This window comes from Streptomyces sp. ISL-99, from assembly GCF_018614005.1.
Lineage (GTDB): Bacteria > Actinomycetota > Actinomycetes > Streptomycetales > Streptomycetaceae > Streptomyces > Streptomyces flavidovirens.
Genome location: NZ_JAGGPC010000015.1, coordinates 1 through 114,767, shown reverse-complemented (window position 1 = coordinate 114,767; position 114,767 = coordinate 1). Strand labels below are relative to the sequence as shown.

Sequence of the window (114,767 nt, the reverse complement as noted above, 5' to 3'; positions counted from 1 at the left end):
GGCACGGGCCCGGTGAAGCGCACCGAGTCCGAGACGCCGGTCTCGGCGACCAGCTTCTTGAGTTCCCTGGCGTACGGTCCGCCGCCGACTATCAGCAGCACCGCGTCGGGCACCTCGCGCAGGATGCGGGGCATCGCCAGGATCAGCGTGTCCTGGCCCTTGCGGGGCACGAGGCGGGACACGCACACCACCACGGGCCGGTCGGTGAGCCCCAGCCGCTCGCGGACGGCGTCGCCGCCCGAGCCGGGGTGGAAGGTCTTCTCGTCGACGCCCGGCGGCAGCTGGACCATGCGCGCGGCGGCCTGCGGCGTGAGGGCGGCCGCGATCCGGGAGCGCGTGTACTCACCGAGATAGGTGATCGTGTCCGTACCCTCACCGATCCTGCGCAGCAGCTGCCGGGAGGCGGGCAGCTGGGCCCAGCCCGCCTCGTGGCCGTGCGTGGTGGCGACGATCCGCTTCGCGCCCGCCTTCCGCAGTGCGGGAGCCATCAGCCCGAGCGGCGCGGCCGCCCCGAACCACACGGACGTACAGCCGTGTTCGCGCAGCAGCCCGGCCGCCTGCCGGGTGACGCGCGGCGTCGGCAGCAGCATCGTCGTCCGGTCGCGTACGACGGTGAACGGCTGCTCGGCGTCGAAGGCGGCGGTCGCCTCCGCGCCCTCGCTGCCGCGCTTCCAGGTGGAGGCGTAGACGACGAGCTGCTCGGGGTCCAGGCGCAGCGCCATGTTGTGCAGGAACGCCTGGATGCCGCCGGGGCGGGGCGGAAAGTCATTGGTCACGATCAAGGTCTTGTGCATCGCCGCCGACAGTACCGAACGGCCCAGCTCCTTGGCTCGCGCGGCCGGGGCCCTGCATCATGTCTCCCTCAGCCCTACAGGAAACGGACGAGGCGGTCATGACGGGCGCAGCCGGCACAAAGCCCATCGTGGTGTGGGTGCTCACCAGGACCGTGCTGCTGCTGTGCGTCTTCAAGGTGCTGTCCGTGCCCGGCCCCGACGTCACGAGCGACGTCTCGGTGATCTACCAGGGCTGGTACGAGATTCTGCGGACCGGCACCTTCCCGCTGGACGACATCACCTGGCAGTACCCACCCGCGGCCGCCCTCGCGGTCCTCTCCCCCGCCCTCCTGCCGTTCCTCGGCTACGCGACGGCCTTCTTCGTCCTGGCGTGCCTGGCGGACGCGCTGGTCACCGGCCTGCTGCTGTACGCCGGACAGCGCCCCGGCAAGCGGCTCGCGGGCGCGTGGGTGTGGGTGGCGGGTGTGCCGCTGCTGGGCCCGACGGTGTACGCGCGCTACGACGTGATGGTCACCGGGGTCGCCGTCGCGGCCCTGCTGGCGGGGGCGCGCCACCCGCGTGTCCTGGGGGCGCTCGCCGGCTTCGGAGCGCTCCTGAAGGTGTGGCCGGTGCTGCTGCTCGTCGGCACGGTGCGCGGGCGCGGGACCCGCGCCGCGTGGACGGCGGCGGCCGTGGCCGGGGGCGGGCTGGTGGTGGTGTTCTGCGCCACGATGCCGGGGGCGCTCGCGTTCCTCACCTTCCAGCGGGACCGGGGCACCGAGGTCGAGTCGCTCGGCGCTCTTGTCTTCCATGTGGCCCGGCACTTCGGCTGGCGGGGCGAGGTGCTGCTGAACTACGGCTCTGTGGAGTTCGTCGGCCCGTACGTGCCGTTGGTCAGCACGGCGGCGATGGGGCTGACGGCGCTCGCCTTCGGGTGGCTGCTGGTGTGGCGGGTGCGGGCGGGCGGGTTCCGGGCGTCGACGCCGTGTGACGCGGCCTTCGCCGCGGTCCTGCTGTTCACCACGACGAGCCGGGTGATCAGCCCGCAGTACCTGGTGTGGCTGGTCGGCCTGGGCGCCGTCTGCCTGGTCTTCCGGAGCAGCCGGATGGGGCGGCCCGCGCTGCTGGTGCTGGCCGCGGCCGGGGTCACGTTCCTGGAGTTCCCGGTGTGGTTCTCGCACGTCGTGAGGAGCGACGGGCTCGGCGTGCTGCTGCTGGTGGTGCGCAACGGGCTGCTGGTGGCGGCGACGCTGACCGCCTGCCGCCGGCTGTGGCAGGACACGGTGTCCGGCCCGCGCGGCGACGACGCGGGCGCGCTGCCGGCGCAGCGGGCGGGCGCTGCCGAGAAGCCGAAGCTGCTGGCGCCGTAGGGGCCGCGCGGCCCGCCGTCTCCTGCGGAGCTTTCCCCTGCCTCGTCCGCGTTGCCCCGGCGCAGCGGGCGGGAGCGAGCCAGGAGCGGAGGCTGCTGCGGTCGTGGCGCACGGCCTGACGTCTCCTGCGGAGCCTTCCCCCACCCCGCCCCTTCCCGCTGTGACACTTTGCGGCTCCGCCGCGTGGGGGGCAAGCCCCCAGACCCCGGACGCCCTGCGGGCCTGTCCTCAAGCGCCGGACGGGCTGGATGTTGCGGAGTCCGTCCGGCGTTTGAGGGCCGGGGGCCGGGGCCGGGCCCCTCGCGCGGCGGAGCTGCGGAAGGAGACGTCACGCCAGCCGTTGGCGCGCGTACTCCCGCCAACGGGCCGTGAAGTCGTCCGGCGTCGTGTCCAGCACGTCCCGCATCGCCTTCTCCACCGCGCCCGCCCGCCGCCCGTGCCCGCCCACCGCACGGTAGAAGGTCCGCAGCTTCTCCTCGCCCCACTCCTCCGCGATCAGCGCGCACGCCAGCCACCCGCCCTCGTACGCGCGCGCCAGCGCCGCCGCGTCCCCGGCGAAGCCGAAGTCCTTGTCGGCCGGGAGGGCCGCGGGCAGGTCCCCCGCCCGTACGGATCGCTGGAGCTCAGGGGCCGTCCGGCCCGCCGTGCGGCCCGCCCCCCGGTACGCCGCCCAGTCCGCGAAGCCCTCCGAGAGCCACATCGGGGTGGCGGCAGAGGTGTGGGCGCGGGTGGCGACATGCGTGGACTCGTGGGTGAGCACGAACTGCTGCCCGAAGTCGCCGAGCAGCGCGTACGCCTCGGGGTTGACGATCACCCGGTCCGCCGGCGCCGCGCCCGAACCGCCCGTTCTCGCCGTCGTGACCGCCGCGATGCCCCGGTAACCGTCCGCGGGAGCCCCCAGCAGCGCCCCCATGCCGTCGAGCGAGGACGGCACCAGGATCAGCAGCCGGCGAGACCACGGGCCGGGCCAGGCCCGGCCGGCCGCCGGCACCGCACGGTCGGCGGCGTCCGCCATGCCGCGCAGCCGCTTCGCGTCCTGGCCGACGCCGAGGACCAGGCTGCGTGCGCCGCGTACGGCCGTGACCTTGCCCTGGTCCCAGAGCCGGCCCTCGCCGCCGCGCTCCGCCCGCTCGGCGGCGACGTACCAGCGCCCGTCCCGGCGCGTCAGGTCCAGCCGCTCGGCCGTCCTCACCCTCATGGGCGCCTCGTCGTAGCCCGCGATCCGGTACCGAAGCTCGACCGAAGCGGTGGCGCGCCCCGCGCCCGTACGGTCGAGGCCGGTCAGCCGGTACTCCCAGGAGCGCAGCGGCACGTCGGCGAGGTTCGCGAACTCCCTGCGCTCCGCCGCCCGCAGTCGCGTCGCCGCCGGGTCGAGCGCCGCCAGGTACGCCGCCTCGTCGCCGGAGACGACGGCCGCCGCCCTGCTGTCCAGCATCCGCCGGATGTCCCGGGCAGCGGTGTCCGCCGGTTCCCGCGGCGTCGTGCACGCGGACACGAGAAGCACGGCGAGGACGGGCCCCGCCCCCCGCTTCCACCCAGCCCCGCGCCACCTGCCTGCCATCCCGCCGATCGTACGGGCAAGGCGGCGCCCCAGGTCAGACCCGGGTCGGCCGAGGACGGGCCCGGTCAGACCCGGGTCACCGACGCCACCGGCATCATGCCGACCGGGTCGTAGCGCACCGGGGCCCCTGGGTAGGGCGCGTGCACCACCTGGCCGTTGCCCATGTACATCCCGACGTGGCTGGCGTCGTCGCGGTACGTCACGAGGTCCCCCGGCTGCGCCTGCTCGAGGGAGACCTGCCGTCCGGCGTACCGCTGCGCCTGCGACGTACGCGGGAGGGAGACGCCCGCCTGCGCGTACGACCACTGGGTGAGGCCCGAGCAGTCGAAACCCGAAGGGCCGTTGGCGCCCCAGATGTACGGCTTCCCCACCGCCCGCTGCGCCGCCAGCACGGCCGCCGACGCGCGTGAGGAGGCCGGTGCCCCGCCCGGCGCGGGCGGCGGCGTCTCAGCGCGCCCGCCGGAACGCGAGGACCGGCCGTCGAACTCCTCGCGCTCCTCCTTCGGCAGCGAGTTGAGCAGCTGCCGCGCCGCCGCGAGCTTGCGCTCGACGGTGCGCTTGTGGCGGGCGACGGCGGCCCGGCTGCGCTCCAGCTCGCCGAGCTTGACGGAAGCCTCCGCGCGATGCTGGTCCAGCTTGCGCTGCGCGGCCCTGAGTTCGTGCAGGGCGCTCACCTGGCGGGCGCCGATGCGGTCGAGCGCCGCGGCCTTGGAGAGATAGCTGTCGGGGTTCGAGGACAGCAGCAGGGCGAGGGCCGGATCCAGGCCGCCCGACCGGTACTGGGCGCCCGCCACCGCACCGAGCGCACCGCGCATGTGGTTGATGCGCTCCTGGCCGCGCGCGGCCATGTCCTGGGCCTGGCCGACCTCTTCGCGCAGCCGGTCCGCGAGCTCGTCGGCCTTGTTGAACCTCTCGGTCGCCTGCTCGGCCTGCTCGAAGAGCCGGTCGACCCGCGCCCGGGTGGTCGTGACGGTGGCCGGTGACGCGGCCGAGGACGACGTGTCGTGGGGGTCGGCGCTCGCCGGGGACGCGACGAGCGCTGCCGCCGCCGTCGCCGCGGCAGCGGACAGAACCGTGACCCGGGCGCTCTGCGTGAGGCCGGACTGTGAGGGACGCCGGTGGGTCGCCACAGGAAGCCGCACTCCTTCCACTGCGTGCAGCCCCCTGCCGCCCGGACGGGCGGACCGATGGACCGGGGGCTGCGCGAGCAGACAGTAGCGGTGCGATCACACGGCGGCCAAAGACCTCGCCGGGCGGAGACGGGGGCACAGACAGTGACGCCCCGCCGGAGAACCAGGTCACCGGCGGGGCGGACAGTCAGCGGGAGTTGCCAGAATTCGCCCGAATGGGCGGTGTCGGCAACGGCCGTTGGGATTGGCGTTTGTCAGACACGCACGCCGAACTGGAAGGTGCCCAGGTAGTCCATCGACTCGTAGCGCACGACGGTGCCGGGCTTCGGGGCGTGCAGGACCTGGTTGTTGCCGGCGTAGAAGCCGACGTGCGCCAGGTTGTTGAAGAACACCATGTCGCCCGGCTGGAGCTGGCTCTTGCTGTACAGCTTCTGGCCGTCGTTGTGCTGGGTGAACGTGGTCCGGGAGATGGAGACACCGGCCTGGGCGAACGCCCACTGGGTCAGTCCGGAACAGTCGTACGCGTTGGGCCCGGTCGCGCCGGAGATGTACGGCTTGCCGATCTGGGTGGCCGCGGCGCTCAGCGCGGCGGCGCCGCGACCGGAGGCCGGCTTCTCGTTGCCGAGGTTCACGCGCTCGGTGGAGGCGCGGCTGGCGCGCTGCTCCTTCTCCCGCAGCTCTTCGCGCTCGGCGGCGGTGAGCGTGTTCAGGAGCCGCTGCGCCTCGGCGAGCTTGCCCTGGAACTTCTTCTTCTTGTCGCCGAGTTCCTGGCGTACGTCCTCGAGGTCGGCGAGCTTGTCCGTCGCCTCGGCACGCTGCTGGGCGAGGGTGCGCTGCTTCGCCTGGATCTTCTGGAGCGACTCGGCCTGCTTGGCGCTCAACTGGTCGATCGCGCCGGCCTTGTCGAGGTAGTCGTCCGGGTCGGCGGACAGGAAGAGCTGCACGGAGGGGTCGATGCCGCCGGAGCGGTACTGCGCGCTGGCCACCGAACCGAGCTCGCCGCGCAGGTCGTTGAGGTCCTCCTGGCCGCGGGCGACCTTGTCCTGGAGGTTGTCGACCTCTTCCTTGAGCTTGTCCTGCCGCTCCTTGGACAGGTTGTACTTCTCCGTCGCGGCCTCGGCCTCGTGGTAGAGCTTGTCGACCTTGGCCTTGACCTCGCTCTTGGTCGGCTTGGGGTCGGCCTGAGCGGTCTGGGACGTGAGCGCGACGGCTGCGGCTGCGGTCGCGGTGAGCACGGTCACACGAGTGCGGCTCGGCTGCTTGGGACGACGGTGGGACGCCACGAAGGCGAGCTCCTTCTTCCTCGAGCCGCCTACCGGGGTCGGGGACGTGATCCCCGGCTCCACGCTTCGGCTCCCCCGCGGAAATGGACCGAATTGCATGGACTCGGCGGTACCTTCGCTGACACCCCGGATGGGTGATCAACCGTTCGAAGGTTCGAGGGCAGACCTTAGTGACCTTCTTGTGATCAGTTCAAATCCTCAGGTGTAAAAACTCTCCCAGTGGTCACAATCTTTACTTACATCACACAGGCAGTAACGGCCACTTGACCGTACGTTTCCCCAATTCGGGCATTACGCCGAGAAGTTATTAGACGCGCGAAAGCCGCTTCAGCAACAAGGCGGACGCGACCGGCCTGGCGCCCGATTTCGCGATCCCGTCGGCCACTTCGCGGTCGGTGGAGGCCACCACCACGGGCCGCCCCGGCGGTTCCGCCCGTACGAGCTGCCGGATGAGCTCGTCCGCCGTCACCCCCGGCTTGCTGAACAGGACCCGCACTCCGCGCGGCGGCGCGAGGAGCACCGGCGCCACCAGTTCCGCCCCGTCGAAGACGCACGTCACCTCGGCGCCCGTCTGCGCCGCGAGCATCGACAGGCCGCCGAGGAGCCGCAGCCGCTGCTTGTCGAGCGGCATCTGCGGATAGCCCGTCTTGGTGACGTTGTAGCCGTCCACGACCAGATGGCACTGCGGCAGTTCAAGGAGCTGGTCGAGCAGCGCCGGGTCGGTCTCGGAGAGCGCCCTGGCGGCGATGTCCTTGGGTGTCATACGTCCCGGCTCGACGGCGTCGACCGTGTCGGCGGGATGCACGGAAGCGGGCGGCAGGGCCAGTTCGCGGCGCAGCCCCTGGGCGGCGTCCAGCACCGTGTCGAGCAGCAGCCGCACGCGCATGTCCTCTATGCTGCGGCCCTCGCGCACCGCCCGGCGGCTCGCCTCGGCGGACGCCTCCGCCTCACCGAGCCGGGCCCGCAGCCGCCGCGCCTCGCTCTCGGCGGCGGTGACCCGGGCGGCGGCATCGGACTTGAGCGTCTCGGTCTCGGCGTTCGTACGCCGCAGGGCCGCCTCGCCGCGCTTGACGTCGCTCAGCGCGCTGCGCAGTTTGCGGCTGAGTACGTCGGCCTCCTTGCGGGCGGCCTCCAGCTCGGTGCGCAGCCGTTCGGTCTCGCTCTTCGTCTGCTCGCGCGCCTGCGCAAGCTCTGCGCGCAGCCGTTCCAGCTCGCGCTGGGCGGCCTCGTCGGCGCGCTCGGCGTCCGCCCGCAGGGCCTCCTCGCCCGCGGCGGCCACCAGCTTGACCCAGCCGACGGGACGCAGGACGTACGCCGCGGCCGCCACGTCGACGGGATCGGCGGCGGCAGGCGGCGATCCGGATTCCAGGGCGCGGGCGAGCTCCGGCTGCGCCTCGCGCAGCCGCTCGCCGATGCGCTGGCGGAACACCGTGTCACCCTCCAGCGCCGCGGCCATCGCGTTGCCCGCGAACTTGGCGCGCCGGGTCGGTGTGAAGCGGGCGTACTGCCTCAGCTGGGACGGAAGTTCCGCGACGGTGAGCCCGCCGAAGGCGTCCGAGACCAGCGCGACGACCTTGTGCCGTACGCCTTCGGGCAGGGGGCGGTCGAGCACCTCGGCGGCGTCCCCGGCCGGCCCGGCCGGTTCAGCGCCGCTTGCATGCTCCACAATCCGTCACCCCACTACCCTTTTCGGGCCGGTCCTCTCAGGAGCCGGCGCCCGGCCTGTCCACCAGTTCGATCTGGTCCACCGCGTTGCACCAGCGGCAGCGCACGGACTCGATGGTCTCACTGACCACCTCGCGTTCCTCGACCTTCGACTCTCCGGCCAGGTCGAGATGGACGTACTCGATCACCTTCGACGAGCGGGTCACATCGAAACGCGTGAGATTGCCGCACAGGGCGCAGCGCCACCGGGTCTCGGCAGTCGGCAGGGGAACCGTCGTCATCGTGCGTCCTCTTTCGTCGTGCCTACTGCCCGTAACCCTACGGCCTCACGGGTACCCCCTGCGGCGGGCGGTCCGCGGTGCGGGAAGGGGTCCGGCGAGGCGCTCTGTCCTGGCCGGTCCCGTTACGGGATGATCTGGTCGTGATCAATTGGCGGAAAGCGGCCCGGGGACCCGTGGTGACGTACGGCGCGATCGGGCTCTGCTGCCTGATCTTCGTCATCGGCCCTCTCTCGGGGCTCAATCCGGTCCACGGCACGGGCGACATCCTCCTCGCCGTGCAGAGCGCGTACTTCGAGCGCTGGGGGGTGATCCCGAGCGAGCTGCTGAGCGGCGCCCCGTCCGGGCTCGTCACGCCGTTCACCGCCCTCTTCGTACACGGCAGCTGGCTCCATCTGTTGGGCAACATGCTCTTCCTGTTCGTCTTCGGGGCGATGGCGGAGGAACGGATGGGCCGAATCCAGTTCGCCCTGTTCTATCTGGGCTGCGGCTACCTGGCCCTGGTCACGTACGCCGTCGTCCATGCCGACTCCGACCAGACGCTGGTGGGGGCGTCCGGAGCGATCTCGGCGGTGCTCGGCGCCTTCCTCTATCTCTTCCCCAGGGCGCGCGTCACGAGCCTGTTCCCCTTCCTCTTCTTCCTGCCGCTGCGCTTCCCCGCCTGGATCGTGCTGATCTTCTGGTTCGCCCTGCAGTGGGTGGCGGCGCAGCGTGCCGGATCGGGCCCGGGGGTGGCGTACCTCGCACATGTGGCGGGGTTCTGCGCGGGCTTCCTCTACACCTGGGGGCGTAGTCGGCGTACGGATAGAGTGAGGACCTCAGCGCCGGCCACCGAGGGAGAAAGCCAACCGTGATCACCGCGATCGTGCTCATCAAGACCAGCGTGGACCGGATCCCCGAGATCGCCGAGTCGATCGCCGCGCTGGACAGCGTCAGCGAGGTCTTCTCGGTCACCGGGACGTACGACCTGATCGCCATGGTCCGCGTGGCCAGGCACGACGACCTGGCGGACATCATCCCCGGCCGGATCAGCAAGATCCCCGGCGTCGAGGGCACCGACACTCATGTCGCGTTCCGTACGTACTCGCAGCACGACCTGGAAGCGGCCTTCGCGATCGGCCTCGACGCGTAACGCCTCCCGGCGCGCGTATGGCTCCCGGCACATGAAGGATTCTTCATCGGGGCCTCATCCGGGCTCCACGCACCGGCGCCACGATGACGGTCATGGCCTTCTCCCACCGCTTGGCGACGCTCGCGGCCGTCGTCGCCATACCGCTCGGCATCGCCGCGACCAGCTACGCCCTGACCGACAGCGCCGAGGCGCCGAAGGTGCCGCACAAGGTAGAGCTGGAGAGCACCCCTCCCGGCACCGGGCAGCCCTCGCGCCGTACGACGCCGGGCAGCACGCCGGGCACCACCCCGAGCGACACGGTGGTGCCGGGCCCCACGGCGACCGACGACGATTCCGACTCCGATGCCGACGATGAAGGCGACCGGGACCCGGACCGGGGCCAGGACGACGAGCCCGGTGAGAAGGACTGAATCGCTCAAGGAATCGCCCAGGGAATCGCGCAGGATCTCCGCGCGGGTCCGCATCCTGCTGTGGCTGCTGCTGGTGATGGCGGTGGCGCTGGGCGCGGTGGCGACCACCACCCGGTCCATACTCCTGCGGGACGTGGACCACCGGGTCAGCCGGCTGCTCACCCAGGAGACCGGCGAGTTCGCGAACTTCGTGGACCAGGGCGTCGACCCGGAGACCGGCGGCCGCTTCGGCACCCCGCGCCGGCTGCTGGAGGTCTTCCTGCAACGCCAGTACTCCGACCCGGACGAGGAGCTCCTCGGCCTCACCCGGTCGAGGGGCGCCGTACCCAACGTGCTCCGCCAGCCCCGCGACATCGCGGCCGGCACCGCCCTGCACGGGGACCGGGCGTCGCTCGCGGCCGTCTTCGCCTCCGACGCGTCCTCGGGCACCCTGCACAGGTCGCGGGGCGAGGTCCGCTGGGCGAAGGTCGAGATCGCCCCGGGCGGCGCCGGGCAGCCCGGCGCCTTCGTCGTCGCCTTCCACACGGACAACGAACGGGCCGTGGCGGACGAGGCGTTCCGTACGCTGCTGGCCATCTCGGGGGTGGCGCTGCTGATGACGACCGGCATCGGGTGGGCCGTCGCCGGCCGCATACTCGCCCCCGTACGGGTGGTCCGTACGACGGCGGCGCAGCTCACCGAGCAGGACCTCACCCGGCGCATCCCCGTCCAGGGCCGGGACGACATCGCGGCCCTCGCCGAGACCTTCAACGCCATGCTCGACCGGCTTGAGCGGGCGTTCGCGGCGCAGCGGGAGTTCGTCGACGACGCGGGCCACGAGCTGCGCACGCCCATCACGATCGTGCGCGGCCACCTGGAGCTGATGGGTGACGACCCGGCCGAACGGGAGGAGACCGTACGCCTGGTGACCGACGAGCTCGACCGGATGAGCCGCATCGTCGAGGACCTGCTGCTGCTCGCCAAGGCGGAACGGCCCGACTTCGTCAGGCCGGAGCCCGTGCAGCTGGCCGAGCTGACGGCGGACGTGTACGTGAAGGCGCGGGCTCTGGGCGACCGGGGCTGGGTCCTGGACGCGGTCGCCGACCGCGAGGCGCGTCTCGATCCGCAACGCATCACGCAGGCGATGGTGCAGCTCGCGCAGAACGCGGTGCAGCACACGGTGCCGGGGCAGCGGATACGCATCGGCTCGCGGACGTACGACACGCACGAGGGCGGCGGGATAGAGCTGTACGTCGCCGACAGCGGGCCGGGCGTACAGGAACAGGACACCGAAGTGATCTTCGAACGCTTCCGTCGCGGGACGGCGCGGCGCGGGGCGCGCGGGACCGGGGCGGGGCTGGGCCTGTCCATCGTCAAGGCGATAGCCGAGGGTCACAGGGGCCGTGTCGAGCTGCGCCCCACAGAGGGTGGCGGAGCGACTTTCGCACTCGTACTCGCACGCGTACTGGAGGACCAGTGAGCCGGATACTCATCGTCGAGGACGAGGAGCGCATCGCCTCCTTCGTGGAGAAGGGCCTGCGCTCGAACGGCTTCACCACGACGGTCGCCTCCGACGGCGAGACAGCGTACGACTATGCCTGCACCGGCGGCTTCGACCTCGTCGTCCTGGACATCGGGCTGCCGGGCAAGGACGGCTTCACGGTGCTGCGGGAGATGCGCGAGGCGCGGGTGACCGTGCCGGTGATCGTCCTGACGGCGCGGGATTCGGTACGGGACACGGTGGCCGGGCTCGAAGGCGGCGCGGACGACTGGATGACGAAACCCTTCCGCTTCGAGGAGCTGCTGGCGCGGGTGCGGCTGCGGCTGCGTACGGCGGCGCGGGCGCCGGAGGTGACGGTGCTCAGGAGTGGGGAGCTGACGCTGGACCTGCGGACGCGCAGGGCGCGTTCGGGCGAGCGGACGGTGGATCTGACGGCGCGTGAGTTCGTGCTGCTGGAACTGTTCCTGCGCCACCCGGACCAGGTCCTGTCGCGCGAGCAGATCCTGTCCCACGTGTGGGGGTACGACTTCGACCCCGGCTCGAACATCGTGGACGTGTACGTGCGGGCGCTGCGCAAGAAGCTGGGCCCGGAGCGAGTCGAAACGGTACGCGGCATGGGCTACCGCCTCCCGACGACCTGACCGCTGCGCGGAGCCTGTTCCCCACCCCGCCCCTTCCAGAACTGGGGCGCTGCCCCAGCCCCCGCTCCTCAAGCGCCGGAGGGGCTGAGAGCTGCCGCGTTGCGGCAACGTCCAGCTCCCCGGCGTCGGGACGCCGTCGGGCGGAGGATTGCCGCTGCGCGGCAATTCCAGCCCGTCCGGCGTTTGAGGACACGCCCGAAGGGCGTCCGGGGGCCTGAGGGCTTGCCCCCAGTTCGGGAAGGGGCGGGGTGGGGAAAGGCCCCGCGCAGCGGCCGACCGGCCACCCGCCGCCGAGGCAGGTGAAGTTCCCTTCATCCACGGCTCATTGGAGGCTCACCCCCGCCTTCGAGACTTCGAAGCGTGACCCTGACCCCGCTCAAGCCGTGGCAGTACGCCGCCCTCTGCACCGCACTCGCGACATGTGCCCTGCTCGCCCTCCCCAGCACCGCCCCCGCCGCCCTGCCCGGCGACGCCCGCCTCACCCTCGCCGTCTTCGTCCTCGCCACGGCCGCCTGGATCGCCACCCCCGTGGACCACACCTACATCGCCCTCGGCGCCGGACTCGCCCTCACCGCCACCGGCGTCATCAGCAGCGAGACGCTGTTCGGGACGCTGGGCGACGAGACCGTCTGGCTGCTGATCTGCGCGTTCGTGCTCGCGGCGGCGGTAGCCAGAACCGGCCTCGCGGGCCGGGCGGCCGCGTTCCTGGTCAGCGGAGCCCGTACCGTACGTCAGCTCACGCACCTCACCACCGCGGCCCTGGTCGTCACCGCCTTCGCCGTCCCCGCCACCTCCGGCCGCGCGGCCCTCGCCCTGCCCGTCTTCCTCGCCCTCGCCAAGGTCCTCGCAGACCGCCGCCGCCTGGTGGTCATGCTGGCGCTTCTCTTCCCGACCGTCATCCTGCTGTCCGCCTTCGCGACACTCATCGGCGCCGGCGCGCACCTGATCACCGTCTCCGTGCTCTGGGAGGCGACCGGCGAACGCATCGGTTTCACCCAGTGGCTGCTGCTCGGACTTCCGCTCGCCGCCGTTTCCTCCCATCTGGCGGCGGAGGCCGTGCTGTTGACGACGACGCGGCGCGAGGACCGCTCAGGCCCGGTACGTATCACCGCCGAGCAGATCCAGGAGCACAGCGGGCAGCCGGTGACCGGCCCGCTCGGTCCCGCCGAGACCCGGTGCGCGGCGCTGCTCGCCGCGGTGGTCGTGCTGTGGTGCAGCGAGCCGCTGCACCAGGTGCCGCCCGCCGTCGTCGCGCTCATCGGCGCGGTCGTCGCGTCCTCCCCCGCGCTCGGCACCGTGCGCCTCAAGGAAGCACTCCACACCGTGTCCTGGTCTCTGCTGCTCTTCATGGCGGCCACGATGGCGATGGGCGTCGCCCTCGCCGATTCGGGCGCGGCCCGCTGGCTGGTGTCCGGGCTGCCGGTGAGTGTGCCGCCGTGGGCTTTTCTGGCCGTCGTGATCGCGGTCAGTACGGCCGCCCACCTCGTCCTCCAGTCCCGTTCGGCCCGCTCCAGCGTGCTGGTGCCCCTGGTGGTCGCCGCCGCGGTGGGCTCCGGCGTCAACCCGGTCGCCGCCGCCCTCGCCTCGACCGCCGCGGCCGGCTTCTGCCACACCCTGCCCGCGTCCGCGAAGCCCGTGACGCTCTTCTCCGACCTCCCGGCCGGCATCCCGACGTACACCTCACGCGATCTCCTGCGGCTCTCGGCGGTGCTGGCCCCGCTGACGGCGGCCGTGGTGCTGCTGTTCGCCCTCCTGGTCTGGCCGCTGTTCGGCGTCCCCGTCCTCACCGAAGGAAGTTGAGCCATGCCGCTCGCCCTCAACCGTTTCGCCGTCGCGCCCAGCGGCTTCAAGGAGTCGCTGTCCGCGCAGGCCGCCGCCGAGGCCATCGCCGCCGGAATACGCCGTGTCGTCCCCGGCGCCGACATCGACCTGATCCCCCTCGTCGACGGCGGTGAAGGCACCGCCCGCGCGCTCGCCACCGCCACCGGCGGCCGCCTCGTGCCACTGTCCGCGACCGGCCCCGTCGGCGAGCCCATCGGCACCCACTTCGCGCTGCTCGGCGACGGCGGCGCGGTCGTCGAGATGGCGGCCGTGGCCGGTCTGTCCCTGGTCCCCCGCTCCCTGCGCGACCCGGGCGCGACCACGACGTACGGCGTCGGTGAACTGATCGGCGCCGCCCTCGATCGGGGCGTACGCCGCATCCTCGTCGGCTGCGGCGACTCGGGTACGTCCGACGGGGGCGCCGGGGCGCTCCAGGCCCTCGGCGCCCGCCTGCTGGACGCGGAGGGACGCGAACTACCGCACGGCGGGCGGGCGTTGACGCGGCTCCACGCCATCGACGCGACCGGCCTCGACCCGCGCCTGAAGGACGCCGACCTCCTGGTCGCCTGTAATCCGTACAATATCCTGTGCGGTCCGCGCGGCGTCGCCCGCGTCTTCGGCCCGCAGAAGGGCGCGACCCCGGCGCAGGTGGAGCAGCTCGCCGCCGCCCTCGACCAGTGGGCGTACGTCCTGGAACGCACCGCCCTCGCGCCCACTGGCACCGACCTGCGCTTCGGCCCGGGCACCGGCGCATCCGGCGGCCTGGGGGCCGGGCTCGCCGCGCTCGGCGCCCGGCTGCTCCCCCGCTTCGACGTTCTCCTGGACCACATCGGCCTGGACGCCCGCCTCGCCCGCGCGGACCTGGTCGTCACCGCCGAGGGCGCCCTGGACCACCAGACTCCGCGCGGCAAGATCCCGGCCGAAGTGGCCCGCCGCGCCAAGCTGTCCGGCCGGCCGGTGCTCGCGCTGGCGGGCACGATCGGGGAGGGCGCGCACGAGGTGCGGGCGGCGGGTGTGGACGCGTACAGCTCGATCCTGCCCGCGCCGATGTCACTGTCCGAAGCGCTCGGCCGCGGCGGCGAGTTCCTCACCGACGCGACCGAGCGGGCACTGCGGATGGTGCTGCTGGGGGCTCAGGCCGGTCAGACCGCCGGGACGCAGCGGCCTTCCTCGGTACGGTAGTTCCACTTCGCGCCGTCCTTGACGAGCTCTTTGACGGCGCCGATGAAGCGGTCCACGTGCTCGTCGGGTGTACCGGCGCCGAAGCTCACGCGGATCGCGTTCAAGGAACGCTCGCCCGGCTCGGCCTCCGGCGCGCCGCACTCGCCCGGGTCCTGCGGGTCGCTGCCGAGCAGCGTGCGGACCAGCGGGTGGGCGCAGAACAGGCCGTCCCGTACGCCGATTCCGTACTCGGCGGAGAGCGCGGCCGCGAAGTGCGAGCTGTTCCAGCCGTCGACGACGAAGGAGATGACGCCGACGCGCGGGGCGTCGTCCCCGAAGAGTGAGAGGACGCGGACCGCGTCGACCTCGGAAAGGCCCTCCAGGACCTTCGTCACGAGCTGCTGCTCGCGCTCGACCAGGGAGTCGAAGCCGGCCTCGGTGAGCGCCTTGCAGGCGGAGGCGATCGCGTACACGCCGATGACGTTCGGCGAACCGGCCTCGTGGCGGGCGGCCGTGGTGTGCCACTCGACGTCCACGCCGCCGTCGGCGCGGCGGGCGACCTTGCGCGAGGCGCCGCCGCCCGCGAGGTACGGCTCGGCGCTCTGCAGCCAGTCGGCGCGGCCCGCGAGCACGCCGGAGCCGAACGGCGCGTACAGCTTGTGCCCGGAGAAGGCGACCCAGTCGACGTCCAGCGCGGCGATGTCCAGCGGGTGGTGCGGGGCGAGCTGAGCGGCGTCGAGCACGATCCGCGCGCCGTGGGCGTGGGCGGCGGCGGCGAGTTCCTTCACCGGCCACAGCTCACCGGTGACGTTCGACGCGCCGGTGACGCAGACGAGCGCCGGGCCGTAGGGATCGCGGGCGGCCAGCGCGCGCTCCAGGGTCTCGACGGCCTGGGCCGGAGTGCGGGGCGCGTTCAGGAAGTTGACCTTCGCGTTGCGCCAGGGCAGCAGCGAGGCGTGGTGCTCGGTCTCGAAGACGAACACCTGGCAGTCGGCGGGCAGGGCCGCGGCCAGCAGGTTGAGCGAGTCGGTCGTGGACCGGGTGAAGACGACCTGGTCGCTCTCGCGGCAGCCGAGGAACTCGGCGACCGTGGCGCGGCTGTTCTCGAAGAGGTCCGTCGACAGCTGCGAGAGGTACCCGGCGCCGCGGTGCACGCTGCCGTAGTACGGGGCGTACGCCGCCACGTCGTCCCACACACGCTGGAGGGCCGGGGCGCTGGCCGCGTAGTCGAGGGCGGCGTAGGTGACCTCGCCACCGGTCACGAGCGGCACGAGGACATCGCTCCCCAGAACGGGCAGAGGCGAACAAACCGCCTGGTCGGCGGCAGCGGTGGAAACAGACATGGCGAACTCCCGAAACAGGCAGGCGAATTCCCCGCGCCGGCGGATGCGCGACAGCGCTGGAGGGGAAAAGAAAGAGGGTGTGCGAAGAAGGGGCTACGGCCCTATCGCATTCGCTTGCTCACAAGAGGCTCCCTGAGAACCAGGACCCCAAGGCTTCGAGGGGTCCGCGCTTGCCGTGGACCTTTCTGTCCACGACCTGGTCTTCACCCGGGGCACCCCGCCACGGACGGAGGGTTGCCGGACAGCAAGCCGGGGCCAAAACGCTGTCACTCATGACCTGCCAAGCATCTTGCCACACGATCAAGACGACGCAAGGCGTAGTCCAGTCTCTGAGATCAAAGGAGCTGGACTACGCCTCGCGTCACACCACACCCGCGCTCAGCTGTTGCTGGCCGCCACCCAGCGCTCCAGCGCCGCCCGCGCCGCCCCCGAGTCGATCGACTCGGCGGCCCTGGCGATCCCCGCCGCGAGCTGCTCGTTCAGGGACGCGTCGGTCGGGTCGAGCGCGACCAGCGCCGCCGCCGTGTTGAGCAGCACCGCGTCCCGCACGGGGCCGGTCTCCCCGGCCAGGAGCCGCCGGGCGACATCCGCGTTGTACGACGCGTCCGCGCCGCGCAGCGCCTCGACGGGCACGATCTCCAGGCCCACGTCGCGCGGGTCGAAGGCCTGCTCCGTGACCGCTCCGTCCCGTACGGTCCACACCCGCGAGGTGGCCGTCGTCGTCAGCTCGTCGAGGCCGTCGTCGCCGCGGAAGACCAGGGCCGAGCTCCCCCGTTCGGCGAGCACGCCCGCCACGATGGGGGCCATCCGGGCGTCGGCGACACCGACGGCCTGCGCCTTCACCCGCGCCGGGTTCGTCAGCGGTCCGAGGATGTTGAACGTCGTCTGCGCGCCCAGCTCCTTGCGTGCCTTCGCGGCGTACCGCAGGGCGGGGTGGAACTTCACCGCGAAGCAGAAGGTGATGCCCGCTTCCTCCGCCACCTCGGCGACACGCCGCGGCGTCAACTCCAGGTTGACGCCGAGCTTCTCCAGGACGTCGGAGGCGCCGCTCGCGGACGAGGCGGCCCGGTTGCCGTGCTTGACGACCTTGGCGCCGGTGCCCGCGACGACGATCGCCGACATGGTGGAAATGTTGACGGTCTTGGCCAGGTCGCCGCCCGTACCGACGATGTCGACGGTACGGCCCGGCACCTCGATGGTGTTGGCGTGCGCGTACATCGAGCGCACCAGGCCGGTGACCTCGTCGACCGTCTCGCCCTTGGCGCGCAGCGCGACCGCGAAGCCGGCGATCTGGGCGTCGGTCGCCTCGCCGCTCATGATGCGGTCCATGGCCCAGGCCGTGTCGTCGGCGGAGAGGTCCTCGCCGCGCAGCAGGGCGTTCAGGACACCCGGCCAGGAGCCGGCCGCCACGCTGTCGCCGCCGACCGGGGTCACAACGTTCATGGTCCGCTCCAGGGTCCACAGCCAGTAAGGATGGCTCCTACCCTATCCAGCCGGGCGGACAGCGAAGAGCCCCGTCCGGCGAATGGGCGGGGCTCCTGCTGTGGCGACCTTGTCAGGCCGGAGATCAGTGGTGGCCGTGGCCGCTGGTGATCTCCTTGTACTCGTCGGCGGTCGGCTTGGGGATCTGGTTCCCCTCGCCGTAGTAGCCCTTGCTCAGCTTGGCCCTGAGCTTCTGGCCGCGCGTCACCTTGCGCTCGACACCGTTCTCGTCGACCGACGGGCCGATCTCGGCCGGCGCGTACTGCTCGTGTGCCGTGAGGCTGTGCAGCTGCTGCTGGCTGAGCGGCTCGTGGACCTCGACGAACTCACCGTGCGGCAGGCGCTTGATGATGCCGGACTCGCGTCCGTGCAGCACCTTGTCCTTGTCGCGGCGCTGAAGCCCGAGGCAGATCCGCCTGGTGATGATGAACGCCAGAACCGGTCCCACGAAGTAGGAGATCCGGACGAACCAGGTGATCGAGTTGATCGACAGGTGGAAGTGCGTGGCGAAGATGTCGTTGCCACCACCGAGCAGCATGATCACGTAACCGGTGATCCAGGCGACGCCCAGCGCGGTCCGGGTCGGCGCGTTGCGCGGCCGGTCCAGGATGTGGTGCTCGCGCTTGTCGCCGGTGACCCACGACTCGATGAACGGGTAGACCGCCAGCGCGACGAGCACCAGGCCGAAGAGCACCAGCGGGATGAACACGCCCAGGGCGAGCGTGTGGCCCCAGAAGTTGATCTCCCAGCCCGGCATCACACGGACCAGTCCCTCGGCGAAGCCCATGTACCAGTCGGGCTGTGCGCCGGTGGACACCTGGTCCGGACGGTACGGGCCGAGCGCCCAGACCGGGTTGATCGTGAACAGACCCGAGATGGCCGCGATGACACCGAAGACCAGGAAGAAGAAGCCTCCGGCCTTGGCCATGTAGACCGGCAGCAGCGGCATGCCGACGACGTTCTTGTTCGTACGGCCGGGGCCCGCGAACTGCGTGTGCTTGTGGTAGAAGACCAGGATCAGGTGGGCCACCACGAGGCCGAGCATGATGCCCGGCAGCAGCAGGATGTGGATGGAGTAGAACCGGGCCACCATGTCGTGGCCGGGGAACTCCCCGCCGAACAGGAAGAACGAGATGTACGTGCCGACGACGGGCGTCGCCAGGATCGCGCCCTGCGTGAAGCGGACACCGGTGCCGGAGAGCAGGTCGTCCGGGAGCGAGTAGCCGGTGAAACCGGTGAACATGCCCAGGACGAACAGCAGGAAGCCGAACAGCCAGTTGATCTCACGCGGCTTGCGGAACGCGCCCGTGAAGAACACGCGCATCATGTGCACGAACATCGCCGCGAGGAAGATCAGCGCGGCCCAGTGGTGGATCTGCCGGATGAGCAGACCGCCACGGACGTCGAAGCTGATCTCCAGGGTCGACGCGTAGGCCTCCGTCATCCGGATGCCCTGCATCGGCACGTACGAGCCGTGGTACACGATCTCGTTCATGCTCGGGTGGAAGAACAGCGTCAGGTACACACCCGTGAGGATGATGATGATGAAGCTGTAGAGCGCGATCTCACCGAGCATGAAGGACCAGTGGTCCGGGAAGATCTTGCGCATGTTGGCCTTGGCGAGGCTGTAGATGCCCAGCCGGCCGTCCGCCCAGTCGGCTACCCGCTCACCCGCGGGTGCCTTGCGCTTTTCGTCGGTCACGGTGCTCATCCGCGCTCCCAGAAACTAGGACCGACGGGCTCTTCGAAGTCGCTGAGCGCCTCGAGGAATCCTTCGTCATTCACACCGATCCGCAGCTGCGGGAGGGCGTGACCGGCCGGGCCGAAGATGACGCGGGCACCGTCGGAGAGGTCGAAGGTGGACTGGTGGCACGGGCAGAGCACGTGATGCGTCTGCTGCTCGTACAGGCTGATCGGGCATCCGACGTGGGTGCAGATCTTCGAGAACGCCACGATGCCCTCGTGGGACCAGTCGAGTTCGCGCTTGTCCTTGATGTCCTGCGGCTGGAGCCGGACGATCATCAGAGCGGCCTTGGCGATCTCGTTGTTGAACTCGTGGTTGTCCTCTTCCAGGCCTTCCGGCTTGGCGAAGGTCAGCGAACCGACCGCGACGTCCTCGGGACGCAGCGGCTCGTTCGTGTTCATGTTGATGAGCTGCTTGCCCTTGCCCCACAGCGTGTGGCGCAGCTTGTCCTCGGGCAGCGGGCCCAGGTCGCGCAGCAGGACCACACCGGAGAGCGGCACCATGGCCAGCGCGCCGAACATCGTGGTGCGGATCAGCTTGCGGCGCCCGATCGCGGACTCCTCGGCGCCGGCCTTGAAGTCGGCCATGACCTTGGCCTTGACCTCGGGCTCGGCCGAGATGGCGTGCCGGTCGTCGGCGACCTCCACGTCGGACATCAGGGTGCGGGCCCAGTGGACCGCGCCCGCGCCGATGCAGAAGAGCGCGAGACCGAGGGTCACGCCCAGCGAGAGGTTCAGCGCACTGACGTGGCCGAGCGGCCAGACGTACACGATCTTCTCGACGGGGAACGCCACGAACGAGGCGATGAAGCCGATCGTGGACAGCATCGACAGCGTGAACAGCAGGGCGACCGTGCGCTCGGAGCGCTTGGCGGCCCGCTCGTCGATGTCCTGGATACGCGGCTTGTGGGGCGGCAGCCCCGGGTCCGCGAACGGGTCTTCCGCCACGGCTACCGCGCCGTGCGCGGTGTCCTGCTCGCTCGGCAGGTTCTTCTCTGGAATCTGTTGGCTACTCATGACTTCTTGGCCTTTACGGTCCAAGCGGCAACCCAGACGGCGACCGCGACCAGGGCGCCCAGACCGAAGATCCATCCCAGCAGGCCTTCGGAGACCGGACCGAGAACGCCCGGCTCACGGCCGCCGGGGCTTCTCGTTCTCGTCAACGTACTACATCAGCTTCTGCCCCTGATTGGGCAACTATGCCAGTTACGTGCGCTTTCACCTGATTAGCGGAGTCATTTACCGACTCGCCCCGGGGGCGGCTCCCCCCTTGCCGGGGAACTCAGGGCGCGCGGACCGGCATGTTTGTTCGCGACGCGACCTTGAAGAAGACGCAGGCCGAACCGGCACCGGCCGCCTGCCCTCGACCCCACCCCCTGAGCGCGCGTCACACCGGCGAGACCCAGCCAAACAGGAGATCGAACGTTACCATCTAGTTACTTATACGACATCGATGCGTTATCTTCGTGATCATAAGGTGATCTTGCTTCTCGCGGTGCATTGGAGACATTTTCTACAGATCCAAAAAACGTCCGCTCCACATCTGCCGCACATAGCATCATCACGAAAACGGGGAAAATTCGTGTCACGAACTCGCATTGTCGACGTGGTCAATTTCATGCCGGAGCGGGTGGTTCGCAACAGCGAAGCGCAGGCCGAGAACAGCGATCTCAGTGATCATGCGTTCTTCGCCGGCGTGCACGAGCGCCGCTTCGCCTGGCCTGGCTACACATCAGCCCAACTGGGCACCGCCGCCCTGAAGAAGCTCTTTGAGCGAAACAGCGTGCGGGCGGCCGATGTAGATCTCATCATCTGCGCCTCGCAGTTGAACGACGCATTCTCTCCCGGCGTGGGGACGGCCATCCAACACGCGGTCGGCGCCACCTCGGCAGCCGTGCTGCAAGTGGACAACGGCTGTTGCTCCTGGATTTCCTCCGTCAACACGGCAAAGGCGTTCATCGACTCGGGTCATTACCGCACGATTGCGGTGGTGACTGTCACTAATTTTGTGTCGCGACTGGATGAATTCCAGAAGAGCCCGGAATCCCGAGTCCTCGGTGACGGCGCATCCGCCACACTGCTCACCGTCGGGGAAGAGCCCACCATTCTCTCCATACACGAGCAGGCCTTTGGCGAAAACTGGGGAGCGCTCCGGGTCGAGCCCAACTCCGTTGACGGCATGCAGATCCCGTACTGGGCGGACGGTTCGGGCGCGCTCACCGTGAAGTTCGACCAGAACATGCTGGCCCGCCTCTATGCCGTGACCATGGAGCAGCTTCCCCGCGCGGTCGACGTCGCACTGGAAAAGGCAGGCGTGGACAACAAGGACGTCGCCTACCTCATCACGCACCAGCCGAACGACAAATACGTCGCCGAATGGCGGAAGCGCTGTGGATTCGATGATTCCCGTGCGCACGACACCCTCAGCAAGTACGGCAACATGTTCCAGGGGTCTCTTCCGGTGACTTTCGCCGACGCCCTGGACAAGCGCATGGTCTCTCCCGGAGACCTCATCGCATTCGCGACCTTCTCACACGGCGGCGAACTCGTCGCCTCCATGGTCTGGCGCTGGAACTGACCCCATTCCGGGTCCCGGCGTCATCATCCATCGCTCACCAAATTCATTTCCAGGAGAAATCATGGTCAACCGTGTGCCCGACGAGTCGGGCCTCGCTCAGAACTACGTCCTCGACAGGTCCGACCTTCAGGAACTGGACCTGGTGTGGAACGAGAACACCGGCATGGACGACATGATGAAGCTCATGGAAAGCAAGACGAAGGAGACGTACGAGCACAGCGAGATATTCGGCCAGCACTGTTCCCTCGCCGAGCACATCAATGTGCCGTACGACATCGTCTTCGAGTACGCCGCCAACGCCCGTTCCCTCGAGGAATGGACCTACAGCATCCGTAACATGCAGCACATGGGCGGCGGTCTGTACCGGGCCGACGAGATGATCCAGCCGAACACGGACATCTACATCCGCGCCGAAGCGCAGAAGGGCCCCGAGCACGGCCTCGTGGTCTACCCGTGCGCCTGGGACCAGGGGCACGAGCTGTGGATGCGCTACTACCTGACCATCATCGACTCGTCGAAGGTCCTCAACAAGCCGGGCACGGTCGTGCTGTGGACCAACTGCAAGCACCCGTACTACGACCGCGAGACGCAGAACGTCCCGGACTACATCGCCGAGGGCCGGGCGCGCACCGACCGCGTCTGGGTCGGTGACATCTGGCCCGTGTTCCACGCGGGCCACAGCGTCGAGATGGGCAACCTCAAGCGGATCCTCGAGCACAGGTTCGGCGCGGCCAAGAGCTGACGTGGTGAACCGGAAGCGGTTGCCGACCTCTTCCGTTCACCGATCCAGTAAGACCACACGCTACAAACGGGGGAGCAAATGCGGCTGGCTGATGCCTTAGTCACAGTTCTGCGCGACCTGGATACCAGGTACGTCTTCGGGGTCAGTGGCGCGAACATCGAACACGTCCACGACGCCATCGAAAGACTCGGTCATGGTCGCCTGACGTCCGTCCTGGCGAAGCGAGAGGACGGCGCGGCGTTCATGGCTGACGCGCGCGCCCGGGTACACCGGACGTTGGGCGTGTGCTGCTCCACCTCCGGCGGCGGAATGATGAACCTGGTGGCGGGGCTGGCCGAGTCCCACGCCGAATCAGTGCCGGTACTGGCCCTTGTCGGCCAGCCGCCGACGGCTCTGGACGGCCATGGGTCCTTCCAGGATTCATCCGGCACGGGCCGGACCGTGGATGCGCTTCCCATGTTGCGCTCCGTCACCAAGAAGACCGTCCGGCTCACCGAGTCGGACGGCTTCTGGGACCGTCTGCGAGACGCGATCACGACGTCTCTCAGCGGACGCAAGGGCCCGGTGGCCCTCCTGCTTCCCAGGGACAGCTACGAGCTGGATGTCGGCGAGCGACCCTTCGACTGGCCAACCGACATCAGCGCCTTCATCGATCCGGAACCGGTCGACGTGGAGGCGGTGTCCGCCCTCTTCGAGAGGTTGCGGAATGCCAGTGCGCCGGTGCTCCTGCTCGGCCACGGGGTCCGCCGCTCCTGCGATCCGGAGGCGGTACGGGTCTTCGCGGAACGGGCACGCATACCGGTCGTGACGACCATGGGTGCCCGCGGCGAGTTCCCCAACGACAGTCCCCTGTATCTGGGGGTCGTCGGCGAGGGCGGTCATCCCTCGGCCGCCGCCTATGTGGAGAAGTCGGACTTCGTCCTGGCGGTGGGCACGGGCCTGGCCCTGATGACCAGAAGGGCGCTGCCCGGGTGGGACGCGAGCAAGGCCGGCGCGGTCAATATCGATCCCGGTGAGCTTGAGCGGTCCTCCCTCGCCGACATCCTGGTCCGAGGTGACGCCGGCCGGGTGTTCCAGCTGCTGGAACGGCTGAGGTCGGCGGACCCCTTCACGGCCCCGCCCGTCACCGGATACGAGCTGACGCGCTTCCTGCCCCGACCCGCTCCCCCGGTCCCCGGACGGACCGGCACGGCCGGTGGCGATGCGCTGGTGCAGAGCGAAGCCGTGCAGATGGTCCAGGAGTACCTGCCCCACGCGGGCCACCTCCTGTACGACGCGGGCAATTGCAGCGTCGCGTCCATGCACTACGGATCCGTCCCACCCGGCTCCACGTCGACGATCGCGTTGGGGATGGGGGGCATGGGCTACAGCATCGCGGCCGCGATCGGGGCCCAGCTCGGTTCTCGGCCGGGCACCCGGACCGTCGTGTTCTGCGGTGACGGCGCCTTCCTGATGAGCGGTCTCGAGATACACACGGCGGTCGAGCTCGGACTGCCCATCCTCTACGTCGTTTTCAACAACGGCATGCATGGCATGTGTGCAACGCGCCAGCAGAAGTTCTTCGACTCCCGCATCACCACCGTCGACTACACGCCCGTCGACGCGCACATGGTGGCGCGGGGGCTGGGAACCGGGGACCGACTGTGGGTCGCGAGCGCCGGAACCCCCGGTGAGCTGGCCCGCCGCCTGGACGAGTACCAGCTCAACTGCCATCTGCCCGGTGTTCTCGAACTCCGGCTCCCCGTGGAGGAAGTACCTCCCTTCGCTTCCTTCCTGCCCGCCGACGAACCGACCGTGTCGGTGCCGAGGCCGCGGCAGCCCGTCGTCTCGTACGAGATGACCGGAAGCGCGATCTGACGTCGCCGACCTCAGTCCCCCTCGTCCGCGCGTTCCCGCGTTCCCGTCCTCTCGTGGAACCGGGGCGGCTGGGGACGCGCGGACCCCATCGGAAAGAACAGACATGACAGTTCAAGAGCTGGACCTCGCAGGCATCACGGACTCCGGACTTCGCGCCGACTACCTCGCAAGCTCTCAGCTGTTCCGCAAGATCGGGCGGGGCCGCTACCTGGGTCGCTTCATGTTCCCCCCGGCCAAGCGGCCCTATTTCGACACGTTCTTCTCCTTCGTCTGCTACATCGACGACCTGGCCGACGACATCAATCTCAGCGTCGACGTCAGGGCCCGCCGGCTCGACGAGTGGGAGCGCACGTACATGGCCGTCGCCAAAGGCGAGTCCTTGCCGACGGACAAGCCGCTGTCCCACTCGGAGGAGACGGACGCCGCCCTCGCCCGGGCCCTCGTGCACACCATGCGTACGTGGGATCTGCCCTACCTTCGCGTACCGGAGTTCGTGGACGGTCATCGCAAGACCCTCGCGACCTACGAGTACACGAACGATGAGCATCTCGACGAGTTCATCCAGACGGTGACGCTCCTGCCCGCGATCTGGATCAACCAGATCTTCGAGCCGCTGAACGAGGACGCCGAGGAACTGTGCCGGCACACCATCACGGCCTTCCAGTTGCTGGACTTCGTCTGGGACGTCCGTGAGGACCTGGACCTGGGGCGGCTCTACCTCCCCGTGGAACACCTCACCCGGTTCGGTCTGACCCGTGCGGACCTGAAGCGCCAGATCGGCAGCGGCTACATCAGTGACCCCCTGCGCGAGCTGATCCAGTCCGAGATCGACGTGGCCCGCAAGCACCTGGACGCCGGCCGCTCCTGGCCGCAGACGCTGCACCCGACGTCGCGGATCTTCATGGAGACGGACATCCAGACGCACGACTCGATGTTCCCGGAGCTGGTCAAGGACGACTACGCCTTCTTCAAGAACCCGAAGCGGGGGCTGGACTTCGCGTCGGGCCGCATGATCCCGCGCACGCTCTCGGGCATCGCCCGGGCGCGGAAGGTCAACCAGCGGTCGGCGAAGAGCGGTTACCTGATCCGGCCCCCTTACCAGGGCACCGGCGCATGACACGCAGCGCGATCCTCAGCGGTCTGGGAACCTGGGTCCCTCCGCAGGTGGTCACGAACGACATGCTCGCCGCGGAACTGGAGACGTCCGACGAGTGGATCAGGACCCGTACCGGGATCACCCGGCGGCATGTCGCGTCCGCCGGGATGAGCACCGGTCATCTCGCCACGGAGGCGGCGCGGCGTGCGCTGAAGTCGGCCGGGGCCGATCGCGTCGACGTCGTCGTCGTGGCCACGAGCACTCCGGACCGCCCCTGTCCGGCGACGGCCCCGGCGGTCGCAGCGGCTCTCGGCCTCGTCGGTGCCGGTGCGTTCGACGTGGCCGCGGTGTGCACCGGTTTCGTGTACGGACTGGCCACCGCGGCGGGGTTGATCGGAACCGAAGTGGCAGATTCGGCACTGGTGGTCGGGGCGGACACGTTCTCCACGATCCTCGATCCGGAGGACCGCACCACCCGGGTGATCTTCGGTGACGGCGCTGGCGCCGTAGTGCTGCGCGCCGGTGACCGCCGGCAGAACGGTGCCCTCCTCGGTTTCGACCTGGGCAGCGACGGCACGGGCGTCGACCTCATCACCGTCCCTGCCGGAGGATCGGAACAGCGGCTCAGCGGGGCTAAACCGGCGTCGGCAGACTCGTACTTCCAGATGGACGGCCCTCAGGTCTTCGTCCGAGCCGTCAGACACATGACCGGGTCGGTACGCAAGGTCCTGGACGCCGCCGCGCTGGCCCCTGCGGACATCAGCCACCTGGTTCCCCATCAGGCCAACGTCAGGATTCTCGACACCTGCGCGCGGGAGCTGGGTCTGCCGCCCGAGCGGGTCGTGAAGAACATCGACCGAGTCGGCAACACCGTGGCCGCCTCCATTCCGCTCGCTCTCGCGGCAGGCGCCGCCGACGGACGGATGGAGGCGGGCCAGTCGGTCGTCCTCACCGGCTTCGGCGGCGGTCTGACGTGGGGGTCGACGCTCCTCACCTGGCCCGAGGCCCTCGATGTGGTCGACGAGTGACGACACACGAATGAGAAGAGAACCATGAACACCATCAACGAGAACCTCAAGGCGCTGCTCGACGAGCGGTTTCCCCAGTCCACCGACCTCCTCTTCGACGGCGCGTCCTTCAAGGACGCGGGAATGGATTCGATGGCAGTCGTCGAGTTCATTGTGGAGTTGGAGCGCCAGTTCGGCACCCCGACGCTGAAGGGCAACGAACTCGGAGCGGAGTCGACCCTTGAGGGCGCACGTGAGCTCCTCAAATCGGTGGGCGTGAGCTGATGCCCATGGAGCATCTTCTGACGCTCAACGAGAATCCGCTCCCGCCGCTCGCATCCGTCGCCGCAGAGATCGCTCGCCACATCACCGACATCAACCGGTACCCGGAGTTCTATCCGGAACGACTGAAGGGCATCATCGCGGACTGGCTGGAGCTGCCCACCGACGCAGTGGTGGTGGGATCCGGGTCCGTCGGGGTCGCCCTTCAGGCGTTGCAGGCGAGCGTGCGTCCGGGTGGGGGGCTGGCGTATGCGTGGCGCAACTTCGACGCCTACCCCCTGCTCGCCGAGATGGCCGGCGCCCGGGCGATCGAGGTTCCGCTGCTGCCGGGCGGGCACCAGGATCTCGACGCCCTGGGGAAGGCAGCCGTGGACGCGGACGCGGTGATCGTGTGCAATCCGCACAACCCGACCGGTCGGCTGGTTCCGGCGGACCAGTTGAAGGAGTTCATCGCCCTGGTCCCGGCCGACACCCTGATCGTCCTGGACGAGGCGTACGTCGAGTTCGTCGACTCCGGCGACCGCCCCGACTCGGTGGAGTGGGTACGGGAGTTCCCGAACCTTTTGGTGCTGCGCACGTTCTCGAAGGCCTACGGACTGGCCAATATGCGTGTCGGTTACGGTGTCGCGAACCCGGTGCTCGCACAGCGCATCGGCAGGTACCAGCTTCCGTTTGCCATGGGTTCCCTGCCAGTGGTCGCGGTGGAGACGTCACTGCGTGAGCAGCGGGAGCTTGAAGAGCGCGTCGAGTTCATCGTCCGCGAACGCGACCGGGTCGCCGCGAAGTTGAGCCGTTCCTGGAACGTGCTGCCCAGCCACACGAACTTCCTGTGGTTCGACGAGCCGGAACGGACCGAGGACATCCGCAGGGCGCTGGAGCGGCACGGGGTCCGGGCGCGCTACTTCGAGGGCGAGGGCGTGCGGCTCACCGTCGGAGACACCGATGCCAACAACGCGGTGCTTCAGGCCCTGACCTAGGCGAGCCGAGAAGAAACAAGAGCCGCTGTCGACGGGAAACCCGGTCGACAGCGGCTCTTCATGTCTTCGTTGCGGTTACCAGCCGCCGTCCGGCGCGATCCGGCGCACCCCGGAAAGGGCTGCCTGAAGGACGGTGGGGAACCAAGCCGAGAAACGGTTCTCCCGCTGGAGCTCGGCGAGTTCCTCACTGCTCACGTACCGGAAGTCGTGGACCTCGGCCGGATCCGGCTCAGGTCGCTGCTTCACCACGCCCACGAACAGGTGGTTGTACTCCTTCTCGACGAGGCCCGAGATGTCGTCGGGGTGCTCGTACGTGACCGTCCCGGCCGGCTCGAGCGAGAAGTCGTCGAGTCCGAGTTCCTCGGCGACACGCCGGGCTGCCGCGGCCTCCGCCCGCTCGTCGGGGTACGGGTGCCCGCAGCACGTGTTGGACCAGACACCCGGCGAGTGGTACTTCGACAGGGCCCGCTGCTGGAGCAGCATGCGTCCCTCGGTGTCGAAGAGGAACACCGAGAAGGCCCGGTGCAGTTGTCCGGGCGCCTGGTGCGCCGACAGCTTTTCGGCGACGCCGATCGTACGGCCCTGCTCGTCGACGAGTTCAAGCAGAATCGGATCGGTTGCAGGACCCCGAGGAGTCGTCGTGACGGGCAGCCGGGCCGGGCCTCGCAGCCACAGACCGGGCTTGAGCTGCACCTCGTCGTCGTCGAGCTCAACAGTGGCGCATCGCTGCGCAAGGCCGACCAGCGCTTCCTTGGCCATCAGTCTGGAGAGGTTGTCACCGAGGCAGTAGTGGATTCCACGGCCGAATGAGAGGTGCTTGCGGCCGTGTGCCCCCAGCGTCAGGACCTCAGGGTTCTCGAAGGCCCGTTCGTCCCGGTTGGCCGCGGCGAGCATCAGCAGCACCACGTCACCGCGCTGCATCGTCTGGCCGTGCAGGGTGATCGGCTCGTTGACGACACGCCAGGACGCGTGCGTGGGCGGCTCCAGACGCAGCACCTCGTCCACCACGTCGTCCGCGAGACCGGGGTCGGCGGCGAGACGGTTCAGCGCCTCCGGGTGCTGGGCGAGCAGCACGGCCGCGTTGCCGATGAGGTTGGCGAAGGTGTCGAGGCCGGGGACGATTAGCAGGACGCACACCGCTGCGATCTGGTGAATCGTCAGGCCCTTGATGACGTCTTCCAGCCGGGAGAGCTCGCTGATCAGGTCGGTGCCATCACCGTCCCGACGCTCCTCCAGCACCTTGGTGAAGTACTCCGTACACTGCGCCACCGCGCGCTGGCAAACGATCGCCAGGTCTTCGGGTGGCGCGGCGCCGAGCTCCAGGATCCTCGCTATCTCGGACGACCAGCCGGAGATGAGCTTCTGGTCGTCACGGGGGATGCCCATCATGTCCCCGAGCACGCGCGCGGGGAGTTCCGTGGCCAGCACGTCCATGACGTCGAATCGCTCGGGGACGTCAGTCAGCAGCTCGTCCACCACGGCGGTCACCGACTTGATCAGGTTCTCGACCGCGGTAGGCGTGAACGGCGCGGCCACTAGGCTCCGCAAACGGGTGTGGTCCGACGGATCCAGCAACCGGAAGAGGTTGGCGTCCCAGCCGTCCAGGCCCAGCCCCAGGAAGGGCGGCGGCTCTTCCCCGGGCCCGCCGGCCACCTGGGCGAAGAACTGGGTGTTCCCGAGATCCTTGCCGAGCCGCCGGTCCCGGAGCAGGGACTCCACTTCCTCGTAGCGACTGACCACCCAGGAGTTCAGGGGCCCGGGCAGGAGAGGGTGTTCGTCGCGGAGTTTCGCATAGGCGGGGTAAGGGTTCCGACGGAAGCCCGGATCGGTCGGGTCGAAGAAAAATCCGGCTTCAACAGCAGGATCTAACATCAATTTCTCCCCCATGTTACGCCGCAGGCACGCCTTCCAGGCAACTCGCCCCCGACTCAAGATCACAACCTCAGCGATCGTAGCCTCGATCCAGCGACGCTTAGATAACGGATCAATAACTCATGATCGACGTGCTCACACAAGAAGGTGGCCCCACGGACACGAGTCCGTAGGGCCACCTTTGCGGCGTTCAGCTGATCAGTGGCCGTGACCGTGACCGCTGGTGATCTCGTTGTACTCCTCGGTCCTCGGCTTGGGAATCTGGTTGCCCTCGCCGAAGTACCCCTTGCTGAGCTTGGCTCGCAGCTTCTCGGAGCCCTTCACCTTGCGCTCTATGCCGTTCTCGTCGACCGTCGGGCCGATCTCGGCCGGCGTGTACTGCTCGTGTGCCGTGAGGGTGTGCAGCTGCTGCTGGCTGAGCGGCTCGTGGATCTCGACGAACTCACCGTGCGGCAGGCGCTTGATGATGCCGGTCTCGCGGCCGTGCAGCACCTTGTCGCGCTCGCGGCGCTGGAGACCCAGGCAGATCCGCTTGGTGACGATGAACGCGATGACCGGGCCGACGAAGTAGAAGATCCGGACGAACCAGGTGATCGAGTTGATCGACAGGTGGAAGTAGGTGGCGAACAGGTCGTTGGCACCACCGACCATGGCCACGGAGAACCAGGTGAGCCAGGCGACGCCGAGCGCGGTCCGGGTCGGCGCGTTACGCGGCCGGTCCAGCAGGTGGTGTTCGCGCTTGTCGCCGGTGATCCACGACTCGATGAACGGGTACACGGCGATCACCACGAGCATCAGACCGAAGGCGATCAGCGGGATGAACACACCCAGGTTGAGGGTGTGACCCCAGAGGTCGATCTCCCAGGCCGGCATGACACGGACGAGGCCCTCGGAGAAGCCCATGTACCAGTCGGGCTGGGCGCCGGTGGACACCTGGTCCGGACGGTACGGACCCATGGCCCACACCGGGTTTATCGTGAACAGCGCCGCGATGGCCGCGATGACACCGAAGACCAGGAAGAAGAAGCCTCCGGCCTTGGCCATGTAGACCGGCAGCAGCGGCATGCCGACGACGTTCTTGTTCGTACGGCCGGGGCCCGCGAACTGCGTGTGCTTGTGGTAGAAGACCAGGATCAGGTGGGCCACCACGAGGCCGAGCATGATGCCCGGCAGCAGCAGGATGTGGATGGAGTAGAACCTGGCGATGATGTCGTGGCCCGGGAACTCCCCACCGAACAGGAACATCGAAATGTACGTGCCGATGACCGGAATCGACAAAACCAGCCCTTGACTGATGCGGACACCGGTGCCGGAGAGCAGGTCGTCCGGGAGCGAGTAGCCGGTGAAACCGGTGAACATGCCCAGGACGAACAGCAGGAAGCCGAACAGCCAGTTGATCTCACGCGGCTTGCGGAACGCGCCCGTGAAGAACACGCGCATCATGTGCACGAACATCGCCGCGAGGAAGATCAGCGCGGCCCAGTGGTGGATCTGCCGGATGAGCAGACCGCCACGAACGTCGAAGCTGATCTCCAGGGTCGACGCGAAGGCCTCCGTCATCCGGATGCCCTGCATCGGCACGTACGAGCCGTGGTACACGACCTCGTTCATGCTCGGGTGGAAGAACAGCGTCAGGTACACACCCGTGAGGATGATGATGATGAAGCTGTAGAGGCAGATCTCACCCAGCATGAAGGACCAGTGGTCCGGGAAGATCTTGCGCATGTTGGCCTTGGCCAGGCTGTAGATGCCCAGCCGGCCGTCCGCCCAGTCGGCTACCCGCTCACCCGCGGGCGCCTTGCGCTTTTCGTCAGTCACGGTGCTCATCCGCGCTCCCAGAAACTAGGACCGACGGGCTCTTCGAAGTCGCCGAGCGCCTCGAGGAATCCTTCGTCATTCACACCGATCCGCAGCTGCGGGAGGGCGTGGCCGGCCGGGCCGAAGATGACGCGCGCACCGTCGGAAAGGTCGAAAGTGGACTGGTGGCACGGGCAGAGCACGTGATGCGTCTGCTGCTCGTACAGGCTGATCGGGCAGCCGACATGGGTGCAGATCTTGGAGAACGCCACGATGCCCTGGTGGGACCAGTCGAGTTCGCGCTTGTCCTTGATGTCCTGCGGCTGGAGCCGGACGATCATCAGAGCGGCCTTGGCGATCTCGTTGTTGAACTCGTGGTTGTCCTCTTCCAGGCCTTCCGGCTTGGCGAAGGTCAGCGAACCGACCGCGACGTCCTCGGGACGCAGCGGCTCGTTCGTGTTCATGTTGATGAGCTGCTTACCCCTGCCCCACAGCGTGTGGCGCAGCTTTTCCTCGGGCAGCGGGCCCAGGTCGCGCAGCAGGACCACACCGGAGAGCGGCACCATGGCCAGCGCGCCGAACATCGTGGTGCGGATCAGCTTGCGGCGCCCGATCGCGGACTCCTCGGCGCCGGCCTTGAAGTCGGCCATGACCTTGGCCTTGACCTCGGGCTCGGCCGAGATGGCGTGCCGGTCGTCGGCGACCTCCACGTCGGACATCAGGGTGCGGGCCCAGTGGACCGCGCCCGCGCCGATGCAGAAGAGGGCGAGGCCCAGCGTCACACCCAGCGAGAGGTTCAGCGCGCTCACGTGGCCGAGCGGCCAGACGTACACGATCTTGTCGACCGGGAACGCCACGAAGGAGGCGATGAAGCCGATCGTGGACAGCATGGACAGCGTGAACAGGAGGGCGACCGTGCGCTCGGAGCGCTTGGCGGCCCGCTCGTCGATGTCCTGGATACGCGGCTTGTGGGGCGGCAGCCCCGGGTCCGCGAACGGGTCTTCCGCCACGGCTACCGCGCCGTGCGCGGTGTCCTGCTCGCTCGGCAGGTTCTTCTCTGGAATCTCTTGGCTACTCATGACTTCTTGGCCTTAGCGGTGTGGGCCGCGACCCAGACGGCGACGGCGATCAGCGAACCCAGACCGAAGATCCAGCCGAACAGGCCCTCGCTGACGGGGCCGAGGCCGCCCAGCGCGAAGCCGCCGGGGGTCTCCGTCTCCTCGCCGTTCACCGTCTTGACGTACGCGATGATGTCCTTCTTCTGCTGCTCCGGCAGCGTCGTGTCGGGGAAGGACGGCATGTTCTGCGGGCCGGTCTGCATGGCCTCGTAGAGGTGCTTCGGGCTCACGTCTTCAAGGCTCGGGGCGTACTTGCCGTTAGTGAGGGCACCGCCCTCGCCCGTGAAGTTGTGGCACTGGGCGCAGTTGGTGCGGAACAGGTCGCCACCCTTGGCGATGTCCGCACCCTTGGGGTCGTACTGCTCCTCGGTCGGCGTGATCGGGCCGGCGCCGAGGGAGGCGACGTACGCGGCGAGCTGGTCGATCTCGGCCTGCGAGTAGATCTTCCTCTTCTTCGGCACCTGGGCGCCGGGCTGCTGCGCCGGCATGCGTCCGGTGCCGACCTGGAAGTCCACTGCGGCAGAGCCGACGCCCACCAGGGACGGGCCGTCCGAGCCGCCCTGACCGCCGGTACCGTGGCAGCTGGAGCAGCCGACGGCGTAGAGCTTCTTGCCCTCCTCGATGGCGAGGGACTGGGCTGTTTCATCGGCCTGGGCCTTGCCCGCGGGCGCGAACGCGGCGTACAGCCCCCCGGTGGCCGCCAGCGCGAGGAGTAGTACGACGACCGCCGCCAGCGGATGGCGTCGTCGTGCGGAGAGCTTTTTCACGGATTACCCCGGTGTCAGGATCTTCTGCGTCGATGGAGCTGGATGTGGGCCGGGTTTCGGACCCGACCTACTTGATCATGTAGATCGTGGCGAAGAGGCCGATCCAGACGACATCGACGAAGTGCCAGTAGTAGGACACGACGATGGCGGCGGTTGCCTGCTCGTGGGTGAATCTCTTGGCCGCGTAGGTGCGGCCGAGGACCAGCAGGAAGGCGATGAGTCCGCCCGTCACATGCAGTCCGTGGAAGCCGGTCGTCAGGTAGAACACCGAGCCGTACGGGTCGGACGAGAGCGAGAGGCCCGCGTCCTTCACCAGCTCGCTGTACTCGAGAACCTGGCCTCCGATGAAGATCGCACCCATCACGAACGTGATGATGAACCACGCCCGGAGCTTCTTCACGTCCCCGCGCTCGGCGGCGAAGACGCCGAGCTGGCAGGTGAGGGAGGAGAGCACCAGGATCGTGGTGTTCGTCGCCGAGAACGGGAAGTTCAGGTGTTCGGCCTGCTGCTTCCAGAACTCGGGACCCGTCACCGATCGCAGGGTGAAGTACATCGCGAAGAGGGCCGCGAAGAACATCAGCTCGGAACTCAACCAGATGATGGTTCCGACGCTGGTGAGGTTCGGTCGATTGACCGACGGGTGCGCGAGCCCTTTGTCTACTGTCGTTGCTGTCGCCACGACCGACATTATGTCGGTCGCTTATCCCGCCCTCACTCCCGGGGGTGCCATTCGGTGTGTCCATGCTCTGAGAAGGCGCTGTGACCTGAGCCGAACGGCCCATCGGAGGTACCGTCGAAGGCAGATACGAACCCCTGCTGACCGGCTGTCGGACGGAGTAGCATCCGCGCATCGGTTCCTGATCCAACACCGAGCCTTCGAGGGCTTTCAGATGCATGGAGGAACAATGACCGCCACGGTCCTGGTCTACAGCGACAACGCGAACACCCGTGAACAGGTGCGGCTGGCAGCGGGTCGCAGGCCCGCCGCGGACGTGCCGCCGGTCGAGTTCCTGGAGTGCGCCACGCTGCCGGCCGTCCTCAAGGCGCTGGACGAGGGCGGTGTCGACGTCTGCGTGCTGGACGGCGAGGCGGTGCCCGCGGGCGGCATGGGCGTGTGCCGGCAGATCAAGGACGAGATCTTCAACTGCCCGCCCGTACTGCTGCTGATCGGGCGTCCGCAGGACTCCTGGCTGGCCACCTGGAGCCGCGCCGAGAGCGCTGTGACGCTTCCGGTGGACCCGGTGGAGTTCGCGGACGCCCTGGCGGCGCTGCTGCGTCGCAGGCTCGCCGCCAGGGCGTGACACCGGCGCGGCCCCGGCCATGATCCGCCGGACAGGCCCTGGGCCCCGTCAGACCTCCGGCCGCAGCCTGGCCGCGTCGACGGGGCCTCCGCCGTCCCGGGTGCCGGTGAGCAGGGCGCTGCCCTTGCGCCACTTCTCCCAGGGGACGTTCCAGTCTCCGAAGCCGTTGCCGAACGGGTCCATCGTGTCGCCGTCGCTGTTGACGACCTTGACGATGTCGCCCTCACGGACGGTTTTGAAGAACCACTCGGCGTTGGCCGTGCTCATTCCGGTGCAGCCGTGGCTGACGTTGGCGGAGCCCTGCGAGCCGACCGACCAGGGCGCGGCATGGACGTACTCGCCGCTCCAGGTGACCCGCGTCGCGTAGTAGACGGGCAGGTCGTACGACTCCGCCGAGCCCTCCGCGATACCGACGGTCGTACCGCGCATCCGTACGAAGTACTCCTTGCCCAGTACGACCTTGACGCCGTTGCGGGTGGAGAAGCCCGGTTTGCCCGTGGTCACCGGAATGGTGTTGATCACCTTGCCGTTGCGCAGCACCGTCATCTGGTGCGAGCCGGCGTCCGTGATGGCCTCCAGCCGGTCCCCGGTGGTGAGCCGCAACGGCTTCGTGGGGCCGCCGTAGAGCCGGTCGGCCACCTTGATGCCGTCGAGGGTGCTGCGCACCGTGATCCTGGCGTTGGCGGGCCAGTACTCCTTCGGGCGGAAGTGCAGCTTCTTGTCGTCCACCCAGTGCCAGGCCCCCTGCACCGCGGGCTGGGAGCTCACCTTCAGGGCCCGCTCGACGACGGCTCTGGCCGCCTCGCCCTTGACGGGGACGCTGAGTTCGGCGGTGACGGGCTGTCCGACGCCGTACTTGCCCGCCTTGGGGCCGAAGGTGACCTTCAGGCGCTTCCTCGGGGGGACGGACGTCTCGAAGGTGAGGGTGCGCGCACCGGGCGCGCCGTCCTCGTCCTCGGTGCTGACCTTGACGGTGTAGCGCGCTCCTGCCGCCAGCGGGGCGGTGCTGTGCCAGCGTGAGCCGTCGGCGGAGAGCTCGCCCGCAAGGTAGCGCCCTGCGGTGTCGGAGGCCGTCACGTCGGTGATCCGGCCGTCCTTGTTCCTGGCGGTGATCTCCAGCGGCTTCTCGGGGTCCGCCTTCGCCGTACCCGTGTCCGCGTTGAAGGAGACCTGGTCCGCCGCGTCGTACGGCGCCGCCGAGAGCGGATGGCCGTCACCGGATCCGCCGCACGCCGTCCCGGCCGCCGCGAGGGACGCGATCAGCAGGGAGCAGCTCAAGACCGTCCGGAGTCGAGGAGAGTGGGTCATGATCACACATTAAGAACATTTCGCGTGTACGGCGCGCCGAGAGATGCCAAACGAGGGGCCCGCCCACCTGATGCGCAGGTGAACGGGCCCCTCGGGCGTGTCGCGGGTGCTTCTACTGGTTCTGGTTCTCGCCGCGGTAGTACTCGAAGACCCAGCCGAAGAGGCCGATCAGGAGCAGGGGAACGGAGAAGAACACCAGCCACCAGCCCATGGCGACGCCCAGGAAGGCGAAGGCGCCACCGAGGCCGAGCGCGAGCGGCTGCCAGCTGTGCGGGGAGAAGAAGCCGACATCGCCGGCCTCGTCCGCCACATCGGCCTCTTTGTTGTCCTGAGCCATGGCGTCCACACGCTTGGCCGTGAAGGCCAGGTAGTAGCCGATCATGATGCTCAGGCCGAAGGCCAGGAAGAGCGCCGTGGTTCCGGCCGGCTCCTTCGACCACACGCCATAGACGATCGCCATGGCGAGGATGAAGATGCTCAACCAGATGAACATCTTGCCCTGGATCTTCACTTGCCGACCTCCTTGCCGCCGAACAGCGCGGTGTCCTTCTGTCCGTGGTTCTCGAGCTGTTCGAGAGCGGCGATCTCAGGGTGGTGCAGGTCGAACGCCGGGGATTCGGAACGGATCCGCGGCAGGGTGAGGAAGTTGTGCCGCGGGGGCGGGCAGGAAGTCGCCCACTCCAGCGAACGGCCGTAACCCCACGGGTCGTCGACCTCGATCTTCTTGCCGTACTTCGCGGTCTTCCAGACGTTGTAGAAGAACGGGAGCATCGACAGGCCCAGCAGGAACGAGGCGATCGTGGAGATCGTGTTCAGCAGGGTGAAACCGTCGGCGGCGAGGTAGTCCGCGTAACGACGCGGCATGCCCTCGGCACCGAGCCAGTGCTGCACCAGGAACGTGCCGTGGAAGCCCACGAACAGCGTCCAGAAGGTGATCTTGCCCAGGCGCTCGTCCAGCATCTTGCCGGTGAACTTCGGCCACCAGAAGTGGAATCCGGAGAACATCGCGAAGACCACGGTGCCGAAGATGACGTAGTGGAAGTGCGCGACGACGAAGTACGAGTCGGAGACGTGGAAGTCCATCGGGGGCGAGGCCAGGATGACGCCGGTCAGACCACCGAAGGTGAAGGTGATCAGGAAGCCGACGGCCCAGAGCATCGGGGTCTCGAAGGACAGTGAACCCTTCCACATGGTGCCGATCCAGTTGAAGAACTTCACACCGGTCGGTACCGCGATCAGGAAGGTCATGAACGAGAAGAACGGCAACAGCACGCCGCCCGTGACGTACATGTGGTGCGCCCACACCGTGACCGAAAGGCCGGCGATCGCGATCGTCGCGCCGATAAGACCGATGTAACCGAACATCGGCTTGCGGCTGAAGACCGGGATCACCTCGGAAATGATTCCGAAGAACGGCAGCGCGATGATGTACACCTCCGGGTGTCCGAAGAACCAGAAGAGGTGCTGCCACAGCAGCGATCCGCCGTTGGCCGCGTCGAAGACGTGCGCACCGAATTTACGGTCCGCCTCCAGCGCGAAGAGAGCCGCCGCGAGCACCGGGAAGGCGAGCAGGACCAGAACACCGGTCAGCAGCACGTTCCAGGTGAAGATCGGCATGCGGAACATCGTCATGCCGGGTGCGCGCATGCAGATGATCGTGGTGATGAAGTTGACCGAGCCGAGGATCGTGCCGAAGCCGGAGAAGGCCAGACCCATGATCCACATGTCGGCGCCGACACCCGGTGAGCGGACGGCGTCCGACAGCGGGGCGTAGGCGAACCAGCCGAAGTCCGCCGCACCCTGGGGGGTGAGGAAGCCGGCCACCGCGATGATCGAGCCGAAGAGGTACAGCCAGTACGCGAACATGTTCAGCCGCGGGAACGCCACGTCGGGCGCGCCGATCTGCAGCGGCATGATCCAGTTGGCGAATCCGGCGAACAACGGCGTCGCGAACATCAGCAGCATGATCGTGCCGTGCATCGTGAACGCCTGGTTGAACTGCTCGTTCGACATGATCTGCGTGCCGGGACGGGCGAGTTCGGCGCGCATGAAGAGCGCCATCAGGCCGCCGACGCAGAAGAACACGAAGGACGTGATCAGGTAGAGCGAGCCGATCGTCTTGTGGTCAGTGGTGGTCAGCCACTTGATGACGACATTTCCCGGCTGCTTGCGCCGTACCGGCAGTTGGTTCTCGTAGTACGAGCCGTCTGCCGCCGCGGCACCCTTGGGTTCGTTGAGGATGCTCACAGTTTGTTCGTCTCCGCATTCCTGGCCGGGTCGGTCTGCTCGATACCGGACGGGATGTAGCCGGTCTGGCCCTTCTCCGCCAGCTCCTTGAGGTGCTGCTGGTACCGCTCCGGGGAGACGACCTTCACGTTGAAGAGCATCCGGGAGTGGTCGACACCGCAGAGCTCGGCACACTTGCCCATGAAGGTGCCCTCACGCGTGGGGGTCACCTCGAAGGCGTTGGTGTGGCCCGGGATGACGTCCTGCTTCATCAGGAACGGCACCACCCAGAAGGAGTGGATGACGTCGCGCGAAGTCAGGATGAAGCGGACCTTCTCGCCCTTCGGCAGCCACAGGGTCGGACCCGGGTTGCCGTTCTGCGGGTTCCGCTCGCCCGGGGTGCCGACCGCGTAGACGCCTTCGGCGCCCGCGGGGAACTGCTTGGTGTAGCTGTCCGGGATGGCGTCGAGCTCCTTGGGGAGCTTCACGCCCGTGGCGGCGTCGCCGTCCACGTTCTCCACATAGTTGAATCCCCAGCTCCACTGGAAGCCGACCACGTTGATGGTGTGGGCCGGCTTGTCCTCGAGCGCGAGGAGCTTCGACTCGTCGCGCGCGGTGAAGTAGAAGAGGACCGAGACGATGATGAGCGGAACCACGGTGTACAGCGCCTCGATGGGCATGTTGTACCGGGTCTGCGGAGGTACTTCGACCTTGGTGCGGCTACGCCGGTGGAAGATGACGCTCCACAGGATCAGACCCCACACCAGGACGCCCGTGATGAGCGCTGCCGCCCACGAGCCCTGCCAGAGGGAGAGAATCCTGGGAGCCTCTTCGGTGACCGGGGTAGGCATCCCGAGGCGGGGGAAGTCTTCCCATGTGTACGAGCAACCAGAGGCGGTCGCCAGGACCACGCCCGCGGTCAGCACCTGGAGCAGCTTCCGCCGCATCGGGCGCCGCGACGAGCGGTCGGAGCCGTTGGGACTCACGTAGCGCCTTCCCGAGAGTCTCGCCCGCGCGGTTGGTTGCGGCCGTCTCGCTGGTCGGTCGCCGGCCCTGACGCGGGCAGGGGTTTGGATGTTTATGCGGACCAAACCCTACTGGACGCTATTTGAGGTCGCGCGGGGAGGGTGCCCAACGCGCCGCACCCCTCCCCGAAGGGGTGGCTTCCCAGTGGAATCCCGGCCTCCGCGCACCATCTGACCGGCCATCCGGCCCGGCGTCCGCCCGGCTGCCGTCGCCCCCTCCCTGGTGGCGGGGCGCGGGCGGGCGGGGGCGGGGATTAGCGTGGCGGTGTGCCCTACTTCGACGCCGCGTCCTCCGCCCCGCTGCACCCCGTCGCCCGGCAGGCCCTGCTCGCCTCGCTCGACGAGGGGTGGGCCGACCCGTCCCGCCTCTACCGCGAGGGGCGGCGCGCCAGACTGCTGCTCGACGCGGCGCGGGAGGCGGCCTCAGAGGCCGTGGGCTGCCGCCCCGACGAGCTGGTATTCACCTCTTCCGGCACCCGCGCGGTCCACACCGGTATCTCCGGCGCGCTCGCCGCGCGTCGGCGCGTCGGCCGCCATCTGGTCGTCTCCGCCGTCGAGCACTCCTCGGTGCTCCACTCGGCCACCGAGCACGAGGCCGCGGGCGGTACGACGACGCAGGTCGCGGTGGACCGGGCGGGCCGGGTGGACCCCGGAGCGTACGCGCGGGCACTGCGCGAGGACACCGCCCTGGCCTGCCTGCAGTCCGCCAACCACGAGGTCGGCACCGAGCAGCCGGTGGCCGAAATCGCACAGGAGTGCCGGGCGGTGGGTGTGCCGCTGCTGGTGGACGCGGCGCAGTCGCTGGGGTGGGGACCGGTGGAAGGGGACTGGTCGCTGCTCACCGCGAGTGCGCACAAATGGGGCGGACCGGCAGGGGTCGGGCTGCTGGTGGTCCGCAAGGGCGTGCGGTTCGCCGCCCAAGGGCCCGCCGACGAGCGGGAGTCCGGGCGGGCGGCCGGTTTCGAGAACCTGCCCGCGATCGTGGCGGCGGCCGCCTCACTGCGGGCCGTACGGGCGGAGGCGGCGGGCGAGGCGGTGCGGCTGCGGGCGCTGGTGGACCGGATCAGGTCCGGGGTGGCCGGGGCCGTACCGGATGTGGAGGTGGTCGGCGATCCGGTGCGGCGGCTGCCGCACGTGGTCACCTTCTCGTGCCTGTACGTCGACGGGGAGACGCTGCTGCACGAGCTGGACCGGGCAGGTTTCTCCGTATCGTCCGGTTCGTCCTGCACGAGCAGCACGCTCACGCCCAGCCATGTGCTGCGGGCGATGGGAGTGCTGACGGAGGGCAACGTCCGGGTCTCGCTCCCGCCGGGGACGGCGGCGCAGGACGTGGACCGCTTCCTGGAGGTGCTGCCGGGGACCGTGGCGGCGGTGCGGGAGCGGCTGGGCGCGCCGGCCGCGTCTTCCCCCGCCGGGCCGTCCGACGCGCCGTCGCTCGTCGTGGACTCGCTGGGCAAGCGGTGTCCGATCCCGGTGATCGAGCTGGCCAAGGTGATCGGCGATGTGCCGGTCGGCGGGACGGTGACGGTGCTGTCGGACGACGAGGCCGCGCGGCTGGACATTCCGGCGTGGTGCGGGATGCGGGGGCAGGAGTACGTGGGCGAACGCCCGGCGGAGCGGGGCGTGGCGTACGTGGTGCGGCGGCTGAGCTGACACGGCGGCGGGTGCGGTGCGGTGCCGCTGCGCACCGCACCGCACCCGCCCCCACCGGTCACGCCAGGTGCGCGCGGACCTCTTCCGCTGCCTCGTGGCCGTACGCCTTCGTGAAGCGGTCCATGAAATGGGCGCGGCGCAGCGTGTACTCCTGGGTGCCCAGCGTCTCGATCACCAGCGTCGCCAGCATGCACCCGACCTGCGCGGCGCGCTCAAGGCCGACGCCCCAGGCGAGCCCGGACAGGAACCCGGCACGGAACGCGTCGCCGACGCCGGTCGGGTCGACCTTGCCGTCCTCCTCCGGGCAGCCGACGACCACCGGCTCCTCGCCGACCCGCTCGATGCGCACACCGCGCGAGCCGAGCGTCGTGACGCGGTGCCCGACCTTGCCGAGGATCTCCTCGTCGGTCCAGCCGGTCTTGGACTCGATGAGCCCCTTCTCGTACTCGTTGGAGAAGAGGTACGTCGCACCTTCGAGCAGTGTGCGGATGTCCTCCCCCGTCATCCGGGCGATCTGCTGCGAGAAGTCCGCGGCGAACGGGATGGAGCGGGTCTTGCACTCCTCCGTGTGGCGCAGCATCGCCTCGGGGTCGTCCGCGCCGATCAACACCAGGTCGAGGCCGCCGACCCGCTCGGCGACCGCCTGGAGTTCGATCTGACGGGCCTCGCTCATCGCGCCCGTGTAGAAGGAGCCGATCTGGTTGTGGTCGGCGTCCGTGGTGCACACGAAGCGGGCGGTGTGCAGGACCTCGGAGATGCGCACCGAGCCGGTGTCCACTCCGTGCCGGTCGAGCCAGGCGCGGTACTCGTCGAAGTCCGAGCCGGCGGCGCCGACCAGGATCGGGGCCGTGCCGAGCTGGCCCATGCCGAAGCAGATGTTGGCGCCGACACCGCCCCGGCGTACGTCGAGGTTGTCGACCAGGAAGGAGAGGGAGACCGTGTGCAGCTGGTCCGCGACCAGCTGGTCGGCGAAGCGGCCGGGGAAGGTCATGAGGTGGTCGGTGGCGATGGAGCCGGTGACTGCGATACGCACGGCGAGGACGCTCCTGCGGGCGGTGAGTGAGGACAGTCCACGCTACCCGTCGTAGCCCTCTCGCACTAAGCGACAAAACTACCCGATAGTAGGGCTTTTTTCCGGAGGTCCGGGCTGCCTACGGTGCCAGCATCAGGGTCCGCGGTGTGGCGGCCCCCAGAGCTACGGGAGCAGCTCGCATGCAGAAGCACAGCGTTACGTCGCCCGCCCGTGCCGAGCAGGACGGCGGCCTGGAGGAGCTGCGCGGGGACTGCGCCCGGATGGTCCCGCACTGGGCGGTGCCCACCGAGGCCGCGCCCGCTCCCGTGCCGGCCTCGCTCATCCACGGCATCACCGTGCCGCCCGCCTCGGCGCGGCTGGTGGGCGGGATGTCCGAATACGGGGGCTGAGACCGGCTCCTGAGGCATTCGGGGGAAGCTCGGGGGGAACCGCGCGCTCCCCCGCTCCGTCCCACCGGTGTCCCCCGTAAAGGGGATACGACATACGGCACAGGACGGCAGAGCAGCCGAAGGAGCGATGCGGTGAGCACCGAGCGACCGGAAGAGGACGCGGTCAGCGTCCACAGGCGGCGTTCCCCGCTGGTCGCCGCCTCAGTGGCCGCAGCGGTGCTGCTGGCCGGGGGCGGCGCCGCGTACTGGGCGTCGACCGCCTCGGGCGGCGGCAGCGGTACGGGGAGCGGCGCGGCGGCGGGCGACGGCACTCCGCCGCCGCTGAACCTCGACGGCCATACGAACGGGGACACGCCGGGGATCGCGCCCGGCGAGCCGGACCCGCACGGCGGGGTGATCTACCGCGCGGAGGGCAAGCTGCCCCAGGGACCCCGCTCGGCCCACGTGTACCGGGCCTCGGGCACGGTCACCGAGGCCGAGGTGGCGCGGCTGGCCGAGGCGCTCGGCGTACCGGGCAAGCCGCGCGCCGAGGGCACGGCCTGGAAGGCCGGCGGCACCAAGGACGGCTCGGGGCCCCTGCTCCAGGTCAACAAGCAGGCGCCGGGCACCTGGACGTTCGCGAAGTACGGTCCCGGTGGCAGCGACGACTGCGCCAAGGGTGAGAAGTGCGCCGACCCCACCCACCGGCCGGGTGGTGAAGGCTCCGCGGTGAGCGAGAAGGCCGCGAAGGAGGCCGCGGCGCCCGTGCTGAAGGCGCTGGGCATGGACGACGCGAAGCTGGACGCCCGCCAGCTGATGGGCGCGGTACGGGTGGTGAACGCCGATCCGGAGGTCGGCGGGCTGCCGACGTACGGCTGGGCGACCGGCATCCAGATCGGCTCCGACGGGGAACCGGTCGGCGGCAGCGGGCAGTTGAAGGGCCTGACGAAGGGCGCCGAGTATCCGGTGATCAGCGCGGAGGACGCGCTGAAGCAGCTGAACAAGGCGGGGCAGGGCGCCGGCAAGACCGGCATCGGCGGCTGCGCCACCCCCGTGCCGCACGGCGACAAGGGGGATGACGCCGGCAGGGCCGAATCACCCTGTGAGACGAACGGCGGGCAGCCGCCGGCCGCGCCGGAGCCCGTGACCGTGGGCGGGGCCGTCTTCGGTCTGGCCGCGCAGTACGTCGACGGGCGGCAGGCGCTCGTACCTTCGTGGCTCTTCGAGGTGAAGCCGGGCGGCGGCGCGCATCCGTTCACGATCACGCACCCGGCGGTCGATCCCGACTACCTGGCCAAGCCCCCTGCCTCGTCGGCTCCGCCCGAGAGCGGCGAGCCCCCGGCGGAGCCGCGGCAGATCGAGTCGTACAGCGCCGACGGGCGCAAGCTCACCCTGCACTTCTGGGGCGGCGTGTGCAGCGAGTACGCCGCGAAGGCGAGCGAGGAGAACGGGACGGTGAAGGTGAGGATCACCGAGACCAACCCGGACCCCGACCGGGCCTGCATCATGATCGCCAAGGAGCTGAAGGAGACGGTGACGCTCGACAAGCCGCTGGACGGCCGGAAGGTCGTCGACGCGCGGAGCGGCGAGACCGTGCCGCACACGTAGGCCGAGGAGCACGGGAGAACGAGAGAAGGCGGCTGCCCCGCTCCGGGGCCGCCGCCTTCTCTCGTACGCGCTTCAGGCTTAGCTGAACGAGTCGCCGCAGGCGCAGGAGCCCGTTGCGTTGGGGTTGTCGATCGTGAAGCCCTGCTTCTCGATGGTGTCGACGAAGTCGATGGAGGCACCGCCCAGGTACGGGGCGCTCATGCGGTCGGTGACGACCTTGACGCCGTCGAAGTCCTTGACGACGTCGCCGTCGAGCGAGCGCTCGTCGAAGAAGAGCTGGTACCGCAGGCCGGAGCAGCCGCCGGGCTGGACGGCGACGCGCAGCGCCAGGTCCTCCCGGCCTTCCTGGTCCAGCAGGGCCTTGACCTTGGCCGCGGCGGCGTCGGACAGGAGAATGCCGTCGCTCACGGTGGTCTTGTCGTCCTGAACGGACATCTACATCTCTCCCGGGTTGTACGGACTGCTTGCCGACGTTTGCAACCGGCGCGGCCGCGGATTCATTCCGGGCCTGAGCGCTTGTCTTCCCATTCATGCTCGCACACACCGTTCGGTACGGGCACGGGGCTGGTGGCGGCGCCAATTCGTCACATCGACGACATCGGCATCGTCAAAGTGACATGAACCGGTTATGATAGATAACGTCAAATCGACGAAAAGCGTGTTCGCAGACAAGAAAGGGTGCGTGTCGTGACCACCGCCCAGCCACTGGACGTCCAGCCGTCGCCGCTCGCTCTGCTGCTGCTCGGCCGCGAGGCCGACGCCAAGAGCGAGCGGGGTGTGGACTGCCCCGGCGACCTGCCCTCGCCCTCCGACCCGGACCTGGTGGAGCGCGCCCGCGCCGCCAAGGAAAAGCTCGGGGACAAGGTCTTCATCCTCGGTCACCACTACCAGCGTGACGAGGTCATCCAGTTCGCCGACGTCACCGGGGACTCGTTCAAGCTGGCCAAGGACGCGGCCGCCAAGCCGGAGGCCGAGTACATCGTCTTCTGTGGCGTGCACTTCATGGCCGAGTCCGCGGACATTCTGACGTCCGACGACCAGAAGGTGGTGCTTCCCGACCTGGCGGCGGGCTGCTCGATGGCCGACATGGCCACCGCCGAGCAGGTCGCCGAGTGCTGGGACGTGCTGACCGAGGCCGGGATCGCCGAGCAGGTCGTGCCCGTCTCGTACATGAACTCCTCCGCCGACATCAAGGCGTTCACCGGCAAGCACGGCGGGACGATCTGTACGTCGTCGAACGCCAAGCGGGCGCTGGACTGGGCCTTCGAGCAGGGGGGGCCACGGCAGAACAAGGTCCTTTTTCTGCCCGACCAGCACCTCGGGCGCAACACCGCCGTGCGGGACATGGGCATGTCGCTGGACGACTGCGTCCTGTACAACCCGCACAAGCCGAACGGCGGCCTGACCGTCGAGGAGCTGCGCAACGCGAAGATGATCCTCTGGCGCGGACACTGCTCGGTGCACGGGCGCTTCTCGGTCGATTCCGTCAACGACGTGCGTGAGCGCATCCCGGGCGTCAACGTCCTCGTGCACCCCGAGTGCAAGCACGAGGTCGTGGCGGCCGCGGACTACGTCGGCTCGACGGAGTACATCATCAACACGCTGGAGGCGGCCCCGGCCGGTTCCAAGTGGGCCATCGGCACCGAGCTGAACCTGGTGCAGCGGCTCGCCAACCGGTTCGCGGCGCAGGACAAGGAGGTCGTCTTCCTCGACAAGACGGTCTGCTTCTGCTCGACCATGAACCGCATCGACCTGCCCCACCTGGTGTGGGCGCTGGAGTCGCTGGCCGAGGGCAACCTGGTCAACCGCATCGAGGTCGAGCGGGAGACCGAGCAGTTCGCGAAGCTCGCGCTGGAGCGGATGCTGGCGCTGCCGTAGGCGCGTCTCCCGCTTCTCGTACGTCCAGGTAAGGGGCACCCCGCAATGCGGGGTGCCCCTTACCCGCGTTACCGGGTGCGGGGCTGTGGCTTACCTGCAAGCGTGGGAGGCGATGAGGCGATGAGTTCTGCGGCGCCCGGACGTCTACCACTGCACAAGGCCATCAGCACCCCGGAAGGGTGAGGAACATGCAGTACATGATCCAGATGAACGTGCCCGCCGATGAGTGGGACGGCATGATGTCGTCGTTCTCCAAGGAAGACATGCTGGCGATGTTCGCGCACATGGACGCGCTCAACCAGGAACTGGGCGTGCGGGGCGAGCTGGTGGAGGCCCGTGGTCTCGGCGGACCCGCCATGGTCAAGACGGTACGGGCGACCGACGACGGCCGGGCGAAGGTGACCGACGGACCCCAGACGCCGGGCCGCATCCTGGCCGGCTACTGGGTGGTCGACGTCAAGGACGAGGACCGTGCCCTGGAGATCGCCGCGCGGGCGTCGGCGTGTCCGGGTCCCGGAGGCAAGCCCGGAAACGATCCGGTCGAGGTGCACGCCATCCCCGAGGGGCCGCCCGAGGTACCCGAAGCCTGAGAACGGGGCGAGCCCCGGCTCCCCTCACGAGGGGGCCGGGGCTCGCTGCCGTGCGGAATCAGGTGTCGTACGCCGGTCAGACCTTCACCGGCTCCGGCTCGTCCGACGCGGAGCCGGACCGGTCCGGGACGCCCGCCTTCGCCGCACGCCTGGCCGCCTTCTTCTTGGCGCGGCGCTCCTTGCGGAGCTCCACCATCGCGTACAGCGTCGGCACCAGGAGCAGCGTCAGCAGCGTCGACGTGATCAGACCGCCGATCACCACGATCGCCAGCGGCTTCGAGATGAAGCCGCCCTCGCCGGTGATGCCCAGCGCCATCGGCAGCAGCGCGAAGATCGTCGCGAGTGCCGTCATCAGGATCGGCCGCAGACGGTGACGACCGCCCTCCAGGACCGCCTCGACGACGCCCAGGCCCTGGGCCCGGTACTGGTTGATCAGGTCGATCAGCACGATGGCGTTGGTGACGACGATGCCGATGAGCATCAGCATGCCGATCATCGCCGGGACACCCATGGGCGTACCGGTGAGGAGCAGCAGGCCGATCGCGCCGGTCGCCGCGAACGGGATGGAGACCAGCAGGATCAGCGGCTGGACGAGCGAGCGGAACGTCGCCACAAGCAGCATGAAGACGATCGCGATGGCCGCCAGCATGGCGAGGCCGAGCTGGGCGAACGCCTCGTTCTGGTCGGAGGAGACGCCGCCGATCTCGACGCTCGCGCCGGCCGGCAGCTCCTTCTTCAGCTCGGTGATCTTCGTCTGGAGCGCGGCGGTCACCGCGCCCGTGTTGTCGGCGGACGGCTTGGCCGTGATCGTCGCGGCGCGGGCGCCGTCGATCCGGGTCTTGGAGACGGGACCCGCGACCAGCTTCACCTCGGCGATGTCCCCGAGCTTCACCTGCCCGAGGTTCAGCTTCTTCAGCTCGTCCATCGTGGTCGCCGGCCTGGCCGACTTCACGACCACGTCGCGCTCGGTGTCGTCGAGGATCGCCTTGCCCGAGGTGGTGCCGCGCACCGCCTGGGTGACGGAAGCGCCGAGGGTCTGCTGGTTGAAGCCCGCGGCCGCCGCCTTGTCGTTGGCCGTGACGGAGATCCGCGGCACGCTCTGGGCCAGGTCGCTCTGTACGTCGGTGACGTCGTCCAGCTTGGCGACCGCGTCCCGTACCTGCTCGGAGGCCTTCTTCAGCACGTCGCCGTCACCGGCCTTGACCACCACGCTCAGGTCCTGGCTGCCGAAGCCGCCGCCCGCGCCGATGGTGGTGTCGCCGATGCCGTCGAGCTTGCCCAGCTCCTCGTCGATCCGGTCCTGGGTGGCCTCGGACTCGGAGGCGTCCTTGAGGGTCAGCTGGTACGTCGCCTGGTTGGCGCCCGTACCGCCGCCGAACGCGGCAGCGAAGCCCGAGGAGCCGACGGTGACCTGGTAGTCCTTGATCGTGTCGATGGAGTCGAGCGCCTTCTCGACCTTCAGGGCGGCCTGGTTCGCGGCCTCCAGGCTGGTGCCCGGCTTCAGCTCCTGGGTGACGGACAGGGTGTCCTGCTCGCCCTCGTCCAGGAAGTTGGTCTTCAGCAGCGGCGCCATGGCGAACGTACCGATGAGGACGACGACCGCGATGGCCAGGCTCATGAGGCGGCGGCGGGTCGCGAAGCGCAGGACCGGGACGTACATCCGCTGGAGCGGGCTGCGTGCCTCCTTCTCCTCCGCCTTGCGGCGCAGCTCGGACGGGTCGACGCCCTCGGAGCCCTTGGGCGCGCGCAGGAACCAGTACGAGAACACCGGCACCACGGTGAGGGACACCAGCAGCGAGGCGAGCAGGGCGGCGGTGACGGTGAGGGAGAACGAGCCGAACAGCTGGCCCACCATGCCGCCGACGAGGCCGATCGGCAGGAAGACGGCGACGGTCGTCAGGGTCGAGGCGGTGACCGCTCCGGCCACCTCCTTGACCGCGGTGACGATCGCCGAGTGGCGCTCCTCGCCGTACGCCAGGTGACGCTTGATGTTCTCCAGGACCACGATCGAGTCGTCGACGACGCGGCCGATCGCGATGGTGAGCGCGCCGAGCGTGAGGACGTTCAGCGACAGGTCGCGGGTCCACAGCACGATCAGCGCCAGGACGACGGACAGCGGGATGGAGATGGCGGTGACGAGCGTCGAGCGGACCGACGCGAGGAAGACCAGGATGACGAGGACGGCGAAGACCAGGCCGAGGGCGCCCTCGGTGGTCAGCCCGGAGATCGACTTGGAGACGGCCGGGCCCTGGTCGAAGACGACCGCGATCTCGCTGCCGGAGCCGAGGCTGTCGCGCAGCTCGGGGAGCTTGTCCTTGACCGCGTCGGAGATGGCGACGGCGCTGCCGTCCTGGTCCATGGTGATGGCCAGGGACAGGCTGGGCTTGCCGTTGGTGCGGGTGATGGAGACCGCGGTGGCGGGCTGTTCCTTGACGGTGGCGACATCACCGAGGCGTACCGGTTTCGGCGGCTTGCCCTGGCCGGTGGGCGTGGCGGTGACGCGCAGGTCCTCGATCTGCTTCAGCGACGTGTAGCCGCCGCCGACCTGGACCGTGCGGCTCTTGCCGTCCTCGGCGAAGGAACCGGCCGGGACGGTGGCGCCGCCCGCCTGGAGGGCCTGGCCGAGCGCGGCGGCGTTCAGGCCGGCCGCCGCGAGCTTCTTGTCGTCGGGGGTGACGGCGATCTGGAGGTCGCGCACACCGTCGATGGTGACCTGGCCGACGCCGTCGATGTCCTCCAGGACGGGGACGACGGAGTTCTCCAGCCGGTCGGCGAGCGCCTGCTGGTCCTGGCCCGAGGTGACGGCGAGCAGGACGGTGGGTATGTCGTCGGTCGAGCCGGCCACGACCTGCGGGTCGACGTCGTCGGGGAGCTGGGCGCGGGAGCGGTTCACGGCCTGCTGGACATCGGCGACGAGCTGTTTCGTGTCGTTGCCGTAGTCGAACTGGGCCATGATCACGGCGTTGCCCTCGCTCGCCGTGGAGGTGACGCCGGTGATGCCGTCGACTGCCTTGATGGTGCTTTCGAGCGGTTCGACGACCTGCTTCTCGACCACGTCGGGGGACGCGCCCTGGTAGGGCGCCAGCACGGACACCATCGGGAACTCGATGGTCGGCAGCAGTTGCTGCTTGAGCTGCGGTATCGCGATGGCGCCGAAGACGATCGCGATGATCGACATCAGACCGATCAGCGCCCGCTGAGCGAGGCTGAATCTGGACAGCCAGGACATGGGTGGTCTCTCTTCCGTGGCGTGCGAGGCAGGCGGGCACGGTGGCCCGCTTATACGATCAGCCATGCGAAGAGGGCGAACTCTCGCTCCCAAGTCCCTTTCTTACGCGGCGCATACCGCAGCTGGAGTAGGCGCCCCTACACCCTCACTCCACCCTCGGCCGCACAAGGCCGGATTCATACGCGATTACCACCAATTGCGCGCGGTCGCGGGCGCCGAGCTTCGCCATCGCCCTGTTCACATGGGTCTTGACGGTGAGCGGGCTGACGACGAGCTGCTCGGCGATCTCGTCGTTGGAGTGGCCGCCCGCGACCTGGACGAGGACCTCGCGCTCGCGCACGGTCAGCGCCGAAAGCCGCTCGGTACGGGCCGCCGCGGCCTCCTCGTCCTCCGAAGTACCGCCCTGCGCCAGGAACTTGGCGATCAGTCCCTTGGTCGCCACGGGCGAGAGCAGCGCCTCGCCGGCCGCGGCGATGCGGATGGCGTTGAGCAGTTCGTCCGGCTCCGCGCCCTTGCCGAGGAAGCCGGAGGCCCCGGCGCGCAGCGACTGGACGACGTACTCGTCCACCTCGAACGTCGTCAGCATCACGACGCGTACGGCGGACAGTTCCGGGTCCTCGCTGATCATGCGGGTGGCGGCGAGGCCGTCCGTACCCGGCATGCGGATGTCCATCAGGACGACGTCGGCGCGCAGCGCGCGGGCGAGCTCGACGGCCTCGGCGCCGTCCGCCGCCTCGCCGACGACCTCCATGTCCGGCTCGGAGTCGACGAGGACCCGGAACGCGCTGCGCAGCAGGGCCTGGTCGTCGGCGAGCAGGACCCTGATGCGGGTCGTGGCCGTCGTCATGCGTTCTCCACCGTTCGCTCCCCCGTACGCGCCGTGAACGGCAGGATCGCATGTACGCGGAAACCGCCGCCGTAGCGGGGCCCCGTGGTCAGCGTTCCGCCGAGGGCGGTGACGCGCTCCCGCATGCCGGTGAGGCCGTGGCCGCCGCCACCGGCTTCGCGGCCGTCCGCCGCGCTCGCCGTCGTCCCTCCGCCGTTGTCGATCACGGTGACCTCGGCGGACGAGCCGACGCGGACCACGCTGACCTCGGCCCTGGCGTGCGGGCCCGCGTGCTTCTGCACGTTGGTCAGGGCCTCCTGGATGATCCGGTACGCCGCGAGGTCGACGGCGGCGGGCAGCGGCGCGCTCAGTCCCTTGTCCGGCCTGGCCACCTCCACCGGGAGGCCCGCGTGCCGGAAGGTGTCCAGGAGCTGGTCGAGCACGGCGAGGCCGGGGGCGGGTTCGGTCGGGGCCTCGGGGTCGCCGGACTGGCGGAGCAGGCCGACGGTGGCCCGCAGTTCGTTCAGCGCGGAGCGGCTGGCCTCCCGTACATGCGCGAGGGCTTCCTTGGCCTGGTCGGGGCGCTTGTCCATGACGTGGGCCGCGACGCCCGCCTGGACGTTGACCAGCGCGATGTGGTGGGCGACGACGTCGTGGAGGTCGCGGGCGATGCGCAGCCGCTCCTCCGCGACCCGGCGGCGGGCCTCTTCCTCGCGGGTGCGCTCGGCGCGTTCGGCGCGTTCGCGGATGGCGTCGACGAAGGCCCGGCGGCTGCGAACGGCGTCGCCGGCGGTCGCCCCGATGCCGGTCCAGGCGAAGATCCCGAGGTTCTCCTGGGAGTACCAGGGGCCGCTGCCGAAGCACATCGCGGCGGCGGTCAGACCGGTCATCGTCAGCAGCCCGACGCGCCAGGTGGTGGGGCGGTCGGTGCGGGACGCGACCGTGTAGAGCGCGATGACGGCGCTCATGGCGACGGGGCTCGGCGGGTCGCCGGCGACGAGCTCGACGAGCGTCACCAGGCCGGTGAAGGCGAGTACGGCCATGGGCCTGCGGCGGCGGAAGACCAGGGCGCCGGAGGCGAGCATCATCAGGACGAGGCTGAGCACACCCGGCGTCCGGGTGCCGAAGGTCGGGCCGTTGGGGCCGCCGTGCGGGTCGGCGAAGGAGCCGGTCACCATCGTCACCAGGACGGCGGATGCGATTGCGGCGTCCAGGGCGAGCGGGTGTGCGTGGAGCCAGCACCGGGAGCGGGTGAATCCCGTACCGAGGGCAGTCATGTCACGCAACGGTACGGCGTTCGGGTCGGTCGGGGGCGCGGGTGCGGGCCGCTGCGCGGGGCACGGGGCTCCGCCCCGGTGCCCCGGTCCTCAAACGCCGGACGGGCTGAAAGTTGCCGAACGTCAGTCCGGAGGGCTGATGGCGCTGGGGTCGGCCGGGATCAGGCCGTCGTCGGAGAGCATCTCGCGGACCTCGTCGAGCGTCGCGTCCTCGGCCGGGAGGATCAGCTCGGAGGGTTCGAGGGACTCGTCGGCCAGCGGCTCCCCGAGGCGGCGTACCGCTTCGAGGAGCGCACCGAGCGTGCGCCGGAAGCCCGGCTCGTCTCCGCTCTCCAATTCGGCGAGCAGTTCGTCGTCGAGCTTGTTGAGCTCGGTGAAGTGGCTGTCGGCCACCTTCACCTGGCCCTCCCCCATGATCCGTACGATCACGACGTGCTCCTTCGCGGAGTGCGGCGGCCTGCTGTCTGCCGACTACTGCTTGTCGAACTTGTGCTGACCCTGCGGCGCCTGCGTGCCGTCCTGCGAACCGCCTTCGAGCGCCTGCTGCTGGGCCGACGTGCCGCCCGCCAGCTCGGCCTTCATGCGCTGCAGCTCCAGCTCTACATCTGTACCACCGGAGATGCGGTCCAGCTCGGCGGCGATGTCGTCCTTCGCCATCCCGGACTGGTCGTCCAGGGCGCCGGAGGCCAGCAGCTCGTCGATCGCACCCGCCCGCGCCTGCAGCTGCGCGGTCTTGTCCTCGGCCCGCTGGACCGCCAGGCCGACGTCGCCCATCTCCTCGGAGATGCCCGAGAAGGCCTCGCCGATCCGGGTCTGCGCCTGCGCGGCCGTATAGGTGGCCTTGATGGTCTCCTTCTTCGTACGGAAGGCGTCGACCTTGGCCTGGAGGCGCTGCGCGGCGAGCGTCAGCTTCTCCTCCTCACCCTGGAGCGTCTGGTGCTGCGTCTCCAGGTCGGTGACCTGCTGCTGCAACGCGGCACGGCGGGACAGCGCCTCGCGGGCGAGGTCCTCCCGGCCGAGCGCGAGCGCCTTGCGCCCCTGGTCCTCCAGCTTGGAGGACTGGCCCTGCAGCTGGTTCAGCTGCAGTTCGAGGCGCTTGCGCGACGTCGCCACGTCGGCGACACCGCGGCGTACCTTCTGAAGCAGCTCAAGCTGTTTCTGGTACGAGTAATCGAGGGTCTCGCGCGGATCCTCGGCCCGGTCAAGGGCCTTGTTTGCCTTCGCGCGGAAGATCATCCCCATACGCTTCATGACACCGCTCATGGGCTTCGCGCGCCCCCTTCTGACGGACTACGGAACCAGCTCCAGCACTTGAACCCACACTACGGGCCCTGCATCCATTACCGCACTGTTCGCGGGCTGATGCGCTCCTCCTCCAGGACGACTGCCGTCCGCGGGGCTCCGGCCCAGGGAGTAGGTGAAGGCCGGAGAAACCGACCGTTGCGGGATCGTTCCCCTCCGGACTGGGGTCCATGCGCCGTACCCCGTACCCTTGGGCTTTGTGTTCCGTAGCCGTTCCTCCAAGGAAGAGAAGGCCCCCACCGACAAGGTGCAGGTGGACCTCTCCAAAGCGTCCCGTGACCCGCAGGCCCCGAAGGGCCGCCCCACCCCGAAGCGCGCTGTCGCCCAGTCGCAGCGCCGCAACGGGGCGGCGGCTCCGTCGAACCGCAAGGAGGCGATGAAGCGTCAGCGCGAAGCCCGCCGTGCGGACCTGGCAAGGCAGCGGGAGGCACTGGCGAGCGGAGACGAGCGCTACCTGCCGGCCCGCGACAAGGGCCCTGTCCGCCGCTTCGTGCGCGACTTCGTCGACTCCCGCTTCTGCGTGGCCGAGTTCTTCCTGCCGCTCGCGGTGGTGATTCTTGTCCTGAGCATGATCCGCATGAGCAACATCCAGAACATCGCGCTGCTGCTGTGGCTCGGTGTGATCGTGATGATCGTCGTCGACTCGATCGGCCTGGTCATCCGGCTCAAGAAGCAGCTGAACGAGCGCTTCCCGAACGAGCCGAAGCGCGGCGCCGTTGCCTACGGTCTGATGCGTACGCTCCAGATGCGCCGCCTGCGTCTGCCGAAGCCCCAGGTCAAGCGCGGGGAACGACCCTGAGCGCGGACGACATCACGGGGATCGCCCGGTTCGAGGGCGCGGCGGCCGACTGGCTGAAGGGCGTCGGCACCTTGCGTGACACCGTCCGCCAGGAACTGGTCGCCCGCCAGCTCGACGAGCAGATATCGGCCCGCTTCCCGGTGGGCCGGCGGCTCGCCGTACTCGACGTGGGCATGGGCCAGGGCACGCAGGCCCTGCGCCTGGCGCGGGCCGGTCACAAGGTGACCGGCCTGGAGTCCGACCCCGACATGCTGGTCGCGGCGCGCGAGGCGCTCGCCGGGGAGCCCGAGGGCATCCGCGAGCGGGTGCGCCTGGTCGAGGGCGACGGCCTGGAGACCGGGGTGCACTTCCTGCCCGGCAGCTTCGACGTGGTGCTGTGCCACGGGGTGCTGATGTACGTCGAGGAGCCCGACGCGATGGTGGCGGGCCTGGCCCGCATGCTGGCCCCCGGCGGCCTGCTGTCCCTCCTGGTGCGCAACGCCGACGCGCTCGCCATGCGGCCCGGGCTCGCCGGGGACTGGGCCGGGGCGCTCGCCGCCTTCGACTCGGCCGCGTACACCAGCCGGCTCGGCCTGCGGGTGCGCGCCGACCGTCTCGACGCCCTGACGTCGACCCTCGCAGGGATCGCCGCTCCGCTGCGCGCGTGGTACGGCGTGCGGGTCTTCACCGACAACATCGAGGGCGCCGCCAACGAGACGTCGCGGCTTCCCGCGGAGGAGCTGGAGCGGATTCTGGCCCTGGAGGACCGCGCGGGGCGGACCGATCCCTACCGGCGGGTTGCGGCGCTGCTGCATCTGTGCGGCACGCGGGGCTGAGCACGGCCCACCGCGCCCCGTCCGGCTGCTGAACGCCATCCCCCGATGCACCCCCCGATGGACCTTCTCCACGGGCACTGGATTCCCCCGAAAGGGACACTCCAGGCATGGATGGATCAGGTAACCACGGCCGTGTGCCGCGTCGGCTCCGGGTGCCCCTGACCGCCGCGGCCTGTGTGGTCGTACTGGCCTGCCCGAGCGGGTGTTCCGGCTCCGGGGCGGGGTCCGCGTCGCCGAGGGCCACCGCGGAGGCGGGGGCGCCCGTGGCGCGGCAGGACCTGGAGAGCGACTACCAGCAGGTGATCAAGGACGTACTGCCGTCGGTCGTGCAGATCGACGCGTCCGACAGCCTGGGCTCGGGTGTCGTCTACGACGACCAGGGCCACGTGATCACCAACGCGCATGTGGTGGGCCGCGAGCGGGACTTCAAGGTCACGTCGGCCACGGGCGGTGCCACGCTCGGCGCGCGGCTCGTCGCCGCCTACCCAGAGCAGGACCTCGCCGTCATCAAACTGGACAGCGTCCCCGAGGACGGACTGAGGCCCGCGAGGTTCGCGGACTCCTCACGGGTCGAGGTGGGCCAGATCGTCCTGGCGATGGGCAGCCCGCTGGGGCTTTCCAGCAGCGTCACGCAGGGCATCGTCTCGGCGGTCGGCAGGACGGTGAGCGCGGGGCGCTCGGGCGGCGGTACGGGCGTGACCATCGCGAACATGGTGCAGACCTCGGCCGCGATCAATCCGGGCAACAGCGGCGGGGCGCTGGTCAACCTCGACAGCGAGGTCATCGGCATCCCGACGCTGGCGGCCACCGACCCGGAAATGGGCGGCGGCGCGGCGCCCGGGATCGGGTTCGCGATCCCGTCCTCGACGGTGAAGACGATCGCCGACCAGATCATCAGGGACGGCAGGGTCACCGACTCGGGGCGGGCGGCGCTGGACATCACGGGCCGTACGGTCGTGGGCGACGACTTCGAACCGTCGGGGGTCGCCGTCGTCTCGGCCGAGCCGGACGGCGCGGCGGCGCGGGCGGGGCTGCGGGCCGGGGACATCATCACCGCGCTCGACGACGCCGAGATCACCACGATCACGTCGCTGGCGGAGGCACTGGCCTCACACAAGCCGGGCGACAGAGTGCGGGTGACCTACCAACGCGGCAACGAGACCCGCTCGACGGAGGTCACGCTGGGCGAGATCTAGGGGCGGGGCGGCGGGGCGGGCTGATCCGGAGCTGGGCGGGGCGCCGGGCGGGCTGCCCCGGGCCCGGGCCGCGGGGCGGGGCGCCGGGCGGGCTGCCCCGGGCCCGGGCCGCCGGACGGGCTCGCTTTGGCTTCCGTCCGGCGGCCGAGGGTACGTGCTTGGGTGTTCAGGCCGTCAGGCCGTTCAGGCCGTCAGACCTCTTCTGCGTGCAGGCTCATCGGGCCGTAGATCTTCGTGCCGTCGTCGAAGAGCACCGCCTGGTCGGCGCCGCCCTCGACCAAGTCCTTCCAGACCTCGCCGATCCACGACTCCGCGTCGCCCTGCGTGGTGAACTCCTCCGGCACCACCGCCGGCGGGACCTCCGTACCGTCGGCCTTCTCGAACCGCCACGTCCACGCCATGTTCGCCTCCCGGGTCCCACCCGTGCTTTCGTTCAGCACAGCCTGCCCCGCAGAGTAGCCGGGCGCGCGTCACCGACGGGGACGCGGGAGGATCTCCACGTGGAACTGACTCTCCTCGGCACCGGGGCCCCGGCAGGCCTGCCCCGCCCCGACTGCCCCTGCGCCTCGTGCGCCACCGCCCGCGGCGGGCTCGCCCGGGCGGCGACCGCGCTGCTCGTGGACGACGCGCTGCTGCTCGATCTGACGCCGGGGGCCGCGCTGGCCGCCGCCCGCGCGGGACACTCGCTCACCGGCGTACGACAGGTGCTGCTGACGCATCCGCACGACGGGCCGCCGATGGAGCTGCCGGCCGGGCTGCCGGCGGCGGGGCGGGTACCGGACGGCCGGGAGCTGACGCTGATCAGCGGGCACCGGGTGCGGGCCGTCCCGATGGACTCGCCCGGCACGGGGTACGAGGTGACCTCGCCGGACGGCGAGCTGCTGCTGTACCTGCCGCCGGGCGGTGCACCGGCCGGGGGGACGACGGACGGCCGTACGTACGACATGGTGGTCGCCGACGTCACGGGCCGGCCGGACGCGCTGGCGCGGCTGCGGGCGGCGGGAGCCGTCGGTGCGGCCACGGACGTCATCGCCGTACACCTCGATCACGACGTACCGCCGGGCCCCGAGCTGGAGCGGCGGCTCACGGCGGCAGGCGCGCGGGCGGTTCCGGACGGGACGACCGTGATCGTCGGCGAGTACCACGCGGTACCGGATGTGCCGCGGCGGACGCTGGTGCTGGGCGGGGCGAGGTCGGGCAAGTCGGTGGAGGCCGAGCGGCGTCTGGAGACCTTTCCCGAGGTCGTGTACGTCGCGACGAGCGGCACCCGTGACGACGACAGCGAGTGGGCCGAGCGGGTGGGTCTGCACCGGGAGCGCAGGCCGGGCGCGTGGCGCACCGAGGAGACGTGCGAGCTGGCCCCGCTGCTGGCGGCGGAAGGGCCGCCGCTGCTGATCGACTGCCTGGCGCTGTGGCTGACCGACGCGATGGACCGGGTCGGCGCGTGGGACGACGCGAAGTGGGCGGCGGACGGGCGGCGGGCGCTGGAGGAACGGGTGGCGGAGCTGGTGGCGGCGGTGCGGGGGACGCGGCGGACGGTGGTGGCGGTGAGCAACGAGGCCGGCTCGGGAGTCGTGCCGGCCACGGCGAGCGGGCGCCGCTTCCGGGACGAACTGGGGCGCCTGAACGCGGCGTTCGCCGGGGAGTGCGAGCAGGTGCTGCTGGTGGTGGCAGGGCAGGCGGTGGTGCTGCGCGGGTGAGTGGGTTGTTTTCCCCCGGCCCGCCCCTCCCCGCCGTGACACTTTGCGGCTCCGCCGCGTGGAGGGCCCGAGCCCCGGATGGTCGCCACGCCGGCACCGTCCAGCCTCTCCGGCGCTTGAGGAGCGGGGTCTGGGGCAGCGCCCCGGTTCGGGAAGGGGCGGGGTGGGGAGAAGCCCCGCAGGGAACCCGCAAGGACCCCGCCGGGGAGCCTGCGGGGAGGCCGTTGGAACCCCGCACCCCTGACGGGGTGTCAGGTACCGTGGCGGTACTGTTCGGCGAATGAGCTCGCTTAACCTCGACGACTTCTCCGACCTGATCGAACGCCCCGACGGCGGCGTCCGGCGCGATGCCGAAGAACGCCGGGAGCGGCTGATCGTGCCGCCCGGCGCACTCGGCCGGCTCGACGAGCTGGGTGAGTGGCTGTCGGCCGCGCAGGCGTCCGTACGGGTCAAGCCCATCGAGCGGCCCCGTGTCGTTCTCTTCGCCGGTGATCACGGTGTGGCCGAGCTGGGCGTCTCCGCCCGGCCCGCCGGTGGCGCCCACCGGCTCGTGCGCGCCGTGCTGGACGGCGAGAGCCCCGTCGCCGTGCTGGCCCGCCGCGCGGGCGCGTCCGTGCGGATCGTCGACGCCGGCCTCGACTGCGACCCGGAGCTGTTGCCCGACGACGTCGTACGCCACCGGGTGCGGCGCGGTTCCGGACGTATCGACATCGAGGACGCGCTCACGCGGGAAGAGGCCGAGCAGGCCGTCCGGCTCGGGATGGCGATCGCGGACGAAGAGGCCGACTCCGGGACCGATCTCGTCGTACTCGGCGATCTGAGCGTCGGCGGCACGACCGCCGCCGCCACCCTGATCGCCGCCCTGTGCGGCACGGACGCCTCCGTGGTCACGGGCCGCGGAGGCGCCCACATCGACGACCTGGCGTGGATGCGCAAGTGCGCCGCCATCCGCGACGCGCTGCGCCGGGCGCGGCCCGTACTCGGCGACCAGCTGGAGCTGCTGGCGACCGTCGGCGGCGCCGATCTCGCCGCGGCGACCGGCTTCCTCCTCCAGTGCGCGGTGCGGCATACGCCGGTGATCCTCGACGGCGTCGTGTCCGCCGCCTGCGCCCTGGTGGGCCAGCGCGCCGCTTTCCGGGCGCCGGACTGGTGGCTCGCGGGCCAGGTGAGCGGTGAGCCGGGCCAGGCGAAGGCGCTGGACCGGATGGCGCTCAACCCTCTGCTCGATCAGGGCGTCACTGTGGGGGAAGGAACTGGGGCACTGCTCGCGCTCCCCCTCGTACAGGCTGCCGCCGCCCTCGCGGCGGAGCTGCCCGAACGGGCGTCGGACGAGGACGAGAACACGGACGCGGACGCGGACGGGAGCGACGACGAGAAGGCGGTCGTCGAGACCGGAAACGCGACGGACTGACCGCGTGTGCGGCCGGCGACCACCGGCCGCACACGCGCACCTCCCGCACCGCGGTGCCCCATATCATCGCGTTTCATGGGAGAAGTCCGCTTGGCCACCGAAGGAACGAACCGATCGAGCCTGACGAGCCCGACGAACCGGCGCAGCACCCCCCGCTCGCGCCGCAGCGCGGCCTTCGCGGTGTGGTATCTGCGCATCGTCACGTTCATCAACTTCCTGAGCGCCGTGTGGGTTTCGCTCGGTCAGGATCTGCGACGCCACAACACCGACGACTTCTTCACCCCCTACCTGCTGACGGCGGGCTTCGCCTCCGGAGCCTTCACGCTCTTCCTGGCGATCACCATGCGCCGCCGCAAGCGCGCCGCCTGGATCCTCAACTTCGTACTCGGCGGGCTCTTCCTCCTCCTCTTCGCCCTCGCGATGCTCTTCCCCGAGGTACGGCAGTACTGGCAGAACTGGGTCTCCCTGGCCCTGACCGCCGCATTCGTCCTGTCCCTGCTGCTCGGCCGGCGCGAGTTCTACGCCAAGGGTGACCGCTCCAACCCCGCCCTGGCCGCCGTCGTGGCCGTCGGCGGGCTGCTGGTCACCTCGCTGATCGCCGCCCTCCTCGTCACGGTCAGCAACACCGCTCCCGACGACAACCGGTCCTTGTTCCTGGACCGCTGGCACTACGGCGTGATGCGGCTGGTGTCGCTGGCGCCCGACGACGCCCGCTTCCAGGGCATCGCCACACCGGGCTGGGTCAACGTCACCATCAACGTCATGAGCACGCTGCTGCTCCTCGCCGTGCTGTACGCCGCCTTCCGCTCGCGCCGGACCGTCGACCCGATCACCGAGGAGGACGAGGCCCGACTGCGGGCCCTCCTCGGCAGGTTCGGTGAGCGCGACTCCCTCGGCTACTTCGCGCTGCGCCGCGAGAAGAGCGCCGTCTGGTCCCCCACCGGCAAGGCCGCCGTCACCTACCGGGTCGTCGGCGGCGTATCGCTCGCGTCCGGCGATCCGATCGGTGACCCCGAGGCCTGGCCCGGCGCGATCGAACCGTGGCTGACCGAGGCGCGCGAGCACGGCTGGATCCCCGCCGTGATGGGCGCGAGCGAGGAGGGCGGCACGGTCTACGCCCGGCACGGCCTGGACGCGCTGGAGCTGGGCGACGAGGCGATCGTCGAGATCGACGAGTTCACGCTGGAGGGGCGCGCGATGCGCACCGTGCGCCAGGCCTACAACCGGGTGAAGCGAGCCGGCTACACGGTCCGTATCCGCCGCCACGAGGACATCCCCGACGACGAGATGACCGAGCTGCTGCGCAAGGCCGACGACTGGCGCGACGGGGAGACCGAGCGCGGCTTCTCGATGGCGCTCGGGCGGCTCGGCGACCCGGCGGACGGGCAGTGCGTGATGCTCGAATGCACCGACGGGGAAGGGGAGCTGAGGGCCGTACTGAGCTTCGTGCCCTGGGGGCCGCACGGGCTCTCCCTCGACCTGATGCGGCGCGACCGCGACTCCGAGAACGGCCTGATGGAGTTCATGGTCATCGAACTGCTCCAGTCCGCCGAAGAGATCGGGATCACGCAGGTCTCACTGAACTTCGCGATGTTCAGGTCGGTCTTCGAACGTGGCTCGAAGCTCGGCGCGGGGCCGGTACTGAGGACGTGGCGTTCACTGCTCAGCTTCTTCTCGCGCTGGTGGCAGATCGAGTCGCTGTACCGCGCCAACGCCAAGTACCGGCCGATCTGGGAGCCCCGATTCATGCTCTTCGAAAAAAGCTCCGACCTGCTGCGCATCGGCCTCGCGTCGGCCCGCGCCGAGGGCTTCCTCGAAGCGCCCGGTCTGCCCAAGTGGATGCACCGCCAGCACCTGGAGACGAGACGGTGACCCTGCCGGTGGCGGTGACGACGCGGACAGCGTCGGCGGCGGTGCGTACGTTCGCGCGCCGCGAGTGGGGCCGGCTGTACGCCGACGTACGGACCGCGCTCGTCACCCAGCGGTGGCGGGCCGTTCCGCTGACGCTCGTGGCGGTCTGCCTCACGGCGCTCCTGCACGCCGTACAGAACCAGTCCTGGGGTTACGGCCCGGTCCAGGACATCGGCTTCGTGCGCGCCGAGGACCCGCTGTGGCCGGCGCTGCTGCGGACCCCGCTGTCGCTGTTCGTGCCCGCGCTCGACCTGCCGGTGTGGGGCGCGCTCGCGCAGGTCCTGCTGGTGTTCGGCATCGCCGAGATCTGCTTCGGGCGGCTGCGCGCGCTGGCGGTCGCGTACGTCGCGACGCTCGCCGGGACGCTGTACGCGCGCGTCGGCATCGCGCTGGGCCCCGACAGCCCGCTCGGGCTGCCCGCGTCCAATGCCCAGGTCGTCGACACGGGCCCTTCGGCGGCGGTCGTCGGCCTCGCCGTCTATGTGTGCCGGCGGTACGGCGCGTACTGGACGGCGGTTCTGGTGATCGTGGCGATGGTGGCCGAGGTGTGCGTCAAGACCAACCTCGCGGGCAAGGAGCACCTGGCGGCGATCGCCGCGGTGCTGGTGCTGTGTGCACTCGCTCACTTCTCGTCGCGCGCCGGCGTCCGGTCGGGGGCCCCGCCGATCAGGTCCTGAATCCTGCGGCTGGGCCCCGACCAGCGGCGGTCGTGGTGCCAGCGGCGCAGCGTCGCCCGGGCGCGGGCCCTCGGGCGCCGGCGGTAGAAGCGCTTGGCCCATGGCGAGCCCGGCCTGGCGAGCCGGATCGCGCCGACGAGCGCGACCAGGGGCACGACCGCGCCGAAGAGTGCGGTGAGGACCTTGCCCTTGCTGAGCGCGACGAGCGCCAGGAAGAAGTTGAAGGAGACATTGAGGATGAGCAGTCCGCGGCTCTGTTCTTCCTCGGGCGTCAGTTCGTCGACCCCGAACGGGGCGGACCCACTGAGGACCAGTCCGACCAGGGCGGCGGTCACGACCACGATCTCCACGCTCTGCCGGCCCTGTTCGCTCCAGTAGACGTCGTCGAGATGGAGGATCAACGCGAACTCGTCGAGGACCAGCCCCGCACCGATCCCGAAGATCACCGCGCAGATCGCGGAGCTGACCCCGTGCCCGCCGCTGGCCACCGCCCCGAAGCCGCCGATCGTCGTGAGGATCACGCCGGGGACCACGTGGTGGATGTGCAGACCGCCGGGGGAGACGTTCCCGAAGGGGCCGCGGCCCGCGCGGATCAGCCGGGTGATGGTGCGGGTGATCAGGAACGAGAGGATGAAGGAGAGCAGCGCCAGCAGCAGCGGGAGCTTCCCCGGCTCGACGATGTTGCGATACCACCAGTGACCCATGCCACTCGATCCCCTCTGTGTACTTTTGTGCGCTATGCGCAACTTACCGGCCGTCTTTGGCGACTAGCGTGCGCGCCGTGACCTCTCTCCTCAGCGACGGCATACGTTTCGCCTTCGGCACGCTCACCGTGTTTCCCGTGCACGTGACGCGGTGGGACCGCGAGGCGGCCCGCGCCGGGATGCTGTGCGCTCCCCTCGCCGGGCTCGTGGTGGGCCTGTGCGCGGCGGCCGCCGGCGGCGTACTCCTGCTGCTGGGGTCGGGGCCGCTGCTCGCCGCCGTGGCGAGCGCCGCCGTACCCGCCGCCCTCACGCGCGGCCTGCACCTCGACGGTCTCGCCGACACGGCCGACGGCCTGGGTAGCGGCAAACCGGCTGAAGAGGCGCTGCGCATCATGAAGCAGTCGGACATCGGCCCGTTCGGTGTCATCACGCTGCTGTTCGTGCTGCTCGCCCAGGTCGCCGCCCTCTGTGAGCTGTACGCCGCCGGGTGGGCGCACGGCGCGGCCGGCGCCGCCGTCTCGGCCGTCGCCGCCCGCCTCGCCCTGACCCTCGCTTCCCGCACGGGCGTTCCTCCGGCGCGCCCCGACGGGCTCGGCGCGGCGGTCGCCGGGACGGTTCCGGCAGGGGCGGCGTTCGCCGTCGCGGGCCTGGTGGTCGCCGTCGGCACGGGCGGCGCGGGCGCGCTCTTCGGCCCGTACGACGCCCTGCGGCACGCCGCCGCCGTACTGGCCGCGCTCGGCGCCGCGCAGGTGCTGCTGCGCCACTGTGTGCGCCGCTTCGCAGGGGTCACGGGAGACGTCTTCGGTGGCGTGGCGGAGACCGCGGCGACGGCCGCGCTGGTTGTTCTGGTGCTGGGGTGACGCAGGCGGGGTTACGCGCAGGGCTCGCGCCATACGCCCAGGTCGTACTTCTTCAGCATCGAGCTGAGCTTCAGCCTGCGCGACTCGGCGCAGAACCGGTTCGTCGGCAGCTCGTACTCCACGTGGAAGACCGCCTTGCCCGCCCGGACGAACGGCGTGAGTTTCGCGCACTCGTCGTACTGGGCGCACTGCTCATTGACCGCGAAGTCGAAGTCCCTTACCAGTTCCGGGATCTGGCCGAGGTCGTTCTTGAGTCCGACGGCCAGGCCGCGGTCGTGGGCGAGGCGGGCGATCAGGCGGTTGTAGCGGAGCTGGTGGGCGGCGGTCAGGGGGAAGCCGGTGCGGTTGCGGTAGCCGTCCATGTTGTCGGGCTCGACCGCGTCGAAGCCCTTGTCGCGGCACAGGTCCATGCGGCGGCCCATCAGGGGCTCCAGGAGGTCGGTACGGCGGATGTCGAGCCAGCGCTCGCCCTTCCAGCCGTTGCTCCGGCCCAGTACGGACTCTGGAAACTCGCCCGCGTCCGGCCTGAATTCCTCCCACGCGCCGGTCGAGAGGTAGCAGATGACCTTGCGGCCGCGGCGGTGCAGGTCGGCGACGGCGGAGGCGGGGTGGTCGAAGCCGTCGATGTCGTACACCGGTACGTCGACGGACGGGTCCAGCTTGCCGCTGAGCTGCCACTGCCAGGCGAGACCGGGTTCCGGCTGCCAGCGCGAGGATTCCGGCTCGCGGCCGTCCGGTGCGGGGTCGCCGCCGCCCGTACAGCCCGCGAGCAGCAGCAGCGGAAGCAGCAGGAGGAGGAGCCGTACGCGTCCGCGTCTCACCGTGCCGCCTCCAGGGCGTGCGGCAAGGTCCCCCACGGGTGCGGCCCTTGGCCCGGTACGGCGCAGCCGACACCGGCGGTGAACGCGGCCGCGGGCGGTGCGGCGTACACGAGGTGGCAGAAACGGCCGGGCGCGTACGCCGCTGTCCAGGGCGGGGCCTCCATGGTGCGGCGGTAGGTGTCCCAGGTGCCCTCGAACGTGACGAGGACGTCGGCGAGTCCGAGGAAACCGGGGTGGGGGTGGACGCCGTGGTTGAGCACCAGGGTGGCCGCGCCCGCCGCGCGCGCGGCGGCGGCGAGACGCCGGTAGTGGGGCAGCGCGTCCGGCCCCGCCGTCACCTGGTCCAGGAACGCGCCGTCCGCGCCGTACCAGTCGCGGTGGCGGAGCAGGTCCTGGACCACGGCGGCGTGCGGGCGGCGCGCGTAGTCCGTGTCGGCGTACCCGAGGACGCGTACGCCCGCCGCCCGCAGGCGCGACGACACGGCGGCGAAGGCGGGGTCGGGCGCGGCGCCGGAGCCGCTGTCGGGGTTGAGTACGACGCCGAACAGGCGGGGGGCCGCCCGGATGACGGCCTCCCAGGCGTCCGGGCGCTCGGTGGGGTGCTCGTAGAAGGGCACGAGCAAGTTCTTCACGTGGCCATCCTCAATGACGGTGGGCCGTCGCGCGACCGAGCAGTACGCAGACGAGGGCGGCCAGCACGGCGGACGCGACGCCGGGGATCGCGAGCCCCGCGGCGCCGGCGACGGCGGGGCCGGTGAACAGGGCCGCCGTCTGGAGGAGCGCGGCGACGCCGCAGACGGCCGCCGCGACGGCCACCGCGCCGAACGCCTGGAGCAGCAGCCCCGTCCACAGCATGACACCGGTGAGCAGCAGCCCGGTCGCGCGGGTCGCGTCGGGTAGGGGTGCGCCGAGCCACAGCAGGGTCGTCGCGGCGAGGAGGGCGAGCAGTACGGCGAGGTAGCCGCTGAGGCACTGGGCGAGGGTGACGGTGGCCGCGCGCCGGAAGGAGCGGTGGGTGGCGCTCCCCCGCAGAGCGGCGTCGCACGCGCGCCGGAACCGGTACAGGAGCCACTCGGCGGGCCCCATGCTGAGGGTGAGCGCGACAGCGCCGGGGGCCGCGACGACCCCGGAGACGCCTCCGGCGAGGGTGTTCTGGAGCACGGCGTGCAGGACGAGCACTCCGGTCGCGAGTCCGAAGATGCCGTACGGCAGCGACTTGATCAGCGACGGCCCGGCGACCGCACCGGGCGCGGGCCAGAAGGATTCTTTCCCCACCCCGCCCCTACCCGCACTGGGGCTCCGCCCCAGACCCCGCTCCTCAAACGCCGGAGGGGCTGAAGTGACCAGAGGTTTACGAAGGCGCACTGAAGTGACCAGAGGTTTACGGAGGCGCACATTGCCACTTCGGGAGGGGAACACAAAGCCCCCGGCCCGCAGCACCTCTCGGGCCGCCAGCGTCAGTACCGCCACTCCCGAAGCCGCCAGCAGCGCCAGCCTCCCCGCGCCCGGGACGTCGTGCAGCAGGGTCAGCACGGCGCCCGCCGTCATCGGGGTCAGGGCGTACAGCAGCAGGCGCTCGCGGCCGAGCACCAGCAGCGCCGTCGCCGCGCCCTGGTACAGCGCCTGGGCCGTGGCGAACGACGCCGCGCCGCCCTCCCCCGGCCCCGCGGCGGCCACGGCCACCACCGTGCCCAGCAGGGCGCCCGCCGGAGCGCCGGTGAGCAGGGCGCGGGCCGCGGACCGGCGGTCGCCCCGGCCGAGCCAGGTGTACGCGCGGTGGGCCAGCGCCTGGTTCCACGCCCAGCCGGTGAGCGTGCCCGCGAGCAGGACCCCGGTCCCCGCGGGCAGGCCGCGCCCGTCCTCCGCCGCACCGGCCAGGAACGGCGCCGCCAGGACGTACGCGAGTCCCGGCAGCGCGAACACCAGCCCGCGCAGCAGACATGCGGCGAGCCCGACGCGCCAGGGGCCGCCGGACGCCGGCGGCGCCTCCGGTTCCGGTTCCGGGTAGGCCCTGGGTACGCGCGCGAAGAGGTCCTCGGCGAGGGCGAAGGAGTCTTCGCGACCGTACGTGAGCCGGATGTGTTCGTCCGTCATGCCGTCGGACTCGAGGATCGCGGCGATCTCGTCGGGGTGTACGGCGGCGGCTGTCAACCCGCCGATCCGGTCGCTGAGTTCGTCGATGGGGTCCGCCGCCCAGCCCGGCCGATGCCTCGGTATGCCGGGCAGCGAGTCCCGCCGTACGCCCGTGCCCGCGTCCATCCACAGGGAGCCGCTCATCATGCCGCCCCGTGCGTCGACAGGTCACTCCACCAGGGGTCCCTGAGTTCGGTCGTCCAGTCGGCGGGAAGGCTGACCGCGTGCAGGCCTTCCGGCTCCGGTACGCCGTCCAGTTCGCGGTAGATCCGGCGGAAGCCCTCCACCGAACGCCGCAGCGTGAACAGGTCGATCACCCGCTGCCGCGCGAGCCGCCCCAGTTCGGCCCGCCGGGCGTCGTCGCCCATCAGGTCGAGTACGGCCCGTGCCATCGCCCCGGGTTCGCGCGGTGGCACGACGACGCCCGTGTCGCCGACGGCTTCCCGTACGCCGCCCACGTCGGTCGACACCGTCGTCCGCCCGCAGGACATCGCTTCGAGAATGCTGAAGGGGAAGCCCTCGCTGATGCTGGACAGCATCACGACGTGCCCCGCCCCATAGGCGCGCGCCACATCCGAAATGCGTCCCTCGAAGGTGATGCCGTCACTCACGCCGAGCTCGGCCGCGAGTTTCTCCAGCTTCGTGCGGTACTCCTCGCCGCCGTCCGGCACCCCGCCGAAGAGCCGCAGCCGCAGCTCCGGAAGCCGGGCGCGGGCGAGCGCGTAGGCCCGTACGAGCGTCTCCAGGTCCTTGATCGGGTCGATGCGGCCGGCCCAGCTGAGCGTGGGGACGTCCGGTTCGGGGCCGGCGTACGGGAAGAGGTGCGGGTCGACGCCGTTGTAGACGGTGCGGATGCGCTCGGGCGGTGCGCCGCCCCGCTCCTCCCAGCGGCGGTTGTACTGGTTGCAGGGCGTGATCAGGTCGGCCTCCCGGTAGCCGAGCGAGTTGAGTTCGCGGTAGAAGCCGAGCAGCAGCGCCTTGACCGGCCAGCGCTGGGCGGCCGTGCGGTAACCGAGGTAGCGCTCGCGCAGGTAGATGCCGTGCTCGGTGAGCAGGAAGGGGGCGCCGTCGAAGTGCTTGGCGGTGAGCGCGGGGAGGGTGGCGAGGCCGCTGCTGACGGCGTGCGCGACGCTGTCGGCGGGTACGCGGGCGGCCAGCGGCCGCAGCAGGTGTTCCAGCAGATCGGTGGCGGTGAGCGCGTCGTGGAGGGTCGGTTCGGCGCGGGCCGTCGGCAGGTGCCGCATGGTCCAGACGCCGGTGAGGGTCCGCAGGGCGGCCTCCGAGCGCAGGGCGGGGGTCAGCCGCCCCTGGCGGGAGAGTGCGGCGAGTTCGTACAGCTCATGGCCGAAGTCGCAGGCGGCCTCCGGGTCGAGTACGGCGATCAGGAAGCGTTCGTACGCGGCGAGAAAGCGGCGGCGGTCCCGGCCGGCGAGGCGACGCGGACCGCGTCGTACGCCTCGTAACTCTTCGTCCGTTCCCCACAGCGGGACCGTCGTGTGCCGGTAGACGTTGGCCGGCAGCTCCCAGGTGACGGGCTCGCGGCCGCTGCCGGTGAGTGAGACGACGTGGAAGTCGACGTCCGGCATTCCGCGGACGAGCTGGTCGCACCAGGTGCTGACGCCCCCCTGTACATGCGGATAGGTACCTTCGGTGAGCATGCTGACGTGGAGCCCGCGGCTCATGTGTGTGTCCCCCCAGGGTGAGTGACGAGTGCGGTACCGGGTGCTGCTGGTCGGGCAGGCCCGGCAGATCGGAAAGGGCGGACAGTTCGCGCCGGTCAGGCGGGAAGCCTGAGCGTGATCACCTGCTGAAGCGGTTCGGGCGACGTCCAGGCCGAGCGCTGTCCCGCGTAGGACGTGCCGAACACGCTGGTGCCCAGGATGAGTTGCTTTCGCGTACCCTCCGGCGCGGTGACGGGCGCCACGACCCCGGACGGCGCCTCGACGGTGACGGTCGTGCCGACGCGGTACGCCGTGACCTTGCCGTCCGCGAGCGCCTTGTCCCACGCGGCGCGGCGGGCGAGCTCCGAACCGACGTCCCGGTGACGCGGGTTGACGACCGGGGTGTTGTCAGCGAAGAGGGAGCGGTAGTCGCCCAGCACCTTGTCCAGGACGGGGTAGAGGAGCCGCTCCTCGGCCATGTTGGACTGGTGGACGTAGTGCGGGCGCGGGTCGTTGGCGATGACGTGGCCGAGAGCCGTGCGTGCCTCCTGCGGCGCAATGTACGCCGCGTAGCCGGTGGCCGCGTCCAGCGGTTCGTCGAGGCAGGTCGAGCCGGGGTTGGTCTCGCAGACGCCGCTGCCTCCGTCGGCCCTGCTGCTGTAGATCCAGTTGTACTCGTCGGTCATCTCGGCGGCGGTGCCGACGTTGTAGTACACGTTCGTCGGGTGGCGCGGCACGGTGAGCGCGCCGCCGACGGCCCGCTGGACCGGCTCGCGCGAGTTGTCGCTCGCGACCCACTTCACCCCGTTGTCGGCGAGCGCGCCGGCCAGGTTGGGGTTGTCCACCGGCTGCTGCGGGAGGGTCTTCAGCCCGGAGTGCTCGCCGGTGACCAGCTCGGCCCTGTCGACGGTGAGGCCCTTGCCCACCGCCCAGTCGTGGTTGTCCCTGATCTGGGCGGCGATCTCGGCGCGGCTCATCCACAGCGTGCTGCCCGCCGTGTCCTTCGCGCACTGCCACGGCACGGTCGAGGTGTCCTGGACGCAGCCGAGGAAGGGGTGGGTGTACGTGTGGTTCACCCAGCGGTACTCCGCCCGGTCGGCCAGCAGCTGCGTGGTGAGCGGGTCGCTGCCGCCGTTCTGCGCCTTCCACGCCTCGCCGGCGCCCCCGTTGTAGACCATGTCGAGGGTGAAACCGGCGCTCTGCTGCCACTGGGCGGCGTACAGCGCGTCCTGCGCCGTCATCCGGATCGGCGTGGTGCCCGCGCCCTCGCCGTCCCCGCAGTCGAAGTCGCCGGGCGTGCAGTTGAGTGCGGTGTCCCAGCGGCTGTCGGGCGCGAAGACGTCGTCGACGTGCACGGAGAAGTAGTTGCGGCTCTGCCCGAGGTGGACGCCCTGGGTGAGCCATTCGACGATGCCCCGGGCGAGCAGCCGGAACTGCCGCTGGTGCCGGTTGTAGGCGAAGGTGACGACCAGTTCGCGGCGCCCGTCGCGTGCGTACTCGCCGATGAGGCTGGCCCGGCCGCCGTCCGCGCCGACCGGCATGTCCAGGTAGCTGGTGTAGCCCTCGCGGGGCCGGCCCGCGTACCCGTAGCTCTCACTGACGGACGGTGAGTTGTCCTCGAACTCGACGGCGCCGTCCAGGTAGCCGAAGGGGCCGGCCTTCCCGGCCGGGGTCACCGCGGCGTCGACGCCGTCGAGCGGCCCGGCGTACCCGCCGTCGCTCGTGTCGTCGAGCCCGACGCCGGGATGTGCCCAGGTGTACGCGTCGACCTGGCGGACGCCGAAGGCCTTCTCGTACGCGGCGAGGGCGTCCGCCTCGGCGGATCCGGCGCCGAACGGGTCGGCGTTGGGCAGGACGACGCCCTGGTACTTGGCGCGCGGACGCCCGTCCACCGTGTCGGCGAGGAAGGCCGCGTCGATCACCGGCCGGTCCGGCCGGCCGAGCCGCACCACGGTGTACGGGACACCGGTGCCGCGCAGCTCCGACTCGACCGCCTCCACGGCGTCGCCGCCGTCGTCGACGACGAGCACCCTCAGGTCGATACGCGGCACGGTCGCCGCCCCCGCGCCCGTGGGCGGCGCCACCACCATGAGCAGACCTGCGACCAGCAGAGCGGCCCCGGTTCTGCCCATACGCGTCCTGTACGCCATGGCGCACCCTCCCCCTCGAACGATCCAGCCGCGGAGAATGCGCGGACGATCTGTGGAAATCATGCAAGCAAGGCGACTGTCACTTGCCTTATTGCCACGAGTGTGACGCAGGCCTCACCACGCACACCGTAAACATCGAAAAGGACACCTCTGATGAGTGAACTGGTCGCTGCCGTGAGCGAAGGGGGCAACCGCGCGTAGGCTCATTCCCGGCGCATCCGCCGGGCCGCCGGGCCACCGGGTACGGGCGCGCCGGGCACGGCCTGCCCCACCCAATCGGCCGAAGAACTCAACGGAAGCGAGATTTCACCACCGTGACTGCTCTCACTCTCAGCACTTCCGGCGCGGCGGCGCTGCGCGCCGACGCCATCGTCGTCGGCGTGGCGAAGGGCGCCAAAGGCCCGGTTGTCGCACCCGGCGCCGAGGCCGTGGACAAGGCGTTCGACGGAAAGCTCGCCTCCGTCCTGGAGACCCTCGGCGCCTCGGGTGCCGAGGGCGAGGTGACGAAGCTGCCCGCGCCGTCGGGCCTCAAGTCCCCTGTCGTACTGGCTGTCGGCCTCGGCACGGCCCTGGACAAGGACGACGCGTACAGCGCCGAGTCGCTGCGCCGCGCGGCCGGTGCCGCCGCCCGCGCGCTGCACGGCTTCAAGAAGGCCGGTTTCGCACTGCCCGTCGAGGCCGTCGAGGACGCCGCCGCCATCGCCGAGGGTGCGCTGCTCGGTGCGTACGCCTTCACCGCTTACCAGGGCGGCGAGAAGGACGGGAAGGGCGAGAAGTCCGGCAGCGGCGCCAAGCAGCCGCTGGCCGAGATCGCCGTGCTCGGCGGCAAGCCGCGCGACAAGGCGTTCAAGGCCGCCGCGGAGCGCGCCCTCGCGCTGGCCGAGGAGATCAACCGCGCCCGCGACCTGGTCAACACCCCGCCGAACGACCTGTACCCCGAGTCCTTCGCCGCCGTGGTCGCCGCCGCGGGCAAGGAGCACGGCCTCAAGGTGCAGGTGCTCGACGAGAAGTCGCTCAGCAAGGGCGGCTACGGCGGCATCATCGGCGTCGGGCAGGGCTCGGAGCACGGTCCGCGCCTGGTGAAGCTCGCCTACACACACCCCAAGGCGGAGAAGACCCTGGCCTTTGTCGGCAAGGGCATCACGTACGACTCGGGCGGCATCTCGCTGAAGCCGGCCGGCCACAACGAGACGATGAAGTGCGACATGGCCGGCGCCGCCGCCGTGTTCGCCGCCGTCATCACGGCCGCCCGCCTCGGCCTGCGGGTGAACGTCACCGGCTGGCTGGCGCTCGCCGAGAACATGCCGTCCGGCGGCGCCGTCCGTCCCGGTGACGTGCTGCGCATGTACAGCGGCAAGACCGTCGAGGTGCTCAACACCGACGCCGAGGGCCGTCTCGTCCTGGCCGACGCCCTGACCCGCGCCTCCGAGGAGCGCCCGGACGCTATCGTCGACGTGGCGACACTGACCGGCGCGATGGTGCTGGCACTGGGCAACCGCACCTTCGGCATCATGGGCAACGACGAGTCGTTCCGTACCGCCATCCACGAGATCGCGGAGGAGGCCGGCGAGCAGTCCTGGCCGATGCCGCTGCCGGCCGAGCTGCGCAAGGGCATGGACTCCCCCACCGCCGACATCGCCAACATGGGTGAGCGGATGGGCGGCGGCCTGGTCGCCGGTCTGTTCCTCCAGGAGTTCGTCGGCGAGGACATCGCCTGGGCGCACCTGGACATCGCGGGTCCCGCCTTTAACGACGGCGGCCCGTTCGGCTACACCCCCAAGGGCGGCACCGGCTCGGCGGTCCGCACCCTGGTGGCGCTCGCCGAGCGCACCGCCGCGGGCGACCTCGGCTGATCCGCGCGATTTCGTCGTAGGTACGGTCGTACGGTCCCGGGCACGCGTCCGGGGCCGTACGCACGCGCGTACGCCCGCAGGAATACGTACGCTCGATTTCGCCTTCAACGAAATCCGTACATCCGTACGCCCCAGTAACGCGAGACGAGCGCTCCCACGACCGTCTCGTTCCCCGGCCCCGCGTCCCGCCGTCCGTCAACAAGTGCGAAGATGGGTTCTCGGCAGGACAGGGCCCCCACCACAGGGCCGAATAAAAGCGGCCGAACACCAGCCGCCGCCCGGTCGAAGACCGGCGACCGGCGCACATGCATGGAGGACGTGACGTGGCGAACGACGCCAGCACCGTTTTCGACCTAGTGATCCTCGGCGGTGGTAGCGGCGGTTACGCCGCGGCACTGCGCGGAGCGCAGCTGGGCCTGGACGTCGCCCTGATCGAGAAGAACAAGCTCGGCGGCACCTGCCTGCACAACGGCTGCATTCCGACGAAGGCCCTGCTGCATGCCGGCGAGATCGCCGACCAGGCACGCGAATCCGAGCAGTTCGGCATCAAGGCCACCTTCGACGGCGTCGACATGGCAGGCGTCCACAAGTACAAGGACGACGTCATCGCCGGCCTGTACAAGGGGCTGCAGGGCCTGGTCGCCTCGCGCAAGGTGACGTACATCGAGGGCGAGGGCAAGCTCTCCTCCCCGACCTCCGTCGACGTGAACGGCCAGCGCGTCCAGGGCCGCCACGTCCTGCTGGCGACCGGCTCGGTGCCGAAGTCGCTGCCGGGCCTGGAGATCGACGGCAACCGCATCATCTCCTCGGACCACGCGCTGACGCTGGACCGCGTCCCGAAGTCCGCGATCGTGCTGGGCGGCGGCGTCATCGGCGTCGAGTTCGCGTCCGCGTGGAAGTCCTTCGGCACCGACGTCACCATCGTCGAGGGCCTGAAGCACCTCGTGCCGGTCGAGGACGAGAACAGCTCGAAGCTGCTGGAGCGCGCGTTCCGCAAGCGCGGCATCAACTTCTCGCTCGGCGCCTTCTTCGAGAAGGCCGAGTACACCGCCGACGGCGTCAAGGTCACCCTGGCCAACGGCAAGGAGTTCGAGGCCGAGCTGCTGCTCGTCGCGATCGGCCGCGGCCCCGTGTCGCAGGGCCTGGGTTACGAGGAGCAGGGCGTCGCGATGGACCGCGGCTACGTCCTCGTCGACGAGTACATGCAGACCAACGTGCCCACCATCTCGGCCGTCGGTGACCTCGTCCCCACCCTTCAGCTCGCGCACGTCGGCTTCGCGGAGGGCATGCTGGTGGCGGAGCGTCTGGCCGGTCTGAAGACCGTGCCGGTCGACTACGACGGTGTGCCGCGCGTGACGTACTGCCACCCCGAGGTCGCATCCGTCGGCATCACCGAGGCCAGGGCCAAGGAGATCTACGGAGCGGACAAGGTCGTCGCTCTGAAGTACAACCTCGCGGGCAACGGCAAGAGCAAGATCCTCAAGACCGCGGGCGAGATCAAGCTCGTCCAGGTCAAGGACGGTGCCGTGGTCGGCGTCCACATGGTCGGTGACCGTATGGGCGAGCAGGTCGGCGAGGCTCAGCTGATCTACAACTGGGAGGCGCTGCCGGCCGAGGTCGCGCAGCTCATCCACGCCCACCCGACGCAGAACGAGGCGATGGGCGAAGCCCACCTGGCGCTGGCCGGGAAGCCTCTTCACTCCCACGACTGATTCAGTCCGGGCGCGACGACCACTTCCGCAATTCGTAAGGAGCAACAGAAACCATGCCGGTTTCCGTAACCCTTCCGGCGCTCGGCGAGAGCGTCACCGAGGGAACTGTCACCCGTTGGCTCAAGGCCGAGGGTGAACGCGTCGAGGCCGACGAGCCGCTGCTCGAGGTCTCGACCGACAAGGTCGACACCGAGATCCCTGCCCCCGCGGCCGGCATCCTCTCATCCATCAAGGTCGCCGAGGACGAGACGGTGGAGGTCGGCGCCGAGCTGGCCGTCATCGACGACGGCACGGGGGCGCCCGCCGAGGCACCCGCCCCGGCCGCCGCCGAGGCACCTGCCGAGGCCCCCGCCGCCGCGGCACCGGCACCGGCCGCTGCTCAGCCGCAGCCCGAGGCCGCTCCGGCCCCGGCACCGGCCGCCGAGGCTCCCGCCGCCGCTCCGGCCGGTGGCGCCTCCGGTACTGACGTCGTACTGCCCGCACTGGGCGAGTCGGTCACCGAGGGCACCGTCACCCGTTGGCTGAAGGAGGTCGGCGAGGAGGTCGCGGAGGACGAGCCGCTGCTCGAGGTCTCGACCGACAAGGTCGACACCGAGATCCCCTCCCCGGCCGCGGGCACGCTGCTGGAGATCCTGGTCGGCGAGGACGAGACCGCCGAGGTCGGCGCGAAGCTCGCCGTCATCGGTGACAAGGGCGCGGCCCCGGCCGCCGCCCCGGCTCAGGAGGCCCCGGCTCCGGCTGCCGCTCCGGCGCCCGCCGCCGCTCCGGCTCCTGAGCCGGCTGCTGCTCCGGCTCCGGCCCCCGCTCCGGCTCCGGCTCCGGCCGAGGCCGCTGTCGAGGCTCCGGCTCCGGTCCAGCCCGCTCCCGCCGCCGCTCCGGCTCCCGCCGCCCCGGCTCCGGCCGCCGCTGCTCCGGCCGCTCCCGCCCCCGTCGCGCCTTCCGCGGCCGAGGCGGACGGCGCGTACGTGACTCCGCTCGTCCGTAAGCTCGCCGCCGAGAACAGCGTCGACCTCAGCACGGTCAAGGGCACCGGCGTCGGTGGCCGTATCCGCAAGCAGGACGTCGTGGCCGCGGCGGAGGCCGCCAAGGCCGCCGCCGCTGCCCCGGCTCCCGCCGCTGCTGTGACTGCCGGAGGCCATGCGGCCGCTTCGAAGGCTCCGTCCCTCGAGGTGTCCCCGCTGCGCGGTCAGACGGTCAAGATGACCCGCATGCGCAAGGTCATCGGCGACAACATGATGAAGGCCCTGCACACGCAGGCCCAGCTGACCTCGGTCGTCGAGGTCGACATCACGAAGCTGATGAAGCTGCGCAACAAGGCGAAGGACGCGTTCGCCGCCCGCGAGGGCGTCAAGCTGTCCCCGATGCCGTTCTTCGTCAAGGCCGCGGCCCAGGCGCTGAAGGCCTACCCGGTCGTCAACGCCCGGATCAACGAGGACGAGGGCACGATCACCTACTTCGACACCGAGAACATCGGTATCGCGGTGGACGCCGAAAAGGGTCTGATGACCCCGGTCATCAAGGGTGCGGGCGACCTCAACCTCGCCGGTATCTCCAAGAAGACCGCCGAGCTGGCCGGCAAGGCCCGCTCCGGCAAGATCAGCCCGGACGAGATGTCCGGCGCGACCTTCACGATCAGCAACACCGGTTCGCGCGGTGCGCTGTTCGACACGGTCATCGTGCCGCCGAACCAGGTCGCCATCCTGGGCATCGGTGCCACCGTCAAGCGCCCGGTGGTCATCAACCACCCGGACCTCGGCGAGACCATCGCGATCCGCGACATGACCTACCTGGCTCTCTCCTACGACCACCGCCTGGTGGACGGCGCCGACGCGGCCCGTTACCTGACGGCCGTCAAGGCGATCCTGGAGGCCGGCGAGTTCGAGGTCGAGCTCGGCCTGTAACACGCACAGCGGTACGTCGTACGAAGGCGCCCCCGTCCGGAGTGATCCGGGCGGGGGCGCCTTCGTACGGCCACGGCGGCCTTCGTATCACCGCTGCCTGGGGATCTGGCAGGCGCCGGTATTCCGGGGATCCCTGACCGGCGGTGCGCCGCGCGGCCACGCCAGGTCCACGAACTGCGGCTTCTTCTCGAACGGGTTGAGCCGGACGACGGCCACCGCCTTGTTGTACGGATTCCCGGCACCGTCCAGGCAGATCCAGCCGCTGGCGCCCTCCACCTTGTCCACGCCCTGCAGGCCGTCCCAGTCGTTGCGGATGTCCCGGAGGCTCGGCAGGCCGTCCGTTCCCTCGGCGTGGATACGGATTCCCCTGATCGCCGTCCAGGCCGAGTCGTGGGCGGAAATGGTCCGCGAATCGCTGATGTCCGCCGGGCCCATGGGTACGGCTTCGGCGCACGGCGGCTTCCCCTCCAGGCACCGCCGCAACTTCTGGACGGGTCCGGCCGATCCGCCGGTCGCCGGAGCCTTCTTCGAAACCCAGCTGTCGGGGTGCGCGACCGAGGTGTACTGGACCACGACCTGGCGCCGTCCGGTCGATGTGTCGCCGCGCAGCGCCTCCCAGTCCAGTTTCTCGTCGGCGTACAGCGTGGACGCGCCCGAGCCGCTGACCACGGTGAAGTCGCGGTCACCGCAAGGACGGTGCACTGCGAGCGCGTTGACGAACTGCCGCAGATGGACGGGCCGTCCGGCGAAGTAGACGGTGTCGACCGGCGGGGTGGTCGCACAGATATTGGTCGTCATCCGCCGGAACTCGGCGGACAGACCACTCTCGTCGTCCGGCCCCGGGGAGACGAAACTCAGTGGATCACGCGGTGAACCGCGCAGCCTGCGCTCGAACGCCTCCCGCAGCGAGCGCACGTAGTCGTCCTTCTCACGGCGGTCCTCGACCAGGATGGCGCGCTTGGAGTCGCGCTTCTTGTCGTAGAGCGCGAGGGCGTCGGCCTGTTCCGCGTTGTCGGGCACCACGCGGGCGAATCCCTTGTAGCGGATGTGATCGATGTCGGGGTTTCCGATGCCGCCGGTGAGCGCGCCGCCCACGACGGGGATGCCCTTGTTGTTCGTCAGGTCGTCGATGGCGTCCTTGGTGGACTGGACGCTGAGGTCGAAGCCGAAGACGACGCGGAGATTGTCCTCGGGGGACTTCGCCATCCTCGCCAGCTCTTCGGTGACGGGCCGCCATTCCTCGCGTGTCTTGCCGGGGTGCGCCAGCACCATGCGGATCGCGGGCGGGTCGCCGCTCTCTTCCGGGTCGTTGTTCGCCCGGTACTGCGCGATGTACGCGCCCTGCACCTCGTGCAGGATCATCTTGCGCACGTCCGCGTGGTCGGAAGCCATGGGGATCATCAGCGCGATGGTGACGTGAGGTTTCTTCTCGACGCGCTTGTTCTCCTCCTTGATACGGGCCGACACCTCGGCCAGTTCGTCCATGAAGACGTGGCTGCCGTCGGTGACACCCACGCACTCGCCACCGAGCTTCTCCAGCCGCTCGCCGCAGCCGTCGGGCCAGGCGTCGCCGAGCGGTTCGCGCAGGAGAAACCCCAGTCCGGCGAGGACCAGCAGGGACACGACGAGGGTCAGCGGGCCCACGCCGGGTCTGGCCCGGGGACTGCTGTCCTGAAGCTGTGTCACTGCCCCTCCCCGTCGCCGTCGGCACCCACCCGTACCGCGAGCAGCCACCGCGCCTGCGGCCCGTCCGCCGGACGTCTGCTCCACTCGTTGAGCTCGTGCTCCAGCCTTCCCAGCGGCGGCCGCCCCCGCGCGCCGGCGCTGTCGCCCCCGACCGCGATGACAACGGGCCGGGTCCCCGTGTGCCTCGGTGCACGCCACGCGATGTCGTACGCCGTGGCCAGCGCGGTCAGGAACGTCGTCCCGGCCTGCGTATGCGCCTCTGGCACCAGCAGGAGCGGCGGTCTGGCGCGGTTGAACCGGCGGTACCGGCCGTAGTACGCGTCGATGTCCGCGAGGAGCGCCGCGGTCAGCAGGTGCTCCACCGTGTGCCCGTCCTCGTCCCGGCCCGCGTGGAACACCGTGAACAGCTCCGTGGCGACCGCGTCCTGCCAGGAGAACGCACCTCTGGGTACGTTCCACAGCTTTCCCCACCACCTCAGCGCGGTCTTGTCCGGCCGCGGCGCCTGGTGTCCCAGCAGGGTGAAGAGAAGGCCGACCGCGATCCCCGTACGGCCGGCTCCGGCTCCGGCGAGATACGGCGCCAGCTCGGCGCGCAGCCGGGCGCGGGCCTGATGCCCCTCGTCGGCGTCCCGGGCCGTCCGCAGCTGATGCCTCAGCCAGGTGTGGCCCTCGGCGATCGCCCGCAGGTCCGGCCGGTGCTCGTCGGCCCAGCTGTACGCGAGCATCCCCAGAGTGAAGCGCGGAAAGCTCATCGGCTTCCGGAACCAGGCGTAGCCGCCGAGGCCGTAAGCCCTGGTCGACAGGCGCAGCAGGAAGTCGATGACCTCGCGCTGGTCGAGCGGCACCTGGCTGTCGTTGACGGGCAGGACCCGCCGGTAGCGGTGGTGCAGCCGGCGCAGCACCTCGGCCTGTTCCGCGGCATCGAGCCCGGCGACGACTATGACGGGCGGCCCGCCCCTCTTACGCAGCCGGCTGCCCGCACTCCGCCGGATCCTGCGCTCCATCACCAGCTCGGGCACGATGTGCGTCAGCAGCACCTGGTACCTGGACACGGTCTTCCCCGCCCCCCATTCGCGGTTCCGCCGGCTGTTCCCGCGGGTGCCCGCGAGGTGGTGAGCGAATATACGTACCACCAAGCACCTGTGGCCATAGGCGAGTTGGGATTTACGGATGGGTTCTCGGCCATCCGCGAGTGCCACGGTCAGGACCGACGCCGTATCGTCGAGGCACGCATCCGCACAAGGAGTTCCTTCCGATGAGTCCGATTCCCCGGCCGGCGCCCACCCCGCCCGTCGTCCACTCGCTGCGCGAGCAGATCCGCGAGCACATCGTGGAGGGGATCGTCAGCGGGCGCTGGAAGCCGGGCGAGCGGATCGTGGAGCGCCGGATCGCGACGGAGCTGGAGGTCAGCCAGACGCCCGTACGGGAGGCTCTGCGCGAGCTGGAGTCGCTGCGCCTGATCGAGTCGGCGCCGAACAAGGGCGTACGCGTACGGAATCTCACGGCGGCCGACCTGGAAGAGAGCTATCCGGTACGGGCCGGCCTGGAGCAGATCGCGGCCGAGCTGGCGGCGTCGGCCCTGGCGGAGGACTGCTCGGCGCTGGAGCCGCACGTGGCGGCCCTGTACGAGGCGGACCGCACGGCGGACGGGACGGCGCAGGTGCGCCATACGGTGGCCTTCCACCGTGAGCTGGTGCGCGCGGCGAACAACAGCGTCCTGCTCCACACGTGGGAGGGCCTGGGCATCGAGGTCTTCACCGCCCTGTCCATCCGCTGGCTGGGCACGGTCCAGAAGTCGTACGCGGAGGAACACGAGGCGCTGGTGCAGGCCTTCCGCCGCCGCGACCCGGAGATCGGCACCCTGGTGAAGTCCCACGTCCTGGGCTGCGCGCCGAGGGCCTGACGCCGGGTTGCGGACGCGGACACCCCCCGCCCGCGTCCGAAATGCCGCATAAGCCTCGGCACCCCGTGCCCCATTTCGCGGCACGGAATGCCAATTTCGCTGTATGGAGAAGTTTTCCTCCTCCAGGCTTTGATCGATCATCGATCAGGGACTTACAGTCAACGGCGGGTCCACCGACCCCACCGCCCTGTCCTGCCAGACAAGGCCCCCCTTTTCTTCACCCCCCTCCTCTCCGGAAGGCGGCCATCATGACCGACCCCGTAGGCATCTCTCCGAGCGAGCTCGACCAGCTCCCGGACCGTGACACCGAGGAGACCGCCGAGTGGGCGGCCTCCCTCGACGCCGTCACCAAGGCCGCAGGCCCGCAGCGGGCGGCCTACCTGATGCGCCGCACGCTCCAGCACGCCGAAGGCGCCGGCATCGCGCTGCCGAAGCTGCTGGAGACGGACTACGTCAACACCATCCCGACCTCCGCCGAGCCCGCCTTCGACGGCGACGAGGCGATGGAAGCCCGCATCACCGCCTGGAACCGCTGGAACGCGGCCGCCATGGTCACCCGTGGCTCCCGCTTCGGCGTCGGCGGCCACATCGCCACCTTCGCCTCCGCGGCCTGGCTCTACGAGACCGGCTTCAACCACTTCTTCCGCGGCAAGGAGGGCGACGGCTCCGGCGACCAGCTCTACATCCAGGGCCACGCCTCCCCCGGCATCTACGCCCGCGCCTTCCTCGACGGCCGCCTGAACGAGGGCCAGCTCGACCGCTTCCGCCAGGAGTCCGCCGGCGACGGCCTGCCGTCGTACCCGCACCCGCGGCGCCTGCCCTGGCTGTGGGAGTTCCCGACCGTGTCGATGGGCCTCGGCCCGCTCTCCGCGATCTACCAGGCACGCTTCAACCGCTACCTGCAGAACCGCGACATCAAGGACACCTCGAACTCCCACGTCTGGGCGTTCCTCGGTGACGGCGAGATGGACGAGCCCGAGTCGACCACCGCGATCACCCTCGCCGCCCGCGAGCAGCTCGACAACCTGACCTTCGTCATCAACTGCAACCTCCAGCGCCTCGACGGTCCGGTCCGCGCCAACTTCCGCGTCGTGCAGGAGCTGGAGGCCCAGTTCCGCGGCGCCGGCTGGAACGTCATCAAGACGCTGTGGGGCTCCGCCTGGGACGAGCTGTTCCAGCTCGACACCCAGGGCGCGCTGGTACGCCGGCTGCGCGCGGTGCCGGACGCCCAGTTCCAGACGTACGCGACCCGTGACGTGGCATACATCCGCGAGCACTTCTTCGGCGCCGAGCCCGCGCTGGCCGAGCTGGGCAGGCTGCTCACCGACGCCAAGATCGCCGAGTGCTTCCACACCTCCCGCGGTGGCCACGAGGCCCGCAAGGTGTACGCGGCGTACAAGGCGGCCGTGGAGTTCAAGGGCGCACCGACGGTGATCCTCGCGCAGACCGTCAAGGGCTACACCCTCGGCCCGGGCTTCGAGTCGAAGAACGCCAACCACCAGATGAAGAAGCTCTCCGGCAAGGAGTTCCGCGCCATGCGGGACCTGCTGGACCTGCCGATCCCGGACGCGAAGCTGGACGAGGAGCTCGTACCGTACGGGCACCCCGGCGCCGACTCCCCCGAGGTCCGCTACCTCCAGGAGCGCCGCGCGGCCCTCGGCGGCCCCGCCCCGGCCCGCCGGGTGCACGCGGTCGCCCTCCCCGAGCCCTCCGAGCGCGCGTTCAGCGCCCTCCTCAAGGGCTCGGGCAAGCAGGAGATGGCCACCACCATGGCGTTCGTACGCCTGGCCAAGGAGCTGATGCGGGACAAGGAGACCGGAAAGCGCTGGGTGCCGATCGTGCCCGACGAGGCGCGCACCTTCGGCATGGAGTCGCTGTTCCCGTCGGCCGGCATCTACTCTCCGCTGGGCCAGACGTACGAGCCGGTCGACCGTGACCAGCTCATGTACTACAAGGAAGCCAAGAACGGCCAGATCCTCAACGAGGGGATCACCGAGGCCGGCGCCATGGCCGACTTCATCGCCGCCTCGACGTCATACGCGACGCACGGCGAGCCGATGATCCCCTTCTACATCTTCTATTCGATGTTCGGCTGGCAGCGCACCGCCGACCAGATGTGGCAGCTCGGCGACCAGCTCGGCCGCGGCTTCATCGTGGGCGCGACGGCGGGACGTACGACCCTGACGGGTGAGGGCCTCCAGCACGCGGACGGCCACTCGCACCTGATCGCGTCCACGAACCCGGCGTCGCTGAACTACGACCCCGCGTTCGCGTACGAGATCGCCGTCATCGTCAAGGACGGCCTGCGCAGGATGTACGGCCCCGAGGCCGAGAACGTCTTCTACTACCTGACCGTCTACAACGAGCCGAAGCCGCAGCCCGCGATGCCGGAGGGTGTCGAAGAGGCCATCGTCAAGGGCCTGTACCGCTTCAAGGAAGCGGCGAACGCCACCGCCGAGACCCCGCGCATCCAGCTGCTCGGCTCCGGCACGGCGATCCACTGGGCCCTGGAGGCGCAGGAACTCCTCGCCGCCGACTGGGACGTGGCGGCCGACGTCTGGTCCGCCACCTCGTGGGGCGAGCTGCGCCGGGAGGCGCTGGAGTGCGACGAGGCGCTGCTGCGCGGCGAGACGCGCACGCCGTACGTCACCCGCGCGCTCGAAGGCGCGCCGGGTCCCGTCCTCGCGGTGAGCGACTGGATGCGTCAGGTCCCCGACCAGATCAGCCAGTGGGTCGAGCAGGACTACTCCTCGCTCGGTACGGACGGCTTCGGCCTCTCGGACACCCGCGAGGCGGCCCGCCGCCACTTCGGCGTCGACGCCCAGTCGATCGTGGTCGCCGCCCTGGCCCAGCTCGCCCGCCGCGGCGAGGTCCCGGCCTCGGCGGTCAAGGAGGCGCGGGAACGCTACGGCCTGTGAGCCGTACCCGCTGCTGACCAACCCTCTATCGCCGGAAGGGCTCTTTGGAGCCCGTCCGGCGATAGAGGAGCGGGGCCTGGGCCGGAGCCCCAGCTGGTCGCCCCCGACACCCCCAGCCCGTCCGGACTTTGAGAGCCGGAGTCCGGGGCGAAGCCCCAGCTAGTCCCCCCGGCACCTTCCAGCCCGTCCGGCGTTTGAGGACCGGGGTCCGGGGCGGAGCCCCTCACGCGGCGGAGCCGCAAAGTGTCACTGCGGGAAGGGGCGGGGCGAGGAAAGCTCCCGCGCAGCGGCCCACCCGGCCACACCCGTACCGACGCCCGCACCGCACCCGGCACAATGGCCGCCATGCGCGCAGCCCGCCTCATCAAAATGGTGCTTCTGCTCCAGTCCCGCCCCTCCATGACCGCCGCCGAACTGGCCCGTGAGCTGGAGGTCTCCGAGCGGACCATCACGCGGGACGCGCAGGCGCTGTCGGAGGCTGGCGTTCCGGTGTACGCCGACCGAGGCCGGACCGGTGGCTACCGCCTGATCGGCGGGTACCGCACCCGCCTGACCGGCCTCGCGCGCAGCGAGGCCGAGGCGCTGTTCCTGTCCGGACTGCCGGGCGCGCTGCGCGAGATGGGGCTCGACGACGCGGCGTCGGCGGCACGGCTAAAGGTTTCTGCGGCGCTGCTCCCTTCCCTGCGGGACGCGTCCGACACGGCCGCGCAGCGGTTCCATCTCGACGCACCCGGCTGGTACCAGGAGCCCAGGACACCCAAGCTGCTGCCGACGATCGCGGAGGCGGTCTGGGACGACCGGATGATCACCGGCCTCTACCGGCGCGGTCACGACCGCGAGGTGGAGCGGGAGCTGGCCCCCTACGGCCTCGTGCTCAAGGCCGGGGTCTGGTACCTGTGCGCCCGCTCCGGCGGGGACTTCCGCGTGTACCGGATCGACCGCTTCGCCTCCGTGGTCGTGTCCGACGAGCGCTTCGTGCGGGACGAGAGCTTCGTGCTGCCGGAGTTCTGGGAGGAGCGGGCGGCGGATTTCGCCCGCTCGATCCTGCGTTCCGAGGTGGTGGTGCGGCTGTCGGAGGCGGGCGCGCGGCAGTTGCCGTACGCCGTGGACCGCGCCGCGGCGACCGAGGCGCTGGCGGTGGCCGGGCCGCCGGACGAGCTGGGGCGTATCACGGTGACCCTGCCGGTCGAGTCGTACGACGTCGCCTTCGGCCAGCTCTTCTCCCTCGGCCCGGAGCTGGAGGTCATGGAGCCGCCCGACCTCCGCGAACGCTTCGCGGAGGCGGCGGCCCGTACGGCCCGGCTCTACGACTAGGAGGCAACGACCGGGCGGGGGCGCCCGCGGCTATCGGTAGTCGCTCGCCGGGGCGTCCTTGCCGCCCTGTGAAACCTCCATGATGTACGGCCAGCCGTCCGGCCGGCTGCCGTCCGTGTCCGTGAAGCCGTACTCCTTCGCGAGCTGTCCGCTGGACAGCGACTGCCCGTTCCAGCGCGCCCGCCCGGGGTCGGCGGCGATGGCCGCGACCGCCCGGCCGACATACACCGGCGACTCGGCGATCACGAAGTCGGGAACCTTCGCGATCGCGTCGCGCCAGTTCTCCTCGGTGACGCCGAAGGCGTCCAGCATCTCCTCCGAGCGGAGGAAGCCCGGGGTGACGGCAACCGCCGTGCAGCCCACGTCCTTCAGGTCGTGGGCGAGGTTGAACGCCATCCGGATCGGCGCGTTCTTGGCGAGGTCGAAGTAGAAGTTCTCCCGGAAGCGGGTCCGGTTGTACTCGTCCGTCCCGTCGGTCATTTCCACCACCAGTCCGCCACGGTTCCGCACCAGCAGGGGGAGCGCGAAGCTGAGGGTGATGGCGTGGGTCTTCACGCCGAGCTCCAGCATCCGCAGTCCGCGCGAGAGCTCGACGTCCCACATCTTCTTGCCGAATTCGAGCAGGTGGTCGCCGCCCCAGAGGCTGTTGACCAGGATGTCCAGCCGGCCGCGCTCCCGGTCGATCCGCTCGACGAGCGCCCTGACCTGGTCCTCTTCGAGGTGATCGGTGGGTACGGCGATGGCTTCGCCGCCCGCGTCGTTGACGATTTCGGCCGTCTGCTCGATGGTCTCGCCGGGCCGCCCGACCTCGCTGACCCGCTCACGGGTGGTGCGCCCGGTTACGTACACCGTCGCTCCGGCCGCGCCCAGCTGCACGGCGATGGCCCGCCCCGCGCCCCTGGTGGCCCCGGCCACCAGCGCGATCCTGCCTTTGAGTGGCGCGTCCAGCTCGCTCATACCTGCTCCTCACCTCGTGTGCCGCACGTCCGCGTGCCGTACGTATCCCTGCCGTACGACACGACACTGGCACCCAAAGCCGACACCTTCTGTCGTGTTTTACGAGGTGCGTAGCGCGCCCGGTAACGACACAGCCGCATCCGGGGTACTCCGCGTGCGTGGGCCTGCGGCAAGGCCGATGCTTGTCCCGTGATGGACGAGACGGAATTCTGGGAGATCATCGACCACACCCGCGAGGCCGCCGAGGGCGACCCCGAGGATCACGCCGACCTGCTGGTCGACGCGTTGCTCCAGCTCGACCCCGAGTCCGTGCTCGACTTCGCCAGACACTTCGAGGTCCGCTACAACCGCGCGTACCGCTGGGACTTGTGGGGCGCGGCGGCCGTGCTGCTCGGCGGTGCGGGCGACGACGCGTTCGACTTCTTCCGCTGCTGGCTGATCGCCCAGGGCCGGGAGGTCTTCGAGGGCGCGCTGCACGACCCGGACAACCTTGCCGACCTCCTCGACGAGTTCGACGAGGAGGTCGACGGCGACGGCGAGGAGCTGGGGTACGCGGCGGACGAGGCGTACGAACAGCTCACCGGCGGGGTCACTCCGGACCTGGGGGTCCCGGCGCAGGCCCCGGAGCCGGAGGGCACGCCGTTCGACCTGGAGGACGAAGCGGCCCTGGCCGACCGCTTCCCCCGGCTATGGGAGCGGTTCGGCAAGTGACCCCCGGCGTCCCCACAGCCGTCAGCCGTCGGCCGTCTGCCGTCAGCTCTGTGCCGTCAGCCGTCAGCCGTCAGCCGTCAGAAGTGGGTCCCTCCGTCGATCCGTATCTCGGTTCCGGTGATGAAGGCGCCGTCCTCGGAGCCGAGCATGGCGACGACGCCCGCGACGGTCTCCGGGGCCGCGAAGCCCTCACCGATGGCGGGGGCGAGCTTCGCGAAGAGCGTCAGGTCGGCGTCCTCCGGCAGCCCGGGGCCCTGGCCGCTCGTCATGTCCGAGGAGATGGAACCCGGCGCGACGGCGACCGCGCGCAGCCCCTGCTTGCTGTACTCGCTCGCGATGGCGTGAGTCATCGACTGGATGCCGCCCTTGCTCGCCGCGTACGCAGCCATGTACGGGTGCGCGAACGAGGCGGAGGTCGAGGAGAAGTTGACGACGACCGGCCTGTCTCCCGCCAGCAGCGCCGGGACCGCCTCGCGGATCATCAGGAAGGTCCCGGTCAGGTTGACCGCGATGACCTTGTTGAAGAGGTCGAGCGAGGTCTTGTGGGTGTGCTCGGAGCGCAGGATTCCCGCCGCGTTGACCAGAACATCAAGGCCACCGCCCAGCGCCGAGACCGCGGCGGCGACACCCTCGCGCACCGCCACCTCGTCGGATATGTCGAACACGGCGGTGGTGAGGCGCTCGGCCACACCGTCGGCGGCGGCCCGCGCGGCGGTCGCCTTCAGGCCGGCCTCGTTCACGTCGACGGCGACCACGCGGCCGCCCTCGGCCAGGATCCGGTGCACGGTGGCCCGGCCGATGCCCGAGCCGCCGCCCGTGATCAGTACCCGACGGCCTTCGTAGCGGTTCATGCTGTTCTCCGGTCTGCTGATGGCGGCGGGCTCTCTCACCTGCCCACATTCCACCGTACGCCTACCTGGCATGTTTTGCCATAGCGTCATCGCGTGCACTTCGTGGACTGCCCGGCGTACTCTTCCGGGGTGAGCACCCAGCCGCCGCCCGAGACCCCGCAGCCCGCCCCGCAGCCGTCCCTGACCGAGCGCCGCAAGGCCGCCACCCAGCTCGACATCGCCCGCGCGGCCGCCGAGCTCTTCGCCGAGCGCGGCCCCGACGCGACCACGGCCGAGGACATCGCGCGGCGCGCGGGCGTGGCGCTGCGCACCTTCTACCGCTACTTCCGCAGCAAGCAGGACGCCGTCGGACCGCTGCTCTCCGGCGGCGCAGACCGCTGGCGCGGCCTGCTCGCCGCCGCCGAGCCCGGCACCGGCGTCCTCACGGCCCTGGAAAGTGCCGTCGCGGACGCGCTCGCCACACCCGACGCCGAGGCCGCCGAGCAGCTCGGCTGGACGCGCGGCCTGCTTCGCGCGGCCGAGAGCGACACCGCGCTGCGCGCCGTCTGGTACCGCGTGAATCAGGAGTCGGAGGAGCTGCTGGTGCCCGTCATCGGCCGGCTGGCCGGCGCCGCCGCCGACCCCCTGGAGGTCCGCCTCGCGGCAGCCGCCGCCACGGCAGCCGTCCGTACGGCGCTGGAGACCTGGTCGGCGACGGACGCTCCCGTCTCCGGCCCCGGCTCCCCCGCCGAACTCGCCGCGCGCTGCCTGAACGAACTCATGGGCGGGATGCGGCTGCCGGCTCCCGGTCGCTGACCTCTCCGGGCCCGAGCGCGAGCAGGGCCACGTCGTCGTGCACGTTCTCCGCCTTGCCCGCGAAGCGCACGAGGTCCTCGCGTACGGCCTCGTTGAGGGCCATCAGGTCCTCAACCGGGACAGAAGCGGCCAGCGCCGGCAGTCGCCGTACGAGCGGGTAGAAGGCGCCCGCCGCGTCCCGCGCCTCCGTCACCCCGTCCGTGTGGGCCAGGATCCGGTCCCCCTGCTCCAGCGGTACGGAGGCCACCTCGACCGGGACCATCCCGGCCAGGCCGAGCCCCAGCGGCGGCGCCGGGTCCACATCGATCTCGTGCGCACTCCCGCCCCGCAGCAGCAATGGCGGCGGGTGGCCGCAGCTGACCACCCGTATGACGGCTTCCCCGGCCGGGAACTCCAGCACCACAGCGGTGGCGAAGAGCTCCGCGTGCTCGTCGGCGAGGGAGTCGACGACCAGCCGCCGGTCGAGCCGCGCGGCGACCCGCGCCAGGTCCTCCTCGTCCAGCACCGCTTCGCGGAAGGCGCCCAGCAGCGCGGCGACCGTCGCGACGGCCTCCAGACCGTGCCCCTGTACGTCGGCGACCAGTGCCCGTACGCCATGCGGGCCCTCGCGTACGTCGTACAGGTCCCCGCCCACCAGCAGCCCGCGCTGCGCGGACCGGTACAGCCCCGCGCACCGCACCTGGCCGACCGTGGCGGGCAGCGGCGGCAGCACGGCGAGCTGGGCGGCCTCCGCCACCGTGCGGACCGTCACCAGCTGTTGCTCGCGTCGCGTGCGTACCCACGCGATGACCACGCTGAGCACGACGACGACCACGACCGCGAGGAGGTCCGGGGTCTCGACGTCCCAGATCCGGCGGCCGTACGGCAGGCTCAGCGTCAGGAGGGTGAGGCAGCCGAGCACCGCGACGCTCAGCGGGCCGTAGGCGAGGGCCGCGACGGGTGTCACGGCGACGACGAAGTAGCCCAGCTGGAGGGTCTGGGGCGTGACGACCTGAGCGAAGGTGAGGGCGGCGAGGATCACGGCGGGCAGGGCCCTGAGCCAGCGCGGCTGCGGCGTTCCGCGCAGCCAGCCGGGAGCCTCTTCCGCACCCCTGGCCCGCGCCGAACTCATCGGACGAAGGGCCCGCGGCTCATCGCGCGGGTCGCTGACGTGGGCGGCATACGGAGCTTCTTCATACCCCTCCCACTATGACTCAGGGAGTTGCCGCACGCCCCTCAGCACACGCCCCATGAACACGTCGTCGACGTACGTGCCGTGAAGGTGGAACTCGCCCGGCAGCACGCCCTCGACGACGAACCCCTCGGCCTCGTACAGCGCACGCGCGGGCACGTTGTGACCGAGCACCCGCAGCGTCATGCGCACGGCGCCCTGCCCGCGCGCCGCGTCGAAGGACGCGCGCAGCAGCGCGCGCCCGATCCCGCGGCCGCGCGCCCGGTCCGCCACGGCCAGGCCCTGGATCTGCCGGACGTGCGCGTTGCTGGGGAGCGGGGTGGGCGGGACAATCCGGATGTACCCGACGATCGCTCCGTCCAGCTCGGCCACCAGGATGTCCTCGGGCCGGTGCCCTTCGTCGAAGAACGGGCCGTACGGCGGCTGCGGCCTCGGCTGTACGGAGTGCACCGGCGACCAGGTCTCCCGGTCGAGCTCGGCCAGCTCCTTGTCGTCGGCCGCCGTGGCGGGACGTATCACGGGCGCGGTGGTGGGCTCCGGCATGGCTGCCACTGTGCCATCCGGTCACGGCGAGCCGGAGTGCGGGGCAGGATGGGCGGCATGCGGATCGCGGTCACCGGCTCGACCGGTCTCATCGGTACGGCGCTCGTGCGCTCGCTGCGCGCGGACGGACACGAGGTGGTGCGCCTCGTGCGGCGCGCGGCGAGCGGCCGGGAGGAGGTGACGTGGGATCCGAAACGGCAGTACGTCGATGCCGGCGGGCTCGCCGGGTGCGAGGCGGTCGTCCACCTCGCGGGGGCGGGCGTCGGCGACCACCGCTGGACCGAGACGTACAAGAAGGAGATCCGCGAGAGCAGGGTCCTCGGTACGGCCGCGATCGCCGAAGCCGTCGCTTCCCTGGACGCGCCGCCGAAGGTTCTTGTGTGCGGTTCGGCGATCGGCTTCTACGGCGACACCGGGGAGCGCGCGGTGGACGAGGAAGCGCCGCCCGGCGAGGGTTTCCTGCCGTCCGTGTGTGTGGAGTGGGAGGAGGCCGCCGCTCCGGCGCAGGAGGCGGGCGTACGGACGGTCTTCGCCCGTACGGGACTCGTGGTGGCGGGCGAGGGCGGGGCCTGGGGAAGAAGGCTGTTCCCGCTCTTCAGGGCGGGGCTCGGCGGGCGGCTGGGGTCGGGCCGCCAGTACCAGAGCTACATCGCGATGCACGACCAGATCGCGGCGCTGCGCCACCTGATCGACACCGAGTCGCTCTCGGGCCCCGTGAACCTCACGGCGCCGCGGCCGGTGACGAACCGTGAGCTCACGGAGGCGATGGGGCGGGTCCTGAAGCGGCCGACGTTCTTCACGGTCCCCGCGCCGGCGCTGCGGCTCGCGCTGGGCGAGTTCTCGGCGGACGTGCTGGGCAGCCAGCGGGTGCTGCCGCGGCAGTTGGAGGAGTCGGGCTTCTCGTTCGCGTTCCCGGGGATCGAGGACACACTGCGGGCGGCGCTGCGCTGTTGACCTGGGTCACATGAAACCGATTGACCGATTCTGATCGATTTCTGTCTGCCGTACGACCGTTGTGCTCCGGTTGTGCTCCGATGCCCCGGTCGGTGCGCGACTGTGCCCGCCCACATCCGCTTCTAGGCTTCAACGGGAACTCGGGCATTCCGTGAACCTGTTGAGGGCAAGAGACCCCCACAGTCGCGCCGACCTCGGGGAGGGGCACGTGCTCACCACCGCACACCACGCGGACGTCGTCATAGTGGGGGCCGGGGTCGCCGGTCTCTCCGCCGCCCATCAGCTGACCAGCGCCGGAGTAACCGTGCGCGTCCTGGAGGCAGCCCCTCGCGTCGGCGGGAGGATGGCCACCGAGGAGGTCGACGGCTTCCGGCTCGACCGCATCGGCCAGGTCCTCAGCACCGCGTATCCGGAACTGCTCCGCACGCCGGGCCTCGAAGGGCTCGCACTGCGCACCTTCTCGCCCGGCGTCCTCGTGCACAGCGAGGGCCGTCACTACCGCGCGGGGGAGGCCGGGAGCGCGCGGGGCGCGCTGAGCGCCGCGCGCGCCCTGGCAGGCGCTCCGCGGCCGGGCGCCTCCCGCCCGCCGTTCGGGGGCGCGCTCGACCAGGCCCGGCTCGCCTCGGCCCTCGGGCGGTTGGCGGCCACACCGGTGCAGCGGCTGATGGCCCGCCCCGAACGGCCCGCCGCCGAAGCCCTGTCCGGGCGCGGACTGCCGCCTCGTACGGTCGACGGTTTCCTGCGCCCGCTGCTCTCGGCGCTGCTCAGTGACCCGGAGCTCAGCACCTCCAGCCGGTGCGCCGATCTGGCGCTGCGCGGCTTCGCGCGCGGCAGGCTGTGCGTGCCCGCGGGCGGCGCCTCCGCGCTGCCCGAGCTGCTGGCGGCCACGCTGCCGCCGGGAACGGTGCGTACCGGAGTACGGGTGACCGCCACTTCCACCACCTCGGTCGCCACCGAGGAACACGGCGAATTCGGCTGCCGTTCCCTGCTGCTGGCCACCGGCGCACGGGCTGCGGCCGGCCTGCTGCCCGGACTGCGGGTGCCGCCCTTCCACCAGGTGACCGTCCTGCACCACGCCGCGCCCGCCTCCCCGCTCACGGACCCCGCCCTGCTGCTCGACGCCGACCGCGGCGGCCCGGTCTCGCACACCGCCGTACTCAGCGAGGTCGACCCGTCGCGCGCGCCGCGCGGCCGGTCGCTGATCTCCTCCACCGTCCTCGGCACGCCCCCGCCGGGCGCCGACTGCGCGGTACGCGGCCACCTGGCCAGGCTCTACGGCGTACCCACCGACGACTGGCAACTCCTCGCGGTCCACCACGACCGGGAGGCGGTCCCGGCCATGCCGGCGCCGCACGACCTGCGCCGTCCCGTACGGCTCCTGTCGGGTCTGTACGTGTGCGGCGACCACCGGGGGACGAGCACGGTGCAGGGCGCTCTCCACTCGGGCCGCCGGGCCGCGCACGAGATCCTCCTGGACTTCGGCATCCAGCCCGGTTACGCGACCGAAGCGACACGCGAGGCCGCGTAACCCTGCGGGGCTCTCCCCACCCCGCCCCTTCCCGAAACTGGGGCTCCGCCCCAGACCCCGCTCCTCAAACGCCGGAGGGGCTGGACGTACGCGGCGGGGCTGGATGCGCCCGGCGGGGGCGGGGGCTGCCCGCGAGGGCAGAGGCCCGCGAGCCGGGGTCGTCGGCTGAGCGCGGCTCTGTGAGCCGTGCTCAGCTGCAATCCAGCCCGTCCGGCGTTTGAGGACACGCCCGTAGGGCCTCCGGGGGCCTGGGGGCTTGCCCCCAGTTTCGGGAAGGGGCGGGGTGGGGAAAGGCGCCGCAGGCACCCGCACCCGCACCCGCACCCGCACCCGCGTCCGCACCCCCGCACCCGCCAGGGCCCGGCTCAGCCCAGCGCCGCCACCCGGTCCCGGTAATTGCGGACCGCAGCCGCATCGCGATACGGCTCGAGCCGCTTCTCGAAGTCCCGTACATACTCCAGCGCCCGAGCCGACCGCATCTCCGTAGCCTGCTGCGCCGACTCCGCCCCCAGCGCGCACGCCTGGTCCAGCTCCCCCAGCCCCAGCCGCGCGGTCGCCAGCACCACCCGGCAGAACAGCCGGCTGCGCGCATAGCCGGGCGCCCGCAGCTGCAGCGACCGCTCCGCGTGCTGCGCCGCCGCCCGGTACTGCTGAAGGTCCCGGTGGCAGTGCCCGAACTCGTCCGCCAGCTGCGCCTCGTCGAAGAAGCGCGCCCAGTGCGGCAGTTCGTCCCCCGGCCGCGCCGACTCCATCGCCCGCTCGGCCCGTACGAGCGAGGCCGTGCACGCCCGGACCTCTCCCAGCACCCCGTGCCCGCGCGCCTCGACCGAGTGCAGCAGCGCCTGCACGACGGCCGGCGCCGTGCCCCCCACGCCCTGCTGCGCGACCCGCGCCAGTTGCACCGCCTCCCGGCCGTGCCCGAGATGGACGGCCTGCCGGCTCATGGTGGCCAGCACGTACGAGCCGTACGGCCGGTCGGCCGCGGCCTGTGCCAGCCGCAGCGCCTGGACGAAGTACCGCTGGGCGAGGCCGTGCGCGGCGATGTCGTACGACGTCCAGCCCGCCAGCCGGGTCAGGTCGGCGGCGGCCGCGAAGAGCCGCCGGCCCGTCGCCTCCCCGTACGTACCCCGCAGCATCGGCTCCGTCTCGTGCTCCAGATAGCGCACCAGAGCCTGCCGGGCGTGCCCGCCGCCGTAGGCGTCGTCCAGGGACCGGAACAGCTCGCCGACCGAGCGCAGCGCCGCGATGTCCCCGGACGAGACGCGCTGTCCGGGGCCGCGGTCGGTCTGCCGCTGGCGGGGCACGGTGGAAGGCCGGCCCTGGGCGGGCACCCGCACCCCGGACCCGGCTCCCGACCCGGCTCCGGCAGCAGCACCGGCACCAGCACCAGCACCAGCACCAGCACTCACACCCTGCAGCGGCGGGTCACCGCGGGCGACCCGGTCGTCGGCCCGCCCGATCAGCCAGTCCCGGCTCGGGACGACGAGCCCGGCCGGGGTGAAGGCGATCTTGCGCAGTTCGGCGTGGCTGCCGGCGTCCTTGCGCCACAGCCCGCTGACGATGTCCACGGCCTCTTCCGGGGTGGCCGCGTATTCCAGCCCCGCGTAGACGGGCGCGCAGGCGTCGAGCCCCAGGTCCTGGGCGGTCAGCCGCCGTCCGAGGCGACGGGTGAAGACCTCGGCGATCAGCGCCGGCGTGGTGCCGCGCGGCTGCTGTCCGCGCAGCCAGCGGGTCACCGAGGTCTTGTCGTACCGCAGATCCAGTCCGTGCTCCAGGCCGAGCTGGTCCACCCGTCGGGCAAGGCCGGCGTTGGAGAATCCCGCTTCGGCGATGAGCGCGGCGAGCTGGCGGTTGGGCTTGCGCTGCGGGGGTCGTTCCGTCATCAGCTGTGCGGTCTCCTGCCTTCTGGGCGCCCGGGCAGCAGCCCTCATGGAACGGCGCGAATTTAGCGACACCTGGCGCCCGCTCCGGCACCTTCGAGCCGCATTCATCCGATCGTGTGAGGATTTATGGGGACGCTGACGAAAAACGACCTGCCCGGGGACCTCCATCGCCGCGGCCGTACAGTGGCTGAGGCGCGCGAAACGCGCAGGGTGGTGGTTCTAGGGAGGCGTTGCCGTGAGTGAGCTGCGGTTTGTCCGACTGGGGTTCGGCGAGGAAGCGGTCGAGTACCAGGTTGCCTGGCAGAAGCAGCGCGAGGTGCACGCGGCACGGTTCGCCGACGAGGTCCCGGACACCTGCCTGCTCCTCGAGCACCCGCCCGTCTACACGGCCGGACGGCGTACGCAGGACAGCGAGCGCCCACTGGACGGCACGCCCGTGGTGGACGTGGACCGCGGCGGCAAGATCACCTGGCACGGCCCCGGCCAGCTCGTCGGCTACCCGATCATGAAGCTGCCGCGCCCGGTCGACGTGGTGGCGCACGTACGCCGCCTCGAGGACGCCCTGATCCGTACCTGCGCCGACTTCGGCGTGGAGACGAGCCGGGTCGAGGGCCGCAGCGGCGTCTGGGTACTGGGCGATCCCGTGGAGCAGCGCCCGTCGGTTCCGGTCGGCGGCCTCTCCCTGGACTTCGATCCGCGGCTGCGGGACGAGGAGTTCGACCCGCGGATGAACGGCCCCGAGTACGCCCCGTCCAACGCCGGCCAGCGCCGCGAGGACCGCAAGCTCGCCGCCATCGGCATCCGCGTCGCCAAGGGCGTCACGATGCACGGCTTCGCGCTGAACGTGAACCCGGACAACACCTGGTTCGACCGGATCGTGCCGTGCGGCATCCGCGACGCGGGCGTCGCCTCGCTCGCGGGCGAGCTGGGCCGTGACGTGACCATCGACGAGGTACTGCCGGTCGTCGAGAAGCATTTGCGGGACGTACTGGAGAACGCGGATCCGGCCCCTCGCCCCGTCGAGAAGGCCACCGTCTAGCCCCGGGGAATGCGGACCGCTGGCCATGGGTTGGCGAGACGTAATCCCCATACAAATATCGGGCGTACCCTGGTGGGCGCCGAAGAATCGAAGTCGTAGGGAGCCGGACGTGTCCGCAGTCGCACCCGACGGACGCAAGATGCTGCGCCTGGAGGTCCGGAACAGCCAGACCCCCATCGAGCGCAAGCCCGAGTGGATCAAGACCCGGGCGAAGATGGGCCCCGAGTACACCAAGATGCAGGCGCTCGTGAAGAGCGAAGGGCTGCACACGGTGTGCCAGGAGGCCGGCTGTCCGAACATCTACGAATGCTGGGAGGACCGCGAGGCCACCTTCCTCATCGGCGGTGACCAGTGCACCCGGCGCTGCGACTTCTGCCAGATCGACACCGGCAAGCCCGCCGCGCTCGACCTGGACGAGCCGCGTCGTGTGGGTGAGTCCGTCGTCACGATGGACCTGAACTACGCCACCATCACGGGCGTCGCGCGCGACGACCTGGAGGACGGCGGCGCCTGGCTGTACGCCGAGACCGTGCGCCAGATCCACGCGATGACCTCGGAGCGTGAGGCCGGCCGTACGAAGGTCGAGCTCCTCATCCCCGACTTCAACGCCGTCCCCGAGCAGCTGGCCGAGGTCTTCTCGTCCCGCCCGGAGGTCCTGGCCCACAACGTCGAGACGGTGCCGCGCATCTTCAAGCGCATCCGCCCCGGTTTCCGCTACGAGCGTTCCCTCGAAGTGATCACGCGCGCCCGTGAGGCCGGTCTGGTCACCAAGTCGAACCTCATCCTGGGCATGGGCGAGGAGCGCGAAGAGGTCAGCCAGGCGCTCCAGGACCTGTACGACGCGGGTTGCGAGCTCATCACGATCACGCAGTACCTGCGCCCCTCGCCGCGCCACCACCCCGTCGAGCGCTGGGTGAAGCCGCACGAGTTCGTGGAGCTGAAGGAGGAGGCCGAGGAGATCGGCTACTCCGGTGTGATGTCCGGGCCGCTGGTCCGTTCGTCGTACCGCGCGGGCCGGCTGTTCGGCCAGGCGATGGAGCGGCGCGAGGAGCTGGCGGCCGCACCGAATGTGTGAATCCCAGCACAAGTGATTACCGGCCAGTAATGGCCTGGACGACGCGGCCCGTACCGTCCCCGCAGGTGAGGGGGACCGTACGGGCCGCGTCGCTGTTTCGGCCGTACGCGTGAAGGGTTCATGGGTGTTTGACCGCTCGGTCATGCGCTGGTAACACCAATCAGTGACCCTGGGTTTACACACAGCAGCACTCCGGCAGCATCCGTCCGTTCCCGAGTCATCACTCCAAGGGGGGACCCACACCATGCAGGCCCCGACACCCGTCCGCGCTACCGCCATCCCGTCCGTCACCGACGCGCTGCGCGCCGTCGAGTCCATCCTCATGCGCGGCGGACAGCGCACCGCACGCCGCAACGCCTGGACATCGGTGCTTGAAGACCGGCGCAGGGCCAAGGACAGGGTCGAGGCTCAGCACGTACTGGAGGCCGTGGCCGGACGGGCCTCCCGGGCAACGTAAACTTCACAGCATGGCGAGGAAGGAACGCGCAGACAACGCGGACACTGCGAACCCGGGGCGACTCAAGCAGATTGCCCTGACCTACAAGATGACCCGGCGGGCCGACTCGAAGATCGGTCTCGTTCTCGCGGGTGTGGGCATCGTCACCTTCGGTGTCTTCCTCGCGATCGGCTTCTTGATCGATCACCCGGTCTACCTGGGCATTCTGGGCTTCCTGCTGGCCTTCCTCGCGATGGCGATCGTCTTCGGACGCCGCGCCGAGCGAGCGGCCTTCGGGCAGATGGAGGGACAGCCGGGTGCTGCTGCCTCCGTACTGCAGAACGTGGGGCGCGGCTGGTCGACGACTCCGGCAGTGGCGATGAACCGCAACCAGGACGTCGTACACCGCGCGGTCGGCAAGGCCGGCATCGTTCTGGTGGCCGAGGGCAACCCGAACCGGCTCAAGACCTTGCTGGCGTCCGAAAAGAAGAAGATGGCGCGGATCGTGGTGGACGTACCGGTCCACGACATCATCATCGGCAACGACGAGGGTCAGGTGCCGCTGAAGAAGCTGCGCACGACGATGCTCAAGCTGCCGCGCGTCCTCTCGGGCCCCCAGGTGACGACGGCCAATGACCGGCTGCGCGCGATGGGTGATCTGATGTCGAACATGCCCCTCCCGAAGGGGCCGATGCCCAAGGGCGGGCGGATGCCGCGCGGCAAGATGCGCTGACCTCTCCCCTCCCGTACGACAAGGGACATATGACATACGCCGAAGGGCGGCCCGGAACCATTCGGTTCCGGGCCGCCCTTCTTTTCTTGCCCTCTTCTGTCCTCTTCGGTCAGATCCTGACCTGGACGGCGCGTGCGAGGCGGTCGTGCAGGCCGCGGCCGTCGCGGTCCCAGACCAGCGCCGGGATCGCGAGGCACAGCAGGACGCTGCGGACGAACACGCGGAAGAAGCCGAGACGGCCGCCGTTCTCCGCGATGACGCGCAGGCCGAAGAGGCGCTTGCCGGGGGTGGAGCCGACCGTCCCGACGGTGAGCACACTCAGTACGAGCAGAACGCCCAGCGCCCAGTTGCCCGACGCCTGCCAGTTACCACCCGTGAGCAGCCCGTATGCGATGAGCATGCACAGAGCCCAGTCGGTGAAGAGGGCGCCGAAGCGCCGGCCGAGCGGGGCGATGGCGCCCGGCCCCTGCTCGGGCAGTCCGAGCCGCTCACCCCGGTACCCGGTGTCGGCACCCATCTCCTTGGCGGCTTCGCCCGGCCCGGAGAGCCACGATCCGATTGCTTGCCTGTTGTCCACCCGTACAAGGTACTGCGACCTCTTTCGTACCCTGGAGGTCGGGCCCCTTCCGAGCCCGCGTCGGAGCCGGTCCGGTTAACTTGTGCGAAACAAATGGGTCATGCTTGAGAAATCCGGGCTACCTATGGTCGGGTCCAGCGTGTGCCACCGCACTGGCCGCACGGAGAGCTGCAACCCCATCCCTACCGGGTGGGAGTAGGAGGAGTTGGATGTTCCAGAACGCCGACGACGCGAAGAAGTTCATCGCCGACGAAGACGTCAAGTTCGTCGACGTCCGGTTCTGCGACCTGCCCGGGGTGATGCAGCACTTCACGATTCCGGCCGCGGCGTTCGACCCGAACGAGGAGCTGGCCTTCGACGGATCCTCGATCCGCGGCTTCCAGGCGATCCACGAGTCCGACATGGCGCTCCGCGCGGACCTGTCGACCGCCCGCGTTGACCCGTTCCGCAAGGACAAGACGGTCAACATCAACTTCTTCATCCACGACCCGATCACGGGCGAGCAGTACAGCCGTGACCCGCGGAACGTGGCGAAGAAGGCCGAGGCGTACCTGACGTCCACCGGCATCGCCGACACGGCGTACTTCGGCCCCGAGGCCGAGTTCTACGTGTTCGACAACGTGCGCTTCCAGACCTCCGCGAACGAGTCCTTCTACCACATCGACTCCGAGGCCGGTGCCTGGAACACCGGTGCGGTCGAGAACAACCGTGGCTACAAGGTCCGCTACAAGGGTGGCTACTTCCCCACCCCGCCGGTCGACCACTTCGCCGACCTGCGTGCCGAGATCTCCCTGGAGCTGGACAAGAACGGCCTCCAGGTCGAGCGTCAGCACCACGAGGTCGGCACGGCCGGCCAGGCCGAGATCAACTACAAGTTCAACACGCTGCTCGCCGCGGCCGACGACCTGATGCTCTTCAAGTACGTCGTGAAGAACGTCGCCTGGCGCAACGGCAAGACCGCGACCTTCATGCCGAAGCCGATCTTCGGTGACAACGGCTCGGGCATGCACGTCCACCAGTCGCTGTGGTCCGGCGGCAACCCGCTCTTCTACGACGAGCAGGGCTACGCGGGCCTCTCGGACATCGCCCGGTACTACATCGGCGGCATCCTCAAGCACGCCCCGTCGCTCCTGGCCTTCACCAACCCGACGGTGAACTCGTACCACCGCCTGGTCCCCGGCTTCGAGGCCCCGGTCAACATGGTCTACTCGCAGCGCAACCGCTCGGCGGCCATGCGTATCCCGATCACGGGCTCGAACCCGAAGGCCAAGCGCGTCGAGTTCCGCGCGCCGGACCCGTCCTCGAACCCGTACCTCGCGTTCTCGGCGCTCCTGATGGCGGGCCTGGACGGCGTGAAGAACAAGATCGAGCCGGCGGAGCCGATCGACAAGGACCTGTACGAGCTGGCTCCCGAGGAGCACGCGAACGTCCAGCAGGTCCCGACCTCGCTCCCGGCCGTCCTCGACGCCCTGGAGGCGGACCACGACTACCTGCTGGCCGGCGGTGTCTTCACCCCCGACCTGATCGAGACGTGGATCGACTACAAGCGCGTGAACGAGATCGCCCCGATCCAGCTCCGCCCGCACCCGCACGAGTTCGAGCTGTACTTCGACATCTAAGAGGCGGGGCCGGGTGACCTGGGGCTAAGGTCCGGAAACATGCTGTGAGCTGGGGAAACACTGCTCGGTGGTTCCCACTGTTCCCGGCCAATTTCCAGGGCCTTGTGCACCGGGTGTGCACCGGACCACCCAAAACCTGACTTCCCGTCAGCGCAGCAGTGAGGCCGCCGCTCCGTCTGGAGTGGCGGCCTCACTGGTTGACAGCGTGGTGAAAACAAAGAGGTCGTCCGCCCCGCCTTCGTGGTCTCCTAGTACTGCGAGCGGGTTGGTGACCTGCCGCGATGGTTGCCGGTCACCGTTCGGTCTGTGCAGCGCTGGCGCGTCGAAGTCCCGGGTTGGCCACCTTCACGCGGCTGATTGCTGTGAGGGAGGCAGAGGTCCGTCCGGTCACGGTCCATCCGACAGTGCGACGTTCGGATCCGCTTACGGAACGCCGCGAGCCTGGTCGAACACGCTGCGGAAGGCGCACACCTCGGTTGCCAACTGCCGCAAGATCGCGGTCACTGCTTCGTAAGCGTCGTTTGCGGACGTTTCGCGCTGACCGCGCCAGTGCTCGGTGCATGTGTTGCCGTCGGGGTGCCACTGCTCCGTGGTCACGACAGCGTGAAAGCGCAGGCGCTGGTTATCCAGCACTTGGATGGCGGCGGCGACGACGAGCGTATGTGTGTACAGCGGCAAGTTCTCCACCACGCACATGAAGCCTTGCTGGTAGTGGATCACCTCACCGGCAACGCCTGCGCTGCGCATCCGCTTTTCCGGGGGGATCGCCATGCTGTGGCGATGACTGTTCGCCTGGGTGCCGGGCCAGCGCCTCAGATCGGCAGTGAGCATCTCAATGCCCCGGGCCAGCGCGGTCACGTGCTCTTCCGCCAGCAAGGTGGCGGCCGCCTTTTGGGCAACGGCTTTGGCTTCGGCTTCGCGCAATGCTTGCAGGCGCCCAGGCAAGGGCCCCTCCCTCTTCGGAGCGGGCCATGTACGGTGGGTCACCTGCCGTGGTCGGCCCACGAATCCTTCGAAGGGGAAGCAGTTCAGCCTGCGGTTATGGAACCGCACGTGCTCCACGGTGACGCCAGGGTAGGGCTCAAGCGCCTTCAGCAGATCCGGCACGCTGTCCTCCGGGAACGCGCTGCCCAACACAATCCCGGTAAGCGCGTCCCGAATGTCGACGTAGTCGAAGTCGATGGACTCGTTCAGCAGGATCAGCCGGTACTCGCTCTCACTGTCCCAGTCGATGTGCTTGCGGAAGAACAACTGGTCCTTATTGGCTTCCGCATAGGCGATCGCCACTGCGTCCACGCCGAACTCCTCCACCTGCCCCAGATCGATCCCTGTGGCAGGACTGTCCTGGCCGCGCAGGTAGAGGACGGGGCCATGGAAAGCCAGTACAGAGGGCCGTGCATGCTTCAGGAACGAGGCGATGAGCCGGTCACGGTCAAACTTTAGGCACACCCCAGTGTGCGCGGCTCCGTAATGGGCCCACAATGACAGATGGGCCCAGCCGCGCAGCGCGTCGCGATGGAATACCTCACTCGGAAGTGCGATGTCCTGTGTCAGACACCCGACTTTGGTGTGCAGGCGAAGGTGCCAGTCGATCTCGTCCCACAGGTCGAAACCGGCGTCAAGACCTTCTTGATCGTGATGCGCGCTCAGCGTCGGGTAGTGCGGTTGAGACTCCCACAGATCGTTGGTCGACTTGTAGGGCGACAGCCGCAGGGTGCCCGAGGCCAGAATGCCGGTGACCGCCGCTTCGGTGTTCGTGTAGTGAAAGAGGTGAGGCGTGACGGTTCGGGGCGCAGCGAACACTTCGTACTCGCTGTAACTCTCAAACAGCGCTGCCGGATGATCGCCCGCACGGCCAGACGGCTGCCCATTCACAGTCATTCGGCACTCCTTCCCGGGGCCTACTGGTACCACAGACACCGTAACGCAATTTCGTCATAATGACGAGAAGTGGTTTCTGTTGCAGCCCAGGGTGAAGCTGGGTTTCCGCGCACTCCTGATATGCGATCTATACGGTCCCTCGGGCAGAAGCTTCCGTGGGCGCGTTCGATCACTGCGGCTAGATCAGGGCCAGTCGGCGTGTTTCATGCTGAGCTCTGGTCGGCTGGGGCCGGGGCAAATAGTTCGGCTGCGTGCGGGACGGCCCGGCAGAGTGGAGCCCTTGGCGGACACGGAAGCTGCTATCCAATCCAATACCGCATCCGCTAACTCGCCACATCATCGCAAGATCAATTTTCAGGCACTACCCCGTCGTAAATCCAGGAACGACCGGTCTGGCGGTACTCCTCCACGGGGATCGGTTCGACGCCGGGTCGCATGCGCGCGGTGTAAAGCAGGCCGTCGAGGTGGTCGATCTCGTGGTGGATGAGGCGGGCGAGGCCACGTTCGTAGATGGTAGTGACGGTCTCGCCGGTGAGGGCCGTGGTCTCAACTGTGACCCTCAGCGGGCGGGGTACGAGGCCGCGGACGTCGAAGAAGCTGAGGCAGCCCTCGTATTGCTCGTCCGTCTCGTCGGAACGGGCGGTGATCATCGGGTTGAGCAGGATGATGGCGGGGGCATCGCCGGGCGGCTGGACGACGGCGGCGGCGCGACCGATGCCGATCTGCGGGGCCGCGATGCCCATGCCCTTGGCGAAGGGGTGGACCTGGCCGATCCGTTCCATGGCGGCGAAGAGCTCGTCTGTGATGCGTTCGGCCTCGTCGCGTTCGGCGGGCAGGTCGAAGGCGCGGGCCGGTTCGGCGAGGATGCCAGCGCCGTGCTGGACGACGCCGAGGTCTCGCATCTGCTGGCTGGGCCGCACGTCAATCACCTGAACTCCCCTTGATCTGTGTCGCGTTCGGTCCGTGCCCGAAACCGCCGCTCCAGACGGTACCGAGCGTGCAGGGCGGGTGTAGTCGTGATCCACGTGAATTGCCGTAGTTCACCGTCGTCGCTGCGGACGGGAGGGGTTCGCAGCGGGGAGGCTTCGGCGGTCATGGAGGTCTCGGTGCCCCACACGACGGGGTCGAGTGTGGCGGGGAAGGCGAGCTGGACCTCGAGTTGTTCGGTGGGCAGGCGGACGGCTCGCTGGAACCAGTTGCCCCATTTGTCGTCGCCGACGGAATAGGCGTACTCGATCCACACGGACTCGCCCGGGTAGAGCGGGAAGCGGCCGTGTTCGTTGTCGAACAGCAGCCAGACTTCCTTGAAGGCGTCGCGGTCGTGCTTGGCCTGCCACCGCATCGCCTCGCCCCGGCAGGTGGCGGTGAGGTCGAGTTCGTCCCAGGTCAGCGGGTGGGCTCGGTAGTGCGCGTTGGACTGCTCAGGGTCGCCGGGGTAGCGGTCCACGGAGATGCGGATCAGGTAGCGGGTCACCGGCTCGTCGCCGGTGTTCCGCAGTCGTCGGCGCATGGTCAGCCGGTACGAGCTGCCGTCGTACTGGAGCCGCGCCGCGTCGTGTTCCACAACGAGGGCCGATCCGGTCGCATACGGCTGTTCGGGCCTGCGCTGGGCGGGCGGCGCCGCCGCCGGCCGCCGGGTACGGGCCTTCGCCTGCTCGTAGTCGCACCAGCGTCTCCAGATCGCCTTCCCGGCGTTCAGTGACTCGTCGGCGAGACGTGAGAACTCCTCGCTGGGCTTGTGGCGGCCCGACTCCACGTGGCTGACGTAGGACGGGTCGAAGCCCATGGCCAGCGCTAACGCCCTCTTGGACATGCCGCGTACTTCCCGCCAGCGCGCCACCTCGGCCGCGTAGTCCTCGGCCGCCTGCTCGGCGGTGATCTCCTCGCCTTGCGCTTCCATCGAAGCCCCGCGTCATCGTTGGTGAGCATGAATGAACCGTGAGTGATCCAAGTTCATCATCCCGTCACGGCCTGCGTCGCCGTTTTCCTTCCCTTACTGGCCCGGATCGACCCTCCGGGCGGATGAGGGAGGCGAAGCAACATGCGTGTGCTGTACCTGCTGAACATCTCCAACCCCGACCGGCTTTCGGCCGACTCGGGGTGGATTTTCGCGGACCTGCTTGCCCCGGCTCTGGTGGATGCCGGAGCGGAGGTGACGGTCGCGGCCCCGGCTCCGGCCGGGGATGCCCGCTGCGGATTCCACCAGACGAAGGTGCCGGGGACGAAGTACCGGGCCCGCTTCTCCGCGGACATCGACGAGCTGGTGGCCCTGATCCGGGAGGAGAAGCCCGACGTGGTCGTGGCCAACCAGATCGAGGAGGCCCCGGCGATCCGCACAGCCCAACTGGAGGCCGGATCCAACGCCCTACTGGCTGGCTACTGCCACTACCTGCCGTTCTCCTTCACGCGCGGCGGCCAGCTCCAGCTCGACCCGTCCCTGAACGACGCGGGGCTCGGGCGGCCGGTGCTGCTGGCGTTCGCCGCCGGACTGGCCGCCTGTGACCGGGTGCTGGTCCACTCCTCCACGGCTGCGTCCTGGGTGTCGGCGGCAGCCGCCCGGACGACCGTGGACCTCGGCGAGAAGCTGCGGGTGGTGCCCGCCCCACGTGACGAGCGTCTGGTACGCGACCCCGCCACCACACAGCCCGCCTCCGGCGCCGGGGCGATCGGCGTCTACAACCACCGGCTGTACGCGCACTACGGCACCGGGCAGTTCGTGGACCTGGCCCGCGACCTGGTCGCGTCCGGCACCGTCAGGCTGCGGGTCATGGACCTGTTCGGCCAGCGCCGGGCGGAGCGCAAGGGCCTGGACGACAGCCCCGAGAAGATGCGTGACCAGCTCGCCGCCCTGCCGCACGTGCAGGTCGTCTCCGACCGGGGCGACCGCGTCCGCTACAAGGACCTGCTGGCCGGCGCGCGCTTCGGCATCGCCCCGTTCCGGCCCGGCTGCCCCTGGTCGATGAGCGTGATCGACTGCCAGGGCATGGGCCTTCCGGTCATCTCGCCCCGCCTTGGCTGGCTCGCCGAGCACATCGACCCCGAGCTGTGCTTCACCACCCCGGCCGAGGCCGTCGCCTTGGCTGAACGGCTCGCCACGGACGCCGAATTCCATGCCCTGCACGCCAAGCGGGCCCACGCCTCCACCGCCGACTTCACCCCCACCCTGATCGCGGCCCGCTACCTGGAGGCCGTCTCGTGAACAGCTTCGACGCGGTTCTCCTCTCGTACGACGAGCCGATGGCCACCTCTCTGCACTCCCGGCTCCAGCGCACGCTCGGCGGCAAGGTCAAGCGCCTGCACGGCGTACACGGGATGCGCCGGGCCTACCGTCTGTGTGCCGAGGTCGTCGACCACGAGCAGTTCTTCCTCGCCGACGGGGACTTCGCCATCGACGCCAGCTTCGCCCCCGCCACGGTGGAGCCGCTGGACGAGGGCGTGTCGATGCGGGTGTGGCGGGCGGTCAACCCGGTCAACGGTCTGACCTACGGCTACGGCGGGCTGAAACTGGTCCGCCGCAGTGCCCTGCGCGAGATGGGCGAGGCCGTGGACGTGCTCGCTGCCCTGCCCGGACGGATCGAGTTCGCCCAACAGACCGCGGGGATCACGAGGTTCAACCAGAGCCCCTTCCACGCGTGGAAGGCCGGTTTCCGAGAGTGCGCGATGCTCGCACGCGGCAGCGAGTACCGCATGGCCGACGACGACTCCCGCCAGCGGGTGGAGGCATGGACCAAGAGCCGCAACGGCGAGTTCGCCCCGTACGCCGCCGCCGGGGCCCGCGAAGGGGTCGCCTTCGCCAAGAAGTTCGCCCGCGCCCCCGGGCAGTTCGACCACCTCAACGACCCCACGTGGCTGCGGGAGAGGTTCACCGCCGCCCACGGGGACGAGGCGGTGGGCGGGTGACCGGCCCCCTGGTGCTGATCGAGCCGTACGCCGACCGCCTGGGCGGGCACCACCAGCGCACGCTGGTGGCCCTCGCCCAGGCCCGGCCCTACAGCCTGGTGATCGCCCCGCACGGGATCGTCCGCGAGGCGGTGGCGGCCCTGCGCGAGGCCGGGGCCCGGCTGGTGACCGCACCGGCCGGGCACCAGGCGGCCGTGCTGCTGGCCGCCTCCCGCCTTGCGGCCAGGCTCTCCAGGGCTGGGCTACGGGTCTTCCGCTCGCGCCGCTGGCCGCGCTTCCTACGGCGGCTTCCGCACCAGATCACCCTCATCGCCCGGTGCCTTGCGGAGGCGTCGGCCCTGCGGACCGCCCGCCGGCTGGAGCCCGGCGCCGAGGCGGTGGTGATCCTGAGCGCGAGCGAGGCCCTGCACGGTGCCACCGCTCTCCTCGGCGGGCTGCCGCACCTGCGGTTCGTCCACGAACAAGTCACTACCGAGGACGCCACCGTGCGGTTCCTCGGCCGGCTCGCCCGCCGGGGCGAGAGGCAGGCTCTGGCGGTTTGCCCGACCCAGGCCGTAGGCGATCAGTTCACGGCAGCCTTCCCGGACCTGCCCGCGGTGGTGCGGGCCTTCGCTATCGACGACGGCCGCCGCCTCACCGACGCCGAACGCGACGGCGGCCGTACCGCCTTCGACATCCCCACCGGCGAAGCCGCGGTGTGCCTGGTCGGCGGCTGGTGGCCCTACAAAGACGTCGGAGTCATCGACGCCGCCCTGACCCTGCTGAGGGATCCGCTGCACCTGGTGGTCACCGGCATCCCGCTGGACGGAGCTGTGCTCGCCCGGTGGCGTGACCTGCCGAACGTCCGCCTCCACACGGTGCCCGGACCGGTCAGCGAATCGGTGCTGCGGCTGGTCTACGCCGCCGCCGACGCCGCCCTGGTCACCCGCCGCCCCGGCGTCGGCAAGGAGTCCGGGCTCGTAATGGACGCCGCCCGCCTCGGCGTCCCCCTGGTCGTCTCCGACCACGACCCCGGTCTCACCGCCCGCCTGAGCGGCCGGCCCTGGGCCCTGACCTTCACCGCCAGCGCCCCGGACGCCCTCGCCGAGGCCCTGCACAGCGTCATCCGTCAGCCGCCCGAGCGGCCCGGCCCCGAGGCGACCCACCTGTTGGGGATGTGGTCGGCCGCCGGGCAGGCCGACTTCCTCACCCGCACCTTTGCCTCACTGCGTACGAAGGAGTCCCGATGCTGAGCGCCCCTCCCGCGCTGATCGCCGTCGTCGGCCCTGTCGAGCCCCCGCTGCTGGCCGCCTGGGTCCGCCACTACCGGTGGATGGGCGTCGAGCGGTTCCTGATCGCCTTCCACTTCCCCGAGCACGTGCCCGACCAGCAGCGGCACGAACTCCAGGCCGCCAGCCGCGAGCTGGGCATCATCCCCACCGGCACCAGCACCGGTCCGTGGCACGAGCACACCAACACCCAGCTCAGGGAAGCCCTGCGGCACCGGGCCGGCCCGGGCTGGCACCTGCTCGCCGACGCCGACGAGTTCCAGCAGTACCCCGCCCCGCTGAGTGAGGTGATCGCCCAGGCAGAGAAGTCCGGGCACCGCGTGGTGGGCGGCCTGATGCTCGACCGGATCGCCGCGAGCGGGCGCCTGACCGGCTGGAGGCCCGAAGGCGGACTGGATCTCGCCTATCCCCTCGGCGGGCACCTCACCCACCGGCTCCTGCACGGAGACCCCCGCAAGATCGTTCTCGCCCGCCACGATGTCACCGTGGCGGGCGGCAACCACAGGGCCCCCGGACAGCGTCCGGATGCCGACCGTATCTGCGCGGTTCACCACTTCAAGTGGCGCTCGGGCGTCCTGGACGACCTCCGCCGCCGGGTCCAGCACTTCTCGACCGGCACATGGCAGGAACAGACCCCAGCCGTGCGCGACGAGGCCAGCCGCCTCCTGTCCCACGTCAGCCAGCATGGCGGCGTGATCAACACCAGCGATCCGCAGTTCGCCTTCCGCCGGGTGACCCTGGACCGCATGCCGTTCAGCTGGCCCAGCGAGGCCCGCAGCATCGTCACGGCCTGGCGACCGCACGCGCACACCTGCCAGGATTGGAGACAATGACCGCGCCCACGGACAGCTCGTCGCGGAAGGGATGACCACGTGCCCCTCGCCGTTCTCCTGGCCGGCATCACCGGCTCCGGGAAGACCACCGTCGCCCAGACCCTGGCCGACCACGGCTACACGCGGCTGTCCGTGGACGAGGAGGTGCACCGCCTCCACGGCCGATACGGCGTGGACTACCCCGAGCACACCTACTTCGAGCGCGAACGGCCCGTGGTCGAGGCGATCCGGGCACGGTTCGTCAAGGAGCTGGAGGCCGGGAACGACATCGTCCTGGACCACGGGCTATGGCGTCGCGCCGAGCGCGCCGCCTGGCAGCAGGCCGCCCGCGAAGCGGGCGGCCACCCGGTCGTGGTCTACCTCCCTGCCGGCCGGGAAGAGCTGCTGGGACGCCTCGCCGAGCGCAACCAGCGCGAGGACGCCAACGCCCTCACCGTCACCCCCGAAGCCCTCGACGACTTCTTCGCCCGATTCGACCCCCCGGCCAACGATGAAGAAGTCATCGTCTACACCGGAGACCTGGACGCGCTCGTGGCTGCGCTGTCTGCGGTCAGGCACAGGCAGGTCTGAAGTAGACCCACTCACTGCTCGTTATTACCGACCATGGCGTGGTCCGCCACGCGCTTGGCGTTGGCTGCGATCAGCGCTCTTCTCGCCCACTGCCGCGGGCGCAGGCTGAGGTGCGGACACGAAGGACGTGGCGCTCACGGTGCTTCGCCTGCGCGCTGCTTGCACGCGCTTGTTCGGCTGGGCGGTGATGCGCCACACCAGAACCTGTGCCGGTGAGTCCGCGGTGTCGAGTTCACGCTCGGCGGCAGCCTCGCTCAGGAGTTGGCGGGCATTGTGGCCGACGGTCTCGGCGCGGGCGAGCGTGGTGGTGAGGGCGGGCCAGACAGGATCAGCCAGGATCTGGTCGGCGTGGTCGGGGAGTGTTTGGCGCACGGTGGCCTCGAATCGGTCGATGGTCTGCTGGCGTGGGGCTCGGCGGGAGAGGTCTGCCAGGACCGGCTCGTTGCCCTGCTGGTAGCCGGTCCGCAGATGGAGGAGGGCCTGTTCAGCTGCGGCGGCCTGCTGCTGGTGGCCGCGCTGTGCGTGCCAATTGGCGGCGGCGCGGGCCAGGTGGAGGGCGGTGAAGATGAGGGCGATGGCGAGCCCGCCCGGCTCGTTTGTGGCGTAGGCGAGTTCCTTGGCGGCGTCCCGCAGGGAGGTGCCGGCCTGGTGGTCGGCCCGGATCGCCGAGCGGCGGGAACGGTTGAACGCCGTCGCGGCTGCCTGTAGTTCGGCCTGGTGCGGGCCATGTGTGGCACGGGCCAGGTTGTGCAGGGCGTCGCTGAAGGCATCCAGCTGGCCCTGGGCTGCGGCGTCGTCGCCCGAGTCGAGGACGGTGTGGGCTGTGCGCACGGCGCACTCGGCACGGCGCCATGACGTGTGGGGGGCCTCGATGTGCTGCGGGCGGTCGGTTACGTCCTGGGTGGGGAGGCGTTCGCACAGGCGGTTGAAGGACAGGTCGGGGGCGAGTTTGGAGCCGCCGTACCAGACCGGCTCGCCTTGGGCGGTGTCGCCGGGGGCGGCCAGGCTGTAGCCGGTCACCTCGCCTGACTCAGGGCCGATGCGCTGCTTGACCTGGATGCCGAGCGACGTGAGGACGGTGAAGTAGTCGTCAACGCTGCGTACGGCGGCAGCGACGGCGTACGCCTGCTCGCGCAGCCACTCCCGCGCGGTGACGTCCTGGCCCTGGCGCTCGGCCTTGGCGCGCTCGGCGCCGGTCAGTGTGGGCGGTGCGGTGAGGTCGCCGGATTTCAGGCGGCGCAGACCGAACTCGGCCTCGATCTTGCGGCACTCCTGCTGTGCCCGCTGGCCGTCGCGGTGGGTGCGGGGGCGTCGGCCGTCGGCGCGGACGGTAGTGGCGAGGATGTGGATGTGGTCGTCCGCGTGCCGTACGGCGATCCACCGGCACGCCTTCTCGTCGCCCTCGGGCGCGATGCCGGTGGCCGCCACTATGCGGCGGGCGACTTCTGCCCACTCGGCGTCGGTGAGGTATCGGTCGCCGGGTGCGGTGCGTACCGGGCAGTGCCACACGTGCTGCGGCGGTTTGTGGCCGCCCAGCTCGCGGGTGCGCAGATCGACGTGGTGGTCCAGGCGCCTGGCGAGCTGGCTGTAGGTGGCTTCGTGGTCGCGGCCGGGGTCGGGGGCACCGGCCATGTCCCAGGCGGCGACGATGTGCGGGTCGGTGTGCTCGTCCCGCCGCCCTGGGCCGAAGAGGTAGTTGATCAGGCCGAGGGTGCTGGAGCCGGTGGAGACGTCAGGCACCATGGCCGGCCCCCTCCGCCAGGAGCTGGTCGATCAGCCGGTAACTACTCTCGGCCGTCCGCTCGACGCGAGCGAGCACGGCCTCCGCCTGCTCGGGAACGGTTCCTCGGTGGATGGCTCCGGTTATCTGGTTGAGGTTGCTGCCGATGCGGTTCAGCGCGACGGTGTGAGCCTCGACGGCCTCGATCAGCGGGCGGATGGGATCGTCCTCCGGACTGCCGACCATGCCTGCCTTGCCGAGGGCAACAGCGAGCGCGGCGTCGCCGACGAACCCGGCGAACTTCTGACCGCGCCGCTCGGCCTCCTTGGCGATGATGCGAACCGCGGTCGGGGTGAAGCGGATGGTCCTTTCCTGGTCGCGCTTCTCGGTGGTGCGCTTACGGTTCATCAGAGCGGGCAGCGCCGGGGCGTCGGGCTTGCGCCACGAAGGCCGCTCATCGGAAGGCGTCGTATCGGCAGGCTGCTCAACGGGCGGTCGGGCATCTGCAGGCTGCTCGGGGCACGGGGCGGCGCAGTCGGCGACGGGTGCGGTGCTGGGCTCGGTCGTCCCCTCCCCAGGCTCGGGCGCCCGCTGGCGCCCGGCCTCTTCCTCCGCCACCCCTGGGGCGGGGGCAAGCGCGGACGAAGCCTCGTTAGAGGCTCGTTCGCTCCAGCTTGCTGCTGTTCGGCGGGCCAGCCTGAACAGTTCCCTGCGGTGGCGGGAGGGGGCGTCGTCCGTGCTGTTGTCGTGCATGGTGGTGCTCCGGTGGCATGTGGGCAGGGCTTCGTCACGTCCGTCGCAGCCGTCCCGTGGCTGGTCAGGACAGGTACGGACTCGGCCGCAGGTACGGATACCTCCGTCCCGGCGAGGAAGTCCGTCCCCGCGCTGACCTGCGCGGGGACGGATGCGACGGACTGAGACGGACCCAGGGGGTGGGTCAGCGGGCGGGCTTGGGGCCTACGGTGCCGCCGGGCGGGCCGACGGGCAGCGGCCCGGTCGGAGGGGCGGGCGGCTTGCCCTGGGCTGGGCGTACGGGCGTGAACTCGTGCCCGGCTGCGGGGGCCGGCTGGGCGGGGTCGGGGCAATAGCGGGCCCAGGCGTCGAGGAACTGATTGCGGGCGTACGCCTTGGCCTGACGGCCCTGCTCGAAGCGATAGTTCGCCGGGCGGATGCCGAAGTCCCGCAGCAGCGCCGACAGGTGGAAGGCGGTCAGCCCCTTGGTGCCGTAGTCCGGCCACGGAGATTCAGCATCTGCCAGGAGAGCGGCCAGCAGATCCTGCGAGCGCAGGGCCTCCTTGTTGCCCTCCTGTTCGAAGATGCGGCGGATATCACGCAGTAGCCGCGTCTTCAGGGTCGTCTGCTCGTCCTGGACGGCCTCGTGCCGAGTCATCGCCAAGCAGGCGGCGCGGGCGCTGGTGGGCCAGTGGCCGCCGGCCAGGTCGGCAACGATGACCAGCGGCTCCCAGGTGTCCGCAGCCCGGTCCTCAACCGGCATCTTCGGCACCAGACCGGCAGCCGTGCCACGCAGCGGCGTCAGCCACGCGGCCAGCCGGTCGCGCACCGCGTGCAGTTCAGGCACGGAGTACCGCGAGCGGAACGGGGTGATCCGCTCGCCCGGCTTGCGCTTCTGCATGCGCAGCACGACCGCCCGGTCCATGATCGTGTCGGGCAGGTCGCCGATCCCGGCCAGCGCGGCCATGGCGAAGGTGGGAAACGCCGTCGGCTTGTGCTCCGGCCCGGAGATCCGCCAGGCGGGCCGGTTGCGCTGATGCCCGGCGTTCAGCAGGCCCCGCAGGTCCTCCTTCTCGCCCGCCTTGGGGCCGAAGATGGTGTCGGCCTCGTCCACCAGCAGCGTCGGCGGGTTCTTGCCGATGACGCGGAAGACCACCGCCGGCGAGGTATTCACCGTCATCATCGGCTGGTGCACGGTCTCGTGGAGCACATCCAGGACACGGGACTTGCCGCACCCCTTCGTCGGCCCCACCACCGCCAGACGCGGCGCGTGCTGCAGGGCGGGCTGGATGTGGGAGGCCGCCACCCACAGCGTCACCGCCGTCAGCGCCTCCTCGCTCGGCAACACCACGTACCGACCGATCGCCGCCTGGAGCTCATCCAGCAGTTCGGCCCCGTCACCGGTCACTCGACGCCTGTGCCCCCACGGTCCCCGGTCCCCGAACCGTCGTCCGGGACCACGGTCCCGCTCTGTACCTGCTCGGTCCCCACGGGACCGTCGGCCCCCGCAGCCCGTTGGGGACCACGGCCCCCTGCCGCACGGTCCCCTGGTGCAGTGCCCGCGTCCTGGTGACCGGTCCCCACGCTGGGGACCACGGGACTGGGACCAGCCTCATGGTCCGCCCTCGGGGAGGGCACTGGTCCGCCGGGACCGGCATGGTCCGCAGCCTGTGGTCCGGTCCGCACGCCGCTGGCCTGCATCTCCTCCTCGTCAGCGGATATCTGCTCCGTGGCCCGTGCCTGGTCGTGGGACCAGGCCGCGCCCTGCGGAGGCAACGGAGCAACACCGTGGTGCGGTTGGCCCCCGGTCCCCGCACGATGGGACCGGTCCCCGGCATCCGGCCCCAGGGGACCGTCCCCGCTGTGGGGACCATCGCCGGTCCCCTGGCGAGGGGACCATGACTCGGCTCGGTCCCCGTTGCGCGGGACCGTCCCCTGCCCGGGGGCCGCCACGGGCGGCCAGACGACCTTGGGCATGGCCTCCGCGTTGACGGATGCACTCGAAGTACGTGAGGACGTAGAGTCCTCCATAGACGTTCCTCTCTGGTGAGAGGCAGGACGGGCTAGGTCCCGCCCCTCACCGGCTCGTTCGTTCAGGGATGGACGATGCGTAGGGGAATCTCCGGCCCCCGGCGTTGGCGCGCCGAGGGCCGCTCTGTTTCCCCGTGAGTCATGCCGTGAGGTCGTACGAGGTCTGCTGGTCGAGCCAGGTGTCGACCTCGCGCCAGCGGTAGCGCAGGTGTCGGCCGACCTTGTGGACCTTCGGGCCGATACCCCGGTACTTCCACTGGTAGAGGGTCTTCACCGGCACCCCGAGGTAGGCGGCGATCTCAGCCGGCGTGGCGAGCGGGCCGCGCGTGGCGGCCGTGGCGGAGCGAGGGAATCCGTTGGGCAAGGACACTCCATATCGGTTGCAGGCGACGGGCATGGGCAAGAAAGCCACACGCTTCGGGCTCTGTCCACATGCATCTCTGGGCATTCTGCGGCAGCCCCGAATTACGGGGCGACCGAAGAGGGCATAACTGTAAGAGCGGATCGCCGGTTGACCAAAAAGTTCGCCCTCGCGTCCGGTTCTCCCGCGAAAGTCCGCGTAGGTACTCAGCGATCCGTCGCCAGGTAAGTGGCAGGCCAGGAGCATCTGCGGTGACCGCCAATACCTGGAACCGCCATAGCGGCGCGGGACTTTACCACCCGATTCTCGATACACCGAACCGCCCGTTCCTGCCGAAGCACCCCGCGCCTGCAAGTTCTGTAGAGTTTCAGAACCAACTATTGCCATGGCCGATGATTTCGAGTTACAGCTATCCGTCATGGCTACTTACCCCATCGAAATCGAACCGGCCGGAATCGGCACCGCCCGCAATATCGAGGCGGCCCGTGTGGCGTGCCGCCTCACCCAGCGGCAGCTCGCCGAGCGCTGCACTGCCCTGGGTCGCCCGATGACCAACATCGCCATGAGTCGCACCGAACGCGGTCGTCACCGTTGCAACGTCGACGACCTGGTCGCCATCGCCGCCGCCCTCGGCGTGTCCCCAAGTGCTCTGCTGCCCCAGTGGGCGGCTCACGGTGCCGTCTCACACTCCGCGGCCCAGACCTTCAACCGCATACAGGAGGCCCTTCTTGGCTGAGCCGTACGACCGCTGGCACAAGAAGCGCCCGCAACACGGCGACGAGAAGTGCAAGGCCCACGGCAAGGTGCCGTCCCGTGAACACGGGCGCGGAAAAAGGTGGTTGGCTCGGTGGCGCGACCCCGACGGGCAGCAGCAGAGCGAGAGCTTCGACCGGTACGAGGACGCCCGGCAACACCTCACCAAAATGCAGGGCAGCGTCGACGACGGCACGTACGTCGACCCCAGGAAGGGCGAGGCCCAGCTCAAGGCGGTGGCCAAGCAGTGGCTGGAGAATCAGACCTTCGACAACCCTCGGACCTACGCCCAGTACGAGTCCCGCGTCCGGAACCACATCATCGGGCCGCTGGGCTCACTCAAGCTGCGCCAGATCAAGGCGTCCACCGTGCAGACCTGGATCAAGCGCCGGCTGCAGGTACTCGACGAGACAACCGTCGGGCTGATCTTCACCCACCTGTCATCGATCCTGGCCATGGCCGTGGACGACGACCTGATCGCCAAGAACCCGTGCGAGACGGGGTCGGTGAAGCGCGTGAAGCCGAGGCGGTCGAAGAAGGCGGCGAAGGACGTGCCGCTGTCCTGGGAGCAGACGGACGCCGTGCGCGAGCACCTGCCTGACCGCTACCAAGCCACAGTCGACTGCGGCCGAGGGCTCGGCATGCGGCAGGGCGAGATCTTCGGGTTCAGCCCCGAGGACGTCAACTGGTTGCAGAAGGACAAGGTCGTCCACATACGCCGCCAGATCACCCACGACCGCGGCACCCTCGTCTTCGCGCCGCCGAAGGGTGGTACGGAGGATGACCCCAAGGACCGCTTCGTGCCGGTCGGCGACGAGTTGGCTGTGCGGCTCGCCGAGCACATGCGCAAGCACCCGCCGGTCGAGGTCACCCTGCCGTGGATGACCAAGGACGGCGGGCCGGTCACCGCGCGCCTGGTGTTCACCACTCGGGAACGCAAGCCGCTGAACAAGAACTACTTCAACTACCTCTGGAAGGATGCCCTGGAGGCGATCGGCGAGATAAAAGCCCTCAACGACAAGCCCGTTGGCAAGGGCCGCAATTGGGAAGAGTGCCGCGACAAGATGATGCACGCTCTGCGGCACCTCTTCGCTTCCGAGGCGATCAACGAGGGTGTCGACGTCTACACCCTCGCCGACCTCCTCGGTCACGAGGATCCGGCGTTCACCCTTCGCCGGTACGTCCACCGCGTGACGGGCGCGGTCGAGAAGGCCCGCAAGGCGATCGGTCAGCGTTACCGACTAAGCGGATGACACGAAGTCAACCGCTGATCCTCTCTTCTGGCCGCTTCGTGGCCATCAAGCCTGACCATCACGAGATCAGCACCAGACTTCGTCGGGCCCGCACAGCCAGCGGATGGCGTGTTCCATCGCAGTTCGCAGATCTTCATCGCCCCCGGTCTCAGGGCTCCATGCAGCGAAGAAGAGCGGTGGATCGATTGTGAGCCCCCGTAGCTGAGGGCACTCGCTCAGATTCTGGGCGCCGCAAACGACGGCCACAACGGGGTCGAAGGCGTCTTTGCCCCGGGCGAAGAGTCTGTCCAGACGGCTGGAGGGATGAACCAGAGCAACATCAATGTTGCGTCCCATAGTCAGCCATACCGTCATGTCCACCGGCATGGAGTCGCGACGAACCTCGGTGATTCCGACAACGCTGCTGAATAGCATGTGCAGGCGCGCGCTCAAGAGGTGGCGGTAGAACTCGGCCTTCTCCGGCCAGGAAGCCCACGTGTTTTCGCCTTCAATGTCCCAAGCGATCAGCCTCTGAAGACCGTTGAGCTCGGATGATGGCCGCGCAAGCGGCTGGAGCTCCACAACGGACTGCGGGCTTAGCTCCTGAGTAACAGGCACATGGATCTTCCACCCCTTGCCCGTAGAAAACGCAGTCTGCCTGCTGACGTGCTGCCAGTAGACCTTCTGAGTTTCAGGGTTGTAGAGCATCACAAGAACTGGCAGTGAATGCCCTAGCCAGTACTCCATGTGCGCCGTGTCGCCGACGAACCACCAGCCCTCTTCGGTAGGTGACGCGAAATAGCTCAACCCTGCCTTGATCTGCAAAGCAAGGAGTTGGCCTGTCGCCTTTGAGGTGGCGCCGTCCACAACCTCCAAGTGCGCGTCGATACCCACATCGACAGTCGGCTGCTCCCTGAAGACCCAACCAAGCTCCCGGGTGACGAGGTGGCTGATCCAGGTCACTCCCTCTCGCTCAAGTTGCTGTGACTGCCGAACCTGCACGACCGCAACCGCCCCCTGTCGTAGTAGAGAGTATGAGCACTCCATCCCCCATCGTACGGCGCAGTGGTTCCAGAGCCAGCGACACCGTCGCGTTCGTCCTTGCATCTGCCGGCCTCGTAGCCAACAAAGAGTCACAGGATCAGCAGAGGACTTTGCCGGGTGCGCTTAGCCGCGTGACAGGGGCTCATACACGTCACTCGCCATCAAACAGCTCAGGCCGCCACCCCTGGATGTCCGCGTCGAGTCTTCCTTGGCGTACGTCCTGGAGGGCCGCCGCGTAACCGATCTCGATGGCCCGCGAGAACGCTTCAAGGACCTCCATCGGTGCGTTGAGGTAGCCGCTGCCCGAGTGGAGGTTAGCGGCGGCTTCGGATGCCGCACGAGCGTCCTCGGCGCGCACGGTGGCTATGTGGAGGTCGTTGATGGCCCGCACGAAACCATCGAGCTGCTCCTGTGGTGTGTCGGTCATGAGGGACTAGGCCGTGTTTTAGGAAGCG

At 70.0% G+C, this 114,767-nt stretch carries 101 protein-coding genes, 2 pseudogenes and 1 riboswitch (1 of these 104 running past the window's edge); of the genes and pseudogenes, 51 read left to right on the top strand and 52 right to left on the bottom strand.

Features of this window, described 5'->3' with window-relative positions; genetic code table 11:
- A protein-coding gene (locus tag J7E91_RS09875) for a glycosyltransferase family 4 protein (RefSeq protein WP_214900950.1) crosses the window boundary here: on the bottom strand, window positions 1–794 show its 5' portion. It extends 361 nt beyond the left edge of the window; only the first 794 of its 1,155 coding nucleotides appear in the window; its start codon is at window positions 792–794; its stop codon lies off the left edge, out of view.
- Window positions 795–892: 98 nt separating this feature from the next.
- On the opposite strand from J7E91_RS09875, the gene J7E91_RS09870 reads away from it, so the two are divergent.
- Complete coding sequence (locus J7E91_RS09870) at window positions 893–2,143, top strand: glycosyltransferase family 87 protein (RefSeq protein ID WP_214900948.1); 1,251 nt, start codon at window positions 893–895, stop codon at window positions 2,141–2,143.
- Between the two features lie 328 nt (window positions 2,144–2,471).
- Here the strand turns inward: J7E91_RS09870 and J7E91_RS09865 are convergent, their stop codons facing one another.
- From J7E91_RS09865 to J7E91_RS09845, 5 genes are all read right to left on the bottom strand, one after another.
- Window positions 2,472–3,704, bottom strand: coding sequence for a hypothetical protein (locus tag J7E91_RS09865; RefSeq protein WP_214900946.1), 1,233 nt, complete (start codon window positions 3,702–3,704; stop codon window positions 2,472–2,474).
- A 65-nt stretch (window positions 3,705–3,769) separates the two neighbouring features.
- The gene (locus J7E91_RS09860; RefSeq protein ID WP_214900944.1) at window positions 3,770–4,834 is read right to left on the bottom strand and encodes a C40 family peptidase; all 1,065 of its coding nucleotides are present in this window, start codon (window positions 4,832–4,834) and stop codon (window positions 3,770–3,772) included.
- A 254-nt stretch (window positions 4,835–5,088) separates the two neighbouring features.
- Entirely contained in the window at window positions 5,089–6,117 is a 1,029-nt protein-coding gene (locus J7E91_RS09855; RefSeq protein WP_214900942.1) for an NlpC/P60 family protein, read from the bottom strand.
- Window positions 6,118–6,424: 307 nt separating this feature from the next.
- Window positions 6,425–7,783: an NYN domain-containing protein gene (locus tag J7E91_RS09850; protein WP_214900937.1), complete on the bottom strand. Its 1,359-nt coding sequence runs from the start codon at window positions 7,781–7,783 to the stop codon at window positions 6,425–6,427.
- Between the two features lie 37 nt (window positions 7,784–7,820).
- Window positions 7,821–8,063, bottom strand: coding sequence for a hypothetical protein (locus J7E91_RS09845; RefSeq protein WP_028811405.1), 243 nt, complete (start codon window positions 8,061–8,063; stop codon window positions 7,821–7,823).
- Between the two features lie 140 nt (window positions 8,064–8,203).
- Between J7E91_RS09845 and J7E91_RS09840 the strand changes: the two genes are divergently transcribed.
- The 7 genes from J7E91_RS09840 to J7E91_RS09810 all read left to right on the top strand — a co-directional run bounded on the left by J7E91_RS09840 (window position 8,204) and on the right by J7E91_RS09810 (window position 14,726).
- Window positions 8,204–8,914: a rhomboid family intramembrane serine protease gene (locus J7E91_RS09840; RefSeq protein WP_308376294.1), complete on the top strand. Its 711-nt coding sequence runs from the start codon at window positions 8,204–8,206 to the stop codon at window positions 8,912–8,914.
- Window positions 8,911–9,192: an Lrp/AsnC family transcriptional regulator gene (locus tag J7E91_RS09835; RefSeq protein ID WP_028811403.1), complete on the top strand. Its 282-nt coding sequence runs from the start codon at window positions 8,911–8,913 to the stop codon at window positions 9,190–9,192. Before J7E91_RS09840 ends, J7E91_RS09835 begins: the two co-directional genes overlap by 4 nt.
- 92 nt (window positions 9,193–9,284) lie before the next feature.
- Window positions 9,285–9,602, top strand: coding sequence for a small hydrophilic protein (locus J7E91_RS09830; RefSeq protein WP_214900935.1), 318 nt, complete (start codon window positions 9,285–9,287; stop codon window positions 9,600–9,602).
- 76 nt (window positions 9,603–9,678) lie between these two features.
- Window positions 9,679–11,061 carry an ATP-binding protein gene (locus tag J7E91_RS09825; RefSeq protein WP_251015456.1) on the top strand — a complete coding sequence of 461 codons (1,383 nt, stop codon included), beginning with the start codon at window positions 9,679–9,681 and terminating at the stop codon, window positions 11,059–11,061.
- Complete coding sequence (locus tag J7E91_RS09820; protein WP_214900931.1) at window positions 11,058–11,723, top strand: response regulator transcription factor; 666 nt, start codon at window positions 11,058–11,060, stop codon at window positions 11,721–11,723. The genes J7E91_RS09825 and J7E91_RS09820 overlap by 4 nt, the downstream gene beginning before the upstream one ends.
- A 360-nt stretch (window positions 11,724–12,083) precedes the next feature.
- A complete protein-coding gene (locus J7E91_RS09815) occupies window positions 12,084–13,523 on the top strand; it encodes an SLC13 family permease (RefSeq protein ID WP_214900929.1) in 1,440 nt (479 codons plus the stop codon).
- A gap of 3 nt (window positions 13,524–13,526) precedes the next feature.
- A complete protein-coding gene (locus J7E91_RS09810; protein WP_214900928.1) occupies window positions 13,527–14,726 on the top strand; it encodes a glycerate kinase in 1,200 nt (399 codons plus the stop codon).
- Here J7E91_RS09810 and J7E91_RS09805 read toward each other — a convergent pair.
- The 5 genes and pseudogenes from J7E91_RS09805 to J7E91_RS09785 form a co-directional block, all read right to left on the bottom strand.
- A complete protein-coding gene (locus J7E91_RS09805; RefSeq protein WP_214900927.1) occupies window positions 14,687–16,048 on the bottom strand; it encodes an aminotransferase class V-fold PLP-dependent enzyme in 1,362 nt (453 codons plus the stop codon). The two genes, J7E91_RS09810 and J7E91_RS09805, sit on opposite strands and share 40 nt — an antisense overlap.
- Before the next feature lie 161 nt (window positions 16,049–16,209).
- A riboswitch (SAM riboswitch) is annotated at window positions 16,210–16,326 on the bottom strand.
- Between the two features lie 100 nt (window positions 16,327–16,426).
- Window positions 16,427–17,491 (bottom strand): anthranilate phosphoribosyltransferase, encoded by a 1,065-nt coding sequence (trpD, locus tag J7E91_RS09800; RefSeq protein WP_214900926.1) that lies wholly within the window; start codon window positions 17,489–17,491, stop codon window positions 16,427–16,429.
- A gap of 124 nt (window positions 17,492–17,615) precedes the next feature.
- Window positions 17,616–19,241, bottom strand: a complete 1,626-nt coding sequence (locus J7E91_RS09795; RefSeq protein ID WP_214900920.1) for a cytochrome bc complex cytochrome b subunit — start codon at window positions 19,239–19,241, stop codon at window positions 17,616–17,618.
- Window positions 19,238–20,290 (bottom strand): ubiquinol-cytochrome c reductase iron-sulfur subunit, encoded by a 1,053-nt coding sequence (locus tag J7E91_RS09790; protein ID WP_214900919.1) that lies wholly within the window; start codon window positions 20,288–20,290, stop codon window positions 19,238–19,240. The genes J7E91_RS09795 and J7E91_RS09790 overlap by 4 nt, the downstream gene beginning before the upstream one ends.
- Window positions 20,287–20,427 (bottom strand): annotated as a pseudogene (locus tag J7E91_RS09785) (cystathionine beta-lyase); the annotation flags it as partial. The gene J7E91_RS09790 and the pseudogene J7E91_RS09785, both read right to left, overlap by 4 nt.
- Before the next feature lie 452 nt (window positions 20,428–20,879).
- On the opposite strand from J7E91_RS09785, the gene J7E91_RS09780 reads away from it, so the two are divergent.
- From J7E91_RS09780 to J7E91_RS09750, 7 genes are all read left to right on the top strand, one after another.
- Complete coding sequence (locus tag J7E91_RS09780; RefSeq protein ID WP_308376291.1) at window positions 20,880–21,851, top strand: 3-oxoacyl-[acyl-carrier-protein] synthase III C-terminal domain-containing protein; 972 nt, start codon at window positions 20,880–20,882, stop codon at window positions 21,849–21,851.
- 61 nt (window positions 21,852–21,912) lie between these two features.
- Window positions 21,913–22,593 carry a hypothetical protein gene (locus tag J7E91_RS09775; protein ID WP_214900917.1) on the top strand — a complete coding sequence of 227 codons (681 nt, stop codon included), beginning with the start codon at window positions 21,913–21,915 and terminating at the stop codon, window positions 22,591–22,593.
- A gap of 78 nt (window positions 22,594–22,671) precedes the next feature.
- Window positions 22,672–24,450, top strand: coding sequence for a thiamine pyrophosphate-binding protein (locus tag J7E91_RS09770; protein WP_214900916.1), 1,779 nt, complete (start codon window positions 22,672–22,674; stop codon window positions 24,448–24,450).
- A gap of 103 nt (window positions 24,451–24,553) precedes the next feature.
- Entirely contained in the window at window positions 24,554–25,567 is a 1,014-nt protein-coding gene (locus J7E91_RS09765) for a squalene/phytoene synthase family protein (protein WP_214900915.1), read from the top strand.
- Entirely contained in the window at window positions 25,564–26,574 is a 1,011-nt protein-coding gene (locus J7E91_RS09760; RefSeq protein ID WP_214900913.1) for a beta-ketoacyl-ACP synthase III, read from the top strand. The genes J7E91_RS09765 and J7E91_RS09760 overlap by 4 nt, the downstream gene beginning before the upstream one ends.
- 24 nt (window positions 26,575–26,598) lie before the next feature.
- A complete protein-coding gene (locus J7E91_RS09755) occupies window positions 26,599–26,838 on the top strand; it encodes an acyl carrier protein (RefSeq protein ID WP_214900911.1) in 240 nt (79 codons plus the stop codon).
- Between the two features lie 5 nt (window positions 26,839–26,843).
- Complete coding sequence (locus J7E91_RS09750) at window positions 26,844–27,812, top strand: aminotransferase class I/II-fold pyridoxal phosphate-dependent enzyme (RefSeq protein WP_214900909.1); 969 nt, start codon at window positions 26,844–26,846, stop codon at window positions 27,810–27,812.
- Window positions 27,813–27,887: 75 nt separating this feature from the next.
- Here J7E91_RS09750 and idi read toward each other — a convergent pair whose 3' ends face one another.
- From idi to J7E91_RS09725, 6 genes and pseudogenes are all read right to left on the bottom strand, one after another.
- Window positions 27,888–28,487, bottom strand: a complete 600-nt coding sequence (gene idi / locus J7E91_RS09745; protein ID WP_374224661.1) for an isopentenyl-diphosphate Delta-isomerase — start codon at window positions 28,485–28,487, stop codon at window positions 27,888–27,890.
- 30 nt (window positions 28,488–28,517) lie between these two features.
- Window positions 28,518–29,198: pseudogene (locus J7E91_RS35820) on the bottom strand (cytochrome P450); the annotation flags it as partial.
- A gap of 684 nt (window positions 29,199–29,882) precedes the next feature.
- Window positions 29,883–31,511 carry a ubiquinol-cytochrome c reductase cytochrome b subunit gene (locus tag J7E91_RS09740; RefSeq protein WP_214900907.1) on the bottom strand — a complete coding sequence of 543 codons (1,629 nt, stop codon included), beginning with the start codon at window positions 31,509–31,511 and terminating at the stop codon, window positions 29,883–29,885.
- Window positions 31,508–32,560: a ubiquinol-cytochrome c reductase iron-sulfur subunit gene (locus J7E91_RS09735; protein WP_214900905.1), complete on the bottom strand. Its 1,053-nt coding sequence runs from the start codon at window positions 32,558–32,560 to the stop codon at window positions 31,508–31,510. The genes J7E91_RS09740 and J7E91_RS09735 overlap by 4 nt, the downstream gene beginning before the upstream one ends.
- Complete coding sequence (locus tag J7E91_RS09730) at window positions 32,557–33,366, bottom strand: c-type cytochrome (protein WP_214900902.1); 810 nt, start codon at window positions 33,364–33,366, stop codon at window positions 32,557–32,559. Before J7E91_RS09730 ends, J7E91_RS09735 begins: the two co-directional genes overlap by 4 nt.
- 67 nt (window positions 33,367–33,433) lie before the next feature.
- The gene (locus J7E91_RS09725; protein ID WP_214900900.1) at window positions 33,434–34,054 is read right to left on the bottom strand and encodes a heme-copper oxidase subunit III; all 621 of its coding nucleotides are present in this window, start codon (window positions 34,052–34,054) and stop codon (window positions 33,434–33,436) included.
- 217 nt (window positions 34,055–34,271) lie between these two features.
- Between J7E91_RS09725 and J7E91_RS09720 the strand changes: the two genes are divergently transcribed.
- Window positions 34,272–34,667 carry a hypothetical protein gene (locus tag J7E91_RS09720; RefSeq protein ID WP_214900898.1) on the top strand — a complete coding sequence of 132 codons (396 nt, stop codon included), beginning with the start codon at window positions 34,272–34,274 and terminating at the stop codon, window positions 34,665–34,667.
- Window positions 34,668–34,715: 48 nt separating this feature from the next.
- On the opposite strand, the gene J7E91_RS09715 is transcribed toward J7E91_RS09720, so the two are convergent.
- The 4 genes from J7E91_RS09715 to coxB form a co-directional block, all read right to left on the bottom strand.
- Window positions 34,716–35,975, bottom strand: a complete 1,260-nt coding sequence (locus J7E91_RS09715) for an Ig-like domain-containing protein (RefSeq protein ID WP_214900897.1) — start codon at window positions 35,973–35,975, stop codon at window positions 34,716–34,718.
- Window positions 35,976–36,087: 112 nt separating this feature from the next.
- A complete protein-coding gene (locus tag J7E91_RS09710; protein ID WP_214900896.1) occupies window positions 36,088–36,486 on the bottom strand; it encodes a cytochrome c oxidase subunit 4 in 399 nt (132 codons plus the stop codon).
- A complete protein-coding gene (gene ctaD / locus J7E91_RS09705) occupies window positions 36,483–38,222 on the bottom strand; it encodes a cytochrome c oxidase subunit I (RefSeq protein WP_214900895.1) in 1,740 nt (579 codons plus the stop codon). The genes J7E91_RS09710 and ctaD overlap by 4 nt, the downstream gene beginning before the upstream one ends.
- Window positions 38,219–39,187 (bottom strand): cytochrome c oxidase subunit II, encoded by a 969-nt coding sequence (coxB, locus tag J7E91_RS09700; RefSeq protein ID WP_214900894.1) that lies wholly within the window; start codon window positions 39,185–39,187, stop codon window positions 38,219–38,221. Before coxB ends, ctaD begins: the two co-directional genes overlap by 4 nt.
- Before the next feature lie 306 nt (window positions 39,188–39,493).
- On the opposite strand from coxB, the gene J7E91_RS09695 reads away from it, so the two are divergent.
- Window positions 39,494–40,879, top strand: coding sequence for a cysteine desulfurase/sulfurtransferase TusA family protein (locus J7E91_RS09695; RefSeq protein ID WP_214900893.1), 1,386 nt, complete (start codon window positions 39,494–39,496; stop codon window positions 40,877–40,879).
- Window positions 40,880–40,937: 58 nt separating this feature from the next.
- Here J7E91_RS09695 and J7E91_RS09690 read toward each other — a convergent pair whose 3' ends face one another.
- Window positions 40,938–41,912, bottom strand: coding sequence for a carbohydrate kinase family protein (locus J7E91_RS09690; protein ID WP_214900892.1), 975 nt, complete (start codon window positions 41,910–41,912; stop codon window positions 40,938–40,940).
- Between the two features lie 179 nt (window positions 41,913–42,091).
- On the opposite strand from J7E91_RS09690, the gene J7E91_RS09685 reads away from it, so the two are divergent.
- Together J7E91_RS09685 and J7E91_RS09680 are read left to right on the top strand one after the other, a co-directional pair.
- Entirely contained in the window at window positions 42,092–42,301 is a 210-nt protein-coding gene (locus J7E91_RS09685; protein ID WP_214900891.1) for a hypothetical protein, read from the top strand.
- Between the two features lie 132 nt (window positions 42,302–42,433).
- The gene (locus J7E91_RS09680; RefSeq protein ID WP_214900889.1) at window positions 42,434–43,888 is read left to right on the top strand and encodes a hypothetical protein; all 1,455 of its coding nucleotides are present in this window, start codon (window positions 42,434–42,436) and stop codon (window positions 43,886–43,888) included.
- Between the two features lie 78 nt (window positions 43,889–43,966).
- Here the strand turns inward: J7E91_RS09680 and J7E91_RS09675 are convergent, their stop codons facing one another.
- Window positions 43,967–44,323, bottom strand: a complete 357-nt coding sequence (locus tag J7E91_RS09675) for an iron-sulfur cluster assembly accessory protein (protein ID WP_028811387.1) — start codon at window positions 44,321–44,323, stop codon at window positions 43,967–43,969.
- 243 nt (window positions 44,324–44,566) lie between these two features.
- Between J7E91_RS09675 and nadA the strand changes: the two genes are divergently transcribed.
- Together nadA and J7E91_RS09665 are read left to right on the top strand one after the other, a co-directional pair.
- Window positions 44,567–45,766 carry a quinolinate synthase NadA gene (gene nadA / locus J7E91_RS09670; protein WP_214900887.1) on the top strand — a complete coding sequence of 400 codons (1,200 nt, stop codon included), beginning with the start codon at window positions 44,567–44,569 and terminating at the stop codon, window positions 45,764–45,766.
- A gap of 197 nt (window positions 45,767–45,963) precedes the next feature.
- Window positions 45,964–46,356 (top strand): YciI family protein, encoded by a 393-nt coding sequence (locus J7E91_RS09665; RefSeq protein ID WP_251015425.1) that lies wholly within the window; start codon window positions 45,964–45,966, stop codon window positions 46,354–46,356.
- Between the two features lie 76 nt (window positions 46,357–46,432).
- Here the strand turns inward: J7E91_RS09665 and J7E91_RS09660 are convergent, their stop codons facing one another.
- From J7E91_RS09660 to J7E91_RS09640, 5 genes are all read right to left on the bottom strand, one after another.
- Entirely contained in the window at window positions 46,433–49,585 is a 3,153-nt protein-coding gene (locus J7E91_RS09660; protein WP_214900885.1) for an efflux RND transporter permease subunit, read from the bottom strand.
- Window positions 49,586–49,730: 145 nt separating this feature from the next.
- Window positions 49,731–50,432, bottom strand: coding sequence for a response regulator transcription factor (locus J7E91_RS09655; protein WP_214900883.1), 702 nt, complete (start codon window positions 50,430–50,432; stop codon window positions 49,731–49,733).
- A complete protein-coding gene (locus tag J7E91_RS09650) occupies window positions 50,429–51,688 on the bottom strand; it encodes a sensor histidine kinase (protein ID WP_214900882.1) in 1,260 nt (419 codons plus the stop codon). The genes J7E91_RS09655 and J7E91_RS09650 overlap by 4 nt, the downstream gene beginning before the upstream one ends.
- 123 nt (window positions 51,689–51,811) lie before the next feature.
- Window positions 51,812–52,117, bottom strand: a complete 306-nt coding sequence (locus J7E91_RS09645) for a hypothetical protein (RefSeq protein WP_214900881.1) — start codon at window positions 52,115–52,117, stop codon at window positions 51,812–51,814.
- A gap of 42 nt (window positions 52,118–52,159) precedes the next feature.
- Entirely contained in the window at window positions 52,160–52,939 is a 780-nt protein-coding gene (locus J7E91_RS09640) for a PspA/IM30 family protein (protein ID WP_214900880.1), read from the bottom strand.
- 250 nt (window positions 52,940–53,189) lie between these two features.
- Here J7E91_RS09640 and J7E91_RS09635 point away from each other — a divergent pair, with 250 nt between their 5' ends.
- The 3 genes from J7E91_RS09635 (at window position 53,190) to J7E91_RS09625 (ending at window position 55,800) form a co-directional block, all read left to right on the top strand.
- Entirely contained in the window at window positions 53,190–53,789 is a 600-nt protein-coding gene (locus tag J7E91_RS09635) for a DUF3043 domain-containing protein (protein ID WP_214900879.1), read from the top strand.
- 71 nt (window positions 53,790–53,860) lie between these two features.
- A complete protein-coding gene (locus J7E91_RS09630; protein ID WP_244282873.1) occupies window positions 53,861–54,604 on the top strand; it encodes a bifunctional 2-polyprenyl-6-hydroxyphenol methylase/3-demethylubiquinol 3-O-methyltransferase UbiG in 744 nt (247 codons plus the stop codon).
- Window positions 54,605–54,711: 107 nt separating this feature from the next.
- Window positions 54,712–55,800 (top strand): S1C family serine protease, encoded by a 1,089-nt coding sequence (locus tag J7E91_RS09625; RefSeq protein WP_214900878.1) that lies wholly within the window; start codon window positions 54,712–54,714, stop codon window positions 55,798–55,800.
- Between the two features lie 191 nt (window positions 55,801–55,991).
- Here J7E91_RS09625 and J7E91_RS09620 read toward each other — a convergent pair whose 3' ends face one another.
- The gene (locus J7E91_RS09620) at window positions 55,992–56,201 is read right to left on the bottom strand and encodes a hypothetical protein (RefSeq protein WP_214900877.1); all 210 of its coding nucleotides are present in this window, start codon (window positions 56,199–56,201) and stop codon (window positions 55,992–55,994) included.
- 99 nt (window positions 56,202–56,300) lie between these two features.
- Between J7E91_RS09620 and J7E91_RS09615 the strand changes: the two genes are divergently transcribed.
- The 4 genes from J7E91_RS09615 to J7E91_RS09600 all read left to right on the top strand — a co-directional run bounded on the left by J7E91_RS09615 (window position 56,301) and on the right by J7E91_RS09600 (window position 61,499).
- Window positions 56,301–57,500, top strand: a complete 1,200-nt coding sequence (locus J7E91_RS09615; protein WP_214900876.1) for a bifunctional adenosylcobinamide kinase/adenosylcobinamide-phosphate guanylyltransferase — start codon at window positions 56,301–56,303, stop codon at window positions 57,498–57,500.
- 280 nt (window positions 57,501–57,780) lie between these two features.
- The gene (cobT, locus tag J7E91_RS09610) at window positions 57,781–58,911 is read left to right on the top strand and encodes a nicotinate-nucleotide--dimethylbenzimidazole phosphoribosyltransferase (RefSeq protein WP_214900874.1); all 1,131 of its coding nucleotides are present in this window, start codon (window positions 57,781–57,783) and stop codon (window positions 58,909–58,911) included.
- A gap of 75 nt (window positions 58,912–58,986) precedes the next feature.
- Window positions 58,987–60,783, top strand: coding sequence for a phosphatidylglycerol lysyltransferase domain-containing protein (locus J7E91_RS09605; protein WP_214900873.1), 1,797 nt, complete (start codon window positions 58,987–58,989; stop codon window positions 60,781–60,783).
- Window positions 60,780–61,499, top strand: coding sequence for a hypothetical protein (locus J7E91_RS09600; RefSeq protein ID WP_308376280.1), 720 nt, complete (start codon window positions 60,780–60,782; stop codon window positions 61,497–61,499). Before J7E91_RS09605 ends, J7E91_RS09600 begins: the two co-directional genes overlap by 4 nt.
- Here J7E91_RS09600 and J7E91_RS09595 read toward each other — a convergent pair.
- On the bottom strand, window positions 61,445–62,203 hold the full coding sequence (locus tag J7E91_RS09595; RefSeq protein WP_214900871.1) for a hypothetical protein: 759 nt from the start codon (window positions 62,201–62,203) through the stop codon (window positions 61,445–61,447). The genes J7E91_RS09600 and J7E91_RS09595 overlap by 55 nt on opposite strands.
- 77 nt (window positions 62,204–62,280) lie before the next feature.
- On the opposite strand from J7E91_RS09595, the gene J7E91_RS09590 reads away from it, so the two are divergent.
- Window positions 62,281–63,063 (top strand): adenosylcobinamide-GDP ribazoletransferase, encoded by a 783-nt coding sequence (locus J7E91_RS09590; protein WP_214900864.1) that lies wholly within the window; start codon window positions 62,281–62,283, stop codon window positions 63,061–63,063.
- 11 nt (window positions 63,064–63,074) lie between these two features.
- On the opposite strand, the gene J7E91_RS09585 is transcribed toward J7E91_RS09590, so the two are convergent.
- The 5 genes from J7E91_RS09585 to J7E91_RS09565 all read right to left on the bottom strand — a co-directional run bounded on the left by J7E91_RS09585 (window position 63,075) and on the right by J7E91_RS09565 (window position 69,828).
- A complete protein-coding gene (locus J7E91_RS09585; protein ID WP_214900862.1) occupies window positions 63,075–63,884 on the bottom strand; it encodes an endo alpha-1,4 polygalactosaminidase in 810 nt (269 codons plus the stop codon).
- On the bottom strand, window positions 63,881–64,516 hold the full coding sequence (locus J7E91_RS09580) for a spherulation-specific family 4 protein (RefSeq protein ID WP_214900860.1): 636 nt from the start codon (window positions 64,514–64,516) through the stop codon (window positions 63,881–63,883). Before J7E91_RS09580 ends, J7E91_RS09585 begins: the two co-directional genes overlap by 4 nt.
- A 10-nt stretch (window positions 64,517–64,526) precedes the next feature.
- Complete coding sequence (locus tag J7E91_RS09575) at window positions 64,527–66,161, bottom strand: hypothetical protein (RefSeq protein ID WP_214900858.1); 1,635 nt, start codon at window positions 66,159–66,161, stop codon at window positions 64,527–64,529.
- A complete protein-coding gene (pelF, locus tag J7E91_RS09570) occupies window positions 66,161–67,699 on the bottom strand; it encodes a GT4 family glycosyltransferase PelF (protein ID WP_214900856.1) in 1,539 nt (512 codons plus the stop codon). The genes J7E91_RS09575 and pelF overlap by 1 nt, the downstream gene beginning before the upstream one ends.
- A gap of 95 nt (window positions 67,700–67,794) precedes the next feature.
- Entirely contained in the window at window positions 67,795–69,828 is a 2,034-nt protein-coding gene (locus J7E91_RS09565) for a hypothetical protein (protein ID WP_214900854.1), read from the bottom strand.
- 314 nt (window positions 69,829–70,142) lie between these two features.
- On the opposite strand from J7E91_RS09565, the gene J7E91_RS09560 reads away from it, so the two are divergent.
- From J7E91_RS09560 to sucB, 3 genes are all read left to right on the top strand, one after another.
- Window positions 70,143–71,681, top strand: a complete 1,539-nt coding sequence (locus tag J7E91_RS09560; protein WP_214900852.1) for a leucyl aminopeptidase — start codon at window positions 70,143–70,145, stop codon at window positions 71,679–71,681.
- Window positions 71,682–72,004: 323 nt separating this feature from the next.
- Window positions 72,005–73,393: a dihydrolipoyl dehydrogenase gene (gene lpdA / locus J7E91_RS09555; RefSeq protein WP_214900850.1), complete on the top strand. Its 1,389-nt coding sequence runs from the start codon at window positions 72,005–72,007 to the stop codon at window positions 73,391–73,393.
- Window positions 73,394–73,446: 53 nt separating this feature from the next.
- Window positions 73,447–75,294, top strand: a complete 1,848-nt coding sequence (sucB, locus tag J7E91_RS09550; RefSeq protein ID WP_214900848.1) for a 2-oxoglutarate dehydrogenase, E2 component, dihydrolipoamide succinyltransferase — start codon at window positions 73,447–73,449, stop codon at window positions 75,292–75,294.
- 87 nt (window positions 75,295–75,381) lie between these two features.
- On the opposite strand, the gene J7E91_RS09545 is transcribed toward sucB, so the two are convergent.
- Entirely contained in the window at window positions 75,382–76,980 is a 1,599-nt protein-coding gene (locus J7E91_RS09545; protein WP_214900846.1) for a hypothetical protein, read from the bottom strand.
- Window positions 76,977–78,032 (bottom strand): hypothetical protein, encoded by a 1,056-nt coding sequence (locus J7E91_RS09540; protein ID WP_214900844.1) that lies wholly within the window; start codon window positions 78,030–78,032, stop codon window positions 76,977–76,979. The genes J7E91_RS09545 and J7E91_RS09540 overlap by 4 nt, the downstream gene beginning before the upstream one ends.
- A 203-nt stretch (window positions 78,033–78,235) precedes the next feature.
- On the opposite strand from J7E91_RS09540, the gene J7E91_RS09535 reads away from it, so the two are divergent.
- The 3 genes from J7E91_RS09535 to J7E91_RS09525 all read left to right on the top strand — a co-directional run bounded on the left by J7E91_RS09535 (window position 78,236) and on the right by J7E91_RS09525 (window position 83,115).
- Window positions 78,236–78,883: a GntR family transcriptional regulator gene (locus J7E91_RS09535; protein ID WP_214900842.1), complete on the top strand. Its 648-nt coding sequence runs from the start codon at window positions 78,236–78,238 to the stop codon at window positions 78,881–78,883.
- A gap of 248 nt (window positions 78,884–79,131) precedes the next feature.
- Window positions 79,132–81,801: a pyruvate dehydrogenase (acetyl-transferring), homodimeric type gene (gene aceE, locus J7E91_RS09530; RefSeq protein WP_214900840.1), complete on the top strand. Its 2,670-nt coding sequence runs from the start codon at window positions 79,132–79,134 to the stop codon at window positions 81,799–81,801.
- A 345-nt stretch (window positions 81,802–82,146) separates the two neighbouring features.
- Entirely contained in the window at window positions 82,147–83,115 is a 969-nt protein-coding gene (locus J7E91_RS09525) for a YafY family protein (RefSeq protein WP_214900838.1), read from the top strand.
- Between the two features lie 30 nt (window positions 83,116–83,145).
- Here the strand turns inward: J7E91_RS09525 and J7E91_RS09520 are convergent, their stop codons facing one another.
- Entirely contained in the window at window positions 83,146–84,072 is a 927-nt protein-coding gene (locus J7E91_RS09520; protein WP_214900837.1) for an SDR family oxidoreductase, read from the bottom strand.
- Between the two features lie 192 nt (window positions 84,073–84,264).
- On the opposite strand from J7E91_RS09520, the gene J7E91_RS09515 reads away from it, so the two are divergent.
- Window positions 84,265–84,783, top strand: coding sequence for a DUF4240 domain-containing protein (locus J7E91_RS09515; RefSeq protein ID WP_214900836.1), 519 nt, complete (start codon window positions 84,265–84,267; stop codon window positions 84,781–84,783).
- A gap of 77 nt (window positions 84,784–84,860) precedes the next feature.
- On the opposite strand, the gene J7E91_RS09510 is transcribed toward J7E91_RS09515, so the two are convergent.
- On the bottom strand, window positions 84,861–85,634 hold the full coding sequence (locus tag J7E91_RS09510) for an SDR family NAD(P)-dependent oxidoreductase (protein ID WP_214900835.1): 774 nt from the start codon (window positions 85,632–85,634) through the stop codon (window positions 84,861–84,863).
- Window positions 85,635–85,763: 129 nt separating this feature from the next.
- On the opposite strand from J7E91_RS09510, the gene J7E91_RS09505 reads away from it, so the two are divergent.
- A complete protein-coding gene (locus tag J7E91_RS09505) occupies window positions 85,764–86,429 on the top strand; it encodes a TetR family transcriptional regulator (protein ID WP_214900834.1) in 666 nt (221 codons plus the stop codon).
- On the opposite strand, the gene J7E91_RS09500 is transcribed toward J7E91_RS09505, so the two are convergent.
- Together J7E91_RS09500 and J7E91_RS09495 are read right to left on the bottom strand one after the other, a co-directional pair.
- Window positions 86,392–87,540, bottom strand: coding sequence for a PP2C family protein-serine/threonine phosphatase (locus J7E91_RS09500; RefSeq protein WP_214900833.1), 1,149 nt, complete (start codon window positions 87,538–87,540; stop codon window positions 86,392–86,394). The two genes, J7E91_RS09505 and J7E91_RS09500, sit on opposite strands and share 38 nt — an antisense overlap.
- 75 nt (window positions 87,541–87,615) lie before the next feature.
- Entirely contained in the window at window positions 87,616–88,143 is a 528-nt protein-coding gene (locus tag J7E91_RS09495; protein ID WP_214900831.1) for a GNAT family N-acetyltransferase, read from the bottom strand.
- A 48-nt stretch (window positions 88,144–88,191) separates the two neighbouring features.
- On the opposite strand from J7E91_RS09495, the gene J7E91_RS09490 reads away from it, so the two are divergent.
- Both J7E91_RS09490 and J7E91_RS09485 read left to right on the top strand, forming a co-directional pair.
- On the top strand, window positions 88,192–89,097 hold the full coding sequence (locus J7E91_RS09490) for a TIGR01777 family oxidoreductase (protein ID WP_214900829.1): 906 nt from the start codon (window positions 88,192–88,194) through the stop codon (window positions 89,095–89,097).
- Between the two features lie 208 nt (window positions 89,098–89,305).
- On the top strand, window positions 89,306–90,625 hold the full coding sequence (locus J7E91_RS09485; RefSeq protein ID WP_308376274.1) for an NAD(P)/FAD-dependent oxidoreductase: 1,320 nt from the start codon (window positions 89,306–89,308) through the stop codon (window positions 90,623–90,625).
- Between the two features lie 365 nt (window positions 90,626–90,990).
- Here the strand turns inward: J7E91_RS09485 and J7E91_RS09480 are convergent, their stop codons facing one another.
- Window positions 90,991–92,508, bottom strand: coding sequence for a regulator (locus J7E91_RS09480; protein WP_214900825.1), 1,518 nt, complete (start codon window positions 92,506–92,508; stop codon window positions 90,991–90,993).
- Between the two features lie 235 nt (window positions 92,509–92,743).
- On the opposite strand from J7E91_RS09480, the gene lipB reads away from it, so the two are divergent.
- The 4 genes from lipB to J7E91_RS09460 all read left to right on the top strand — a co-directional run bounded on the left by lipB (window position 92,744) and on the right by J7E91_RS09460 (window position 95,791).
- Window positions 92,744–93,547: a lipoyl(octanoyl) transferase LipB gene (gene lipB / locus J7E91_RS09475; RefSeq protein WP_214900823.1), complete on the top strand. Its 804-nt coding sequence runs from the start codon at window positions 92,744–92,746 to the stop codon at window positions 93,545–93,547.
- Window positions 93,548–93,656: 109 nt separating this feature from the next.
- Window positions 93,657–94,622, top strand: coding sequence for a lipoyl synthase (gene lipA, locus J7E91_RS09470; RefSeq protein ID WP_214900821.1), 966 nt, complete (start codon window positions 93,657–93,659; stop codon window positions 94,620–94,622).
- A 244-nt stretch (window positions 94,623–94,866) separates the two neighbouring features.
- Window positions 94,867–95,079 carry a hypothetical protein gene (locus J7E91_RS09465; RefSeq protein WP_028811348.1) on the top strand — a complete coding sequence of 71 codons (213 nt, stop codon included), beginning with the start codon at window positions 94,867–94,869 and terminating at the stop codon, window positions 95,077–95,079.
- A gap of 10 nt (window positions 95,080–95,089) precedes the next feature.
- Window positions 95,090–95,791 carry a DUF4191 domain-containing protein gene (locus J7E91_RS09460; RefSeq protein ID WP_214900820.1) on the top strand — a complete coding sequence of 234 codons (702 nt, stop codon included), beginning with the start codon at window positions 95,090–95,092 and terminating at the stop codon, window positions 95,789–95,791.
- A 109-nt stretch (window positions 95,792–95,900) separates the two neighbouring features.
- Here the strand turns inward: J7E91_RS09460 and J7E91_RS09455 are convergent, their stop codons facing one another.
- Window positions 95,901–96,368 (bottom strand): RDD family protein, encoded by a 468-nt coding sequence (locus tag J7E91_RS09455; protein ID WP_214900818.1) that lies wholly within the window; start codon window positions 96,366–96,368, stop codon window positions 95,901–95,903.
- Window positions 96,369–96,577: 209 nt separating this feature from the next.
- Here J7E91_RS09455 and glnA point away from each other — a divergent pair, with 209 nt between their 5' ends.
- A complete protein-coding gene (gene glnA / locus J7E91_RS09450; RefSeq protein ID WP_214900816.1) occupies window positions 96,578–97,987 on the top strand; it encodes a type I glutamate--ammonia ligase in 1,410 nt (469 codons plus the stop codon).
- Window positions 97,988–98,410: 423 nt separating this feature from the next.
- Here the strand turns inward: glnA and J7E91_RS09445 are convergent, their stop codons facing one another.
- From J7E91_RS09445 to J7E91_RS09435, 3 genes are all read right to left on the bottom strand, one after another.
- On the bottom strand, window positions 98,411–99,868 hold the full coding sequence (locus J7E91_RS09445) for a DUF2971 domain-containing protein (RefSeq protein ID WP_214900814.1): 1,458 nt from the start codon (window positions 99,866–99,868) through the stop codon (window positions 98,411–98,413).
- 347 nt (window positions 99,869–100,215) lie between these two features.
- Window positions 100,216–100,788, bottom strand: coding sequence for a peptide deformylase (locus J7E91_RS09440; RefSeq protein ID WP_308376270.1), 573 nt, complete (start codon window positions 100,786–100,788; stop codon window positions 100,216–100,218).
- A gap of 5 nt (window positions 100,789–100,793) precedes the next feature.
- Window positions 100,794–101,768 carry a helix-turn-helix transcriptional regulator gene (locus tag J7E91_RS09435; protein ID WP_214900809.1) on the bottom strand — a complete coding sequence of 325 codons (975 nt, stop codon included), beginning with the start codon at window positions 101,766–101,768 and terminating at the stop codon, window positions 100,794–100,796.
- 141 nt (window positions 101,769–101,909) lie between these two features.
- On the opposite strand from J7E91_RS09435, the gene J7E91_RS09430 reads away from it, so the two are divergent.
- Genes J7E91_RS09430 through J7E91_RS09410 form a run of 5 tightly spaced genes read left to right on the top strand, consistent with a single transcriptional unit; the run spans window position 101,910 to window position 106,439 of the window.
- A complete protein-coding gene (locus tag J7E91_RS09430; RefSeq protein ID WP_214900807.1) occupies window positions 101,910–103,067 on the top strand; it encodes a glycosyltransferase in 1,158 nt (385 codons plus the stop codon).
- On the top strand, window positions 103,064–103,768 hold the full coding sequence (locus J7E91_RS09425; protein ID WP_214900805.1) for a hypothetical protein: 705 nt from the start codon (window positions 103,064–103,066) through the stop codon (window positions 103,766–103,768). The genes J7E91_RS09430 and J7E91_RS09425 overlap by 4 nt, the downstream gene beginning before the upstream one ends.
- On the top strand, window positions 103,765–105,000 hold the full coding sequence (locus J7E91_RS09420; protein ID WP_214900803.1) for a hypothetical protein: 1,236 nt from the start codon (window positions 103,765–103,767) through the stop codon (window positions 104,998–105,000). The genes J7E91_RS09425 and J7E91_RS09420 overlap by 4 nt, the downstream gene beginning before the upstream one ends.
- Window positions 104,994–105,869 (top strand): glycosyltransferase family 2 protein, encoded by an 876-nt coding sequence (locus J7E91_RS09415; protein ID WP_214900801.1) that lies wholly within the window; start codon window positions 104,994–104,996, stop codon window positions 105,867–105,869. The genes J7E91_RS09420 and J7E91_RS09415 overlap by 7 nt, the downstream gene beginning before the upstream one ends.
- Before the next feature lie 39 nt (window positions 105,870–105,908).
- The gene (locus tag J7E91_RS09410) at window positions 105,909–106,439 is read left to right on the top strand and encodes an ATP-binding protein (RefSeq protein ID WP_214900799.1); all 531 of its coding nucleotides are present in this window, start codon (window positions 105,909–105,911) and stop codon (window positions 106,437–106,439) included.
- 24 nt (window positions 106,440–106,463) lie between these two features.
- Here the strand turns inward: J7E91_RS09410 and J7E91_RS09405 are convergent, their stop codons facing one another.
- The 4 genes from J7E91_RS09405 to J7E91_RS09390 all read right to left on the bottom strand — a co-directional run bounded on the left by J7E91_RS09405 (window position 106,464) and on the right by J7E91_RS09390 (window position 111,286).
- Window positions 106,464–108,182, bottom strand: coding sequence for a relaxase/mobilization nuclease domain-containing protein (locus J7E91_RS09405; protein ID WP_214900797.1), 1,719 nt, complete (start codon window positions 108,180–108,182; stop codon window positions 106,464–106,466).
- Window positions 108,172–108,777, bottom strand: a complete 606-nt coding sequence (locus J7E91_RS09400; protein ID WP_214901067.1) for a hypothetical protein — start codon at window positions 108,775–108,777, stop codon at window positions 108,172–108,174. The genes J7E91_RS09405 and J7E91_RS09400 overlap by 11 nt, the downstream gene beginning before the upstream one ends.
- A gap of 319 nt (window positions 108,778–109,096) precedes the next feature.
- Complete coding sequence (locus J7E91_RS09395) at window positions 109,097–110,299, bottom strand: DUF3631 domain-containing protein (protein ID WP_214900795.1); 1,203 nt, start codon at window positions 110,297–110,299, stop codon at window positions 109,097–109,099.
- 762 nt (window positions 110,300–111,061) lie between these two features.
- Window positions 111,062–111,286: an AlpA family transcriptional regulator gene (locus J7E91_RS09390; RefSeq protein WP_251015420.1), complete on the bottom strand. Its 225-nt coding sequence runs from the start codon at window positions 111,284–111,286 to the stop codon at window positions 111,062–111,064.
- Between the two features lie 382 nt (window positions 111,287–111,668).
- Here J7E91_RS09390 and J7E91_RS09385 point away from each other — a divergent pair, with 382 nt between their 5' ends.
- Window positions 111,669–112,019 carry a helix-turn-helix transcriptional regulator gene (locus J7E91_RS09385; protein WP_308376268.1) on the top strand — a complete coding sequence of 117 codons (351 nt, stop codon included), beginning with the start codon at window positions 111,669–111,671 and terminating at the stop codon, window positions 112,017–112,019.
- Window positions 112,012–113,289: a site-specific integrase gene (locus tag J7E91_RS09380; protein WP_214900791.1), complete on the top strand. Its 1,278-nt coding sequence runs from the start codon at window positions 112,012–112,014 to the stop codon at window positions 113,287–113,289. The genes J7E91_RS09385 and J7E91_RS09380 overlap by 8 nt, the downstream gene beginning before the upstream one ends.
- A gap of 66 nt (window positions 113,290–113,355) precedes the next feature.
- Here the strand turns inward: J7E91_RS09380 and J7E91_RS09375 are convergent, their stop codons facing one another.
- Together J7E91_RS09375 and J7E91_RS09370 are read right to left on the bottom strand one after the other, a co-directional pair.
- Entirely contained in the window at window positions 113,356–114,231 is an 876-nt protein-coding gene (locus J7E91_RS09375) for a DUF4365 domain-containing protein (RefSeq protein WP_214900790.1), read from the bottom strand.
- A 232-nt stretch (window positions 114,232–114,463) separates the two neighbouring features.
- Complete coding sequence (locus tag J7E91_RS09370) at window positions 114,464–114,739, bottom strand: hypothetical protein (protein ID WP_214900789.1); 276 nt, start codon at window positions 114,737–114,739, stop codon at window positions 114,464–114,466.
- Between the last annotated feature and the right edge of the window lie 28 nt (window positions 114,740–114,767).

Coding starts and splice junctions, on each gene's coding strand:
- J7E91_RS09565 (WP_214900854.1), bottom strand. CDS start 69,828: ATGGCGTACAGGACGCGTATGGGCAGAACCGGGGCCGCTCTGCTGGTC.
- trpD (WP_214900926.1), bottom strand. CDS start 17,491: ATGAACGTTGTGACCCCGGTCGGCGGCGACAGCGTGGCGGCCGGCTCC.
- J7E91_RS09755 (WP_214900911.1), top strand. CDS start 26,599: ATGAACACCATCAACGAGAACCTCAAGGCGCTGCTCGACGAGCGGTTT.
- J7E91_RS09665 (WP_251015425.1), top strand. CDS start 45,964: ATGATCCAGATGAACGTGCCCGCCGATGAGTGGGACGGCATGATGTCG.
- J7E91_RS09430 (WP_214900807.1), top strand. CDS start 101,910: ATGCGTGTGCTGTACCTGCTGAACATCTCCAACCCCGACCGGCTTTCG.
- glnA (WP_214900816.1), top strand. CDS start 96,578: ATGTTCCAGAACGCCGACGACGCGAAGAAGTTCATCGCCGACGAAGAC.
- J7E91_RS09595 (WP_214900871.1), bottom strand. CDS start 62,203: ATGGGTCACTGGTGGTATCGCAACATCGTCGAGCCGGGGAAGCTCCCG.
- J7E91_RS09465 (WP_028811348.1), top strand. CDS start 94,867: ATGCAGGCCCCGACACCCGTCCGCGCTACCGCCATCCCGTCCGTCACC.
- J7E91_RS09810 (WP_214900928.1), top strand. CDS start 13,527: ATGCCGCTCGCCCTCAACCGTTTCGCCGTCGCGCCCAGCGGCTTCAAG.
- J7E91_RS09460 (WP_214900820.1), top strand. CDS start 95,090: ATGGCGAGGAAGGAACGCGCAGACAACGCGGACACTGCGAACCCGGGG.
- J7E91_RS09405 (WP_214900797.1), bottom strand. CDS start 108,182: ATGGTGCCTGACGTCTCCACCGGCTCCAGCACCCTCGGCCTGATCAAC.
- cobT (WP_214900874.1), top strand. CDS start 57,781: ATGAGCTCGCTTAACCTCGACGACTTCTCCGACCTGATCGAACGCCCC.
- J7E91_RS09640 (WP_214900880.1), bottom strand. CDS start 52,939: ATGAAGCGTATGGGGATGATCTTCCGCGCGAAGGCAAACAAGGCCCTT.
- J7E91_RS09435 (WP_214900809.1), bottom strand. CDS start 101,768: ATGGAAGCGCAAGGCGAGGAGATCACCGCCGAGCAGGCGGCCGAGGAC.
- J7E91_RS09830 (WP_214900935.1), top strand. CDS start 9,285: ATGGCCTTCTCCCACCGCTTGGCGACGCTCGCGGCCGTCGTCGCCATA.
- J7E91_RS09495 (WP_214900831.1), bottom strand. CDS start 88,143: ATGCCGGAGCCCACCACCGCGCCCGTGATACGTCCCGCCACGGCGGCC.
- J7E91_RS09370 (WP_214900789.1), bottom strand. CDS start 114,739: ATGACCGACACACCACAGGAGCAGCTCGATGGTTTCGTGCGGGCCATC.
- J7E91_RS09490 (WP_214900829.1), top strand. CDS start 88,192: ATGGGCGGCATGCGGATCGCGGTCACCGGCTCGACCGGTCTCATCGGT.
- J7E91_RS09655 (WP_214900883.1), bottom strand. CDS start 50,432: ATGACGACGGCCACGACCCGCATCAGGGTCCTGCTCGCCGACGACCAG.
- J7E91_RS09675 (WP_028811387.1), bottom strand. CDS start 44,323: ATGTCCGTTCAGGACGACAAGACCACCGTGAGCGACGGCATTCTCCTG.
- J7E91_RS09770 (WP_214900916.1), top strand. CDS start 22,672: ATGCGGCTGGCTGATGCCTTAGTCACAGTTCTGCGCGACCTGGATACC.
- J7E91_RS09765 (WP_214900915.1), top strand. CDS start 24,554: ATGACAGTTCAAGAGCTGGACCTCGCAGGCATCACGGACTCCGGACTT.
- J7E91_RS09790 (WP_214900919.1), bottom strand. CDS start 20,290: ATGAGTAGCCAACAGATTCCAGAGAAGAACCTGCCGAGCGAGCAGGAC.
- J7E91_RS09825 (WP_251015456.1), top strand. CDS start 9,679: ATGGCGGTGGCGCTGGGCGCGGTGGCGACCACCACCCGGTCCATACTC.
- J7E91_RS09870 (WP_214900948.1), top strand. CDS start 893: ATGACGGGCGCAGCCGGCACAAAGCCCATCGTGGTGTGGGTGCTCACC.
- J7E91_RS09740 (WP_214900907.1), bottom strand. CDS start 31,511: ATGAGCACCGTGACTGACGAAAAGCGCAAGGCGCCCGCGGGTGAGCGG.
- J7E91_RS09805 (WP_214900927.1), bottom strand. CDS start 16,048: ATGTCTGTTTCCACCGCTGCCGCCGACCAGGCGGTTTGTTCGCCTCTG.
- J7E91_RS09480 (WP_214900825.1), bottom strand. CDS start 92,508: ATGACGGAACGACCCCCGCAGCGCAAGCCCAACCGCCAGCTCGCCGCG.
- J7E91_RS09660 (WP_214900885.1), bottom strand. CDS start 49,585: ATGTCCTGGCTGTCCAGATTCAGCCTCGCTCAGCGGGCGCTGATCGGT.
- J7E91_RS09525 (WP_214900838.1), top strand. CDS start 82,147: ATGCGCGCAGCCCGCCTCATCAAAATGGTGCTTCTGCTCCAGTCCCGC.
- J7E91_RS09725 (WP_214900900.1), bottom strand. CDS start 34,054: ATGTCGGTCGTGGCGACAGCAACGACAGTAGACAAAGGGCTCGCGCAC.
- J7E91_RS09535 (WP_214900842.1), top strand. CDS start 78,236: ATGAGTCCGATTCCCCGGCCGGCGCCCACCCCGCCCGTCGTCCACTCG.
- sucB (WP_214900848.1), top strand. CDS start 73,447: ATGCCGGTTTCCGTAACCCTTCCGGCGCTCGGCGAGAGCGTCACCGAG.
- aceE (WP_214900840.1), top strand. CDS start 79,132: ATGACCGACCCCGTAGGCATCTCTCCGAGCGAGCTCGACCAGCTCCCG.
- J7E91_RS09715 (WP_214900897.1), bottom strand. CDS start 35,975: ATGACCCACTCTCCTCGACTCCGGACGGTCTTGAGCTGCTCCCTGCTG.
- J7E91_RS09415 (WP_214900801.1), top strand. CDS start 104,994: ATGCTGAGCGCCCCTCCCGCGCTGATCGCCGTCGTCGGCCCTGTCGAG.
- J7E91_RS09500 (WP_214900833.1), bottom strand. CDS start 87,540: ATGAGTTCGGCGCGGGCCAGGGGTGCGGAAGAGGCTCCCGGCTGGCTG.
- J7E91_RS09760 (WP_214900913.1), top strand. CDS start 25,564: ATGACACGCAGCGCGATCCTCAGCGGTCTGGGAACCTGGGTCCCTCCG.
- J7E91_RS09650 (WP_214900882.1), bottom strand. CDS start 51,688: ATGACTGCCCTCGGTACGGGATTCACCCGCTCCCGGTGCTGGCTCCAC.
- J7E91_RS09515 (WP_214900836.1), top strand. CDS start 84,265: ATGGACGAGACGGAATTCTGGGAGATCATCGACCACACCCGCGAGGCC.
- J7E91_RS09620 (WP_214900877.1), bottom strand. CDS start 56,201: ATGGCGTGGACGTGGCGGTTCGAGAAGGCCGACGGTACGGAGGTCCCG.
- J7E91_RS09520 (WP_214900837.1), bottom strand. CDS start 84,072: ATGAGCGAGCTGGACGCGCCACTCAAAGGCAGGATCGCGCTGGTGGCC.
- J7E91_RS09735 (WP_214900905.1), bottom strand. CDS start 32,560: ATGAGTAGCCAAGAGATTCCAGAGAAGAACCTGCCGAGCGAGCAGGAC.
- J7E91_RS09510 (WP_214900835.1), bottom strand. CDS start 85,634: ATGAACCGCTACGAAGGCCGTCGGGTACTGATCACGGGCGGCGGCTCG.
- J7E91_RS09865 (WP_214900946.1), bottom strand. CDS start 3,704: ATGGCAGGCAGGTGGCGCGGGGCTGGGTGGAAGCGGGGGGCGGGGCCC.
- J7E91_RS09795 (WP_214900920.1), bottom strand. CDS start 19,241: ATGAGCACCGTGACCGACGAAAAGCGCAAGGCACCCGCGGGTGAGCGG.
- pelF (WP_214900856.1), bottom strand. CDS start 67,699: ATGAGCCGCGGGCTCCACGTCAGCATGCTCACCGAAGGTACCTATCCG.
- J7E91_RS09625 (WP_214900878.1), top strand. CDS start 54,712: ATGGATGGATCAGGTAACCACGGCCGTGTGCCGCGTCGGCTCCGGGTG.
- J7E91_RS09845 (WP_028811405.1), bottom strand. CDS start 8,063: ATGACGACGGTTCCCCTGCCGACTGCCGAGACCCGGTGGCGCTGCGCC.
- J7E91_RS09685 (WP_214900891.1), top strand. CDS start 42,092: ATGCAGAAGCACAGCGTTACGTCGCCCGCCCGTGCCGAGCAGGACGGC.
- J7E91_RS09720 (WP_214900898.1), top strand. CDS start 34,272: ATGACCGCCACGGTCCTGGTCTACAGCGACAACGCGAACACCCGTGAA.
- J7E91_RS09605 (WP_214900873.1), top strand. CDS start 58,987: ATGGGAGAAGTCCGCTTGGCCACCGAAGGAACGAACCGATCGAGCCTG.
- J7E91_RS09750 (WP_214900909.1), top strand. CDS start 26,844: ATGGAGCATCTTCTGACGCTCAACGAGAATCCGCTCCCGCCGCTCGCA.
- J7E91_RS09775 (WP_214900917.1), top strand. CDS start 21,913: ATGGTCAACCGTGTGCCCGACGAGTCGGGCCTCGCTCAGAACTACGTC.
- J7E91_RS09575 (WP_214900858.1), bottom strand. CDS start 66,161: ATGAGCGGCTCCCTGTGGATGGACGCGGGCACGGGCGTACGGCGGGAC.
- J7E91_RS09385 (WP_308376268.1), top strand. CDS start 111,669: ATGGCCGATGATTTCGAGTTACAGCTATCCGTCATGGCTACTTACCCC.
- J7E91_RS09445 (WP_214900814.1), bottom strand. CDS start 99,868: ATGACTGTGAATGGGCAGCCGTCTGGCCGTGCGGGCGATCATCCGGCA.